Here is a 115,343-nt window from a genome sequence, read left to right as displayed (position 1 = left end):
ATACCGTTTTCTACAATCATCAATGGAACATTGTAGCGATCATATAATTCTAGTAATGAAATTTTCAGTCCTTGTGAATCAATTTGCCATCCCCAATCAGTTGATTCAAGGTAAGGATTCTTCACTCCTAAAACTGTATTACCAGGTGTACGTTCAGCATTCTTGTCACCAGACTCTGTCATAGACATATAGTAACTAAACGAAACGAAATCTACAGTGTGCTCTTTCATAACTTCCAGATCGCCTTCAGCAAACTCTAGTGAAATCCCTCTTAATTCAAGATCTCTCAAAATCAATTTAGGATATTCTCCGAAGACTTGTACATCTGCGTAGAAATTATTTTCCAAATTCTTTTTAAGTGTCAATTCAACATCTGTTGGATGACATGTTCTAGGATACGTTGTTAGTTTAGTGATCATACAACCTACTTGGCTATCTTTAATAATCTCGTGGCAATCTTTAGTCACCATAGCAGAAGCTACGAACTGATGATGTAGTGCTTGATACGTTTCTTGTTCTGCTTTCCCGGGTGCGCACTGGTCAACCAAAATTCCTGCGGTAGTGAAAGGGTGTCTATGAATACTATCGATTTCATTAAAGGTTAACCAGTATTTTACTAGATTTTTATATCTTTTAAAACAAACTTTTGAGAATCTAACAAAATCATCAACCACTCGTCTATCTACCCAACCATTATACTTCAAACTGAGAGATAACGGCATTTCGTAATGAGATAACGTAACGATTGGTTCAATGTTTAAACGTTTCATTTCAGTAAATAAATCGTCATAGAATTGAAGTCCCTTCTCGTTAGGCTCCAGTTCTTCTCCAGTTGGAAAAATTCTAGACCATGCAATGGATACTCTCAATGTTTTGAAACCCATTTCTGCAAATAATGCTAAATCCTCTTTATAGCGGTGATAGAAATCAATTCCTCTTCTTTTAGGGTAAACACTCTCCGATTTATCTGCAGCAGCTTTCTCCACTGTTTCAAGATTGATACTCATGTGTGCTGCGTAGTCTTTAACATCTACTTTCGGTTTATAGGTAGCAATATCTGCAACTGACAATCCTTTGCCATCAACATTCCATGCACCTTCTGCTTGATTGGCGGCAATTGCGCCACCCCACATAAACCCTTCTGGAAATCCTTTATTCATTTTCATTATCCTCCTATTGGTGATACTGTCATTACAGATTGTTGTGTTGATACTGATTCATTCGTAACATCTTGTGATACAGCGAAATCATCTTGATTTGTTACAACAGAGATAACCGTTGTATCGAATCCTGCTGCTTCTATAGCTTGAATATCAAAAGTAACCAGTAAGTCTCCTGCTGAAACATTCTCTCCTTTATTAACATGCGCTTCGAAATGGTTTCCATCTAGCTGAACTGTATCAATACCGATATGGAATAAAACTTCTGCACCATTAGTCATTTCCATTCCAACTGCATGTTTTGTTTCAAATACCATACTAATAGTGCCATCTGCTGGTGCTCTTAACTCGCCGATCGATGGCTTAACACCAAATCCTGCTCCGACCATTCCTTTAGAAAATACTTCATCATTAACTTCTGATAATGGAATAATTGTACCTTCTACAGGACTATTCATCATTTCTGATCTGCGTTGACCAGAGTTAAATATTTCTTTTTCTTCTTCAACTTGCTTAACTTCGTCTTTCCATAAAATCAATACTGCTATAAATGACAGACAAAGTGACAGTGCAAAAGTTACAAATGCCCAGGTAAGATTCATTGGATTATCTGGACTAGCAAACATTGTAATACTAGCTAAACCTGGTCCTACTAATGCGAATGCTTCAACGGCCATGATTCCGATAAACGACCCACTGATCAAACTACTAATGATAACACTATATAAGACACGTTTATGAAGGATCGTTACACCGTATAATGCCGGTTCAGTAATGCCGAAGAACGCGGAAATACCAGCAGAGATCGCAGTCGCTCTCAACTTTTCGTCTTTTGTTTTGATTGCTACTGCAAAGCAAGCGCCTGATTCTGAGATGTTATGAGCTAGAGAAGCTGGTAAATATAAGACTTCGCGCCCAATCCCACTCATTGAAGATACTGCATAAGGAATCATGGCTTTGTGCATTCCTGTAACAACCATAAAAGGTAATACTGCAGCTAATAGACCTGTTGCTACCCAACCTACATTACCGTAAATAAACAGAATTAAAGCTGATAATTGTTCACCAACTAAGTAACCTATCGGTCCTAGGAATAATAGCGTTACACTTACTGAAATCGCTAAAGACATTAATGGAACAAAGAAGATACGAATCGCTTTAGGCGAGATTTTTGTAAAGAATTTTTCTAGAACTGCATAAAATAGTACTAGTAAAAGTGCTGGAAATACTTGAGAAGAATACGCTATTTCTTGAATTGGTAATCCAAACAAACTTGTACCTTCACTAAGTAAGGTTGTCATACCTGGTAGTAATAATGCCCCTACCGCAGAAGCAGCGACTACTGGGTTAACTTTCAGCTTATTTGCTGCAGTTATCGCAACGATAACTGGTAAAAAGTAAAGAGGTGCTGATCCGATTGAGTCTAGTACTTGATAGGTTTGTGATTCTGGGTTCATCCAGCCAAACATGTTAAATAAAAGTAATAATGACTTGAGAACGCCCCCGCCGGCTACGGCTGGTATAGTTGGCTGAAAAACTCCAATAATAAAATCAAGAACTACTGCATTCCATTTTTGTTTTGGACCACCTTGCTTTTCTCCAGAGCTCGCTAAATCTCCAACAATTTCTTTAACCTTGTCGTAAACTTCTACTACTTCGTTACCAATTATGACTTGCATTTGAACATTTTTACGAACACCCATTACACCGTCAATTAATTCAAGTTTGTCCATATTCGCTTTACTATCATCTTTCAAAGTAAATCTCAATCTTGTCGAACAATGCTCTAAGTGAGCTATATTGTCTTTCCCACCAATATTCTCAACAACTTCACTAGCAGTTTTTTTGTAATCCATGTTGACATCTCCCTATTTTGAATTTTGTTTACCTGGCCTCGGTAAACAAAAAAGACAGGACATAATGATAGAATCCCCCTAAAGATAAACTTCGGGTATCTAGATCATTAGGTCCTGCCTGCATTACCAGTCACATGCCTGTTATTTAAACTTACTATATCATCAAGTTTTGGAAACGTCAACATTATTTTTATATTTTTTAAGAATGTCCTTTTCAGATACTCCTAATCTCTCACTTGCTTAGAGCATCCACTGCTAGTATAGCATTAGCAACTTGTTCCGCAGTAATTTGTGGATCAAGATTTTCCATTGTCTCACCATCGGCTGTTGCTAGCTTTCCAACCTCGATTAAGTCTTCAAATGAGGTATCTGTTAAATGCATATCTTCTAGTGTCGTCGGCATATCAATTTGATTATAGAAATCGATGTACTTTTTAATTTCTGATTCTGTTTTTCTTTCAAGAACGAGTTGAACAAGTGTACCATAAGCCACTTTTTCACCGTGTGTCAAATCGTGAATGTCTCCGTGTAAAGCAGTGAAACCATTATGAATGGCGTGTGCTCCTGCTAATCCACCATTTTCAAATCCTAGACCTGAAAGCAGTGTGTTTGCTTCTACAATAGCTTCGACTGCTGGTGTAACAATACCTTCTTTAGCAGCTTTGTAAGCACTCAATCCATGTTCAAATAAGGTTTTTTCTGCCATTTCCGCAATGGCCTGAGAAGCTAGTGTCGGTTTTCCACCGGCCATCGTATCCCCATTTCTTTTAAGTGTTGCTTTAACTTCGACTAATGTAGCCATCGCATCACAAATACCCGAAGCAAATAGACGGATAGGTGCATTCACGACAATTGCCGTATCAATGAGTACGAGTTCAGGATTTTTGTCGTAAAATTTATATCCTTCAAATACGCCGTCATCAGAATAAATAACGGAAAGTGCACTTGTCGGTGCATCCGTTGAGGCAGTTGTAGGTACAATTACTACAGGCACACCTAATTCATCAGAAACAGCTTTAACAGTATCTAATGTCTTTCCTCCACCTACACCAATAACTAGGTCAGCGGACTGTTCTTTACCCGCATCTGCTAAACGGTCAATCTCTTTTGTAGAAGCTTCGCCGTTAAACTGCTCAAAGTGATACTCCGACTCAGAGCCTTCAAAACTAGCTTCTATTGATTCTTGTGTAATATCCCAGACAACTTCATCTGCGATTAGTAAGGGTTGTTTACCAATTGCTTCTGTTTCCTTAGCCAGTTCTTCAATAACACCTGCGCCTTGGATATATCTGCTTGGTGATCTAAATACATACTTTGTCATATGATTACCCCTTTCAATTTTTATTGCAGTTTCACTTTAACAGAACAGAAATTGTATTCAAAGCAATAGCACCACGATTTTATTACTTTTTAAAAATCGCTAACATCGACACTTATTTTTTTAAAAAAACTTACCTCTAATTGAACTAAGGTAAGTCTTTCAAAATTAATCTACAGCCGTGATTTCAACCATTTTACTTTGGTAATCACCATGTAAATCGTGGTTAATATAAATCCCTCTATACATTAATTCATCACCATAATAGGTTTCTCCGTTATGACTCAGAAGGTATTTCTGGTCTGGTTTTAATCCCACTACCCTGATTTGATCAAATGAATCATTGGCTCTAGCCATTGTTTGATAGAAGAACAAGACCGCTTGTGTCTGTTCTTCATTTGTAAACATCCAAGCAGCTTTATGATTCTTATCAAACGGACTGATCAATCTAGAGAAGCGACCGTACTGAATCAATTTTCTATGTTTTTTGTACCACTCAATTTGATCTTTCACTTCAAACTTCTCATCAGAAGAAAGTTCTGTAAGGTCTAATTCATAGCCTAGATTTCCAGCCATAGCAGCATGCCCTCTCATTTCCATTGAAATTGAGCGACCTACTTGGTGATTAGGCGTAGCAGAAACATGAGCACCCATACTACTGATTGGCATGACTAAACTTGTACCATATTGAATATCCAGTCTAGAAGCAGCATCCGTGTTATCGCTCGTCCAAGTTTGTGGCATATAGTAAAGCATGCCTGGATCGTATCTTCCACCGCCTCCAGAACAACTTTCCCATAAAATGTCAGGGTGCTCAGTTGTTAGGGTTTCAAGCACCTCGTACAATCCAAGGATGTAGCGATGTAAAATTTCACCATCTCTTACAGAAGCATTTCTGGAACCAATCTCCGACATATTTCGATTGAAATCCCATTTAATATAATCGATCGGTACGTCGCTTAATACGGTTCTCATCTGATTCAATACATTTTCTCTGACTTCTGATCGACTAAAATCTAAGACATATTGATTTCTGCTGACTGATGATTGTCTGTTTTTAGCACCAAGAATCCAATCAGGATGTTCCCGGTACAGATCGCTATCTTCAGAAATCATTTCTGGTTCAAACCATAGACCAAATTTCAACCCTTTATTATGAGTATAATCAGATAAACCTTTTAAGCCATTTGGAAGTTTTTCTTTATACTCTTTCCAGTCACCAAGCGATGTCGTATCGTCATCTCTTTTACCGAACCAGCCATCATCTAAAACGAATAATTCCACACCTGATAAAGCTGCTTCATCAATTAAAGCATGCAACTTTTCTTCATTGAAATCAAAATAAGTAGCTTCCCAGTTGTTGATGAGTACTGGCCTTTCTTCTTTTTTGTACTTAGAGCGAATCAGTTGATTTTGATAAAAGCGGTGATACTCTTGACTCATTCCATTCAATCCATCTGCGCTATAAACCATCACTGTTTCAGGCGTTTGAAAAACTTCTCCTGATTTCACTTCCCAGTTAAAGTGTTCAGGATTAATACCCATTTGGACACGAGTCTGATTGTACTCATCTACTTCAATATTGCTGACGAATTCCCCCGTGTAAACAAGATGTACACCGAATACTTCCCCAGTATGTTCCGTAGTATCCGGATCTACTAAGGCCACAAATGGTTGATAATTGTGGCTAGTCGTTCCTCTCTTAGAGTCTGCCTTTGTTACGCCTCTATTTAATTTGTGACGAATGAGTTCTCTCTCTCTTGCCCAAGATCCGGATAATTGAATCAAATCAAATTTAGAATGTGAAAAGTCCATCGACATACTGAGTGCTTTATCCAAGAAGATACTTTCTGAGTTTAAGTTGACGAATTCAGTTGATCTGACAATAACGCCATAATCAGAAAAAATCGTATAATTTAAAATGATTTGAACTTTATTAGCAGCATCTTCTAATGTGATTTTCAACGTTTGCGCCTGTTCATCAGTTTCTGTGAACGATTGTGGCAATCCGTCAAGGTCTGGTTTTCCATCAATGATCTCATGGCCTTTATAATTAAACTGACTGACATAAGAACCGTCTGAAAAATTAATTTGATAACTGGATTCTCTGAAGTCACCGTTATCATTCCCGGAGTATTCTAGCAACTGATGATTCAAAGAAAATGCACGTTGCTCTGCATCTATCGGATTCGTTCCAAAAGCTCGACCGATGATTGGATAATCTCCTCTAAATGTATCCCCTCTTAGTTTCTTTCCAAAATACCGATGGGCTAAAAAGCGTTGTTCTTCAATTGAAATTTGATAACTAATATCTGCGTTCGATAAATTAAATACTCGATTTTTCTCATTAAAATGAATCATTAATTAAATCGCTCCTCTACTTAATAGATCCAATCATTCCAGCTACAAAGTATTTTTGTAGTAAGAAGAAAATCAGAGCTGTTGGGATAGTTGTAATTAAAATAGCTAGCATGATTGCGCCGTAATCTGGTGTATATCCTGATCCAAGAGCTGAAATAACTAATGGAACCGTGTAGTTTTTAGGGTTTTGTAAGATTACAAGAGGCCATAGATAATTGTTCCAAGAGTTCATAAAAGTAACAATACCAGCTGCTGCATAAGTGGTTTTCATTGTTGGCATAAAGACTCTAAGGAAAAGACCAAGCTCAGACAAGCCATCAATTCTTCCTGCTTCTAAAAGCTCTTTTGAAAACATTTTTGCGTTTTGTCTAAAGAAGAAAATCAGAAAAGCCGTTGAGAAGTATGGTAGCATAACCCCAGCCAGTGTATCGATACCGATACTTGGTGCAACATTAGAAATCATTCCAAAAAGTCTGAATAATGGAACCATCAACGCTGCAAAAGGAATCATCATTGATCCCAAAATCAACGTATAGACAATTTCTTTTCCTTTAGATGGGTGAACTTCAAATCCATAACCTGCTAGTGAAGAAATGAAGATCGCAATGAAAGTTTGACCAATAGCTACGAGAGAAGAATTTCCAATTGCATTCACAATATCTGTTGTTTCAAAAACTGTTCTTAAGTTTTCCATGAAATGAGTTCCTGGGAGCAACTGACCTCTTGTTACATCAATAGAAGGATTGGTGACACTGACCATTAGGAAGTAGAATGGAAAGAAAAACATAATACATGTGACGATAATAAAAGCATACATCAGAATTTTTTTCATTAAGATTTGATTTTTCATTTTTTCTCTCTCCCCAATCTGAATTGAATAATCGTTAAGACAATAACGAAGAATACGATACTATACGAAACAGCCGCTGCGTATCCAAAATTTGGTGTGTATTGGAAAGATAGATTATAAATATACTGAGAAATAGTTGTTGTGGCATTACCTGGTCCACCACCGGTTAAGTTCATTGGCTCATCGAATAATTGTAACGTACCAATTGTTGACGTAATAGAAGTAAACAGGATTACTGGACGTAACATCGGGATAGTAATTTTGAAGAACTGTTGGAATGAAGACGCACCATCGATTCTTGCTGCTTCATAAATACTAGGATCTACATTTTGTAAAGCAGATAAGTAGAAAATCATATTATATCCAGTCCATCTCCAAGTAATCGCAATGACAATTAACACTTTTGCCCAGAACGGATCTCCTAACCACAAGATTGGGTCATTAATCAGATTTAGAAACATCAACACTTGATTGACAATACCATTGTTTGCGAATAGATACTTGAAAATCAATGAATAAGCAACAAGAGAAGTGATCGAGGGCAAGAAGACCAGTGTTCTAAATAGCCCTTTAAATCGCAACGCCTTATTATTCAATACAACTGAAAAGATTAACGCCAAGAAAATCATTACTGGAATTTGAAAAATAAAGAAGATAAAGGTATTCTTCACTGCTGTTAGAAAGGCTTGATCGTTAAATAGTCTCTTATAGTTCTCTATACCAACAAACTCTAGACCAATACCTGCACCAGAATGAAGGGATAACCAGAGTGATTGTATCATTGGGTAGAAATAAAATACGACAATGAAAAAAGTAGGGATAATTACAAATGCCCAACTCATGATTTTACGTTTCTTTTCTAATTTACCTAATTTTTTCTTTTTAACTGGTGGTTGTTTCGTCATCGTTGTTCCTCCTCTAAAAAGATTCAGACCCCTTTCGTATCATGCATTGAAAGGAGTCTGTCTCTTAATAATCCTTGTGCTACAGTGAAGATTCAGCTTGTTGCTGCGCACTCTCCAACACGTCATTCAGATCTGCTCCATTAAGATAATCTTGTAACGCAACTGCTAGAATATCTTCAATCGCATAAGTATTTTCACCAAATTCCACTTCTGGAATTTCTTGTGTCCATTCAGCAAAATCACTATTAACCATTTGACCACCGAAAAATTCGCTTTCTACTTGATAAGCTTCACCTTCAGCAGCTGGTTCATAAGCAGCAATAGCATTAATCTCAGTTGCTAAATCTTGATAGAAGTCAACATCTGATCCAAATGTAGCACCAAGGAATTCTCCAGCTTGTTCGTTGTTATCGATATTCAACACATAAATGGAAGATCCACCTAAGTTTGAAGCGTTAACTGAACCTTCAATTGTTTGACGAGGAATCGGTGCAATAGCCCAGTCTCCAGATTGAGATTCTTCTGCTGTGATAGAAGGCGTGATCCAGTTACCTGTTGGAACAGTCGCTACTTCACCGTTATTAAAGGCTTGTAAAAACTGATCCCAGTCATTATGAACATTCATAGCGCCAGATTCAAATAACTCTTTATACGTTTCAAAACCTAATCTTAATGATTCATTTTCAGTAATGTATGGAGTTTGACCGTCTTCTTCTGTTAGCCATACCCCACTAGATTGCATCATGACACGAATGATTCCTAAATCATTGTGGTCATTTGTCATCCATTTGATACCTGTCTTTTCTGTTACATCTTTACCAATTTCAACATATTCGTCCCAAGTAATGTCTGTAACGTCTTCAAGTGTGTATCCTGCTTCTTCAAGAATATCTGTTCTAACGTATAATCCAGTTACTCCACTATCGAAAGGAACATTGTATACTTCATCTTCGTACGTTCCAGCTTTTGTTTTATAATCTGCAAAATCCTCAACATTATAATACTCTTCTAGAGGTACGAATGAACCAGGATAAGAGTTAAGGAAACTTTGTGCACGATAATCTTCAATAAAAACAATGTTTGGTAATCCTGTTTCTACTCCAGAACTTAAACTAGTATTCAATCTTTGGATAACATCATCTTGTGAGTTTTCAACAATATTCAATTCGAATTCTGGGTTATCTTCTTTGTAGTGCTCTTCAGCAATTTCAAGTGCACGAACGTTAAAGTTCGGATCCCAAGTCCATACGGTTAGTTGGTTTGGCTCTCCAGTAGCGCCTTCTAACTCATCGCCTTCTTCTGTATCGTTTCCGCCACCACAAGCTGTTAGGACTAGTAATGCTGAAGCACTCAATGTTAAAGCAGTTTTTTTATTAAACATGTGTATTCCTCCATTATTCTATTTTTTATATTGGACTAATTCTATAATTGTATTGGTAAGACTGATTGAATAATTGATAACGTCTTAGAACTCCTGGGCCACAACTTGCAGATCCAATACCGTTTAGCTGGTGATCGATATTTAATTCCAGTAAAGATTCTTTTTCAAGCTCTACATTATTGCGTTTTTCACCAAGTTGTTCAGTTGAATAAGCTCTCAAACTGAAATTGAATCGTTCTCCAGTAACTTTGATTCCATTCCCTCTATTATTTTTGATTTCAACCCATCTGATTTCTGATCGGTTTCCATTTTCTTGAGGCATGATATATGGAGTAAATAAGTCATCTACTGATTTTTCGTAGACGCCATTCTTTGCAGCTAACTGTACATCTGAATAAGATTCACCTGGACCATTCCCAAGCCATTTCACTTGATTGAACTGATCTGAAAGCTTCATTTGCATGCCGACTTTAGGCAATGTTTCACTCCCCTCGCCATATTTTGTAGCTTTAACCGAAACTTCAAACGAACCATCATTAGAAACACGATATGTTGTTAATACATTGAAACCCCAATTGTAAACAGCGGGTGCCAAATTAGACTGAACTTCTATGATTACTGGCAATTGCTGTTCTTTACTAACAATTTTCACTTCATTAATCCGTTCTTGAATTAAATCCACGCCAGCTTCTTTCCAAGTGTCAGCCACTGGAGATGTTCCAAATTCTTCGAGCCCTAAACGATCATTATCTGTAAGTGCTCTCCAATAATTATGTTTTGGTCCATTCTGTATAATGACTTCTCCAGAAACTTTATATTGACTGATTCGACCGGTCAACTTATCAAGTATCCATGCGAACTGATCTCCTGATACTGAGATTTTGCTTTCTTCATCGGCTAAAGTGACTGATTCTTTAGGACTAAGCATTACCTTTTTCGGTTCACGATTTCCTACTTCAAATTGTTCCCAAGCGATTTCGTGTCCCGCTTCTGCCCATTCCGTTGGATATTTTTGTAGAAACCTTATTGTGAGATGGCTATCTTTGTCAATTTCTTCTAAAGAGAAAGGAATGTCCACTGTTCTACTTGATGATGCACTAATAGTAGAAATGTCTAGTTCTCCTTTTGAAATGGTTTCGCCTTGAGTCTGAATTTCCCAAACGCCATAGACTGCTGAAAGATCAATAAAATCGTAACGATTCTCGATTTCAAATTGGCCATTTTCAAGATCAATAGCTCGAACATGAATCGGTTCAATGGCTTTTTTATAGTCTAATAGCGCTGGCGATGGTGTTCTATCGGGCATGACTAATCCGTCGATCACAAAATTAGAATCATGGGGTTTTTCACCAAAATCACCACCATAGGCATAGGCTTCTTTGCCATCCGGTCTATCGATCTTAATTCCGTGATCAATCCACTCCCATACAAATCCACCTTGAAGTCTTGGATACTTGTAAAATAACTCAACATACTCTTTAAAGGCTCCAGGACCGTTCCCCATCGCGTGTGCATATTCGCATAAAATATGTGGTTGAGCTAAGTCAGTTCGCTTCCCTAATTTCTCCATCGTATCTACATCGGTATACATTGTGGAAAACATATCTGCAGTTCTATTTAATTCCTGTGGCTCATTGTTCGTTCGTTCAAGTATGTCCCTTGTTTCTCCCTCGTAGTGTAAGAGCCGAGTAGGATCATTTTCTCTAACCCAGTCAGCCATCGCTTGATGATTGGAACCAAATCCAGATTCGTTACCTAATGACCAAATCACTACGGAAGCATGATTCTTATCTCTTTCGACCATTCGTCTAATTCTATCTACATAAGCTGCTTCCCAATATGCATCCTTACTCAGCTGACTCCAGTCGTCTATGAAAACAAATCCATGTGTTTCGATATCCGTCTCATCAATCACATAAAATCCATATTGATCACAGAGATCATAGAAAACTGGATGGCTGGGATAATGAGAAGTACGGATAGCATTGATATTATGCGCTTTCATCATATTTAAGTCTTCGATCATAGTTTCAACCGAAACTGCTCTTCCATGCTCAGGATGAAATTCATGACGATTAACACCTTTAAAGATAATGTGCTGTCCATTGATTAAAATTAAACCGTCTTTGAGCTCTATTTTCCTAAAGCCAACTCGATTGGGAATCAAATCAATGATATTTCCTTGATCATCTATTAATTCAATAAGCAAGTTGTACAAGTAAGGATCTTCCGCTGACCACTTACGGGGTTCTTTTATTTGTAAGATTTTTTTAAACGCTTTTACTGCTTTATCACTATCTGAAGCGATTACATTATTTTGCTGATCTAAAAGTGTATAACGAATCGTATAGGATTCAGGTTGATTTGTTAATCTGATGTCAATTGATAGTTCTGAGTCTATATACTTGTTGTCAAAATCTGTCTGGATTTTGATATCTTCTATAGAAAGAACAGGTTTGCGAATTAAGAGTACATCACGGAAGATTCCGCTTAACCACCACATATCTTGATCTTCAAGATATGTTTGTGCACTGAATTTGTAAACTTTAACCGCTAAAGTATTTTGACCTTCTACAAGATATTTTGAGATATTGAATTCAGAAGCCGTTCTACTACCGGTTCCGTACCCTACAAATTCTCCATTCACCCAAACGTGAAAAGCACTTTCCACTCCTTCAAAGCGAAGTGTCGTTCTTTCACTCAGCTCATCCTTTGAAAGGGTAATCATTTTTCTATATGCACCTGTTGGATTTATTGAAGGTATGTCTGGCGGAGCTACAGGAAATGGATACTGTACATTTGTGTAGTGCGGATGACCATATCCTTCCATTTGCCAATGTGATGGAACGGTAATGTAATCCCAGTCTGAATCATCAAAGGTTTCTTCATGGAATGATGATGGAATTCCATCAGGATATTCTGAGTAATTGAACTTCCATTTTCCATTCAGCAATTTAACTTTTGATGTATACTTCTTCTGGTAGGTTAATGCAGACTCCGTATTATCATATGAAAAAAAGTAAGCATGTTCCGGTTCTCGATTGATTTCAATCGTTTCTTGACTCTTAAAGTGTTCATACCTGTTCATTCATTACGCCTCAATTCTTTACTAAAATTTACCTATAACACTTAAAGTTCTTAATTGCTGGTAAATAAAGAATTTGCACAACTTCTTAAGAACACTTTATAACAATCAAAGAATAATTGCAAGCGCTTTAGGAAAACTTTTTACTTATTTACTAAAAATTTACTTCACCATTAATTTGTATGTCCACGAAAACGATTGTCAATTTAGGTCTTTTACATTATGATAACAGTATTCTTAGCTGTACTAAAATAAACGCGTTAAGGGAGTTTTATGATGAAATTCATGGAAAATAGTTTCTCCAAATTAGGCATTCTCAATCAATCACTCGTACGTTATCCAGTTTCTTTTTTATTTTTCCTTCTTTCAACAGTATTTATGATTAGAACGAATCATTCAAATTTCTCTGAAGTATATCAGAATCCGATTTTAGCTTATGCAATCGGAGGACTGCTTGCGGCAGTTAGTCAATCTTTTTATGAACGATTTTTCAGCGGAAAGCCATTCCTTCGAATAGGGCTATATATCATTTCTATCATTGTCACCATGATTTATTATATTTTCTTTCTTCGAAGTTATCCATATTACAGCTCTATCGTCGCCATAAGATCCAGCGCGCTTGTCGCCGCTGCCTTGACAGCTTATGTCTGGGTACCTACATTAAAGTCTATCGTGCCTTTTGACTTAGCCTTTACTGTTGCATTTAAAGCTTTTTTCACCAGTTTCCTATACTCTATGGTCTTAGTCATTGGTTCGTTTGCAATTGTTGGAACCTATGGATTTTTAATATCCGAAGTGAATTTTGAGATATTTGGAGACTTAGCTGCAATCATATTCGGTCTATTTGCGCCGATGTGTTTCTTATCCTATATTCCTAATTACAATCTTGTGAAAGGCTTGGAATCAAAGAAAGACCAAACTTCCCTATCTATTCCAAAGTTATTGAGTTTCTTAATTTCATACATCGTGATCCCTTTACTTACTGCCTATACATTAATTTTAGTATTATATATCGTTCCTAACCTTGCTGGGGAGTTCTGGTTCGATAATTTACTCGAGCCTTTATTAATCAGTTATGCCATCATTGGATTTATCACTTTGTTTATCTCACATACTATAGATAATAATAGTACAAATTACTTTAAATTGATTTTTCCCAAAGTCCTTTTGGTTATAGCAATTTTTCAAACAGTCGCTTCTCTGATCAAAATCCAACAACTTGGATTAACTCATGGACGGTATTACGTAATATTGTTCGGTCTATTCTCAATTATCTCCAGTCTGCTTTATAGTTTTTCTAAAAACAAAAAGCAATATGTCCCAGTAGTGTTTATCATTTTGACAATCCTATCAATTGTTCCACCCATTGATGCTATGACCCTTGGGATTAATGCACAGATATCAAAATTAGAGTCCTTACTTGAAAAGAATAATATGTTGGAAGATAACCGCATCATTGGTAAGTCAGATGTGAGTCTCGAAGACCGTGAAATCATTGTAGATAGTCTTCAATATTTATCTGATTATGACGCTTTGAATCGCATTGACTGGTTGCCTGATAACTTCGAGTTTTACGGAGAAAACTTTGAATCGGTATTCGGTTTTGACCAGTATCCGTCTCAATATGAAGATGACTCGACTATCGATGAAACTTACAATCCAGCCTATACGAGTTTACAATTGGATAAAAGGCAGACTATCTCCTTTAGTACTACTGACATCGATCAATTAATGATTGTTCCATTTTCGTATGATCAATATGTACAGCCAAGTGCTCAAGAGACAGCCTTTCAAATTGAAAACGATGAGTACAACTTGGTCGCGACAGCAGAAGAGGATGCTTTCGAACTTGATTTGAACACTACAGATAATGAAACCATATTAAACTTTGATTTATCCTTTATGTTAGAAGACAACTTTGAATTCTATGATACGATTCAAGATCTTTCAGCGTCTGATTTAACTTTTGTTGAAAATAATAATCAAGTTACCTTGACTGTTATCTTTGATAATATTGAGCTGTTAGACAATGAGTCCTATTCCGGTAGTTTGTATCTTTTAGTTAGCTTAAAGGATTAAAAAATAGCCTGCTATAGTAAGAGTTCCCTCTACTATAACAGGCTTATTTTTATTGTGTTTCATGTTTTAATTTCATTCTAGTTTTAATGATATAAATCAGCATGATACTGACTACTACAAACAATCCTACGATAATAAAGTACAGTGGCATCATATTATCAGGGTTCTGATTTGACGTATTCTCCACGATCACAACTGCTTGTTCGTTCGCTTCTTCTTCCTCTTCTTCAGTAATCGTGAATGCTTCACTGAAAGTCCATTCGCCTTGTTCACTTGAGGCTGTTAGTTCAACACTATAATCACCAGCTTCAATCGCATAATTCTCCCAATTGATTACGACATCCATAGAAGACTCAGGAGCGATTCTTACTTCTTCCATTGAAGCCGTTTTGACTAGCGTATCACCTTCATAAACTTCAGCAGTAATCGCAAGGTCTCTCAAGATCATAGGCTGCATATTTTTTAATGTTGCGATAACAGCCGTTCTACTATTAGATAAACCAGGTTCAACGTCTGTTAATTCAATCAGCGGTTCCAGCTCCGAATCATTTTGAGATAACTGCAATCCAATAACGTAGGCATATTCATTCAGGATTGCTACGCCTTCACTTTCTTCGTCATTAACGTTTCTTCTTTCCTGAAAACGAAGACCTCCAAGAACGACTCCATCAAAAGGTTCTTCTGGTACTGATATCGTCGCAAACACTGATTCTGTTTCTCCGGGCTGAACCGTTACTTCAGTTTGTTCCAACATTGCGAAATCGGTTAATGCATCTTCACGATAAACAACAGCTTCTGGGTCATCATAAATAATCACGCCGTTCCTATTTGTTGATGCGTCGTTTAGCGCGACATCAACAATAATTTCTTTATCGCTCCTATTCAATATCATCGTTACCACTTCTTGAACTTGTCCGGGCTCTACTCGTAAATCGAAGTAAGATTGATTCAAATCATGCTGGTTTTTAGGTATCACCGCTTTTACAGAAAAAGCTACGCCGTCTTCTGCATGAGCTACATTCGGAGCCCGAAAAAGTAATATGCGCCCGAGTATAAATACCCATTTGAATCCTCTTACAATGTTTATATTCCTAAGATGGTGTGTCATCTAATGACCAAGTAATTGTTGCAGTGTGAGTACCAGCTTCTCCAGCTCCAGCAGGTACAAATAGTTCTACATCTCCTTCAGTCGTCCAATCATAGAATGAACGTCCCATACCCGTTCCAGCCAATGCATTAATTGGTATAGCAGTAGCATCAGCACTAATTGTCATCCCACTTAATACTGGTGTAGTTTCAGCAATTGTACTGGTAGTATCAAAATCTGGTACAACAAAAGTAAGTGTGCTTCCTGGTAGTGAAGGTTCTCCGTCCTGTGTGAAACCTGTCATAGAAGCGACGATATGCCATCCTTCTTGATTTCCTCTTGAATCAGCTACTTCAAGAAATCCATTGTCATCCGCTGTAGCAACACTAGCACCTAGATAAGTTTCTTCATCAGCTGATAAATCAACCGTACCGAAAGTGATTGCTGTTGGAGCATCAACTAAGTCCAAAGCTCCACCTTCGAATGTTACAGTTGCTTCAGTCGTATCCGTGTCTACAACTGCAGCTTGAGCCACGATTGGTGAAATTGCTCCTAGTAATAATCCTAATCCTAAACCGCTAATCATTTTCTTCTTTAAATTCATTATTTTTCCTCCTCAAGGAATGTAGTTTTTATAGTTGAATCACAAGTTAAGGGACATCTGATAGTGTCCAGGTAATAGTTGTACTGTAAGTGTCTGCCATAGCTTCTGGTACTATTTGAAGCATCGGCCCTCTATTTGTTGGCCAGGATATATTCACTGGCTCCCTAGAGGTGGTCGTTCCGGAAAAAACCGTTAATGCTGAACTTGATAATGGCGTCACTTGATTATTTTGATCAACGAAAACTAACGCTTCAGGCAATTCGCTCTGCATCGTTCCGGCTCTTAGTGGGTGCGCCAAAGTAGCATCCAATCGCCAACGACTACCTGTCGCGCGAGTATCTTGAACTCCAATAGCCCAACTAGAATCATCCAAAGGCATTAACGAACCAACATTTTCTAAATTATGTGTACCAAAAGGCATAGTTTCAGGAACTGATACTAAAGATAGTGCACTTGCAAGCACGATCCCACCGCCTGGTAAACTGGAATGTTGCTGAGCGTTAATGGTCACAGCGGAAATTTGAGTACCTACCGCTCGAGCGGATTGAATATTAATTGCAAAAGTTCCATCGTTACCAACAGGACCTGAGTAAGATTGAGTTCCAATAGTCAGCAGAACTGTAGTGTAAGGGGGCGCTGTTCCTCTGACCACTGTATCTTGATCATAAATCTCTAGTAAATTCGGTGGATTTGGCCTTTGAATAACTGTAGTAGTGATTTCAGAACTCAATAAAACGTTTTCTCTAACTTGTATCCCACGTATAATAGTTCCCGCTTCACGAGCTCCAATATCTACTGAAAAAGTTCCATTAGCGGCCACTACTGAAGTGAAAGTTTGTCCTCCTACTGTAATCCTAGCTGTATAGCCTGGTACTCCAGTTCCACGAATCGTACCATCTGTTGAAAATATTGGTGTGGTGAAAGTTAGTGGTGGTACCGTCGGATTTGTTACTTGTAAAGTTGCGGTATCTCTGTTTTGACTAATCAAATCAAGGTCTAAAATAGAGCCTCCTGTAACTAAAGCTGCACTGAAGTTATAGGTTCCATTATTAACGAGTGGCAATCTATCATAGAACAGATTAATTGTATAAGTATAATGGCCACCTAAACTAAGATTAAGCAATGATGTCGACATCGTTATGAAGACTTGATCATTAACTGTATCTAAGCCAATTTGATTGGCATTATAATTCATATTTTGTGTTCCCAAATTCAGAAGTCTAGGAATTTCTGTTCTACCTGTTCTATTTACAATCCCATTCATAAGCTCTGGTGGAAGATTAAAAATAATTGTGGATGTTCTTAAAAGTGCAAGATCTAATACACCCGTACCATTTAAAGTGAGCGTAATTCTATCTTGATTGTTTATTCTAGTATTCGTCACTGATAGTGTCGAACCATTTAATATTCCTGCGTCAACCGCTGCTGCTCGGGATAGTGAAATAGGACTTTCTTCAATAACCCCTTCAGAAAATATTTCGTTTTCTTCTATAGCTTCTTGTTCTGATTCTTGCTCTGGTTCTTGCTCTGATGTTGGTTCTTCGACCTCATTACTTATCTGTTCGATTTCTTCTACTTCTACTTCACTGTCAACGACTTTGTCTCTAGTGTCTAATTCCTCAGACTCCATTAAGACTTCAGATTCATCATCCTGAATTTCTTCCGTTTCAGCATCACTTCGATTAAGCGTCTCCGCAATAACCGGTGAAACAAACTGGACTAGAAGTGTCAGAATAACTAAAAAATTAAAAATAATAATGATTTTTCTAAATTTAACTATTCTAACTACCCCCTGACTATCAGTGTGTTTTAGTTTAATTAAATAGGACAATAACCTTTTAAAGAAAAATGACCTAGTCAAATCTATTTATCATTTCCATCATACTATCATTAATATAACTATTCAAACAATTAAACTTGTGGACGTTTTATGACATTAATTGATTTAATAGCATAAATAACCTTATTTTAAAGCTTTATATCTAAATAAAACTCTCATAAATTAATTCTATTAAATAAATAGAATGTTAAATAAATACTATTCTATCCATTCCGATTTTGTCTATTGATTACAATTTCACTAACAACCGTAAAAGTGATCTTTAAAGTACAAATCTACTACTAACCGTTTCTACGGGGCACTAATATTAATTCTGTCGTAAATAGATAAATTTGATTTTCTATAAAACTTTAACTCACTTGTTAGTTTAGTTATAAACGCTCCTAATTCTATCTAAATTATTTTAAATTTAAGTCCTGAGCGTTACATTTTGAGACTATGCTCTCTGGGTTTATGATAGGTACATATTAAATTTAAGGGAGCGATTTTGAAAAATGAGTAATGAACAAAATGTCAATCCATTAGATCAATATTTCAACGGAGAATTTCCAAAGCAACCTCAGACACCTCCAGGTCTTCAAAAAGAGATGGATCCAGTACCTGACTGCGGAGAAACTTCATATGTAGGAAATGGACAATTAAAAGGCAAACGTATATTAGTTACCGGAGGAGATTCTGGTATCGGTCGTGCTGCAGCAATTGCATATGCGCGTGAAGGTGCAGATGTCGCAATCAACTATCTTCCAGAAGAACAACCAGATGCAGATGATGTTAAGCAATTAATTGAAGCAGAAGGTAAAAAAGCTGTTCTTATCCCAGGGGATTTAAGAAGCGAAGAATTCTCTAAAGGAATGGTTGAAAAAGCTGTTTCCGAATTAGGTGGACTTGATGTACTGGCTTTAGTCGCTGGTAAACAGCAAGCAGTGTCAAATATTGAGGATATTACAACAGAACAATTAACAAGTACTTTTGAAACGAATATTTATTCTATGTTCTGGTCAATTCAAGCAGCGATTCCTCACTTATCTGAAGGAGCTTCTATTATTACAACTTCTTCTGTACAAGGATACGATCCATCTGCAAACTTATTGGACTACGCTTCTACTAAGTATGCGATTAGAGGATTCACAATTGGTTTAGGTAAGCAACTTGCACCTAAAGGCATTCGTGTGAACTCAATTGCTCCTGGTCCAGTATGGACTGCACTTCAAGTTTCTGGAGGACAGCCGCAAGATACTATCCCAGAATTTGGTAAACAAGTTCCACTTAAAAGAGCGGGCCAACCTGCTGAATTAGCTGATATGTATGTTTATCTTGCTTCTGAAAAAGCTAACTACGTTACTGGTCAAATTTTCGGTATTACTGGTGGTACACCACTTTCATAAGCAAATTTAAAGTATTGCTTCAAGAATAATAAAAGTCCGCTAGTATCTAAATCAGATGCTAGCGGACTTTTATTTAGTTTTCTATTTACTTGCCATTATTTTTATTCAAGATCCATGCCACTAAAGGTTGAAAACCGATAATGACTATCATACCTGCTAGACTCCAGAAAAAAAGATTATTCATCCCAGTAAACAGATTAATCAACGCTGTCCAACTCAATAATATAAATAAAACTGTACTGGAGACAATCAGAACTCTTAAACGTTTGTGTAGCAACCCTGTACTTTCCGAATAACTTCTCACTACATACTGATTCACTGCATATATCCTAACTACTCTATTATCTATGCGCCCTTTTAAGATCAATATCATTGCATAGAGAATTAAACTCAATCCAATCGTAAAGCATGCAGATGCAAACCATTCCATTGTACTTTCTCCTTTTTAGTAAATATTTTGCTGACTGAGTTAAATGTAAAGACTTACATTTAACTTTACTGTAAAATAGTAACCGTAGTCAAAAATTGTAATGGAGGATTGTTTAATTTATGAATAATGCAAACTTTAAGTTCCATAATGATGTTGAAATACCAAAAATCGGTTTCGGTACTTGGCAAATCCCGAATGACGAAGCTTACGATTCAGTCACGATGGCATTGAAAAATGGCTATACACACATCGATACTGCACTAGCTTACCAAAATGAAGAAAATGTTGGAAAAGCAATCAAGGATTTCAATCTACCAAGAGAAGAAGTGTTTATTACAAGTAAACTGCCAGCTCAAATCAAAGGGTTCGAAGAAACTTTAAAAGCATTTGATGAAACTATTACAAATCTTGATGTTGATTATTTAGACTTATATTTAATCCATGCACCATGGCCTTGGGATGAAATCGGAAAAGACTGTACTGAAGGTAATATTCAATCTTGGAAAGCAATGGAACAGTTATACAATGAAGGTAAAATTAAAGCAATCGGCGTTTCTAACTTTGAGATAAAGGATATCCAAGCATTATTAGATAATTGCGATATCGTGCCGATGGTAAATCAAATTCCTTTTTATGTTGGACGAGACCAAGAAGATCTACTAGCATTCTGTAAAGAACACAATATTGTTGTTGAAGCCTATTCTCCACTAGCAACTGGCGAGCTTTTGAAAAATGATGACATCAAAGCATTAGCTGATAAATATGATGTTACTCCAGCTCAATTGCTTATCAGATACTGTCTAGAAAGAGATACGTTACCTTTACCAAAATCAACTCACGAAGAACGTATCATTCAAAACAAGGAAGTCGACTTTGAAATTTCAGAAGAAGACATGAAACAATTGATGCAAATGGACGACGTAAGAAAATAAAATACATGACGAATATCTTAAGGAGTTGCCTTTTAGTAGGCAACTCTTTTCTTTGATGAGTCATTTCAAGTTATAATATTTTGAGGAATGGCTAAATTTTACTATACTTATAGTAAAGGAGGTCTCTTTTTGAGTGAGCACACAGAAGACAATCTATTTTCTTATACTAAAAATCAAGATTTTATTATAGTTATTCCGTCGTTAGATCCAGACGAAAAACTAATTAAGCTTGTTCAGGACCTTCGAACTGAAGTTAGTGAGCGCTCTCCTATCATTTTAGTAAATGATGGAAGTGATGCTGATACTTTGGCTGTCTTTGATCAACTAGCAGTTGACCCAAATACTCATCTACTTACTCATGACGAAAATTTAGGCAAAGGTCAGGCATTAAGAACAGCCTTTAACTATGTAAGAAAAGAATTTCCTGAAATGTCAGCAGTTGTTACAGTAGACGGAGATGGTCAACATACACCATCAGATATTTCGAACTGCCTTCAAGAGTATTATTCAAATCATTGTTCTGTCATATTGGGTTGTAGAAATTTTGAAAAAGAATCTGTTCCATTTAGAAGCCGTTTTGGAAATGTTTTTTCGAGAGGAACGCTTAGACTTTTTCATGGAATCAACATCAGTGATACCCAAACAGGCTTGAGGGTTATACCGGTAGGAGTTCTTGGCGACCTATTGAAGGTTGAAGGAGATCGATACGAATATGAAATGAATATGCTTTTATTTTTCAAAGATCAGGATATTTCAATCGTAGAAACACCAATCTCTACCGTATATTTAAATAACAATGAATCTTCTCATTTTAATCCTATGATCGATTCAATAAAAATCTATAAAACTTTCTTTAAGTATAGTCTTTCAGCGATCTTTTCTTTCTTAATTGATATACTTTTATTTGCTATATTTGTTTTCTTATTATCTAATTGGATACAGAATTACTATATTATTTTAGCCACCATTTTTGCTCGTTTTGGATCGGCTTGTTTTAATTTTCTAACAAACAAATATTTAGTCTTTAAAAGTAAACAATCTTCTCGTTCCGTATATCGTTACACGGTTTTGTTTGTTGCTGAGATGATGACTTCCGCATTCTTGGTTCAAACAATAGTATCTGTTCTTTCTTTTGATTTAGAGTGGGTCATCAAAATTCCTGTAGATGCACTTATATTTTGTATAGGATTTTATATTCAAAAGAACTGGGTATTCAAAAAGCGCTCTTCACAAACACCTAACTATCTAAAAAACTCCTAGTACGTTCATGTGACATATATTCATAAACATATATATTAGCCATTCTCTTTAATTTCCAGTTTAAGAGACCAATCGTCTATTCATTTATTTTGTTATTTGCTCTGATCTGCAACTTGCCGAATCATCTTTAAAGTAACTATTTCAAAAAAAGCCGTCAAAATGAGGATATTAAATCCTTTATTTTGACGGTTTTCTTTCTTTCAATTTTTAAATTAATGTTCATTAAAGACTTTTACCAGTCTTTTTGCTATTCAGTTAATCCGTTATTTTGAATCACTTCTTGATAGAAATAGAAACTATCTTTTTTGATTCTTGCTAGGTCTTTTAAATCATGATCTTCTCTATTTACATAAACAAATCCGTAACGTTTTTTGAAACCTTGGTGAGAGCTGAGGATATCGATTGCAGCCCACGGACAATAACCGATTAATTCTACCCCATCAGCTATTGCATCGTTACAAGCAGCAATATGATCTCTGATGTAATCGATTCTATAATCATCATGTATTTTTCCATCTTCAGTCAATGTGTCCGGTGTTCCTAATCCATTTTCTGTGATGATCAAAGGCAGTCTGTAGCGATCATAATAATCATTTAAGACTAATCTTAAACCCATAGGATCTATTTGAGCGCCGTATTGACTGGATTCCAAATGAGGATTCTTCTCAATTTTGAAATATCCGTACAGATCATAATCTATCTCATTAAATTTAGTTCCAAAAGGATTCTCTTCTGTTTCAGGTAAATAAGAGGCTACTAATGTACGGTAATAATTCAATGCGATCAAATCAGGTTTGGCAGCTTTTAAGATTCCTTCGTCTTCGGGCTGTCTTACAGGTTCAATACCCGCTTTAGCAAGATACTCTTTGTAGTAACCAGGATAATCTCCATAACAGTACATATCTAAAGCATAGTTTGTTTTGAAGTTATCATTCATTTTTGCTGACCAGATATCCATTGGTTTGTTTGAGGCAGGATAAGTCACTGTCGATGAAACGGCAGGACCAATTTTACCGTCTTCTATTATCTCGTGGCAAGCATTCGTTGATAAGGCGTGAGCTACAAACATGTGATAATCCATTTGAGCACGCACACGTTCTGCATCTTCAGGAGCAACGTCATACATGTTCATTCTTTCATTGACTCGAATCATCAGATTCTGTTCATTATTCACTTGCCAGTTTTTCACTCGGTCTCCAAACGCTTCAAAACAGATTCTTGAAAACTTCTCAAAAGCATAAACACATGCCCGGTCTTCCCAGCCATTATATTTTTCTACTAATGCATAAGGTAAGTCAAAGTGATAAAGCGTGATAAAAGGCATAATATCTTGTTCAAGTAGAAAATCGATCACACGATTATAAAAATCGATTCCTTTTTGATTGATTTCTCCATCTCCATCAGGCAATATTCTAGCCCACGAAATAGAAAAACGATAGGTCTTTAAACCTAATTCTTTCATCAAAAGAATATCTTCTTTGTAGTGATGATAAAAGTCACTTGCTACTTTGGTATCTGCTTGCTTATCTGATTTTTTGAATGAATTGAAATCAGCAACGGTCATTCCTTTGCCGTCTTCATCCCAAGCACCTTCTATTTGAAACGCTGAAGATGAGGCACCCCACCAGAAATCTTTTTGAAAATGATTACGCATAACTTGTCCCCTTGTCTTTAATCAATAAAATATCTTCCAGTATTGAAATATTGGTCTTCGATACACTTTGAATCTCTTTGTATTCATTTGTATTCGTGACAACAATAGGAGTGATCGTGTCATACCCTTTGGCTCTTATAGTATCCAAGTCAAAAGAAAGCAGCTTATCTCCTTTTTTCAATCTATCTCCTATTGTAACAAAACTTTCGAAAAACTGACCATTTAATTTTACTGTATCTATTCCAATATGAATCAAGACTTCTAGTCCATTATCAAGCGTTAATCCAATAGCATGTAAAGTGGGAGCTAAAGCCGTAACCGTACAATTATCTGGTGCTACAACCTCTCCAGTCTCAGGAAGGATTGCAAATCCTTTCCCCATTGCTCCAGAGGCAAAAACTTCATCATTAACCTTGCTTAAAGAAACCAACGTACCTTTAACTGGCGTAGCAAGTACCTTATCTGCTTGTGAAGCCATAATTATTGGACTATTTTCTATGCTTGTAGAAGTCTTGAAATGATCGGTTACTGTTGCTACTTCCTCATTATCAGTAGGTATGTCTTTAAATCCTATGAATACAGTCATGGCACACGCCCCGAAGAACGCTACAGATATACCAATAAGATAAGCTAGAAAGGCGGTCGTTCCTGCTTCTGCATAAACCGGGATCGTCAATATACCCTGGTTAGCGAATGCATTCCCATAAGAACCACCCCAGCCCATAATGGCTCCACCTAAGGCACCACTGATAACCGCGTAAATCATTGGTGTTTTAAGTCTTAAGTTGGTTCCATAAATAGCTGGCTCTGTGATGCCGAATAGCGCAGTTACACATGCAGACAACGCCACTGTTTTAAGGGCTTTATTTTTCGTTCTAAAAAATACGCCTAGCGCAGCGCCTGCTTGAGAAAAGTTCGCCGCTCCTGCAAAGGCTAATAAGTTCTGACGTCCGTTTTGAGCAACGTCTTGTATCCCTATTGGGATAATGGCTCTATGTGCACCAAAAACAACTAACACACACCACATACCACCAATAAAGGCTCCCAGTAATATTGAACTAAAATCCATAATATAGTAATATACCCAGTTCACTGCATTCCCCATATAAATTCCGATTGGACCAAAAAGCAATAAGGTCGCCGGAATCATTACAAGTAAAGAAAAGGTAGGTACTACAATAATCTTGAGTACTTCCGGTATGATACGTTCAAAGAATCTCTGAACGTAAGACAAAATAAAGACAGCAATAATAATTGGGATAACAGAAGAAGCGTAATTTGCTTGCGTTACTCCCACTCCAAAGAACGTTACGGACAGATCTCCTGTCATTAATTCAATCAAAGTTGGATATACTAATGTCCCACCAATAACCATGGCAATAAACTCATTAGCTTTAAACACTTTTGCAGATGTATAGGCTAAAATAAGTGGCATAAAATAAAAGATAGCATCCGAAGCAGCACTCAAAATAACATACGTATTGAATTCTTTAATATCTAAATCATAGAAACGCATAGCGAACATAACCGCAATCGCAAGCAATCCTTTAATCATTCCAGAAGCTGCAATTGCTGGTATGATTGGTGTGAAAATGGCTGCGACTGTATTCAAAATCTTATTTCCTAAAGACTCGTTTTTATCCAGCTCTACATTACGATCTTTTTGATTATGATCAAGTAACGGTTCTATTTGTTCATAAACTTTAGCGACTTCATTACCAATAACCACTTGCGTCTGTCCACCATTAAACACCACAGACAAAATTTCATCCATATTATCCAATGTTGACTTATCTACTTTATTTTCATCTTTGAGTACAAATCTTAGTCTTGTAAAGCAATGTGTCAATTCTTGAACGTTTGATTTTCCACCGACATTTTCAAGAATCCTTTTTGCTATTTTATCATGATTCATCATTTTCCCTCGCTTAAATTATCCATCTGTTTCGTATGTTACTAAACCGAGGGATACTTATATAAAATTAGTGTTATTTAAAGTCAGAACTTAATCATAGACAAATATAAAACAAATATCAATTAGTTTGAACACAATTTCAGAAAAATTATGATGGTTTGAACAGAATAAGCTTTTTATCCATTAAAAAAGACAGTTTGCTGTTAATAGCAAACTGTCCGTAAATTTAAATTCTATCCAAATTCTTCATATTCATTCGGATGCTGTCCTTCTACACGGCCAGGCTCTCCTTTATCCAATCCATCAATAGTGTCAATATCTTCTTGTGACAATTCAAAATCGAATACATCAAGGTTTGCTTTTTGATGCTTGTACGAAGAAGATTTCACAATAGGCATAACCCCGTTTTGTAAATTCCATCTTAAAATCACTTGAGTAGGCGATTTATCGTACTTTTTAGCAATCTCAGTAATGGTTTCGTGCTCGATTACATCGTTGATTTCTCTACCAAATGGACTCCAAGCTTCAGTTAAAATGCCAAGCTTTTTGTTTGTTTCAACTAGTTCATTATTGTTGAAGTAAGGATGTCTTTCAATTTGGTTTGTAGCAGGTGTAACACCTGTTTTGTCGATTATCGTATTCAGGTGTTCTTCTAAGAAGTTTGAAACACCAATGGTTTTGATCAACCCAAATTTCTGTGCATCGACTAACGCTTGCCAAGCTTGATCATACTTACCTTGTTTTGGTAGCGGCCAGTGAATAAGATATTTATCAAAATAATCAATTCCTAATCTATATAGCGACTCTTGAATCATTTTGATGGCTTTATCATAATCATGTGCCATTCCAGGAAGCTTAGAACTAATAATCAATTCTTCTCTTGGAACAGAAGAACGTCGGATTGCTTCCCCAACCATTCCTTCGTTCATGTAGTTAGTTGAAGTATCAATGACGCGGTAACCTGCCTCAATAGCGGTCAAGATACTATTGACTCCAGTCGCGCCTTGAATGTTTACAGTACCCAATCCAATTTTTGGAATGCTTGATCCGTCATTTAATTCGTACGTTTCCATTTTCTTCATCTTAGAACATCCTTTCATTACTTTTGACAAAATTATTGTAACGCACTTACTTTTGTCGTTTCTAATGATATGCTCGAACGTGAGGATCTAACCTTAGTTTATCGAAAAATAAGAATGACGTCTCTTAATTATAGAGGCAACAACAAAAACCTCAGTGAGAGTCTTACAGGACTCTCGCTGAGGTTTATATTTATTAATATAATTTTTTAAAAGTTAGTTCATCTTTTTGCAAGCCCTAAATTAACCGTCGCCTTTTTCAAATGATGGGTACAAGGTCATACCGCCATCAACATAAAGTGTTGTCCCTGTGACGTAACTAGATTCACTCGATGCTAACCATGCCGCTGCGGCCGCTACTTCTTCAGGTTTACCAATATAATTCATCGGAATCATACTAATCGTTTTCTGTTTTGCTTCTTCATCTTCAAATTTCTCTGCATTGATATCTGTATTGATGGCACCTGGAGAAAGATTATTCACTCTAATACCCTTATGAGCATACTCTAAGGCAATGGTTTCCGTAAACATCTTCACACCACCTTTACTCGCAGCATAGTGTGCAAAGGTTGGCCATGGAATTTTATCATGTACAGAAGACATATTGATGATAGAACCTTTGATATTGTTTTCTACAAAATAATTTAAAGCCGCTTTTGAACCTAGAAATACGCCATCGAGATTCACACTCATAACTTTAGACCAGTCATCAAAACTTAATTCATGTGTTGGTGATTGATTCTCCATACCTGCATTATTGACCCATAGATCAAGTTTCCCAAAATGCTCAACTGCTGTATCCATTAATGTTTGGACACCCTCTTCAGAACCAACATCAGCTTGAACAGCGACTGCTTTTCCACCATGACTTTCAATGGCTTCAACAGATTCATTTGCGCCTTCTTCATCACTATGATAGTTGATCACAACCGACATTTTTTCTTTACCAAACCGAATGGCTACTTCTTGACCAATTCCTTTAGATCCTCCGGTTACGACTGCTACTTTCCCATCTAAATCTTTATACACAAACAGTTCCTCCTCAGACTATTGATTAAACGACTTCTTTCTTTTTAAATGTACCGTAGCTATAGGTTTTTCTCAAAAGATTTACCTTAAATGATCAGAATATTTGAAAACAAAAAGTCGATAGACTCCTCTACCGACTTTTTGCGTTACATTATGATTTTATTGACAAATTGTTCAGTGATCAATTGAGGACGTGTAATGGCACTGCCAACAACTACAGAATGTACACCTAACTCCAAACATCTTTTTGCTTTCTCCGGTGTATCAATATGTCCTTCCGCTATGACGGGTGTTTCAACAGATTCTAAAATGATTTTTAGTTTCTCAAAATCTTGATCTGCTATATTTAATCCTTTTGACTTTTCTGTATACCCCATCAATGTGGTCGAAAGAAGATCAAACCCTAGTTTCTCTGCTTCCATGACTTCTTCTATAGTTGAACTATCGGCCATCAATAGGACATCAGGATACTTTTCTCGAATGTGTTTTACAAAATCTTCAAGTGATTGTCCCTCTGGTCGTCTTTGATCGGTGGCATCGAGTGCAATAATCTCACAGCCTACTTCCATAAGTTCATCGATTTCTTTCATCGTTGCCGTAATATAAACGGAAGAATCATCGTAGTCTCTTTTGACGATCCCAATCAGTGGAAGTTCCGTTTGTTTCTTGATTTCTGTGATATCTTCCTTGGAATTGGCTCTAATGCCGATAGCACCACCTTGTTCTGCTGCAATCGCCATTCTTCCCATAATGAAAGAGCTATGAAGGGGTTCATCCAGTAAAGCTTGACACGACACGATTAGTCCACCTTTAATTTTTTCAAGAACTGACATCTATTTATCTCCTTTATAATTATTCTATACTTTTTTTGAAATAGTCACGGCTTTTTCTTTATCTAATAAAAATGGTCTTAGGTAAGGCAATGCATTTCCTAGAGGAAGTATATCCTCGTGAAGATCGATACCCAACTGATCCATGATAAAAGTTCTCCTCTTAATCATTCTGTCCCATATTTCTGGATAGTTTGACTTGATTTGTTCTTTTAGCATTTCATCTGCCAGTACAATGCCACCTTCTGCACTCGTTCCAGAGAACCCTTCAATCGAAGGAATGATATCTACTTGAAACAACATACCACTTTTCAATGTAACAGTAGAATCTTTGTATATGGGAGAAGCCATCCATTCTTCGTCTGCAACATAATGACCTGGATTCAAGTGCCAGCCATACTGTTTTTTAGGAAGAACCGTTTCAATTAGCTTATAAACTTCTTTTCCTTCCATACCTATATGAACATTCTCCAACCAAGTAGATATTGCTTTGAAATAAGGATAAACGACTTTTTCTAAATACTGCTCTTGTCCTTTAGGTAACTCTGTTGCATCGTGAACAGCAAATGCACTTCTACTTTGAAGGCCACCTTTATATCCAACGGTTAAAGACACAGGATCTCCTAAAGCAATTTTCTTGTGGCCTGGGTACAATCGTGCTTTTTCAAACCGTTTACCGGTTGCAGCGATTGTGACTACACTGTTTGGTTGGCCACTAGCATTCAAAATTTGTCCTAATTCCATTTCTGTTTTTCCTATTTCAACGGCATCTAACGTCTTAAGTATACTGGCAGACGCTAATGCAGCTCCAAATTCGTAATGCGCAATCTCATTGGCAGTGTTTGTGGTTCTGACTCCCTGGTCTCCGATAAATAGATCTGTAGCATTGAATACTTTATCTGAACCAATCTGTTTTGTGATCGTCTCTACAATATAATGAGGAAGGTCAAAGTTCTTTTTCGACTCGGCATGAGTTCCTGTAAACAGTTTCCAACCAACTAAACCAATTTGACCATCCACTTTAAATAAAGTTTGATCTAAGATTTCTGTAAGTGGCTTATCTTCAAATCTAGGCTGATTCGGTAGGGAGAATTGAGGCGCATGTATCACTTTCCCTTTTAAACGAGCATGTTTTTCAAGTTTCAGATTTTCATTCCCTAATACATAATAGACTGTTCCATCATCATGTATGATCAGTAATGCTTCTTCAAATCTTGTCAAAAAACCAGTAAGATATTCAAAATTTGAGCCATGTTCTAAATCTTCGTAAATAACGAGGGTGGAGTATCCTTCTGCTTTCATTGTCTTTAGTACACGTTCAAATCGTACTTCCATGGTCTCATCTGTTAGCGTAATAGGAACTAAATTTGTTTCGGGTAAAGGGGGGGCAACTTTTGCAAGCTGAATGCTTTTAGGTTCTAATGGCATGTTTATTCTCCTAACGTATACGTTCTTAACCTTATTGTATCATATCCTTTAAACTATGGTTGTGCCACTCATATGCGAAGTCTATACACTGAAAGAGGCTGGGACCTTTGTCCTAGCCTCTCAATAATCATTATGATTTAATTTGAATGCTTGCTCTTGAAATTATAAACAGCACCAATCAAATTAGCATCATTTTTATACGCACAAACATCTAGCACTGGTCTAAAAATGTCTAATCCAAGTTCTGTCATTAAGATTTCAATTTCCGCATTCAATTTTTTCAACAAATCCGGTCTACTGGATACGCCCCCACCAATTAAAATCACTTCAGGGTCAAACGCATAAGTGAGATTAAACAGTCCCATCGACAAGTATCTATAAAACTTATTAACTTCTTCTACTGCGACTTCATCCCCTCGTTCAGCTAAGTCAAAAACCGTTCTTCCGTCGACAGGCTTAGCGGTCATATCCATTCTCTCATTATATCGTTTAGCTAGTGCGACCGTTGTCCCCAGCTGACTGAACGTTTCTTTTTCATTCAGAAGCATGATTCCAAACTCCCCACCGAATAAATGAGCGCCATGCTGAACTTCTTTGTCAACTATTACAGAACCACCAATACCTGTTCCGACTACAACAAACAAGACATTCTTATTATCCTTTGCTGCGCCTTTCCAGACTTCAGCTAACGCTGCACAATTTGCATCATTTTCTATAGCTACAGGTAATCCAAAAAGCTCTTCAAGTTCATCATATATCGGAAAGTGATGTAAGTAAGGTAATGCACTAATACCTTCAATAGTTCGCGCTTCTTGATTTACAGCACCTGGAGAAGAAATAGCTACGCCATCCAGTTCGCATAATTCATCGAATCCTTCTTTTATTTCAACTAATAAATCTTTCATCTCATCCCATGTGGACGGTGATTTAAAAAAGTTTTTTTCTGTTAGTTCTTCATCTTGCCAAATAGCGTATTTTAATGATGTTCCACCAATATCAAATACTAATATAGCCATATCCATTCACTCAACCTTCGTTTTTCAGTTTTATACATCAAAATAAAAAATTCTATATTCATAGCATACCTTACCCGCTAATTGATTAATCGTTATCAATAATATTGAGCCAGTTAAAATCTGCATAACCAGTCTGCCGATGAGGAGAAACACAATAAATTCCATGCGTGCAGCCTACGAAACCACCGGCCTCTTCAGTACTTAAAAAGTGTGTATCGATCTGATCTGCTACTACATAATCTTGATTACCTACCGAAACGATCCCGGTCAGTTTTTGTCCGGTGCCTTTAATTTTCAAAATACACTCATTACTATCTAATGTCCTCGAACCAAGATAGGTTTCTTCTCCATTTTCAGTTAAAGCCATCTGTGCAATGAGTTGATCTTCCAGACGATAAATCGTCAGTCTTAACGAATTTAAGTGATCTAAAAATAGGAGTATCCCTGCTTCTTCGTCTGTCTTCAGATTAACTTGCACTCTCGTAGACAATTCATAATCAGTAGACCGTTGTCTGATGGCAAGATAAGTTGGTGACCCTATTTTTGAATCAATTTTCGTCTCGGATGGATATAATCTAATCCATCCTTCTCGACTATATCGGTCGTAGTAAGCAAGATCGGGATTTTTTAAATAAAGAAATGCTGGATCATCTTGATCCAATATATAAGAAGTTTTTTCTTCTGTAGGATAAAGAGGTAAACTATGTTGCTGTTCGATCAGTAATTTTCCTTCACCAAGATTTACAACTGGCCATCCATTCTCCCAATTAATTTTAGCCAGAAACGTTTCCCTTCCAAGATTACTCTTCCCTTCTAACATTCTGCTAGCCAAACAAACTAAAAACCATTTTCCGCTACTCGTTTCAACCATATCTCCGTGTCCAGCATTTTGAATGGGATAAAAACTGCCTAGATGTCTATGCGTCAAAATAGGATTATTGGGACAACTCATATACCATCCATCAATTTTTTCGCTACGTGCTATTGAAATAGAATGATGAAATTCTGTACCGCCTTCAGCAATCAAAAGGTAGTAAAAGCCTTCCCGTTTGTATAAATGGGGGCCTTCTGGCCATTTAGCTTCCTTGAATGCACCTTTATATATAGTCGTACTAACTCCAATAAGTTTCATTAGCTGAGGATCAAATTGCTGAATCCAAATTTCAGTATCACCGGGATACCGTTCGCCAGAAAGGTTCGATCTCATTCCTACATAATAACAAGTACCATCTTCATCGAAAAACAAACTAGGATCAATTCCTTGTGCGTCCGTCAAATAATAAGGATTTGACCAAGGTCCTGAAGGGGATTTTGCTGTTACAACAAAGTTTCCTCCATGGGGTAAATTCGTTGTAATCACATAAAATAGACATTCATGATAGCGAATTGTTGGAGCAAATACGCCTTCTGAGACCTCTACATCTTGAAGATCAAGTTGCTCTTTACGGTCTAGCACATTTCCAATTTGGGTCCAGTTAACTAAATCTTTACTATGATAAATTGGGATACCGGGAAAATAGGCAAAAGTAGAATTCACTAAATAGTAATCTTCCCCAACTGCACAGACTGATGGATCTGGAGCAAAACCTTTAATAACAGGATTCATAAACTGATTCATTCGCTTTCCCCTTTTCCAGAATAATAGACTTTCAACATGAGTCACTTCCATAAAAAGCTCGTTCATTATTCAATCCTAAAAATATCAACTTAGGTACAATAGTGTACAGGAGGTCGCCGTCACTTTTCGAACAGAACAACTAGAGTTTGCTATGAACTAGAAATATTTTTCAAAAAGTCGCAACTTTCAATGTAACCGCATTCCTACTTTTATAGTTTATCATATCTTTAAGTATAAATAGATACCAATCCATCTAAATCCAATAAAAAAGTCTCGCTTTATAATCAGCGAGACCTTCCAGATGTAAACAAATTGGTTACTATTCTAATATGGTGCTCTATCTGTTAGTTCAACAGAATCTTTTACCCTTCCTTCTGTTTCAAACACAACAATTTCATTGATACCTTGTCTTAGTAGTGGACCTGGTATATAAAGCTTGAACTGTGGTCCAACTTCCCAGAATCTTCCTAAGTTAAATCCGTTGATAAAGACAACGCCTTTACCCCAGCCGGTCATATCTACAAATGTATCTTGTGCTTCTTCAACAGTAAATTCAAATTGGCTAAAAGAAGGTTCTCCTTCAATTGCTGGCTGATCGTAGTCGACTTGTTCAATATTGTCTAATGGTAAACCATAATGTATCCAACCATTTCGGAAGGCTCCATTGACCAAGACACCATCAGCAATACCTTTTTGTTGGTGAATCATGTTTTTACCGTAATTTACACGCCCCATATTTTCAACTAAGATACTCATTTCATTTTCTTCTTCTTTTAAATCAAAGGAAACTTTTTGGCCAAGTTCTCTATCATATTGAGTCAGTTCGTGTTGACGATTAATAAAGACTTTTGCTCTATCATTCGCTTTAACGAGTTCGAACTCTTCAATTTTGCGCTTTTTACCCAAATTGTTTTGATACAAAACATATCCAAAATTTTGATCTATGTCTTCCATTGATAGCGTCGACATGTCTTCAATCGGTTTAGATAAGTTGTTCAGATTTTCGAATAAAGATGTTCTAGCTTTCAGAGAAACTTCTCCATACGCTTTCTTCTCTACTGGAGCAGGCATTTTTGGAAGTTCATAATCAACATGTTTCTCTATTACTGCTCTGAAAGCTTTGAACTTTTCAGTAACGTCTCCCCATTCGGTGATTGGCGCATCATAGTCATATGACGTAATATCTGGCGTCAATTGATCATAATAATTCGATCCATTTGTAAATCCAAAATTCGTTCCCCCATGGATCATATAGAAATTAATATGTCCTTCTGTAAGGATTGCATCGATTTCATCTACTTGTTCCTCATAAGAAGTATGCTTATAGGCTTCATCACCCCAAGCAGTGAATCAGCCATTCCAGAACTCCATAACCATTACGGGAGAGTCATTTTTGTGGAACGCTTTCAATTTATCGAAATGTTCTTTGCTTCCAGATCCAAAATTTGCAGTTGGTAAAGCTATTTCAGGGATGGTTCCGTTCTCTAGCATATCCATCCATGTTCCGTCACTTGTGACCAAAGGTACTTCTACTCCATATTTTTTCATCATATCGACTAGTGCATTTAGATATTTTTTATCGTTACCATAACTGCCATACTCATTTTCTACTTGCATCATAATGACTGGTCCTGACTTAGTCACTTGCAGCGAATCAATTTCTTTTAGTAGGTGGCTATAGTATCGGTCTACTTTCTCGATAAACGGTTCATAATAAGTTCTGAATTTCATGTTGCGGTCTTTTAAAAGCCAAGCCGGTAAGCCACCAAATTCCCATTCAGCACAAATATAAGGAGCTGGTCTGACAATAACATACAAATCTAGTGATTGGGCAATTTCAATATATTTTTTGATATCATATTGACCTTCAAAGTTGTACTGTCCTTCTTTAGGTTCATGCATATTCCAAGGGACGTATGTTTCAACTGTATTGCATCCCATTGCTTTAAGTTTATACAAACGATCTTCCCAGTATTCTGGTACGATTCTAAAATAATGTAACGCTCCGGATACAATTTTTATCGGACTTCCATTCATATAAAATGTTTCTTTGATTTCAAACATTTATCCACCGCCTCAATAATTAAGTAAAAGAAAGGCCTTTCAAGCCTTTCTTAAATTATGTCATGACTTAGTGAATAAGGCAAATGTTCTTTAGTAAATTTCCTAATATTTAGTAAATATTTTAACGCAATTCTAACTTTCATCATATTATCAAATATGATTGATATGTTCTTTTTTACTATTTAGTGTACAAAAAAATCCTTCTGTCTCTTTTTTATGAGATTAGAAGGATTTTTTAACCTATTATGTTTTATTTAGTTCAAAACTTCAATATGACTAATGGAAAGATAAAGGTCTTCTGATTTGCTCATTGATTTAACTAGCTCTTCTTTGGCTGGGTCTACTGGGATCAACAGTAGAATCGAGGCATTTTCAGGTAATGTATTCATGTCAGATTCTCTGTAGTTAATGCCCTGGTTTTCTACGATTGGTTGCCCTTCATATGCCCAACTAAATCTGAAATCCATATCATTGATCATCATCCCGGTTCGATTTGTTAAAAGAAATACGCCATATAATTGATCTTCCTCTTCGTACCATTGTCCTGAATAACTCACATTCAATAGACCTTCTTCGCCAACATTCGGATTAGCTGCCAAAAAATCTTCTGCTAGTTGCACAAGTGGATTGTTTTCCGCTGTTGCACTTGCTTCTTCGTAAGCTTTTGAAAGAACCAATTCACCTGTTACACTTTCGCCAGTTTCTTCTTCTGTTTCGTTCATATTTACTGATGAGCCATCTGTTTCAGAAGTATCTGTTAATTCTGTTTCCTCAGTTTCAGTTGCATCAGTGTCTGCTGTTTCTGCTTCCTCCACTGTATCCATTTCTGTTTGAGTTGATTCTCCACTATCATTCCCAGAACAACCTGCCAACATACCCGATAATACGACTGCTGACATCATCCATTTCCAACTTTTCATATGCTTACCCCTTTTCTCATTGAAAAATAAGTACAAGAACTACTGCTTATATCATGGTTATCATATACCATTCTTTCTCCTAAGTAGCTATAATAAGCCTCAGGTACCATGTGTTTTTTCTAGTTGAGTGATAAACTGATAGTACTAAATAGCATTTTGAGAAAAGAGGACGACAAATGGCTAAATACTTATATGAAACGACGGGAGATTTTAATGCTTTTGTTGGTGTTGTGCATGAGTTAGCACAACACATCAGCTCAACAACAATTTACGAGGATGGTTACCGATTCGGTGAACAAAGTGCAATGATGGTCTATGAGCGCTATAGTATCGTCGGCTCAAGCAGAGTATCCTTAAGCGTTATGATTACAGAGTTTGAAGGTAAGATCCAACTTGTTGCTATCCCCTCTGGTGGTAGCCAAGCCATTGCACTCAAAATCAATAATTGGGGCGAAGGTGCATTTTTAAAGGAATTCAAACAGTCTCTAGAGGGAACAGACAAAACTTGGTTACGGTAAAAGAAAAACCTACCACTCAAATGATTGAGTGATAGGTTTTATTTATGCTATGACTGATTTCCCACATCTAAATCCAGCATTGCCAGAGGAACTATCGGGCGTGTTGGACGTTCTCGCTGATACTCTATCTAAACCAAAATCATTTGGAGGAAGGGCTTTAACTGGTAAGGTTATACAGTGAATAAGTCAGTATATTTCCATTCCAGTAGAGTCCAACTTTTTCCAATAAGTTTAAATAAAGCTGGATTTTATAATGAAGTTAGCCACTTAGGCTAACCTACAAAAAACGCCATGTGAATTTCATGTTATATTGAAGTTACCGCTAACTCTCAATAGACAGGATGAATTCACATGACGCACTCTAACGATAACACATCAGCACGTAAGGGAAAACACTTATCTTATTCAGAACGGTCTCAAATTGCTATTTTAAAAACTGAGAACTACTCCAATCGTCAAATTGCGAATGCACTGGGACGTGTCCCGCAAACCATCAATAGTGAAATCCATCGTGGAACTATCACTCAACTTAAACGCCAAAAGCAAAACGGCAAAGTTTATGATTACTATACGACTATCTACGATCCCGATACCGGACAAGCAGCTTACGATAGGCTTCGATTGAACTGTGGCCGTCGGCCAAAATGGGCTGACACGGATGCATTTATTGAGTGGGCAGATGATAAATTGATACTAGAAAAGTGGTCTCCGGACGTGGTCATTGGTTTTGCTAAAACACATGACTTGTTTGACTCTTCTATTATTCCTTGTACAACGACTCTTTATGGATGGATTGACAAAGGTATCATGAGAACCAAGAATATGGATCTACTTGAAAAACTATCACGAAAACCAAAAGACACTTCTTATAGAGGACGAACAAACAAACGGATTTTAGGCCAATCTATTGAACAAAGACCTCCAGAAATTGATAATAGACAGACTTTTGGACACTGGGAAATCGATACAGTTGTCGGAAATAAAGTGAAAACCGATTCGGTTTTATTGACGTTAGTTGAACGTCAAACACGCTTTGAAATCATCCTTAAGCTCAGAGGTAAAGATAAAGAATCCGTTGATCAGGCAATCCAACAATTACGGCTTAAAGCCGGCGATACCTTTTCTAAAGTATTTAAGACCATCACCTCGGATAATGGATCTGAGTTTGCAGGGCTTCACGAAGCGCTGAAAGAGACACTTGAAGTGTATTTTAGTCATCCGTATGCTTCGTGGGAAAGAGGCACAAGCGAGAACCAGCATAAATTTATCCGCCGATTTATTCCAAAAGGTAAAGCTATCAGTCATTTTAGTGAAACTCAGTGCTTGAGAATACAACAATGGATGAATGACTATCCTCGGAAAATACTTGGCTATAAAACCCCTCATGACTGTTTTGCCAATGCTCTACGCTTGTTGTCCCAAGTGGTCTAAGCACGTTAGTGCTAAAGAAATGACGACTATATCCTTCAACAACCTACTAACAATTAAGGTCAAATATCTTTTTTAACTAGGTGACTAACTTAAACTTGAAATTTACGAAGTTTAAATAAACTCCAAAACCACAAACATTATGTAAAACGGTACTGCAAATAGTAAAACGAATTTAGAATACTTCAACGTATCAAGCGTTCTACCTGCACGGCTACTGATATTCGCGCGCATTCTGTCTCCACTCACTGCTGTCCCGGATAAAATGATGGCTAGTACAGTTAAGCCAAACGTCATATAGTTGACTAGGACGGCAAACTCGAACTGTATAGACATGGTGATCACATAGCTAAGCAAAAGCAATAACGCCCCCGCAATAATCCACTTTATACTTGCCGGTATTGATTTGACCCAATTTATAACACTCACCTCCTCTATAAGAGGAGTTTATCAGAACAGGTTCAAATTATCTTAATTATTTTCAGTCATTCTTTCTAGTTCAATCAATTCAACTACAGACGCATCTTCTCCAACATCCACACTGACCACTTCAGCCTCATCCAGTAAATCCTGAGTATAAACACTAACACCATCGACGACTTCTACTTCAGACATTGTTGTTTCCCAACGGTAAGGAACCTTGTAAACATTGATTGTACCGTTTCCGTTACTTGAATAGGTCACAGATCCGTCAACAAGTCGACTTCCAGATAACTGTACAACATCGTCTGGGTAGACTGCGCTATTTTCGTCATTTGGATTCACCAGTGTTCCAGCTGGAAAGCGTTGCACATACAATTCACTGATTTCTTGATTTGGTCCGAGCTGTAACCAGATACGAGCGTATTCAATTTCGTCATTAGAGTACTTTGCTAAAATGTCTTTTGACTCTTCTGGTTCTTCCTGATCTTCTTCAAACTCTGAATAGGTTTTTCCTTCTGAAGCCTTTGAATCATCTGACTCTGCTTGTTCCGCAACATTTGGTTGGGTGGTTTTTTCATCCGTTGAATCTGCGCAACCGGTTGTGCTCAAGAGCATTAAAACCGTTCCAGCTAAAGTTAAAAAGGTTTTTTTATCTATCATAGCGTGACCACTCCTTCTATTTAAGTGTATTAAAAAACCAACCCTTTTACCAGATATTTTATCCGGATTCAGGGTTGGTAATACTTATTTTTGGATGACGTATCTTGAAGAAATAACTTCTAGATAGGTCTGGAAGTAGCTGAAGATGCTGCAAATCAGCCAGTAAATGAGGGCGACCATAATGTACATGGTCATGTAATCGAATTCTCTGCCTCCGACAATGCGAGCGTTCTGGAAGATTTCATTGACGGTGATCATCGCCGCTAGAGAGGTTCCTTTAATCACATCGATCAACACGTTACCAAGTGGTGGCAGAGCGATTCGCGTTGCTTGCGGGATAATGATTGCCCGAAATGTGATGCCTTTTCCTAAACCTAGCGCTTTTGCGGCTTCCCATTGGCCGTGATCAACGGAGGATACAGCGGATCTCAAAATTTCAGAAATATAGGCCGCTGAGTTCAAGCTGAAGCAGATAATCGCAGCTGTCATGGCTTCAAACTGGATATTGACGAATGGTAGTCCAAAATAAATCAGAAAAAGAAAGACGAGCGCTGGGGTTCCGCGCATAAATGAAACGTACACCTTAGCCAGAAAGTTTAATAGTTTCATCTCCGACAGACGCATAACCGTCAATCCTAATCCGATAATCAGCCCTAAAAACGTACTAATAATCGCGATAATTAACGTATTTGGGATACCACTGATCAAGAAAGGTAGAGATTCCCAAGCAAGCTCAGGATCAAAAATGTATTGCCATTCGATGTTTCCCATACTTACTCCTCAATCTCGTACGTAGGTATATCCATATCAACTTCTACAGATACGTCTTCCCCTTGATAAAATTCTTCAGACAATGCACTTAGAGTCCCATCAGAATGCATTTCTTCTAAAGCTTTATCTACTTCTTCGGTTAACGTGTCTTTTCCAAGTTTCATCGAAAAGTTGGTATAACTTGGATTAAAGAATAAGTTTTCTTGAATCTTGATTGGAATTTCTGGAAAAGCAGTTAATGCCATTGTCTGACCATAATAATCGTTGATGATTAAATCCGTCCGTCCATTCGCTACGTCATTAAGATACTGATCGTTTGTCGCATTGTCGTAAATGACCAGTTCTGCGCCGAACTGTTCAGCAATTTTCATATAAGAAGTCGTAGCCGCTCCGGCAGCTCGCTTACCTTCAAGGTCTTCCATCGTTTCGATACCTGAATTATCATCTTCTCTAACGATCATCGACATATAAGTGTATTTATACGGTTCTGAATAATTGAATTTGTCCGCATTTTCTCCAGCATGACTGATGCTCAAAGCCGCAATATCGATTTGTTCACTATTTAGTGACGTTAGCATACCGTCAACACCCATCTCAGTGAATTCCACCTCAACGTCTAGTCGCTCACCGATTTCTCGCAATATTTCTACCTCAAAGCCCGTCAAGACATTCGTGCCTTCTTCGTGATAGGAATTCGGGAAATACGTTCCGGAAGTCGCTGCTTTCAAAACGCCAGCTTCTTGGATATCACTCCAAGAAGTATCTTCAGTTGTTGTAGTCGCTGTTTCTTCAGTTGAGTCATTCGAGCAAGCTGCTAGTAGTAGACTGCTACCTAGTGATAAGGTTAATAGTGATTGAATGGTTCGTTTCATGTCATTCTTCCTCTCAAATTAAGTCTTATAGAGTGTAACAAGCTTACGTATGGAGAGTCAAAAAAATCATGAATAAAATAAGTGAAAACTTTCTTTCTCATTTCTACATTACAACAATCACTTGATACAAAGCGATTTTATTCAAAAACATAAAATACAAAGTTGTTTTTAAAGAATGGGTACTCTGGCATTTAGCGTTTCATCATCCAAACCATCAGTCACACTATTATGTCTAGGGCCAGAAACGTCATTTTCCATATCCTTAGATAGTATTGGATTAGTCTCACTTTTAACGAATGAACCTATTGGACTTTCTGAAACAGCGTATCCTAAAGCATAGTCTTTACTCGCGTAGAAATTAGCAGAAAACATCAGATAATAAATTTAATTAATATTCGTTTTATATGATAGTTCGGTATCGAGATATATTAATTCTATGCGTCTTTTGTTACGAATTCATATTAAAAAGGTAAATTTTGTAAATTTAACAATATTTTTACTTGTCCTAATGTATACTAACTTTATCAAAATTAAAACAGGCTAAATCATTCGTTCCATTTAATGATAGCGGTCTCAATAGAAAGGGTTTGTGTAGATGCGTCAAACACAAAAAGCATTTGAAAAGATAGGAAAAGTATTGAATAATGATTACGGTCAAACGCCACATCTGGTTAACGAAGATTTTTCATATTACCAAGCTACTTATTCACCACATGCTATTAGTAAAGACTCTATCATGACTTACATAGACGAAGCACTCCCCAGAAAGAAAATATGGATCAATGATGATTCTTATTACTTATACGATCTCTCCAAACATCCTGATACGCCTTATAATAGTTTGATTTTTCAAACTAATGGTGCTGTCTTCAAATCAGAAGAAACCACTACAAAAATTATCAAACGATACTTCAAATTGAATACTTCCTATGACATTATTAGTATTCTAGGAAAGATGATTGGCATTAAAAAGAAAGTTCCATATGTACTAGGCAATATTCAGTTTGGACCAGAAAAAGGTCCCTCAAAAGACCACGTTAACTGGATCGGCCTCCACCATATTTATAATATGGAAACCGTTGGAGATCAAACGTACATTCATATTCATCCTGACCATGAATTGATTATCGAAATGAAAGTTGGCCCCATTAAAAATATGATGGATAATGCGGCAGCGATGGTCTATATCCAGCAACAGCTTGCCATAGATATGCAGCGAATGTTTGGTTCATCAACTGATCTCAATCCGAATAGTATGATTTCGAGAATCGTTGAAAAAAATACATATAAGTTCAAACGGATCTACCCACTCCCTTGGTTCCTTAAAATGATTTATACAGTATCCAAGAATATTGCAATGAGTGCTTTAGGGATAGAAGAGGATGTACTTGAAGAACATGAAATGGACTATTTATATATTAAAGATTTAGAAGACGAAGAAGATGAAGTCCACGAATAAATCAATAGCCAGCTCTCACAAATATTAGAGTGAGAGCTGGCTTATTCTTAACTGACTTTTACATACTTAGGATGCGCCGTAATATAGAAGGTTTCTCCTTTGGAATTCTCTACTTTAAATTGTTCACCTTTACCCACAGTTATTTTTTCAATCACTTTAGGAAAGCCTTGACCGATCTCGAGGTATCCAAAGACATCCGCATCTTTCCAGCTTGGTTGATTATAAAACCGAAGCTTTCCGTCATAAATGCTTTCTAATTTCATTTGCTGTGAACGATTTTTTGGCTTTTTTACAGATTCTTCGTCTGGTTCTTGGTATGGAATACCAATTTTCTGACAAACACTTGCGATCACCGCTTCAGCTGCTGTATAAAACTGTTTTTGATTTTTGTAGTAAGCATGATCCATTGGATGATCAATAAAGCCGTATTCAATAATCACCGTCTCTGTTCTGCCGGTCAGTCTATGCAGAAAATAGTAATCCACACCTGGGTTGATGGCTCTACTAAAAACTCTTCTGAGCGGCAACTGAGTGTAACTCGCTAACCGATCAGCCAAGTCTTTCGCAAATGTCGATTTCGCCTTGACCGAATGAATGGTTTCAATTCCCCTTGCACTACCATCAAACGCGTTCCAGTGGTTTGATAGGCAAACGTCATACTGATTTTTGATTCTTGCAACGCGCTCTGTAGGTGTCAAAGTGGTATCTTCTTTTCTCGTCAGCGCTACTTTCGCCCCTAAGGCTTTTAAACGACGGAACTGGTAGCGGCTCATTTCTAATGCCCAGTCTTTTTCCTTTTCATTGAATCCAATGGCTCCCGGATCTTTTCCACCGTGTCCTGCATCAATGATAATTGATTTGCTCATTTTCATTCTCCTTATCTATTTTTTAATACTGACTCGTAATGAGCCAGTTTTTTTGCGACTTGTTTTTTCCATACATAGACTGTTTTTCTGCTTACGCCATATTTCGCAGCAATCTCTGTGATTGACAGTTGGTTGAATACGAGATCTTTTAAGTACCGCTGCTCTTTCTTTGTTAGACATCTCAACATAGAATAAAACAACTGCCAGATCACGACATCCTGATCAAAAATTTGATATTCATCCGTTCCCCATTCTTCAAAGGATTCGGGTAGCCCGTCTTCTCTTTCATTAATCCGTTGATCTTTTCTAATTTGATCCATCAGTCCCCAGTAAACTTTCCGGTAAGCATAACCTGTGAATTGATAAAAATAAGCTTCTTCATGTAAGTCTTTTGGGAATTCCTGATAAGCATTCACTAACTTTATTCGACCAATCTGTACAAAATCATCGTAATTTGTATGATCGTAGCGAATTCCGATTTTCTTTATCGCTCCGAACACGATCGAGTCATGTACAAAGAAAAAATCGTGTTCTACCTTTTCTTCTAGCACTCGTTTCATCTTCTCCTCCTATTACCGAAGATCTTCTTTAGAACTATACAAGGCCTTGTATGACCTTACTTTACTAAGTTACGAGCTCTCATTCAAAGAGACAAAAACCAGTCAAACCCTGCCAAAATAGTGAGTAATTAAATAATGGATCAAAATCCCTACTAATCGTTTAGTCATTCAACTGAATTTCATTAATTTCTTATTTTAATTGCTCTATTTTTTGTAATTCGTTAAGTAGGCTTTATTTTCACTTGATTAAAATGAAATTTTACCCCTGAGGGTAAAATCTTCTTCTTATTATTTGAACACACTAGATAATTTGAATTGAGTTACGACAATAAGGGTCTTATTGCTTAGACTCCCAAGCTTACTTGATTCGAGTTACGACAATACGCGACTTATTGGTTAGACTCGCTGACTTACTTGATTTGAGTTACGACAATGCATGTCTTATTGTGGTCATTTAGTCACTATATCGGCTCGAGTCGAGCTATACCGATTGAATGTCGCCTTAACTCTAATTCAATAGGCGCAGGAACCATTATTTATATTGAAAATAAAAATAGAACAAAAACCTCAGCGGTAAAGGCATTTCAATAGTCTTTAGACTTTTCTTTGAATGATCCTTTGTTCTCTTAATGTTTTTCGAAAGAGTCCGATGGTAAGAAGTAGTTAACGATTGGAGGCAATAATGATGTATGAACAATTGACAAATGAGGAAAAGATGGTTGTGAATTCTGAGGTGGCCAATAGTAAGAAGAGTACGGGTATGGCTTATCTACTTTGGTTTTTTCTAGGGGTATTTGGGATACATAGGTTTTATTTGAATAGAAAAGGTTCTGCTATTGCTTTATTGGCATTATTTGTTACGGGATGGATTACTTCTGTGATTTTAATTGGATTTTTATTCTTGTTTATAGGCGGCATTTGGTTATTTGTCGATTTATTCTTGGTCGCAGGAATGGTTCGAGTTGAAAATGAAAAGTTGACAACGTCATTCTCACAGAAAATATACAATAGACGAAATGGCATGGAGTTTTAAAGGCAGGATTAATATACGATACCAAAAGACCCGATAAGCAGGATAAGCTTATCGGGTCTTTATGTTGACTAAAGTTCTTTATAGATGTTCACAATATTCTCTGCAGTGAATCCGTAAGATTCCACTACTTTTGTGCCTTCTCCACTTTGACCAAAGCGGTCTATGGTTAAGCTTGTTCCTTGTGTTCCTGTATAGCGATCCCAGCCAAATGGTGAGCCCATTTCAATTGCTACTCTTTTCGTGACAGCTGCTGGAAGAACGGAATCTTTGTACGCTTGATCTTGTTTTTCAAACAGATCCATACTTGGCATCGAAACGACGGATACATCTGTACCAGATTCTTTTAATTGTTTTTGAGCTTCAATTGCGAGTGCTACTTCCGATCCAGTCGCAATCAAAATCCCTTCTTGCGTTTCATCCACAGATGGCGAAATCACATACGCACCTTTGCGCACATTCTCTCTTGCATGCGTTTCTGTACCAGGTAAAACGGGTAAGTCTTGTCGAGTCAAAACGAGCATCGTCGGTGTTTTTGTAGATTCAACGGCTAATTCCCAAGCGGCAACAACCTCGTTCCCATCTGCTGGACGGATAACAGATACATTGTGCATACCTCGGAAACTCGACAATTGTTCCACCGGTTCATGCGTTGGGCCATCTTCTCCAACCGCAATCGAATCATGTGTCATCACATAAATAGCTGGAATTTCGGATAGTGCAGCTAAACGAACAGCTGGGCGCAAGTAATCTGAAAATACAAAGAATGTACTGACATAAGACTGCGTTCCTCCGTGTAGTAAAATGCCATTTAAGGCAGCGGCCATAGCGAACTCTCTCACACCATACCAAATATTACGTCCATCATATTGATCCGCTGAAAAGTCAACTTGACCATCGATCATGGATTTGTTTGATCCAGACAAGTCGGCAGATCCACCCCAGAAAGTCGGTACGGCTCCGGCAATTGCGTTCAGTACTTCTCCACTCGATACGCGCGTTGCTTTTGTCCCGTTTTCTTCCGTGTAAACCGGTAACTGGTTTTGCCAGCCTTCAGGTAGTTGTCCATCCATCATAGCTTGGAAATCTTCTGATAACTCCGGATAGGCGTTTTTGTAGTCTTCCACTAATTGCTTCCAATCAGATTCTGCTTTTTGACCCTCTTTGATCATCGTTTCATTGAATCGTTCTTGAACGGGTTCAGGAACATAAAAGTCTTCCCCTTCCCACAAGTAAGCTTTCTTAGAAGCTAAAATCCCTTCAGCTCCAAGTGGCGCTCCATGAACAGCCGAGGTTCCGGCATTTGGTGCACCGAATCCAATCGTTGTTTTCACTTCAATTATAGTTGGTTGATCAAGATTTGTTTTTGCTTTTTCAATCGCTTCATTAATAGTACTTAGGTCATTTCCATTTTCTACGCGAATATGTTCCCATCCGTACGCTTCAAAGCGTTTCCCAACGTTCTCTGTGAAAGCTTTCTCGATGGGTCCATCTAATTGGATATCATTTGAATCATACAAAATCACAAGCTTTCCAAGTTTCAAATGCCCTGCTAAGGAAGCCGCTTCTTGAGAAACACCTTCCTGAAGATCACCATCTCCACATAATGCATAGGTGAAATGATCCACTACATTAAACTGATCTTTATTGAAACGTGCGGCAAGATGCGCTTCTGCCATGGCAAAGCCAACGGCATTCGCAATTCCTTGTCCAAGGGGACCCGTCGTCGCTTCAACGCCATCTGTCATATGCACTTCTGGATGGCCCGGTGTTTTGCTTCCGATTTGGCGGAAATTTTTCACGTCTTCAATAGAAACATCATATCCTGAAACATGTAATAAACTATAGAGTAACGCTGATCCATGACCCGCAGAAAGAATAAAGCGATCTCGGTCGAACCATTTCGAATGTTTTGGATTGACTTTCATCTGTTTTGTCCACAAAGTATAAGCCATTGGTGCAGCCCCCATTGGCAAACCTGGATGACCAGAGTTTGCCTTTTGAACGGCATCAATACTGAGTGTTCTTAATGTGTTTACAGCTAATTCATCTATTTTGTCAAACAATTATTTTACCTCCAAGGCCTTATTTACTAAATGATTTCTCTGTCATTTCTTCGTAATCTTTGACCATCGTTTCCCAAGACGAATCAATGTCTTCTGTTAGGCCGAATAAACCGCTTCTTCCAACGATATAAATATCTGGTCCAGCTGCATCGATTTTCTTGAATGTCTTGCGATTGGATGATCCATCCATTTCAATCTGGTAGTTATAGCCTTTTTCTTCTCTTAACGCTCTTAGAGCAACAATTTTATCTAATGTGTTATCGATGAATCGTTGTCCGGCAAATCCTGGATCGACGGTCATAATCGTGATTTTATCCAACAAATCGATATACGGGAAAATCGTTTCGATGGGTGTTTCTGGATTTAATACGACACCGGCTTTTAACCCAGCGTTATGAATATCATCGATCAATCTGAAGGCTAAGCCATCCAATACTTCTGCATGCATACAGATCCATTCACATTTCAAGTCAATCAATTGCGGTACCCAGAAACTTGGTTCAGTTACCATCAAGTGTACTGACATCGGTAAGTCGCTGATTTTACGCACTTCTTCAATAAACCATGGCGATAGTGTGATGTTCGGAACATAGTGTCCATCCATAATATCAATATGATAAGAATCCGCGTGATCATTTAAAAACGTGATTTGTTCTTTGAATTTATCTAAATCCATTGTCATCAGTGAGGGTGAAATTTCTACATTATTCATTTTAAAACCATCCTTCTTCAATCTTTTTTAGCTAATTTGAATATCGCCTAAGTCGATATCTTCTTCTTCAGCGTCTAGTTGCGCATTGATTGATTCTTCGGTCACATTTTTCTTAACCAGCGCCAATACAACAGCTGTTACCACAATATTTGCCAGTAAGGCTAAAATGCCGGCCATGGGTCTAGACATCGTAGGAATCATTAAGACGCCACCGAACGGTACGGTCGCATCTGCACCAAGTGCCATAGATACCGCTCCCCCAACAGCGCCTCCGACTGCAGTAGCGAATACGCCACGGAAAATATCATTCATAACGATTGGGATAACGCCTTCCACGATATTAACGACACCCATCGGTACAGCTGTTTTCAACGTTTCAATTTCCACTGGAGAATAGATCGTTTTACCGAATAATTTTGCCACAAAGAATGCTAGCCCAAAACCAATAGGTGTTGCCGTATTAACCAGTTGTAGTGCCGTAATCGGTCCATTTAAGCCTTCAGCTTGTAGTGTCAAAACAAAAGCGAAAACGGTCTTGTTGATTGGACCACCATAATCGACTCCACTTAAAAGTCCAACGACTCCTCCGAAAAGTAGTAATGAAGAAGAACCTAAACCGTTCAGTAAGTTTGTTAAAGTATCTGTGAACAAGGAAATTGGCGTACCGATCACGTAAATCATGATCAAACCACCAAGGAAAGTAGATACCAATGGAATAATTAAAGTAGGCATCAATCCTTTTGCCCAAGCAGGTACTTTCAAGAATCTTAAAATACCAATTACTAAGTATCCGGCTACAAAACCACCTAAGATACCACCAATAAATCCTGCTTCAATCGATCTTGCTAGTAGACCAATGATAAAACCTGGTGCAATACCTGGCTTCTCAGCGATCGAATACGCAATTCCGGTTGAGATAACAACGGGTAACATACCCAGTCCAAGTCCACCGATAACGGCTAGTACGTCCCAGATCGAATAACTACCTGCTAGTAAATCTGTTCCTGGTTCTCCACCAAACGCCATCCCGATAGCGATCATAAATCCTGCCCCACAAACGATTGGGATCAGATAAGAAATTGCGGTTAATAAATGACCTTTTAAATTTAACTGTTTAATCTTTTGCATGATTTACCCCCATTTTTAAATGTTTATACCCTTTTTACGAAAAAGCTTGAATAACTTCCTCTGGACTCGTCGATTTCAGTAGTTCTTCTACGACTTCATCATTGCCCAGTTTGCGTGCGAATAGCGATAACAATTTCAAGTGCTGATTCGCATCTTCATTATCATTTCCAACTGCGAATAGAATAATCCCTTTAACACCGCGGTCATCTAGTGACTCCCACGGAATCTCTGTATCATTAATTCCAATCGCTACACCAATATTATCCACATGTGCACTTTTCCCATGAGGAATGGCAATAAAGTTTCCAATACCCGTTTTCCCTTCTTGTTCACGTGCGTAGACATCTTTTTTGAATCCTTCAATATCTGAAATATAGCCATTATCTAGTAACTCTTGGCATAAAGCGTTCAGTGCTTCTTCTTTTGTTTCGACCTTCATATCTGACTTGATCAGATTGACATCTAAAATCTCTTTTACTTCCATCTGCTGCATGCTCCTTTATTTTTTATTTGGCTTCAACAACTTCTGTTACTTTTTGAATCAATTTATTTGGTGATTTGACCGCCACTTCCGTTGGTACTTGTATGACTCTTTTCCCTTCGAAACGCTCTCGACCAGAAATTTTCACGTCAACGGCTAAAATTACCGCATCCGCGGCATCGATTTGTTCTTGTGATAATTTATTTTCGATCCCAATAGTTCCTTGTGTTTCAACATGAATTTCATGTCCCGCTTTTTTTGCTGCATTCTCTAGTTTTTCTTGTGCGATATATGTGTGTGCGATTCCTACTGTACAAGCTGCTACTCCAACGATTTTCATAAATAATTTCTCCTCTTAGTTTTAGTTTTTTTAAATTTCTAGTTGATCGGTTTGCATTAAATACTCTAAGAATGCATCATCCGCCAGTTTTCTTGTAAACTGACCAATGTCTCTTTTCACATCATCTGATTCATCTTTACGTAGAAGAATCATGATGACGAGTTTGACATGTTTGATTTTTTCGTCCCAGTTCATTTTGTTTTCTGGTCGAACAATAAAAATCTGGCTTTTGTCCAACACATCACTTTCTACATGTGGTAAGACGATTCCTTCAGCGATTTCTACACTACCGTTCACTTCACGCTCGGCCATCAAACTAGCCAAGTCAAGTTGTTCTCCGTCCATCAATGTATTTGATACATATTGAAACAACTCAGCCCGCGAATGAATCGGTACATCCAGCTTCACGACAAATCGGTTAGCGTCCATTGTAGATCTCCTTAATTTTGTTCTGAAGTCTATTCTTGTCATCTTCAGTGAACATAGCACTGACTAACAACGTTTTTACCGGTACATCTTCTTCAATTCTTAATGTTGTGATAATGAGTTCAGTACCAGGATAATTTTGAGAAACCTCTCTCAAATCTCGGTACGCAATAACATCAACGATTTCTAGTTCCGGGAATTTTTTATCGATTTTCACCTTCAATAATTCTGAAGTCCCAACACCGGTCGTACACATAATGATTGTTCGAATCGGTAACTGATTCGTTTCTATAATGCGCGCAAAGTATAATGTTAGAAATCCATTCTCATCGTCATTAATAGTTGGTAAAGAAAAGGTCTCACTGACTTCCTTAGAAACTTCAACGACTTCGTTGTAAATGGACTGATAGGTCAACTGTATTTGATCCAGTAAACTATTCTTGACTCTTATACCGTGTCTCAAACGATTCAGCATCGGCTTAATATGATTTGCTAAATCTAGAAAAATAGATTCGCTTTGAATGGTAATATTTAGTCGCTTACTCATTTCATTCAAGTACAGCTGTGTGAGTTCTGTAACGGCACTTGAAAAGGTTGCAATGGTCGTCGAACTGCCCATTCTTGAAGACATTAGATACTGATAAAGATAGATGATTTCTGATTCCGGTAATTCTACTGTCAAGTAATTCGATAGGTTTTGAATCGTTGACTCAGCAGCCTGATAAAGCGCTTGGTCATTTTGTTGAATTTTATTTTCAATAGATTCTGCATCCAACTCTCTAGCCGTAATATGTTTTAACCCTACTTTTCTTATTCGACTGATCAAGATATATAAATGAGAAAAAATATTGATGTCATATGGATAATGGATGGTAATATCTAGTTTCTTTTCAATCGTTTTGATTTGATCTAAAATGTAAAGAACATCGTAATGATTAAAGTTCAATTCTTTATTGTTCTTCAAATCATTCACATTCACAATGTTCATTCGCTGAATCCGGTCCGTAATGGCTCTTCGGATATCTTCTTCCTCTCCCAAAATCGAAACGGTTCTACTTTTTCTAACCAGTTTTAAATCGTATTGCTTTAAAGCATCAGCGATGATTTGTTCATCATTAAAGATCACTGTCTCACTGATAAAATAGTCAGCGTATAATTCGCTTACATTTCGAGCTTTAGGAGAATAGAGAAGCAACTCTTCCATAATTCGACCGCGACGTTCTGCCGGGGTAAAATCACTCGTGATTCGAGAGACTTCTTTGTTTGATTGAATGTATTTCTCGTAATCTAACGTGTATCCTCTCCCTTTCTCGGATAAAATGAGTTCCCCTTCTGGTGTTCCCTCATTGATGTCTTTGATTGTTCGGTATACAGTTTTTCTAGAAATAGCTAATTGACTGGCTAACTCTTCTGAAGTTGTATATCCGGGGTTCTCTGAGAGAAATAGCAACAGTTTTTGTTCACGTATTTTCTTTGAACTCACCGTTATCTCCTCCTTTGTTATCTATAGTGTACCGGACATTCAAGAAAACGCTTTACGTACAAATGTCCACTGCAACGGACAATTTTATGATAAGGCTTTCTTTTCCAACGGTCTATATCTGTCTTCTAGAAAAGCAATACCATTCTTTGAAACTAAACTCTTTCACCTAAGTCGTTCGTTTAGTTTGTATGAAAGCTGTTTTTAACTTTAGACTAAAATTGTATCGGAATCTTTTCTTATACACAATTTTAAAATTAAAGATGATTTTGTGGTTGATATTAACACAATGAATTGTAGAATCAAAAAGGGACATTTATTGATATTCGTTATTAAATAGTGTATAAATAAAGTATAGATAGCAACCGCTTTCAAATAAAGTGCCTACTATCTATTTCAAAACTTGCTACTCATTTAACTTAAAGGGAGAGATGTCTTATGAAAACGATCATGTTAGTTTGTACAGCTGGTGTAAGCACAAGTATGTTGGTATCGAATATGCAGAAAGCTGCAGAAAAAAAAGGTTTAGAAGCAGATATTTTCGCAGTATCCCCTAACGAAGCAGACGGTTACTTATCCGCTAAAGAGATCGATGTTTTACTACTCGGACCTCAGGTTAAATTTTTAAAAGATCAACTACAAGAGAAAGTTGCCAGTAAGAATGTTCCTGTTGAAATCATTGATATGCGTGACTTTGAACAGATGGATGGCGAAGCTGTACTGGATACAGCATTAGGCTTGGTGAAATAAGTTTAATAAGTAGACATTAAAAATGAAACAGTTAACTATCGAACATAAAAAGGATTCAATCACCCGATATGGATGATTGAATCCTTTTAAATTGGTTTATTTTAAATTATACCGATTTTTATACCATCACGCTCTTTTTCCCAGCGCAGAAGTATTTCTTTTTCTTGAGGATTTCTAGGACGTTTACGCCTAGAATCAGTTGAAATTTTTGAATTGATTCTTTTGGCTAACATAGACATTTCTAGTTCACTGATACTATTTTCTATAGTTTTATTGCTCGTATCAATCTTAATTTTTTTCATTTTCTAGGCCTCCTTTTATTCATTATAACACAGATTCTATCAATCTACTTATTCGCTATCCTCTATTAAACTTATAAATTCAATCAGTTCATTGATTTTCTTAATCTCACTAACTTTAATCTGCTTTAAGAATTTCACTAATTCATTGAACTCCATCGGTTCTTCTTTGGCGGGGACAAAATATTCTTCAACATCATGCTCATAATGATAGATCATATTGAACGGAAAGAGAGATATACCGTAATAACTATCTCCAGTTGCCAAGGATATAATGGTCTTATTTATAAGAGTATAGGGTATTTCTTGTTCATCGAGAAATTGAATAAACTTAAACTGCGATAACTTATTCCTGTTCACTTCCCGGGCTATTATTAGAAATTCTTTAAAATAGAGTAATGCTCTAATACGATCTTTGATTATGTCTTCAATACCGATTATAGATAACGCAAAACCATCTTGTGTATCCATTGTTTTAATATATTTTGAATTTGAATCTTTTAAAACTGAGTCGGGTATCTCTACATAAATTTTTAATTCTTCATGAATACTATCTTTTCCATGAGATATAAACCCTAAATCTTTTAGAGCAGTAGTAACTTTCTCATGACCAACACCTACGAAGTCTATATCTTGAGTAGTGTAACCTCCATCCGTATAAATCTCAACTGACAATCCTCCAACGACAATTAATTCAATTTCGTATTTCAATCTGACATATTCCGAGATGACACCTGCAGTGCGTATTTGTTTTTCTCTAAAAGGTCTATGTTTTAATGAGTTAATATTTCTTTGTAGTTTTCAAGTTCCATTAGCCGATCACCTCTAAAAAAATCCATATTTCTTAGTCTAGATCTATTCTACTACCTCTTTACCATGATAGAGGAATTCAGATCAACCAACATCACCTGATTAATACTTTTCGATCAATCCTCTATACTCTTTATCCGTTATCTTGATAACGCCTCCATGCCGTTTTCGGGTTTCTCCCATATCATATTCATCCGCTTTCAAGACGGCCATTTCAGTATTTTCTAAATCTTGAATGATAATCGGCAGATATCCTAGACCTTTATTGAACTGATCCGCAATCAGACACAACTTTCCATTTGGAAGCTGATAACATTCTGGCCCTTCCAGTCCATATAATGCATCTAAAATAGGTGTTTCAACTTTTTCAAAAGCGTCTTTTTCTAGAGATAAGCCCCCCTCCCTCATGATCGTTTTTGTGGTTTCATCTTTTGAAAATCGATAATAGATGCCGTTTTGTTCAACGATGTTAGTATCAATAATATGATTTTCTCTTTCTATGTATATTTCAGTTCTTTCTATTGTCTTGAAATCTTTTGTATAGCTTGCGTAGATCTTCTGTTTTGGAGCTGAATCACTTAATTCCTGTACCATTGAAGCAAAAAATACTAAAAAGGCTTCTTTCTTAGCATCGTAAATCGCTTCCGGCGCCCAAACACACCCAGCAGCATCTATCCCTACTTTGACTGCTCGCTCTTCTGACCATTTCAGTAAGTCTTTAATTTCCCAAACGATGATACTCTGACTACCTTCAAATTCAGCCTTTCTCCAGTCTTTTTTGGTTTCCATTTTTAAGTCTGTTGCAATCAAATAATACTTCTCCTGTTTTTCATCTTTGACGATAAAGGGATCACGAACGCCTTTTTCACCAATCTTTGATTCTAAAACAGGTTGACCTTCATTTAAATCATTCCAGTGTAAGCCATCTTCGCTGACACTAAAGAATACTTGCTCCTGATTGTTCTGTTCTCCTACAAAATGAACAAATAAATATCGATCCATGTTTAACCTCTTTTCTTATTTGAAATAATATGTATAGGATTTACAATATCATACCATGATAACCCTTTCAAAAACAATCTTTTCAATAAAACAAAAGAACACATAAGCATACTTTGTGAGTACACTTATGTGTTAATCTCTAGCAATCATTAAAACAATCCAAAGAATTTCTTTTTCGAAACACTCGTAGGCGTTGCTGGAATAATAACATCTCCATTGATCAAGTCTTTTGTGGTTTGATGGAACTCGTGCCATTTACGACGACCATAATCTTTGATGATTAAGTCATGGGCTTCTTTCATATGGAAAGCTCTGTTACCTGTGTTATGCGCATCTGATGCTACAAAGTGTACAAGATTGGCATCAATCAATTGTTTACTCAGCTTCTTGATTTCTTTACCGAATCCACCGGTGTAGCTAGCAGCAGTCAGTTGTGCTAATGCTCCGTGTTCTACCAATTCTTTCAACTTATCCGGATCTTCTAAAATCATCCGGTTTCGTTCCGGGTGAACAATGACCGGCGTTTTTCCGTTTGACTGCAAGTCATAAAATAAACGCTCTGTATAGGTTGGAATCGAAGAAGTCGGAAATTCAATCAGCATGTATTGTTGCAGTTCATCCGTGAATAATAACTGATCTTTTTCAACATCATCCAAGATATCACCATAAATACGAATTTCTTGTCCAGGGAACAACGTCAATGGTATACCTTCACGGTCAATCTCTTCTTGTAATTCTTTGACCATTTTCAATACTTTACTCTTTTCATTCATCCAGTCGCGGTTCATGTGATGAGGTGTTGCCAGTAAGTGAGTGATTCCCTCTTCAACAGCTAAACGGGCCATATCCAGAGACTCTTCTATGTTTTTAGCTCCATCATCTATTCCAGGTAAAATGTGGCTGTGTAAATCAATCATCTAATCACTTCTTTCTAAAGTTAGATTACCTATAAGTATAGTAAACAATACCTGTTTAAGTATAGTTTACTATACTCTTATCAAATTAAGAAAAGATTAACGCTTAAATGAATTCACTTCATTTTTAAATCTGTTCGTCATGAATCTCTTTCATCACGTCTTCAACTTCTACTAACCGGTCAAATGTTTTTAATTTGATATTGGTTTTCTTACAAAAATCTTCAATAATCCATTCAATACTATTTTTTCTTACTATAACTTCTTTTGGTTTTCCTTTAGAACAGATATCCATTAAACTTTTCTGTACAATTTGCTTCGTTTCGCTTGCATTGGAAAACGGTTTGACGTCTAAAACCAGTCCACTACTTCTTTCAATCCCAATAACTAACATCGGATAAAAAGGTCTTTCATGAGGATGTTCTTGGATCACTGATTTTGTGTAGGCAACGTCCATTACAATTGTGTTTTTAGCCTTCGGCGCTCGCTTGATTCTATGAATGGCAATTTCATTTCTGAATAGCTCTTTTTCTTTAACTTCTTTGATTTGTTCCCATTCAAGTAAATTGTGTTCCTTAGTGATCCATTGGTTTTCTTCTTGTTGACGACCCATTACGTGACCACTTGTAACACTTGGTAACGGTTGACCTTCAGACTCATTGAGTACGGTTAATAGCTGCTCAATCACATCAGTCGTCCACTGTGCTTCTTCGTCTGAAAGAATCCCCCATGGAATAAATCCAGGTGTATGTTTCATCACTTCAGGAATCAGTGAACCGTTCGACTGCAATCGATCCATTTTTTCCAGACGATCTGCATTATCTTGATCCAAGTCTTCTTCCTGGTCCAAGAATGAAATAATAATACCGTCTTGCTTCGTGTGCGACAGATAATCCGGAAGATCATTTTCTTGATCATAGATGGTATATAAGCTATTTAATCCGGCACGACCGGTAAACAAACCAATCCCTTTGAAGCTACCATCATTCCCCATAATCGTACAGTATGTCCACTCTTTGGTTTCTGGATGTTGTACCGCAATCCATTCATAATCCGAGTAACTTTCCCACGGCTTCACTTTAGATACTTGATCGATTTCATCATAAAGCTTACTCCAGTGGTCCTGTGAAGGATCGTTTAGCGCCGGAATCCATTGCTCGTTGAACTTGTCACTAAAATCACTAAAGGTATGATTATTAGAGCGTTCTACCCAGGCATCGAACCAGTTTTCTAGTGGTATTGAAACTTCACCGTCTTTAATGCGAGGCACTTCGCTCAATTCTTCAGATAAAGCAGCTGTATCAATCTCACTCACATTCAACTCTTTGATACGCACATTAGTATCGCTTGTAACGGCGCTCAATGGTCCGAGTTTCGCACGACTGATGGATTTTGTTACTGTAGGGTTGTCAACACTTCTTAAATAGGTTTGAATCTCTGCGTCTTCGAAATGTTGTTTTTGCATCATTGTTTGTAGTTGCTTTTTAAACAGATCAAAACTATCTAAAACGTCTTCTAAAGACAGTGGTCCAATGATGACCGGTAATTGCGTAAGATCGTTTACGAAGTTTACAATATAGTCTTCTTCTACTTCAATCATTGAAGCATGCCAGTCAAAAAGCTCGTTCAGTATTGTTGTATCTGTTTCAACCGGTTCAATTGAAAAACCATCTTTGCCGCTTAATTTTGCACTCTTTTTAAGTGTTGCTAATAATTTATTTGTTCCGTGAAATCTCATGTACTGCCATCCTTTTCCAGTTAAATCAATTGTACATCGTTCATTCTAGTCTGCGTGACTATTCGAACATACTGCACGATTTTTCTATTTTTCTCTAGAATCTTTCTATTCCTTAGTTTACACTAGTATAAAGCCTGTTACAAAACAAAATTGCAATCTTCTAACCGACTATTTAAGTTTAGAAAGGACATCAAAAAATGATCGACCCCTCTTTGGATATACTGACCGTTTCAGAGTTGTCTTCTATAAAAACACTGACGATTCAATCTGTTCTGGATGATTTCAAACTGAAAGCGACTCCTCATAATCCAAATCTTAAAAGTCTGTTAATGTGTTACCGAAAAGAAGCTTTAATAAAATTAGCTGATCTGAATTTCGTTGAGGTAAAGAAAAGCTGGACGAAAAACCAAATTACCGATACTTTATCGAATCACATTGTACATTCAATCGAAGATCGTTTGCTTTCTTTTCAAAAAGAATCACTCGAAGCCTTCGTTAAATTTGCTCATCGCGACCCTTCTATTATATCTTAAGGTACGAAGGCCAATCAGCTATTCTTTATCACCGTCTTTCCTATAGCAGTGCAACTTGGACTTATGTATGTACACGAAGAGAAAAATTATATTAATATTGCCATCCCTACAGAGGTTATGTCCGTCATCAACTCCGAATCTTATCTTGAAAATAAAGCACTAACACAAACCATTGCTTCAATTAAAAATGTCATTAAAGCCGGTGTGCATCTATACGGAATCGTCAGTTATCAGACTTTCGTCCATTTATATAGGATAGAACATCCTGAGTTAGAGTTAAATCACTTAACTTTAAATAAACTACTCTCCTACTTTTCAACGATTTCAATCGGTCTAGACTTTTATATACTAGATTTTTTAAGAATCGCAAGTAGGCGCTTCGAAAATATACAACATGCAAAGCTGTATGCTGATACTTTAGGCTTTGTTTCTTATAATAATCAATTTCACCCTACGGTCAAGGAACTGTCTTTTTACGCCAATAATGATTTTGACCATCGACTTGCTCCTTACAAAAAATTGATTAAGATTATCAAAAACTGTTCTTATGATCCAGGTTATGTTATGGAAACAATTGAAAAACATGCCCTGATGGGATCTAAAATGTCTATCTTAATGGACGAATTAAACGAAGATGACAGTCTAATCATTCATTCTGAAAAAGAAGGCAAAACCATTTTCAAATTCTATCATGATTTACTTGGTCACACCAGACAATGGAAACAAAATGGATTCACCGTGAAAGAATGTTCTATTAGACGAAAAACGCTTGATCCTGTTCTGAGTAAGAATTCTCTGCATCAAGAACCAGGAGTCCCCCCAGTATTACCTTTGTTTTCAGATACTCAAGAAACTACGCCCCGTCAAACAGTGAAAGTTGGTCGTAATGAACCTTGTCCTTGTGGTAGTGGATTGAAATACAAAAAATGCTGCGGCAGATGATAACTTAGGTAATCTATAGTCTACATTAAATATTATAGAACCGTAAAAAAGACCACCCTCGCCCTATAAAGTATAGGGAAAAGATAGCCTTAATAGTTTCTGCTTTTCTAATATTATAATCAAAGCAGGCTGCTTTATTTTTTATATTTAATCGTACTCATTTAAAAGATAAGCTTTTACAAGTTGGAATTGTTTAACTGTTCTGCCTGATTAAAACATGTATTGGTTAAACATATACTCATTAAACATATATGGTAACATGTCGATCATCATTTCCATTCCAATTCTTACAATGATAGCCAGTATAATCAAAACTACAGCATTCGCTAACACAGTAACGTAAAAGTTATCTAGCTTAGAATTATTTTGACCATTTAATAAATACATGTTAAAAGCAATTATGTTTACGATTCCTATTAAGATCGAACCAATTAAGATAATCGATATCATTGCTATAGGAGAAATTAGTGAACTAACTAGTATAATTGATAGTAAAACGATATTTAAAGATTGCAATCCTCCATATTGAGAAGCAACGACATTAAATGGTGCATTAACTTTCTGGACCAAGTTCTTGAAAACAAATAATATCCCAATTTCAGCTATACTGATAAAAAGTTGCACAAAAAATAATCTGAAGAATATACCAAATCCTGTTTCTGAACCAGGTATACTCGCTAATATAGAAACGAAAACTAAACTATTTAAAACCGCGAGTAAAATAAATTGTATCCATCCATTTGTTCTGTCAGTAACTGCAAAACTGGTAGAAGGTTTTTTCAGGGTCATCATTAAGTAGCTCCAGTAACCCTGAGCAATTTTGCTATACTCTACAGATTTGACTGCTTCTGTGATATTAGATTGTACTGCTTGGAATGCTTCAGAAGTATTGCTTTCTGTTTGTTCAGTGCTATTCGTATTTTCAGGAGTAACTGTATTAGTTACTTGAACATGTTCTGTAGTCTCAACTGCATTAAAAGCTACACCACAATTCGTACAGAACTTTGCATCTTCATTCATCATTTGACCACAATCGTTACATTTTTTCATTTTAACTCTCCTCTATTCCTATGAAAATAATTTTGGACTTTTTTCGCATAATACAAATGTAAACAATAACGTATCGACCTAATTTTCTATTATCATAAATAATAGAAACCCCTCAATTATACTAGTTAATTATTACTATCATAAATCATCTCTTCGTTTGCGAACCCATTTATAAACAACTCTTCGTCTGAATAGTTCCAGTTATTTCTTATAGCCTTATCTGATATAAGAGAGACATTATAAGTAAACGTCCGTATACGGTTATCTGGCGCGTTGTAGTCATTAGCTTCAGTACCTTGGAAATATGACGTATAATCAACTTCTAAATCTGCTGAATATTCCTTTAGTCCTGTTTGTTCGAAATTACTTACAGTAACATCATAATTCACGCTCATTACTTGTTCATCATCTCGTTGTCTTTCTGCATATTCAAGATAAAAGGGTCTTAGTTCATCATATGCCACGCCTTCATAGAAGTATTCTCCGTAAGCTTTTTCATCTTCCGTTAAACTATATTGGTATTCACTCGTTAAGGAAGATAAAGTATCATACATTCCTTGAAGCGCGTACTGAGCATCATCTTCTGTCATAGCATCCGCAAAGTCTAGTTGATAATAGGTATAATCATTGTCACTTAATTCAATAGATTCAGTTTTCAACTCTCCAAAATCTTTTTCCTGTCTTAATTCCAGGTTTCCACCGTTTAAACTTCCAAAAGGTCCAAATTCCCCTGATCCACCACTTAGTTGACCAACATTCTTGTCATTCAAATAAACTGAAGCATCGTTTATATTACTACTTACTTCAAAATAAACACCTTGGATAGGTAAGGATACATATGGATCATGTTGTCCTGGCCAAACATTCATCGTTTCCTCTGTCACCATTTCTTGACCATCTAGTTCTGTCTTTGCATAAAATGTATGCATTCCAGGCATCACAGTTTTAATGTCGACTGAGTAGTCATCTTTATCAGCAGTAGCTACTTCTTCTTCTTCGATAAATAATTTAGTGTTGGCAAGGTTAGTTGTTAAGGTAACCATCGCCGGTAATAATTCCAATTCGTAACGATCAAAGAACACAAAGTTTGACCCATTTTTCTTTAATAAAAGCGTATCGGTAGATCTTGAAGAAATCAATTCATATCTAATGGTACCCCAGTCCGCATCATATAATATAGAGTCCACATAAGGTGCAATTGTATCTTCTGAAATTTCAAAATTTTCATTAGAAGTAGTCAGTACAGCAGCAATTTCACTATAATTTCTTGATTGAAGTGTCTCAATATATCTATCAATTTGGTTATTCAAGCTATAGTATTCTTTCCCTTTTTGATAACCAAATACACTCCCAGTAATCAATAAAACTATAATAACAAGACCAGCAATGATTGGTTTAGGCACGGGGTTATGATTATTTGGCTTGGTTAGCGTATTTTGCTTGTTTTTCTGTAAAGGTTCTTGATTATGAGCAGTCACATTTGTCTGATCAGTTTTATCTAAACCAGAAGTTGATTCCGATGACTTGTTCTCTATCTCCACTGGTTTCACTTTCGCTCCACATTTTTCACAGAATTTTTGATTTCCCTCAAGTTTATGTCCACAATTTTCACAAAATTTCATTATATGCTCCTATCTATTATATTGTTCAACAGTTCCATCGAAACCTTCTTAAAATAATATTTTTCGCGGTATTCATTATTATTGTCATCTTCATTTTTTTGATATTTACTTTGTAGTCTTCCTAACTATAATAATCTTCTTCAGAAGATTGCCATTGTCCAAGCGAAGCCTTCAACACGGTGGAGAAGAACACACGTCCTATGAATAATATAGCCGTAGCTGCATTTAACAATGCCATTTTTTTATTGGAAGATATGTATCGCTTTATAATATTTACGTCATCTTTTTTCGTTTCTGATGTTTGTAGGTGTAGCCTTCACTATTGCTGACCTTTTAAATATTTACATATTTAAGACCACAAAAAAATTCTAATTCTCAACTGGATTTTTCGTCCCCCACTTTCTACAAAACTCTTTTTTCATGTTCTATTTCCTCTTTCGATTATTTTCGTTAAACCTTCTTCGTTGTCCTCCAACAACTTATCTTTATTCCTCCTATACTGTTATTTACTAATGCTTAGAAGACTGTTTACAACGAAGCCTCATATTGACCAAGGCAAAATATTCCATTCTACCATTTTAATGATGCACGGCATCCACCCTACTATCGGCTTAATTTATATAATATTAATATTCAACTAAAAAAGAATTGAATTTAAAAGATCCCTTTCATATAAATGTAATATCAACTTTTAGTATTTATAAACTGAATTTGAATAAAAATTTCCGATGCAGAAATAAATATATAAACGTTAAGAAGACTGATTTAAGAAATTAATAAATTTTTCTTGAATCAGTCTTCTTATTTTATTCATTTCGATTTATGTTCTTAATCTATATTACAGGCAATTAGACCTATTCTTATTCATTATTATGATTCCCATAAACTGTATCATCATCTATTAGATCATCCCAATCTCCGCCAGATATCGTCCAAATCTCACCATAACTCCAGTACTGCATAGTCCCTCCACCTAAATCTTTCTCGTAGGTGAATTCTCCTGTTTTTACCCAACCATCGGATGTACTTGGTGGCGTAAGTTTAGAAGTATAATTTTCATGTTCTTCTAACTGTGTTTCTATTCTAGATGAAACTGAAACAGGACCTCCCAAAATTGTGATATTTTTGAATCTGCTTGAGTATAAATACTCTTTTTGCTCATAACTTAACTGAGGGTTTCTGGTTAATAAAATTCCAGTAGATTGTCTTGAAGCCACTGTAGATCCTGTTAAAGCATCTGCAAAACTCATTCCTGTAGCTACAATTAAATTGCCGTTTCGACTACCAAAGTATTCGAGTACTTTTAAATTTGTCTGAAATCGATTTGCACCCGCTATACGAGTTGGAGTGTTTAACTGCTTCTCTACATTTTTTGATACAGCTGTTTCGCCACCAATAATATATGTCTTGTAATATTTTTTTAGACTTTTTTCGTTCGGTAACTTATCTGGTCTAGTGAGGTATATCGGCATATTTTCCCATGTAGCAAAAGGAGCTATGGATAGTGCATCAGCAAAGTTATATCCATCTACTACTACCGCTGTCGAACCATTGCTATTAGCATCAATTCGATCTGCTATAATTTGTGATGTTTCAAAACGTGTTTCTCCTGCCAATCGCTCAATACTTAATCCAAGATTCTTCAATTCATTTTCAATTGACTTAGAAATAGCCGCTTCTCCACCTAAAATGACTGCTTTTTTAGCACCTAATCTTGTGATTTCTTTCGTTGTTTCAGCTCTTAGACTATTTCCATGAGCTAATAAAATAGGTGCCTCACTTTGGTAAGCTAATGGGCCACCAGATAAAGCATCAGCGAAATTCATTGCGTTTGCAATAAAAACGGTTTGAGCTCTATCATATACATTTTGACTTATATTTGTAGCTGTTTGGTACCGTGTCTCACCGCTTATTCTAGTAACTGAAACTTCTGAGGCAATTACATTTTGCTCTTGAGAAATTGTAGAAACAGCGCCTAAAGATAAAGCTGCAATAGATATGTACTTCACTAGTCTTTTATTCATTCTATTCCTCCATCAATATAAAGTTTTAAATATTATTATAATCGGTAGAAACTTCCATTAGTTAAGATATTTATTAAGCAAAAACTTTCGCAAATAAAAAAGAACGCTCTCTTACTGGTTGAGTGTTCTACATACTAATAAAAATTATCGACTACTGTCAGCACCGTTAGAATAACTACCCTAAAGAGAGGTACGCTTCCCCCGTCATTATGTACACATAGTGTCTCTAGTTCCTATTGGGTTTTACCATAACCTTTTATTTTCAAATATTGATTAAACACCGCACCAGTTAACTTGCCGTTTGGTACCGTATGTCCTTTGTAGTATGAACAAACATAAAACCAACATTATCTACGCTTTTTTTAATTTAGTTTGACTAATACGAGTACCTTTTTCCTACCAAGTTTCTCCGCTAATTTAAACGATTTAAGTTTATTCGGTCATTATCTTTTAATTTTGGCTCATGCTCAATTCCTGTAACGGTTTTCAAGACGATTAAATTTAAGTATTTCACAATGTTTTACGTCTGCATTCTCCTCTATTTTCAATCTTGTTGTGTGTGGCAGAATAAATATGTAGAATAGTGCAGGAAAAAATCCATAACTCGGGCCAAATAAAATAGCCCATTGCTTCCACCCATACCATTCGCCTAAAATGGAGTTTGACTAAGAACTTCAGAAAGGCGTGGTAAAGGATGCTCACAATGGACCAAATCTATTCTATCAAAAAAATGAGAAATGAAGAAGGCTATTCTTTAAATAAAATTGTCACGGAAACAGGTTATGATTGGCGCACAGTCAGAAAATACGCAGATCACGATGTTCTTCCGAAAGAAAAAAACAATAGAAAACGTGGAATGATGTATACGAAAGGGTTTGGAGGACAAACCTTTGGAGAAATCGTTGATCATCTATTATTCGAAGATAGTAAAGAAAAGAAAAAAGATAGACGATTGAATAAAGGAATCCACCGGATTCTAAAGGAAAAGTACAAGTTTGAAGGTAGTTATCGTCTCGTCTGTCAGTATATTAAAGATACTCACAATGAAGTAAAAGAATATAAACAGTACGAACGCTTGGAACACCCACCAGGTGAAGGTCAGCTTGATTTCGGGAATTACCGCGTATCATACAAAGGTAAAATTAAGAACATCAAACTACTCGTTCTTACCTTCCCTTATTCTAATAGAGCCTTTGCGGTAGCTCTTCCTAGAGAAAATAAAGAGTGTTTCTTAAGTGGTCTAAAGTCTTTATTTGAACGAGCTGGAGCGGTTCCTAAAACACTTCGGATAGATAATCTGGCCGCAGCGGTTGTCCAATCTCGAGGAAGAGGAAAAGAAGCCATCTTCACGGATGACTTCAATCAATTCTCTACCCATTATCGCTTTGAACCCATTGCCTGTAATCCTTTTTCTGGACACGAAAAAGGATCTGTAGAAAACAAGGTCGGTTATATAAGGTATAACTTTTTTGATGATATTCCTGATTTTCTATCTTACGTACCCTTCAATGGTTGGTTGAATCAAAAACTTGAAGAAGATAGTGCGCGCATGCACTATCAAGAGAACTTTTTGATTAGTGAGTTATGGGAAGAAGAACGAACGCAGTTACTTGCTTTACCTGAAACAGCTTATCCCGTATTTAAATACAAAGAAGTCAAAACAAATAAATACGGAGAAATCAGATTAGATGATCAATCTATTCATATACCAAGAATCGGGCGTAACCGAAAGGTTATCTTACAACTGTTCTGGGACCAATTCAAATGTGTTGATCGAATGGGAGAGATTATTTTTTTAGGACCCCGTCCTTATATGGAAGAATCTCAAGAAATTGATTGGATTGAACTTTTCAAAACCTATCGCCAGAAGCCGAGATTAATTATCCATTCTAAGTATCAAAAGTTTATCCCTCAAAAAATCAAAAGCTATCTGTTAGAGACCAGCTTAAATGAAAGAAAGACGCGTACAGAACAAATGCTTTCCTTACTTGAGCTTTATTCCCTATCCGAGATTGAAGAAAAATTTGTGGAGGTCGTTCTACAAGCAACAGAATACGTTGAAAAAGACGAGTCCTCTTCTCTCATGATCTACGATGCTTTGTCTCCGAAAGTGAGGGCCAAATGATGGAAAACGAATTGAAACAACTGTGTAAACGTATACGCCTTGCGTACGTTTATGATTACGTTACTGAAGAAAATAGATCAGAAGGTTTTTACGAAGAGCTATTGAACTGCTTGAAGTATGAACAGCGAGAACGGGAATATGCAAAAGCCGATCGGCTTATTCATAAAGCAGGATTCAAATCAACTAAACCCATCAGTCAATATGAATGGCATGACCAGATAGGGATTCCGTCCTCAACGAGTCGTGAGGAGCTCGTTACCCTAGATTTTTTACACCGTAGAGAAAACTTGATTTTAGTAGGAACTCCAGGGACAGGAAAAACAACGCTAGCTACAGCGCTCGGCATTGAAGCTTGTCGAAATGGAAAAGATGTTCAGTTTTATCGTGTAATGGATTTAGTCGATAAATTACAAAAAGCGTCCCATCGAGGGACGCTAGCACGAACAAGGAAAACAATCCTCAAATGTGACCTACTCATTTTAGATGAACTAGGCTACTTACCTTTTGATAAAGAAGGCGCAGAGTTACTATTTCATTTAATATCGGATTTTTACGAAGAGAAAAGTTTGATTATTACAACGAACTTGGAATTTAGTTCTTGGAGTAAAGTGTTTCAAGATTCAAGATTGACTAGCGCACTAGTGGATCGTTTGATTCATCATGCCCATATCTTTACTTTTGCGGGCACCAGTTATCGGTATACCAATGCTTTATCTCAATTAAGAAATTAACTAAATGGGAACTGCAAAGTTATGGATAAAGTTTCTGCACTTTTATGGATTCTATTCTTGCAAAATACAGACGTCAACAAGCTATACTTGATCGACTTCTCCATCGAGTAGAAGTTATACAAATGAATGAAGAGAGTTACAGAATGAAACACCGAGAAAATATCTTTGACTAAACAGGTGCAGAAACTTATCTAGCAATAACTGCAGAAAACTAACAAGCAGAAATTGTTGTTTTCTACTTGACGTCAACAGTACCAAGCTATTCATCGCTTACTGACAGTTACATAGTAAGCGATGAATAGCTTGGTACCTGTGAAACCTAACGGCCTCCTGTTAAACTTAAGATATCTTAAGTACGCAGGAGGTTTTTAATTTGGAAAAGAGTAAACAGTCTATCGTTCCTGTAATATTACAGGACAATCAAACCCATCGTCGAACTGTGGAGAACTCCTCAGCACAAAAAGTAGTGGCCCATTTGAAAAATGGTCAAACAGAGCTGTTTATATATGAAGGGATCAAACCCTCGACGCTGAGAGTTCTCCTTTCGGAGATGACGATCAATGAAGCTCGTTAATTTTACTCAAGTAGAGAATATTTTTATTGTGTGCGGGAAGACGGATATGCGACGCCAAATTGATGGCTTAGCCGCAACAATCACTGAAGAATATGATATGGATGTTTACAACGACGCTCTCTTTCTCTTCTGTGGTGGAAATAAAGATCGGTTTAAAGCTCTTTATTGGGAAGGCGACGGCTTCCTGCTCTTATATAAACGTCTAGAGAATGGTAAATTGAATTGGCCGCGTAACCAGAACGAGGTTCAACAATTGACGACACAACAGTTACGTTGGCTCTTAGAAGGACTATCAATTAACCAAAAAGTCTCTGTTAAACCTGCGGTTAAAGGGAGTATAGCCTGAAGTAGGAGAGAGAAATTGATAAATAAATCAATGACTCTCTCGTTTTCTTTTCCTTATTATAGTAAAATTTAAGTACTATTTATGTGAGGAGAAGCAACCAACATGTCTATCAAGAGCGAAAAACAGTTTGAAGTGATTATTGAAAAGTTAGATCAGCTTTTAGAAGAAAACAAACAACTGAAGACCCTTATCGCTCAAAAAGATGATGAGCTCTCTTTACAGAAAGAACAAATCGAATTCTTAACTCAGAAATTGTACGGCCCAAAGAAGGAAACATTGAAGAATGATCCTAATCAAGGCAACCTTTTCAATGATCGCCTTTTTAGCGAACCAGAGCAGACTGGTGATCAAAGCGACGAAGATGAAGTCATTATCACAACAGAACGTCGCCGCAAGAAACGTAAGGGATTAAAAAACCAGCAGTTATCGTCTCTTCCTACCGTTGACTATATTCATGAAATCGAATCTTGTACGTGTCCAACGTGTCAATCAGCTATGAAAGAGGTCAGCACACAACTCATCCGTCAGGAAGTGAGATTTATCCCGGCGAGAGTTGAAAACCACAGACATTTCCAGAAAACATATGCCTGCGCGAACTGTGAGAAGAGCGGAACGCGGACGCCTTTTGCGAAAGCTGAAATCCCCCGATTTCCTTTAAATAATACAGCCGCTTCTGCGTCATTGATAGCGGAAACCATGTATCAAAAATTCGAGCAAAAAGTCCCGGGCTATCGCCAAGAGGCTTATTGGAATCTGCTTGGCTATCCGATCCCTCGGCATACCATTGCGAACTGGCACATTAAAACGTCCCAGTATTATCTCGAAGCGCTGGTGGCTGTCATGCGACAAGAACTGTTGAACCAGAAGGTTCTACACGCCGACGAAACGACATTCAAAGTACTGAATGATAAAGACCGACAAAAGTCTTATATGTGGTTATTCAGTACCGGTAAATACAGCGAACGTGCCATATATATCTACAAGCTTGGTCCATCACGCAGCGGATCTGTCCCTAGAGATTTCTTAGAGGAGTACACTGGGTATCTGCATAGCGATGGATTCTCCGGGTACAACAATCTTCCGGAGATGACGATGATTGCCTGTCTGGCGCATATCAGACGGAAGTTCTATGACGCACGACCAAAGAACTATTCCAGTAAGAGTGTCGCTCATAAGGGAGTCACGCTGTGTAACGAGTTATTTGCGCTGGATAAGTCCCTCAAGGACTTAACTGTTAGCGAAAGGTATGATCAGCGATTAAAACTATTGAGGCCGAAGCTTGAGGCCTTTTTTGACTGGTGTGAATCCCTGACTGCGCATGGGAAACTTGGTACAGCGATCAATTATGCGCTGAACCAAAAAGAACGCATGATGAACGTCCTAGAAGATGGCCGTCTTGTGCTTTCCAATAATTTAGCCGAGCGTGGAATCAAGTCGCTTGTCATGGGCAGAAAAAACTGGCTTTTCTCTAAATCGTTTGATGGTGCACATGCCGTCGCGACTATTTTAAGTCTCGTTGAAACAGCTAAATCCAATGGATTACATCCACGAAAGTATCTCGATTACTTACTAACTCACTTGCCAAACCTGTATTTTGCAAGAATAGAATCCATAAAAGTGCAGAAACTTTATCCATAACTTTGCAGTTCCCATTTAGTTAATTTCTTAATTGAGATAAAGCATTGGTATACCGATAACTGGTGCCCGCAAAAGTAAAGATATGGGCATGATGAATCAAACGATCCACTAGTGCGCTAGTCAATCTTGAATCTTGAAATACTTTACTCCAAGAGCTGAATTCCAAGTTCGTTGTAATAATCAAACTTTTCTCTTCATAAAAATCTGATATTAGATGAAATAATAATTCTGCACCTTCTTTATCAAAGGGTAAGTAGCCTAGCTCGTCTAAAATGAGTAAGTCACATTTGAGGATCATTTTCCTTGTTCGTGCTAGCGTCCCTCGATGGGACGCTTTTTGTAATTTATCGACTAAGTCCATTACGCGATAAAACTGAACATCTTTTCCATTTCGACAAGCTTCAATGCCGAGTGCTGTAGCCAAAGTTGTTTTTCCTGTCCCTGGAGTCCCTACTAAGATCAAGTTCTCTCTGCGGTGTAAAAAATCTAAGGTAACGAGTTCCTCACGACTTGTTGAGGACGGAATCCCTATCTGATCATGCCACTCATATTGGCTGATGGGTTTAGTCGATTTAAATCCTGCTTTACGAATAAGCCGATCGGCTTTTGCATGTTCCCGTTCTCGCTGTTCATACTTCAAACAGTTTAATAGCTCTTCATATAACACTTCTGATTTGTTTTCTTGAGTAACGTAGTCATACACATACGCAAGTCGCATACGTTTACACAGTTGCTTTAATTCATCTTCCATCATTTAGTCCCCACTTTCGGAGATAAGGCATCATAAATCATGAGAGAAGAGGATACGTCTTTTTCAACGAATTCTGTTGTTTGTAGGACGATTTCCACAAATTTTTCTTCAACCTCGGATAGGGAATAAATTTCAAGTAAGGATAGAATTTGATCTATACGCGTCTTTCTTTCATTTAAGCTGGTTTCTAACAAATAGCTTTTGATTTTTTGAGGGATAAACTTTTGATACTTAGAATGGATAATTAATCTCGGCTTTTGACGATAGATCTTGAAGACTTCGATCCAATCAATTTCCTGAGATTCGTCCATATAAGGACGAGGTCCTTCATAGATTATTTCTCCCATTCGATCAACACATTTGAATCGGTCCCAGAACAGTTGTAAGATAACCTTTCGGTTACGACCGATTCTTGGTATATGAATGGATTGATCGTCTAATCTGATTTCTCCGTATTTATTTGTTTTAACTTCTTTATACTTAAATACGGGATAAGCCGTTTCAGGTAAAGCAAGCAACTGAGTTCGCTCCTCTTCCCATAACTCACTAATCAAAAAGTTTTCTTGATAGTGAATACGAGCACTATCTTCTTCGAGTTTTTGATTCAACCAACCATTAAAAGGTACATAAGAGAGAAAGTCAGGAATATCATCAAAAAAGTTATACCTTATATAACCGATCTTGTTCTCTACAGATCCTTTTTCGTGTCCAGAAAAAGGATTACAGGCAATGGGTTCAAAGCGATAATGAGTAGAGAATTGATTGAAGTCATCCGTAAAGATGGCTTCTTTTCCTCTTCCTCGAGATTGAACAACCGCTGCGGCCAGGTTATCTATCCGAAGTGTTTTAGGAACCGCTCCAGCTCGTTCAAATAAAGACTTTAGACCACTTAAGAAACACTCTTTATTTTCTCTAGGAAGAGCTACCGCAAAGGCTCTATTAGAATAAGGGAAGGTAAGAACGAGTAGTTTGATGTTCTTTATTTTACCTTTGTATGATACACGGTAATTCCCGAAATCGAGCTGACCTTCACCTGGTGGGTGTTCCAAGCGTTCGTACTGTTTATATTCTTTCACTTCATTGTGAGTGTCTTTAATATACTGGCAGACGAGACGATAACTACCTTCAAACTTGTACTTTTCCTTTAGAATCCGGTGGATTCCTTTATTTAATCGGCGATCTTTTTTCTTTTCCTTACTATCTTCGAATAAGAGATGATCAACGATTTCTCCAAAGGTTTGTCCTTCAAACCCTTTCGTATACATCATTCCGCGTTTTCTACTGTTTTTTTCTTTTGGAAGGACATCATGATCTGCGTATTTTCTGACTGTACGCCAATCGTAACCTGTTTCCGTGACAATTTTATTTAAAGAATAGCCTTCTTCATTTCTCATTTTTTTGATAGAATAGATTTGGTCCATTGTGAGCATCCTTTCCCACGCCTTTCTGAAGTTCTTAGTCAAACTCCATTTTAGGCGAATGGTATGGGTGGAAGCAATGGGCTATTTTATTTGGCCCGAGTTATGGATTTTTTCCTGCACTATTCTACATATTTATTCTGCCATACACAAAACCGACAAAATACACCTTTGGAGGCTTATTTGCCATGGAATCCAAAGGTACAGATAGAATGTCGCTAGACATTCACCCTGCAAATAAAAATCGGACATCTCTCAGTATAGAGGTGTCCGATTTTTATTTGTAGGTGCTCAGCTATTCATCGCTTACGTTACATATTTGGTATGTCAACACTTTTTTGATCCATAAAAATTTCATTTCTCGCAAAAAAAGATAGTGTTAGCTAAGTTCCACTAACACTATCTTCTTTAATTAGTATATTCTAAAATTTCGTATTACATATTAAGTTTTTAATGCCTTATTTGACCTGAACAGCTTCTCTGTGTCCATCTCGTAAAAGATCATTAACCGTCTTAACCGGATTAAAGGTAGATGACGGTACTTCTACGAATAAGGTATTCCAATGATGCATTGCCCCGTTCCAAAGACCAGGGTGTTCTAAAGCTTTTAAGTTTCTTCCATTATGTGTCTTTTCAGTAATGAAATATCGGTCTTCATTTACAAATTCCGTTAAATCATATTTATCACCTTTATGGTTTTTGACAAAGCAAACTAAGTCGACTGGATTAAAGTATTGAGAAGCTTTTAGGATTTCAAGTTTTTCTTCATCGTTTAAATCAATTTCTGAAGTTTCACAGATTTGTAGATCTAGATAGCTCCCATTGTCTACTATAAATGGACCACCACCAGGCTCCCCAGAGTTTTCAACGACTCCACATACTCTAAAAGGTCTATCTAAAAAATGTAATGCCTTTTCTTTCGTCCACTCACTTTTTAAAGTAATATTCAGAGTGTCCTTCAAAAATGTTTTAATTTCTTCAAGATTATAATCATCTGTCAACAAACTCTCAATATACTGATTAATTTGTTTTTTTGTATCTAGTCCAATACTTGCTAATTGCTTTTTAGAGTCAATAGTTTCTTTTATACGGCTTCTATGACACACATTATCAATATTCTTGATAAAGATGATATCTGCTTCTAAGTCATTCAAATTCTCTATCAAAGAGCCGTGTCCACCAGGACGGTATAATATTTCCCCATTTTCCAAAAGGAAAGGCTTATTATCCATATCTACAGCTATCGTATTCGTTTCTGGTTTTTGAAACGAATAGGTTATATTAATATTCTTTTGATCCTTAATTGCTTCTTCCACATATTCGTTAAACAACTCTTCATGTTCTTCTGAAATTGTAAAATGCAATTTTACGTTTTCATCGTTGAGATACTGTTCACCTTCATAAATATGCTCATCGATTGGAGTAGTAACAAATGTTCCGTAGTCATGCATTTTAATAAGCGCTTTAGGTAGGCTACTGAGCTGTAATTTTTCATTTATAATATTATCGATAATTGATCTTTCTTTATCTGTGTATTTATTATTTTCCTTTAAAAAAAACTCAACCTTATCGATGTCTTTAACAAAAGGATATGACTCTATATTTTCTAAAAAATAATTTACGAACTCAGTCTTTTCGTGATTTACTAAAAAACTATGTAAATCTTTAAACATCCTAGTAGCAGCCCCGCTAGCAGGTACAAACTTCATAACCTGTTGATTTTTGTAATCGTTATTTCCATTTTTTAACTCGGTAAGTTCTTTTTGGGTAACTACTTCTTTGATATTGACAAATTTAGTACCTACTTCAAATTTTTGAACTGACATTTAAATTAATTCTCCTTAGTTTCAACTACTACGCTATTTTGCTTTCCATCAGTCAAGTCCAGACTTCTGTGTAAAATGTACAATACTTTGTTTTTAGTCTGATTAGTTTGATTCAAACTGGATATATTTTCTCGGAGAACTGATCCAGTTTTCATGAACGTCCATCAGGACGGCTCCAATTAAGCGATTAGCTGAAGCAGTATTGGGGAAAATACGGATCACTTTTTCTCTCCGTCTGACTTCCTCATTCAATCGTTCAAGTAAATTTGTGCTCTTCAATCGGTTATGGCTTTTGCCTAAAACAGTGTACTGGAAGGCATCTTCGAAGCCTTCATCTAGTGTTCTACAGGCCTTTTGATACTTTACTTGATCAGCGTATTCTTCAAGCAAGGCCTGCTTAGCCTTACGGGCTAAATGAATATCTGAGAATTTGAAGATCGCTTTGACTGCTTCTCGAAAGGGTTTAGAACCTTTCTTAGGAACCGTACTTAAAATGTTTCGCATAAAGTGAACCTGACATCTCTGCCATGAAGCGTGCGTGAAGGAAGTTTGAACAGCTGACACAAGTCCTTTATGCGCATCAGAAATCACGAGCTTGATTCCAGATAGTCCTCTGTTTTTCAGATAGTTGAAAAAATTCGCCCAGGTTTCATGACTTTCTTCATTTTGAAGCATAAAGCCAATGATCTGGCGATCGCCTTCTTCTGTAATCCCTATAGCGATATGGCAGCTTTGAGAGAGGACACGCTGTTCTACTCGTGCTTTTATATAGAGAACGTCTACCATGAGGTAAGGGAACTTCGTTCCTGTCAGTGTTCGATTCTGCCATTCTTTAACGATAGGATCTAGCTGAGTGGTCAGAGAAGAAACAAAAGACTTAGAGACCGATTTTCCACACAATTCTTCTACGATCTGAGAGACTTTACGAGTAGAGACACCTGATACATACATCTCTAGCATAGAAGTTAATAATGCTTTTTCATTCCGTTGATACCGCTCAAAAACAGTCGGAGAAAAGACACCGTCTCTTGTCCTTGGAACCTTAAGTTCTAACGTTCCTACGCGTGTTGTCAAGGCTCTTTCGTAGTAGCCATTTCGCTGTCCCGTTCGATTCTCGGATCGTTCGTAACCCTCAGCTGAATAAATTCCGTTCGTTGGTGCTCCATTAATTGGTTAAAGACGGTCGTTAAAATCAGCTTTGAAGCATCGTCTTTCACACTACTCTCAATTAATGCTTGTATCTGTTTGGGTTCTAGGTTAATCTGTAGATGTTGGGTCATATGATTGCCTCCAGGTATGTTTTTAGTGGTTAAAAACATTGTACCGTACAGGCGATCATATGGCCTTTCTTTTTACACAATTATATGGACTTTATCTTTCCATCCTAAAGTTTAAGTAGTTGCCTATTAAATACCCAATAAGTTAATATTATTTAACTTATTGGAATTTAATTTGGTAGTAATCATGATTTATTTAATTTCATTTAAAAAATCGAATAATGCATCTTTCCATGTTGGAATCTCAAAACCAGTAGCTTTGGCTTTTGAAAGATCCATTACAGAGTACTTGGGTCTGGTTGCTTTTTGTGGAAATTGAGAAGAATCGACTGGTTCGACCACAACATTTTCGTCTTTTAAAATTTCTTTTGCAAATTCATACCAAGAACATGATTCATCATTCGATAAGTGATAAATTCCAAATTCAATTTCATTATCAGTTGCATACATCATAAACTCAGCTAATGTTCTTGTCCAAGTAGGACGTCCAAACTGATCATCTACAACTGTCAATTTAGGTCTATCTTCAGCAAGTTTTTTCATCGTAAATACAAAATTTTTACCAAATTTACCAAATACCCAAGAAGTTCTAATAATGTAATAGTTTGAAACGATTTCTTTAACAGCTTCTTCTCCTGCTAACTTTGCTTTTCCGTATTCATTTTTAGGATTAACTTCATGATCTACTTGATACATTTCTTGATTTTCACCATCGAACACATAATCAGTACTGATATAGATTACTTTAGCGCCTACTTTCTCAGAAGCTTCAGCGATATTACGAGTACCATCAACGTTGACTAACCAGTTCAATTCTTTACCTTCATCCTCTGCTGGATCAACCGCAGTGTAAGCAGCACAATGATAAACAATTGTTGGCTTATTTTTTTCAAAAAATATATCTACATCATCTTTATCCGTAATATCTAATTCATCTCTATCAATACCAATAAATGATAAGTTTTTTTCATTCAAAAGAGCAGATAGTTCTCTTCCTAATTGCCCTTTGGCACCTGTAATTAAAATCATTAGTAATCCTCCCATATAAAAAAGATAAGACTTACTCTATCTTACCTTTTTGATGTCAAGCAATTAATTGGTCTAACCATAACTTATTGACCTTTTTTTGCATAATTTGTTTCTACAGCTTTTTTATCAGCCATCCACCAGTTTTCATTATCAGTGTACCAGCTTATTGTTTCTTTTAAACCTTCTCGGAAATTTGTAAATTGAGGTGTCCAACCTAATTCTTGTCGAAGCTTTGAAGAATCAATTGCATAGCGTAAGTCGTGACCAGCGCGATCATTAACATGATCGTATGCCTCTTTAGGCTGATCCATCAATTCTAAAATTAATTCCAAAACATCTTTATTGTTCTCTTCACCATCAGCACCAATCAAATAAGTTTCTCCGATTCTACCTTTGGTCAATATTGCCCAAACTGCTGAAGAGTGATCATCGGTATGAATCCAGTCTCTCACATTTTTACCTTCTCCATACAGTTTAGGACGAATTCCCGATAATATATTTGTAATTTGACGGGGTATAAATTTCTCAATATGTTGGTAAGGACCATAGTTGTTTGAACAATTAGAAATTGTTGCTTTTAAGTTAAATGAACGTGTCCAAGCTTTTACTAATAAATCAGATCCCGCTTTAGTCGCAGAGTAAGGACTAGATGGATTGTACGGCGTTTCTGCAGTAAATTTTTCCCCAGGTCCCTCTCCTTTCCCTGGTAGATCTTCGCGTAAAGCCAAATCCCCATAGACTTCATCTGTTGAGACATGGTGATAACGTACATCATATTTACGACATGATTCTAATAGATTATAAGTACCAACAATGTTTGTCTGAAGAAACGGGAAAGGATCGTTTAGAGAATTGTCATTGTGAGATTCTGCAGCATAATGAACAACTGCATCTACATCTTGAACAAGTTGATCCACTAATTCTGCATTAGCTATATCTCCTACAACTAACTTAACTCTCTCTTTTGGCAATCCAGCCAAATTTTGTTCGTTTCCAGCATATGTTAGTTTATCTAGTACCGTAACTTGAATATGTGGATGATTATTTACTACGTAATGAACAAAGTTAGAACCAATAAAACCAGCTCCACCAGTTACAATAATATTTTTCATTATTATTCTCCTAAATTTCGTCATATATAAAGGGATTTTCAAATTCACTTAATGTTGGATGTTTTGTATCTTTTTCAGAAATGACCAATTTATCCAAAGGCATAGGCCACTTAATACCAATTTCATCATCATCGAACGCAATACCACCATCATGTTCTTTAGAATAAAGTTCATCAACTTTATATTGAACATTACAATTAGGAGTTAAAGTAACAAATCCATGAGCAAACCCTTTTGGAACAAGCAATTGTCTATGGTTGAACTCACTAAGAATATACCCTTCCCACTTACCATAAGAAGGTGAACCTACACGTAAATCTACAAGTACATCATAAATAACTCCAGTAGTAGCTCTAACTAATTTTGTTTGAGCTTTTTCTGGGGTTTGAAAATGCATTCCTCTTAAAACACCAGGTGCCACTGATAATGAATGGTTGTCTTGTATGAAATTGTGTTCAATACCTGATTGATTAAATTTCTCTAGACTATAACTTTCTGTGAAAAAGCCTCTGTGATCTCCAAATACATCTGTTTCAATAATTTTTACATCTTGTAATGCAGTCATTAATATATTCATTATTGCAAATCCTCCTGAATATTCGAGTTAGCAATTCTTAATAGATATTGACCGTACCCATTTTTCTTTAAAGGTTGCGCTAGTTCATTTAGATTTTCTTTAGAAATATAACCCATGCGATAAGCAATTTCTTCCAAGCATGCTACTTTCAAATTTTGACGTTTTTCAATAGTTTCAATAAACATACTAGCTTCTAAAAGAGACTCATGTGTACCTGTATCTAGCCAAGCATAACCTCTACCCATAACTTCTACATTTAACTCATTTCTATCGAGATACTTTTGATTAATATCTGTTATTTCTAATTCTCCCCTAAGAGAAGGGACAATACTTTTAGCAATATCTACTACATCATTATCATAAAAATATAAACCTGTAATTGCATATTCGCTTTTAGGATTAGTTGGTTTTTCTTCGACTGAAGTAGCTTTCATATTTTCATCGAATTCAACAACGCCAAAACGTTCAGGATCATGTACATGATATCCAAAAACAGTAGCTCCTCTTGGGTTACAAGCAGCTTTTTGAAGCATATTTGAAAACCCACTACCGTAATAGATGTTATCTCCAAGGACCAAACAAACAGAATCTTTACCTATAAATTCTTCACCAATTATGAATGCTTCTGCCAAACCATTGGGTTCTTCTTGTATAGCATACGATAATTTAATACCAATATGTGAACCATCCCCAAATAATTGCTCAAATCTTGGAGTATCTTGCGGTGTTGAGATAATTAAAATCTCTCTTATACCTGCTAACATCAAAGTAGACATTGGATAATAGATCATTGGCTTATCGTAAATTGGCATTAGTTGTTTCGAAGTTGCTTGAGTTAAAGGGTATAATCTTGTACCACTTCCACCAGCTAATATAATACCTTTCATTAAATAACATCCTTTTTAATTTTTTTATAAATAAATGAAAATTTTACTAAATAAAAAAATAGTATTAATAGTTAAAATTTCCGAGATTTTATTAACATTTTAAATGGGGTAAGCAAATTTTTATTCGAAATTAATATAATTAGAAATAAAACTATTTGTACTAAAATTTCAAAGCTATTTTCTATCGGCAACATTAAAACGACTATTTGAATGGTTATTATAGTAATATTAGTTATAAATTTCTTCCAATCTATTTGTATGTTTACAAATTGTTTTGTATCAAAATATCGAATTAAAAACATTACAAAGAAACTGACCAACGAAGACATTCCAGCCCCTTCAATACCCCAAAGAGGAACTAAAATTATATTCAGAATTATACTAACAACCCCCCCGTATATAGAGGTTTTAAAAACTCCTGAAGTTTTTTTTGAAGTAACATAATTTGTTCCTAAAAATCCAGAAAAAGTTGAAAAAACAGTTCCAAGCACTAAAAACGGAACGGCTCTCCAAGCATCATAGTATGCATCTGCAAATAATAAACTAAACAAAAATTTCAATGTCACAAATATTATCGAAGACCCCACAAACATTACTGAAGAAAGATAACTAAAGACTATAGTATGAAATTTGGTTTTATTATTATTATCATATTCTTCAATTGCAGAGATTTGCCAAGCTTGTATAAAGATTTGATTAATTATATTAAGTAAAGAAGGAATTTTACTAGAAATAGCAAATAGTCCATTAGCGCCCGTGCCGATAAAAAAAACAATAAAATATCTACTTGAAGCATTTATAGTCCACCACATGATTGAATTAGGTACCATAGGTATAGAAAAGGATAATAATTCTTTAACTGTCATTTTATTAAGTAGTTTTAGATCTATATCTTTTAAGGCCTGAGTTGTTGTGATTAAAAATAGAATTGACAATATATGGGCTATGATAATCGAAAAAAAGTACCCTGAGATACCGAGGTTTAAATAAATAAGGAGTAAAATATTTAATGTTCCATTAGCTAATGCTAATAAGATACCATTTAATGCAAATATTCTTATTCGATTAGTAGCTCGAGCATATTGGGAAAAAATCACTTCAAAAATTTGAACAATTAAAATCAAGTAGAGGTACACTAAGTTTTTTCCAAAAACTTGAAAGTAATTTAATACGGGAAACATTAATATTAATAAAAATATCCCACCCATACAAATTACTACAGAATTCGAAAGTATATTTTTCTTATCCTGATCTTTATCTAAAATAAATCTCAATATTGCTTCGAATACACTTGCTGTCACTATTGGCATAAGCAAACTTGCTGTCACTATTATCAAGTCAACAGTCCCGTATTCAGATGTGGTTAGATAGTATGTGTAAAGCGGCACTAATAAGAAAGTAATTAATTTACTTCCCAAATTGCCAATAGCAAAAACAAGAGAATTACTAACAAGCTTTTTATACAAATTAATTATTCCCACCTTTTCTAATTACTATAGATTCCTATGAAATTACATATTGAGAGATAATCTTTTTAAGTCAATATGTATTGACAAAAGCATCTAAATCTTTGAATTGAACTTCCGATTTTTCTTTCAAGCTCTGTAGAGTAGCTTTTTCTATTAAATATTGACTTTTATCAATTTCTTTAGCACTCATATCAGTAAACTCACTAATGCTTAAGACCTGCTGATTAATATTTAAATAATCTACTGTTTGTTTAGTTTTATCACTATATCCTATTACTATAGTAGAAGATTCAAAAATCCAGCCAAGAATCATAGCGTGAAACCTACTAGCAATTACTAAACTTGCATTTTTTAAAACTTCTAAAGACTTATTAATATTATTATGCGAAAATATCTCTATTTTTTCTTTAAATTCAATATTATTAACATTGTCGTAAATAAAGTTGCATGTATTCAAGTCTCCTTCATTGTCACAAAATGACATCAAGATTACTTTATCATAATCATTAGTCAGATAATAATTAACCAACTCCACCAATTTGTTATTGTATTCTTTGTTGAATTTAATTAAATCCTCACTTCCAGGTGATTTGGATTTCACTTCTAAATCAATAACAGATATTACAACAGTCTTTTCTTTTTTTAAGAAATTTGTATTTTCATTGTACAAATTAAATATGACATCTGGTGCAACATTTACATTCGACAATTCAGAAAACATGTTATATGACTTTAAATCCCTAAAATTCACACTAATCAATTTAGAAAAAAAGTTTCTGTACTCTTCAATTTGTTCATGAAAAAAGAATGGACCAAAGTTGCTACCTATTACGAAGTAATTTTTATTATTTTCAACTATATATTTTCTTCTTTTTAGCCATAAATCAACTTGGTTTAACTTATTAGGTAAAATAAATATCGAACCGCCAATTTCAATATATCCGGAATAATTTAATCCTATTTTGTCATAAGGATTTAATAATCCAAGTTTTGAAAATCCTTTATTCATAATTTTAGTTAAAATGTTATTTTTTTGTTCAATAATATCTAAATTATCTATTGCTGCAAATATTTTAGTATTCTTTTTCTTTCCACTTATTGAAAAGTGCGTTGATGGATATTTATTACATAAAATATATAAAAATAAATCATCACCTAAGTTTTTCTCCCAATAACCTTGAACAAATAAATTCAATTCCAAAAATGTACCTCCTAAGTATTAGTATAATGTAATATTTTTTTTGCTACTTTGTCCCAAGAATATTCTTGTAGATACATTTCTTTTTGTTTCTGAACATTTTGCTTAATCTGATTATTTGTTAATAATTCATATATTTTCAAAGATAGTTCTTGTATATTATCGTTTTTGATCAACATACCATTTTTCCCATCTTTAATGAAATTTCTCATTTCAAAACTATCTCTAGCGATGCAAGGCATACCATAAACTAGAGCCTCTATAAAAACTAGACCATATGCTTCAAATCGTGACGGCATACAAAAAATATCACACTCTTTATAGTATTTAGATAATGCAACATTATCTAAATCTCCAAGGAAAAATATACCTTCGCCATAAAATTTTTTTTCTAATTTTTTTGGTCCTGCAATATACAATTCTACTTTAAGATCAGTAACTCTTCTTAAGTTCTTGTACGCATTTACTACCAAGTCTCCACCTTTTCTATAAAAATCTCTACCTACAAATAATATTTTAAATTTCTCGTCATTTTCCGGTATTTCACTGAATTCTGGTATTTCAAGATTAATCCCTCCTCCAACGTGAATGACCTTATTACTCGGAAAGCCTTCTATATCTACAAGAAAATCTCTTAACCAATTCGACATTGTAAAAATATACCTTGCATTGCTATATCTTTCCATCTGAAGCATGTATCTCTGTGTTAATTTTTTTTCTGATATTTTATGAAAACCACTATAATTAAAAGAAATAGGATCATATTTCTTTAAATGAATTAAAGATCCAATAGACAAATCCTGATAAATGCTTGACTCAGGTATAGAAGCTAGATCTCCAATCTGCAAAATGTTTTCATTATTATTGCTAGATTTTAGGAGATCCAGCACTTTTTTTTCTTGATCACCTAGAAATTTTGAATTGAAATTCATATTTCTCGAAAAGATTTGATTGGATAAAAAATTTTCGATTAAGTACTGGGACTTTGTAGCTGCATTAGGTGTGTTTAAATTGATTTCTTGAACTTTTGTTAATTTCTTAAGTGAGTTTTGCAAAGACAATGTCGTACCAGACCAAGTTTTACTTTTTTCTTTTTCCCATTCAGCAATATACTTCATTGCTACACTTTCCTTTCTGATACGTTATTTCTTTTTTTTATTAGAAACGCTATCAGTAATAACACCGAGATTTTAGTTGGAACAGCAAATAAACCAGTAATAACAAATGAAGATACAATATAAATAAGTGAAATGCATATTAGAATAACTTCATTAAATGTTTTTTTGCTCAAAAGACCTTTAAAAATAATTTTTAAGAAAAAGTATAAATAAAAACATAATCCAACTATTCCAGATTTAACTAGAATATGGTAATATCCGTTGTGTAAAATTGTAATTCCTCCGTCAGTAACGGGAACACCCACCAAATTAGAAAATTGAACTGGTATTAATTTTCCAAATCCAAATCCGAATATTCTGTTATAATAAGTTCCATTTGAGATGAGGCTATTAGCAACGTTTACTTCGTATCCTCTCCAATTAGATACAATATCTGAAAGACTACTCCAATTGTTTTGACTATCAACCTCATTTATTGTATTAAGAAATTTTTGAACTAGTATCTCTATAATCTCTTTTGGAATTAAAAAAAATATAACAAGTGTTACCACTAACAAAATAATTAATCCAAAGTTCAGTTTAATTTTTATTTTATTTCTTTTTAATTTAAAGATTTGAAATACTAATAAGCCAATTACTAAGTTAACAATTCCAGTTCTCGAAATAGATAATAATAGAAAAGAAGAGTTTAATATTAATAATATCAAATCAACCCTTTTACTAATCAAATAATTCGAGGAGAAACTTTTATAAAAAAGTAATATGATTATTGTAATAGGTAAAGTTATTTCTATTCCTCGAGCTTCATCTCTAATCAAGTTGAATAAGTCTAAATTACTATAGTTAGAAAAAAGTAGATTAAAAAATCTGTACATAATGTTTAATGAAACAGAAAAAATAAATACTTTTATAAAATCTATACTATTCTTTTCCATTATTTTAATATTAAATAGTCCAATAGTAATCACTACTATAACTGTAATAAAATATATAGAATCTCTAAAAAAGTTAAAAGTTTGATAATTGAATATTATACCATTAATAAACCCTATTAATGTGATCATTATGAGTGGTACTAAAAAAACAATATTAGGTACTTTAAATTTATTAAGTATTAAGAAGCAAGTTACAACTATTAAACCTAACAAGAATTGAATAAATAACTCATCAATAAAAGTTTCAACAATAAACAATATGACTGCAAATAATAATTCTTTCTTTTTCAAAACACCATCTCTTTTTCATTATTTTTTTACCATGTCTTTATAGCTTATTACGTTCCCACCATAAAAGATTCTATAGTAAACGTTATATAGAAATATATCGAGATTGATTACATTATCAAAGCTAAATTTAGATGTTGATTCAAGTAGTTTTCCTTTATAAGACGTTCTTCTTTCTAATAATTTAATTTTATTTGAATTATAGTTTACTTCTTTTAAAATTGATAATAACTCATTCATTGATTTTTCCATATTTTTCAAATTAAATGAAAGGTTTACTCCTGAGTCAATATGAGTATAAACGTAATCCTCATTAAACGAGATTTTTTTTCTCTCATCTAACATAAGTAACCATAATAAATAGTCATCCGTTCCATTTAATTTTAATATATTATCTTTCCAAGCTAAAGGTATTGAATCTTTTCTTATTATCACTTGTCCAGGAGAAACTATCAAATCTCTTACATATATATAAGGCTTTTCGCGTCGTAATGATCTCATCATCAATTTATTCTTGTAAATAGGTTTAATGTCCCCGTTAGGAAAGCAAAAATAGCCATTACCTACACATATATCGCTTGATTCTATTGAATATAATTGTGATTTAAGAGCGTTAGGAGTAAGAGTATCATCTTGATCTAAGAAAATTATAAATTCACCTTTAGCATGTTTTAATCCATTTACTCTAGACTGATGAATTCCCTGGTTTTCGTTATTGTTTACCACTCTTAAGTTATAAGATAATTTTTCTGGTAACTTAACATCATACTCTGGACTATCGTTAACAATTATATGTTCGACTAACTTTTTATCTTTGAGCTGATCAATTGCTTTTTGAATACTCTCAGTTAATAAAAAAATAAAATCATTTCCCTTGTAAAAGGGAGTAATTATCGATATATCCATAATTCTTACCTCTTTCTTATTTAAAAGTTATTCTTTAGGCGTTGAAATATTTTATAACCTTTTTTTTATTTCTTTTGCAGGAACTCCTCCAATAACAGTATTATTTTCAAACTTTTTCGTCACAACTGAACCTGCTGCTATTACGCATCCATCAGCAACGTCGCTTCCATCCAAAAACACTACTCCTGCACCTATCCATACATTATTTCCAATTTTTATACCTTCTCTCTTTACACCTTGCAAACGAATCAATTCATTGACGTCATTAAATAAATGATTCTCGGCATGAAAGCGTACATTTTGTCCAGCAATCACATCTTTTCCTATTTCAATACCGCCAGCTGCTCCAAAAAATGCATTTTCAGCAAAGCTGGTGTCATTACCAATATATAGCCCCTTACCTAGGTTTGAAAGAGCCCCAGTACATTGTATCCTACTATTTGCTCCTATCTTAACTCGATTTCCAAAATGCACTCCTTCAATTGATAAACAATCTATTGAGACATTGTCTTCAATTCTTACAAAATCTCCTACTGAGAATTTTTTTTTGACCAGTATTTTAACATTTTTACCTAAAAAAACTCTTTTTCCGCTTCTATTAGTACCAATAAACTTAAACGTACCTCTTATAATTCCTAATAAATAAAATATACCTTTATGTATTATATAAGAAAAAGGAACTTCATTTGAAAGTGAAAACTCCTTTTTACCGAGTAATTTTTTTACAACACTCTCAATTTTCATTACAGCTATCGCCTACTTCAATATAGAATAATAATATTTCTTTAGTATGAGTGTTCATATTTTTAACTTGAAAATCAAATTTTTCTTTTTTTATAGTATTTAACTTTAATAGCTTCACTATCTCATTTAAGCTTGAGAATACAAAATGGTTAGGAACTAAATCTTTAGCTCCTACATTATTACTTACTAACACAGGAGTACACGTACTTAAAGCTTCTAATACGATTAAACCAAAAGTTTCTTTCCACCTACTAGGAACAATTAGTATATCAATATTTCTATAAATACTGTTTAACTCACTATTTTTATATCTACCATGTTGAATAACGTTGGTTATTTCCGAAACAGACTCATATCCATAAGTATGAAATTCATAATCTTTCAAGTCAGTCCTTTTAGATAATTCAATAAAATCGAAAAAACCTTTATAGTCTTTATCAGGGCCAATATATGCAAGTCTAGTTTTGTTATTTTTAGTTTTGTTCTCATAAGTAAAATTTGAAATATTTGAATTGGTAATCGATATTACTTTATTAAAGGTACCAATGTCAATGTTATTTGAATAAACCTCTCTACTAAGACTACTATTAAAGTGATATCCATCAATCATTGATAGAACATTTTTATAGTAGCTTATTAATGCCAAAAAATCTTCAACAGAACTATTACTGGATTTGATTTTAACACCTTTATTTTTCAATGAAAAAAACTTCGAAGTACTGTTTTTAGTTTTTATAAAGGTCACAATTGATTTTATAATTGGATATATACTAAACTGGAAAATTCTTAATTGGTTAGTGCTTAGAGCACCTTCAGAGGCTAATATCCAATTCTCTACTACATTTTTTTGATCATACGACTTATTGTCAAAATAAAAATTTGGCTCAGGTGCTAAGCCGTAATAGTCATGTGTTGTAAAGACAATAGGAATATTTAAATTCTTAGCAGCTGTAAAAAACTCTTTATGGATACCCATTAATGTATGAACATGAATAACATCAGGGTTAGTTTTTTTCAATAAATTTATATATATTCCAATTGGAACCTCTCTCATAAAGTCTATTGGAGAACTAATCCCTCCAAAAATAGCTAATGGAAGACTATTAACTATTTGGTAGAGTTTAAAATTATCACTCTTACCACTTTTAATGTATGTTTTTTTTGAAAATAATTTAATTTTACCAGGGTATAACGCAATCACTTCGTGACCTTGTTCAAACTGTTCTTTCATTAAATCGGTAGCGTATTTTACTAATCCTCCACTTCTGTGTGGAGGAAACCCTAATGTATAGTGTAGTATTATCATATTGTTTCCTCAGTGAATTTATTTTCATACTTGCTAACAATTAATTCCCAATTAAAAGCCTCTTTTACTCTAGCTATTGATTTTTTTTCGAAATCATTAATTTTAGAAACTGATAATTCTTCACACTTATTAATTACTTTGGATAAGTCGTTCTTTTGCCAATAAATTGCGCTATCTACTCCGACTTCACGATTAAAACCAACATCAAGTAATAAGTTCAGTTTGGAAGATGATAAAGACTCAAGTAATGAAGGGTTAGTTCCTCCAACTTCATGCCCATGTACGTATGCAAATGCATTTTCTCTAATGTATTTTAATAAATCTTGATTATAAACTGTGCCTACAAATTTAATTCGTTGATCACTATCAAAATTGGTTTCTTTTTTTAATTTTTCATAAAATTTATTTTGTTTAACATCTGTAATAAAAATTAAATCTTTCTTTGTAGAAGATTTCATAAATTCTTTGATCATTGTTGCATAATTATTTTCAGGTACGAACCTTCCAACGACCAGATAGTAGCTATTTTCTTTTACTTGTTTTTGCTTATACCAAGATAAAACTAGATCACTATTATGATGCAGTGTTGATTTGGCTATATCAGTACCATAAGCAATATACATTGTATTCGGATGATATTTTTTATAGTCATTTTGAATATATTTCTCAATGTTTTGACTATCACAAATCATTAAATCTGAACTTTTCACCATTAATCTCTCAGAAAGTTTCCAGTACTTCCTAACTGGTAAGCTCCATTTTTCACGCAACCATTCATGACCATCTGGGTTTATAAACAATTTTCCGCCAATCTCATCTATTTCTTTTTTTAATATAGTAATAAATGGACCAATCCTACAAGCCAGTACATAAAAAATAGGCTTTATGTTATCATTTCTTTTAGCTAATTTAATCGAGTATTTCAAAGCAGCAACATCGTAATAGATAGCTTTAGCTGCGCCAATACTAGGAACCTCAATATTAAAACAGTCAGCCCCATTATGTACAAAGTGTTTCTCGGTTATTCCATTTTTTTCTGAATTTTCTTTCATGCATGCTATGTGGTACTGTAATACTTGATTTTTTTTATTTTCTGTTAACTTTTCTACAAATGTTTCAAAGCCTCCATAGTTGGCTGGTATTCCTTTTGACCCTATAATATATACATGTTGCTTTTCCATACTTAACCTCTCTTAATATGCTCCATTTGGCTTTATCATAATCAAAACAGTCTTTAAGATGATTTTAACATCCATTAAAATATTCCTAGTATTAATGTAATCCAAATCTATTTGAACCATTTCCTCAAAACTAATATTATTTCTCCCACTAACTTGCCATGGACCAGTACAACCAGGTTTGATTAGTAATCTTTGTTTTTCATAAGTACTATAAATATCAACTTCTTTTTCTAATGGAGGTCTAGGTCCAACAAGACTCATATCCCCTTTCAAAACATTCCATAGCTGTGGTAGTTCATCCAAACTAGTCTTACGAATAAACTTTCCAACTCTAGTAACTCTTGGATCTTCTTTTATTTTAAACATGGCACCTTCAACTTCATTTAATTGAATTAAATCTAGAAGTTTTATTTCAGCATCTGTACTCATAGATCTAAATTTAAATATCTTAAATTTTTTTCCGTTTTTACCTATACGAGTTTGAACAAATAGTACAGGTCCTTTTGGATCTTCTAATTTGATAAAAATAGCTATAATAAAAAAAATCGGCAAAAGAATTAATGATCCTAAAAAGCTACCAATAACATCAGTTACTCTCTTTATAAATTGATATAAATAATTTTTATTTATTTGTTCTAAACTTATAAGTTCTTCTTCCGAATTAATATTATCGCTTAAAAACTGCTGCTCACTTTCCAAGTTCTCATGCTCCTTCATTTTAATCCTCCGATTCAGCTGTTAATATTTACGAAGTTACTAATTACTAACTAAATTTCTAAATGATTTATTATATATTTAAATTCAATTAAAATAATTTTAATTATAAAATATTAATTGGATTTCAAACTTTGATAGCTCTCGAAAAACAACTAATTAATGTAATTTATAATTAAAGCATTAAAAATATCAGTAAATCTTAACCAAATCACTTTTTAAACCTTAATTCTTCATTACTGATATTAATTTTCGTAATAGTAAAAATAGCTATCTTCTGTTTTATCAACTTTATTAAGTATTGAACCTAATACATTAGCTTGTACATTTTCAAGCAATTCTTTTGATTTTAAAACTTGATCTTTCGTTACTTCATTTTTAGGAATAACAAATAGTACGCCGTCAACTTTCGATGCCATTATTTGTGCATCTGTAACAGCAAGAACAGGAGGCATATCAAATATTACAATATCAAAATTTTTATACATTTCCTTACATACAGACTTCATTCTGTTTGAAGAAAGTAATTCTGAAGGGTTAGGTGGGATAGCTCCGCTAGTTATTAAATAAAGTCCCTCATGTCCAGAATGATGAATTACATCCATTATACCTGTAGCTTTATCAGTTAATAAATTTGTCAATCCATTATCATTTTTTATTTTAAAAGTTTTATGAACAGTCGGTTTTCTTAAGTCAGCATCTATTAACAAGACCTTTTGGTCTCCTGAAGCGAAGGTTGCCGCCAAATTTGCTGAAATAAGAGATTTTCCCGATGCTGGACCAGCAGAAGTCACCACTATTGATTTGATAGTCTCGTCAATCATTGAGAATTGGATGTTTGTACGTATTGTTCTGAATTGCTCAGATACGACTGATGATGGTTTGTTAATTACTACTAATCCACCTCTTTCATCAGTAGCTTGTTTTACTCTTTTTTTAAAAATCATAATTATTCTCCTTTAAACCCTCGATCGTGTTGTACGTGTCACGTTTTTTTCTTGCAATCCATTCAAACGCTTATCAAGTTTTAATTCTTCTGAAGTCATAATTGATATATGACCCAAATTACTCCAACCCAAATCATCAGTTATAAATTTACCGTCTTTAACAGAAGTATCTAAAAACTCAGATATAAATACTACTCCTAGACCTAGCAAGCCTCCTAACAAAACGCCAATTACTATATTAACAATTTTATTGGGTGAGACAGGATTTGTATTAGCAACTGCATCTGATATAACTGTGACATTATCTATATTCATAATGGTATTTAATTTTTCTTGGAATACGCTCGCGGTTGTATTGGCAATCGCTGCTGCATTATAAGGACTATTATCAGTTACTTGAACCGCAAAAACCTGTGAATTGTTCTCAGTAGTAATGCTAATTTGGTTCCTTAAGTTATCTGTTGTAGAATTTAAATTCAGCTCTTCTATAACTGCATCAAGTATAACTGGATTTCTAATAATATCCGAATACGTATTGATTAGTTGAACATTCGTATCAATATCAGCTCTTTGAATCATTTCAGTGTCTTGTGTACGATTTACTAACAACTGAGTGTTTGCACTATAGCTAGGTGTTAAAATAAAAAAGGTATATATTGATGAAAAAACAACTCCCAATAACACCATATTAATGATTATACCCATTCTTTTTTTAAGAATCTTAACAACCTCAACCAAATTAATTTCTTCTTCCATCTTATCCTCCTACTAAAAATTAAAATAAACAATATTTTTTGTATGTCAACACTTTTTTGAACAAAAATTATAAGGTGTAAATGTTGTTTGAATTTACTTTATTTGAGCCTCTTTAACTGAATGTAAGGCTAATTTTGACCGGCTGATGGACAACGGACTTACGGACTTTAATTTCAGACTGTTCCTGTTCCCAACTTTTTTCGATAATCGATAGGAGATTCGTAGTCCAATGATCCATGTGAACGAAAATGATTCCACCAATGGACGTAGTCCATAAGTTGAACTTACGTTCATAGAGTGTATAGAATGTTTTGTCGTAGACAAATTCAAACTTAAATGATTTATACGTGGACGACGAGTAGACATGATAGATTCCTCCTGTGTGTTGTGTTTAGTATAAACACCTTATCTTTTCTGTCCAATTCAGTGTAACCTATCCATTTTTATAATAATAAAAAATTGTTAACACCTACTTTACAACTATAAAATCGCCTCTTACTCGATTAGTCATAATTATTATCACTTTTAAATTAACCTTATTTCCGATTTGTATATCAATAACTTCTCTAAATTAAACTTAATTTATAATATCTGAGCCTACTTTCAGCAGTAAGAATTGAATCTATTTATTAAAACTTTAACTACTAGCTAGGGCAGATACACATTCCTGATATACTATTTCCTAGACGTTAGTCTCTATAGTGTTATTGCTCAAGTTTAAAACCTATACTCTCCATTCATTCTACCATTATATGCATTCTGTAGACCGGAAAAATTTCAAGATTTTTAAATTTTTCACCAATTCAGAATATAATTAAAGTGAATATATGAAAAACCTCTGTTTTTTTTAAAAACTTTAGCTCAATTAATTTCAAGTTCCGTTTTTAATATGGAGCTTACTCTTTCTACTTCTTCATCAGGTATAAACTCATAATACCCACCATCTACTTTTCTACCGGAACCTGTCAGTTGAACTTGTTCAATGTTGTTAGCAGAATTACTATATTTAGAAAACACATCAACTATATCATCAAATGATAGATTGGTTTGCATATTACTACTTAGAGAATCTAGCACAGTTCGATAGTTCAAGATTGAATCTAAAGTCGCAAATTTTTTAATAGTTGTTTCAAGTACTTCTCTCTGTCTTTCTTGTCTACCATAATCCCCTCTAGGATCGTCGTATCTCATACGAGAATAGGCAAGAGCTCTAGCACCATCCATATGTGTCTGCTGACCTTTAACAAAATCAAAATCTGTATGAGTAAATGTTAGAGGAGGGGTAATTTCTATACCACCTATAGAATCTATGATTTCTTGTATAGCTTCCATGTTTACAGAAACATAATAATCAACAGGGAAATTAAATAAGTTTTGAACTGTATTGATTGTCATAGGTACACCTCCAAACGCATAAGCATGGTTGATTTTATCTTCTGTACCTCGACCTATTATTTCTGTATAGGTATCTCTAGGAACACTAATCATAGTAGCTTGATCCGTGTTTGGGTTTACTGTCATAATCATAATAGAATCAGATCTACCTTGTTCTTCTCTTCCAAATTCACCTGTGTCTAATCCTAGTAGTAATATTGAAAAAGGGTCCTCTCCACTATCTACATCAACCGATTGTTCTCTTCTCTGATCTTGTCCTTCTACTTCTTCATACATATCGTCAGTAGAACTACGAATATCACTATAGACTCTCCACATCACAAAAACTCCCGCGGCTACTATAACAGCTAAAAAGCCAAGTATACTAAGTAATACCTTTTTAAATCGAGAATTTTTTCTTCTTCGTTTTCTATTTTCTTCCATATTGCATTGCGCCTTCTTCCGATTTTATAAAATTATGTATAATTAACTATCTTATTGTAGCATCTTTCTAGACACTTACAACAAGATAGTTGTGAACTTTACGTTAACTAGTAAATTATATACATTTATATAGTAAAAAAATTTTTTTTGGCTATAAATTAATCTAGATTATATAAATCTCTTGTATAAACTTTTTCTTTAACATCTTCTATGTCATCAGTTAATCGGTTTGCTACTATCACATCTACACTGGACTTAAACTCTTCTAAGTCCTTATATACTTTAGAGTTGTAGAACAGTTTTTCTTCTAAAACCGGTTCGTAAACGACTACTTCGATTCCTTTAGCTTTTAGTCTTTTCATAATTCCCTGAATCGAGCTCTGTCTGAAGTTGTCAGATCCAGCTTTCATAACTAACCGGTAGATACCAACTCTTTTAGGGTTTTTAGCTAAAATTTGATCAGCGACAAAGTCTTTTCTAGTTCTATTGGCATCCACAATAGCGCCAATAATATTATTAGGAACTTTATCATAATTAGCTAATAATTGCTTAGTATCTTTAGGTAAGCAATATCCACCATAACCAAACGATGGATTATTGTAGTGATCTCCAATCCTAGGATCTAAACTAACACCATCAATAATGGATTTTGTATCTAATCCATGTACTTCAGCATAAGTGTCTAATTCATTAAAGTATGCTACCCGCAATGCCAAGTAGGTGTTCGCAAATAATTTGACTGCTTCTGCTTCAGTCGAATTCATCAATAGAACCGATATGTCTTCTTTTATTGCGCCTTCTACTAAAAGATCTGCAAATTTTTGTGCACGGCTTGATTCTTCTCCAATGATGATTCTACTTGGATATAGGTTATCGTATAACGCTTTACCTTCGCGAAGAAATTCAGGTGAGAAAATAATATTGTCTGTATTAAATTTTTCTTTAACTGATGCAGTATATCCAACAGGTATAGTAGATTTAATAATGATCGTTGCTTCAGGAACATACTCTAAAACATCTTCGATAACTACTTCAACTAAAGAAGTATCAAAATAATTGTTTTTGTCATCATAATTCGTGGGAGCAGCAATTACTACATATTCTGGATTATGTCCATAAGCAATAGATTTATCTGAAGTTGCTTCCAAATTTAATTCTTTAGTTGACAAATATTTTTCAATTTCTTTATCTATTATTGGAGATTTTTTATTATTAATCATTTCAACTTTTTCTTCAATTACTTCTAAAGCTTTGACCTGATTGTTTTGAGCTAAAAGAATGGCATTGGATAAACCTACATATCCCATTCCTACTACAGTAATATTCATTTTTTTATTTCCTTTCATAAATAAATCTAGTTTATTCCAAGCTCTTGCTTAAGTATATTACTAACTCTTTGAATTTCTTCATTTGGAATAAATTCATAATAAATTCCATCTTGTAGTCTACCAGTTCCAGATAGTTGTTCTTGATCAATCGTATTAATTGCTGAATTGTATTTTGTAAAAGTATCGACCATATCATTGAAAGTTAGATTAGTTTTCATATTCGCGCTTAAAGAATTAAGGACAGTTTTATAATTCATTACAGATTCCACTGAAGCCATTTTTCTTATCGTAGCTTGTACTACTTCTCTTTGTCTTTCTTGACGACCATAATCTCCGTTAGGATCTTGCTTACGCATTCTTGAGTATTCAAGAGCCATTTTTCCATTCATATTAGATTGTTGACCATTTACAAAATTGTAACCACTTTGTTCAAACGTCAGATGAGGAGTAATAGTAATCCCGCCCACTGCATCAACAATCTGTTGTAAGCCTTCCATGTCCACGGATATATAGTAATCAATTGGTATATCGAACAAATTTTGTACTGTATTGACTGACATTGAAGTACCACCAAATGCATATGCATGATTGATTTTGTCCATTGTACCTCTACCAACAATTTCTGTATATGTGTCTCTAGGAATACTGACTATTGTAGTTTTCTCAGTATTAGGATTAACAGTCATCACCATCATCGTATCAGATCTACCTTGTTCAACTCTTCCATCGTCTCCAGTATCAATCCCTAATAGTAAAACAGAAAATGCGTCAGTCCCTTCGTCTACAACTACTGGATTATCTCGTTTTTGATCATGATCGGAAGGTGTATACATTTCGTCTGTAGATGCTTGTATATCTTTATAAACTTGCCAACCTACAAATAGCCCAATCGCAGTAAAAATTCCTAAAAAAATTAACAGACCTAGTAGTATTTTTTTCTTCTTCTTTTTGTACGTTGTTCATTTTCCACTAAATGTTCCTTCTTTCACATATGTATAATTATCACTTATACAGTTTACCAATAAAATTACAGATTACAATATAATAATTGTGTTTAACCTTTAACGGTGGTAATAATCTTTATACCAAGTCACAAACTCTTTAAGCCCTTTTTCAATATTAATTTTTGGTTCAAAGCTGAAATCTCTTTTCAAGTTGTCAATGTTAGCATAAGTTGACTTAACATCTCCTCGTTGCATTGGCAAAAATTCTTTATATGCCTTAATTCCAAGAAGATTTTCCAGTGTTTCTACAAAACTTAGTAACTTTACAGGTTTGTTATTTCCAATATTATAAAGTTTATAAATCTCTTTTTCGTTACTTTTTTTGGAGCCTATCATTACTTTGTAAATTCCTTCAACGATATCATCTATAAAAGTAAAGTCTCGCATCATATCCCCATTATTAAAAAGTTTGATTGATTCTCCATTAATAATTCTTTTAGTGAAAGAAAAATATGCCATATCCGGTCTACCATATGGTCCGTAGACAGTAAAAAATCTTAATCCTGTAGTTTTTAAATTAAATAAATGACTATACGTATGCGCAATCAATTCGTTGGATTTTTTTGTAGCGGCATACATACTAATTGGATGATCAACATTATCTTCTGTTGAAAATGGTATAGTCTTACTCATTCCGTATACTGAACTAGATGATGCATAAAGGAAATGTTGAACATTATGATTTTTAGACAACTCTATCACGTTGGAAAACCCTACAATATTGGATTGGATATACAAACTAGGATTACTTATAGAATGTCTGACTCCTGCTTGTGCTGCCAAATGTACTACGATTTCAATTTTGAACTTTTCAAATAATTTAGTTAAAGCATCGTTATCTTCTAAATTTCCTTTGATAAATGTAAAATTATCATAACGTGTCAACTGTTCAAGCCTATCATTCTTCAATTGAACATCATAGTAATCGTTCAAATTATCAAATCCTACTACCTTATGTCCTTCTTTTAATAATTTCTCAGATAAATGCATACCGATAAAACCAGCTGCACCTGTTACTAGTATAGTCATTTAATCTATCCAATACTTATAAGTTTTTTATTCGCTACTTTTTCATAGTTAATAATGAACGTGCTGTTTAATTTTATTACAGAGCTCAAAGTTTTACAACATTATTTTCACTTTATACTTACTTTTATTTCCGATAGCATCTCTTTCGGGATAAAATTGTCACTTTTTGTTTTGATAGTATTTATTTATTCTATATGAATTGATAAAACAATTTTGGCTAAGGTAAGTACGTGTAATTAAGTGAGTAACAATATAGAAATAAAGAGCCAACTATGCACCTCTTAAATGCAACCAGTTGACTCTTCATAAATATTCAATTTTCTATTATAATTTTAATTCCCAAAATACCGATTGACCCCATCTGTGATAGACGTTGTAATCGTCTCTTGATAGGAGTTTGTACGAACTTTTTTAAGTTCATTTGCATCACTCATAAAACCAAGTTCTACTAAGATTGCTGGCATTTGAGTTTTTCTGAGTACGTTTAAGTTAAGACCTTTAACGCCTCTGTTAGTCATTCCTGTTCTTTGAACCATAAGGTTTTGAACACTGTCTGCAAGATCTCTACTTTTTCTAATCCTTGAATCAGAAATATTTAGATTCTCTCGTCTAGTTTGTTGAGGATAGCTATTGTGATGAACAAAGGTCTCTAGCCCCTTAGAACCTCTAGATCCTGCATTATAATGAACACTAATAAAAATATCTGCGTTCAAATTGTTCGCTAAGCGCGATCTATAATCCAAATCAGCAGCTAGAGCTGTTGCAAAGTGCTTATCTGTGTCTCTTGTCATAACGACTTCGTACTTACCTGTTCTTTGTAATTTATCTCTTAATCTCTTAGAAGTATCTAAGTTTAGAGTTTTTTCGGCAATTCCATATACAGCACCAAAGAAGTTTCCACCATGTCCTGGATCAATAACGATGACTGGCTTTCTACCTCCTAAACGTTCGTATTTAAACAAATCAACTACCTTAGAAGGTAAAACGGCTTCTCCACCAAATAAGGTATAGCTTCTAATTTTATTGTTGCGTGTAAAGCTCATGGCTTTTGTCATGTTAGCATCTACTTCATTGACTAGCACAACACCAGTATTGTTTTTACCTGCTAATACGGATCCTGTCAATGCATCCACAAAATCTCTACCAGTTGCCACATAAGCACTATTTTGAATGCCAAAGAAATCTAAAACGTTGATATTGGTTTCGTAACGACTACTACCAGGAATACGTTTTTGCGATCTAGCTCCTGAATTGTGTAAGGTATCTGTTGAAGATTTACTAATGGCGTCCACTCCACCGATGACATACCACATGTTGATTTGCTTAGCCATTTTCTTAGGTTGGTCTGCTAAAGCTTTGCTTCTAGTCAAGTAAATAGGTGCACCACGACGTCCTGCAATTGCAGCAACACTCATGGCATCCGCAAAGTCTTCTCCACTAACTAAAAAGGCTTCGCTAGATTTTGTACGGCTTCTAATTTCATTCGCAATAACTTCCGCTGTATCATAACGGGTTTTTCCAGAGAATCTTTTATTAGAGAGTCCAAGTTGAGACAATCTATTTTCTACTGATTTAGAAATAGCTGCTTCTCCACCAAGGATAATCGCTTGTTTCGCACCTAGTCGTTGAATTTCTTTGATGGTTGCATCTTCTAATTTGTCTGTTCTAGTCAGTAAAATCGGTACATTCATATTTACAGCTAATGGCACACCAGCTAAGGCATCCGCAAAGTTATGCGAATTCGCAATGATAACAGTTTGAGATGTTCTCCAGCCATTTTTACTGATTTCTGCAGCTGTATGGAAACGGGTGCTTCCACTAAGTCTGTTAACTGAATTCATAACGGTACTACTAGTCGATACATCATTACTGAATACACTGAATTGGTCCGTATCAAGTTCTGGCGTCAGTGCTTCGAATTCTTCTACAAAAGATTGATCAACTGACTCTTTATGGTCTGCCATAAAGCTAACGAGCGAGCTTAATTCAGCGTCTGTAAAGTTCAAGACATTAAACATTTCCAATTGAGAATTAACTGTTTGTTCCGCATCTAAAAAGAGTAAGAACTCATTGATATAGCCTTGGATTTCTGATTCTGATAATGAGTCAAAGTTTGCAAGAAACTGCTTGAAGGCAGCTGTTATTTCTTCTTCGGAAGTAAAGTCTATGTTTAGCTCTATTGACGCCGCTTCAAGATCTTCTTCTGATACTGCTTCGTTTTCTTGTTCAGGTGTTTCTGTGATTTCTTCTTCTGTTACGTCACTATTTTCTGTTTCTGCATAAACTGTGCTGAACTTTAATACTGTAAACACGAGAGCAAAACTTAACATAGCTGCGATAATAAATTTAAAACCTGTATTCTTTTGAAGATGTTTAAACATGATACGCTCCTTTTCAATCCTTTAACAATACTTACAACAACTGTCTACCTACTGACCTTTTGTACTATAGTTTTTCAATGAATCTGCAATTTTATTTGGCAGTACTTTTTCTCCACCAAGGAAATTGAATTGATTGATATTTTGTCGACTAACAAATTGGATATTTCGATTTAAAATATCTTGTCTGTTTTCTGTTAGCATGATTCCTGTATTTTTCTGAGCCGCTAGTACTGCACCCGTTAAGGCATCGATATAATCTCTACCGGTCGATACATAAACCTGACTATTGCTCGTACCGTAATACTTGATCACATTTTGATTGGTTTCATAGCGGTCTGAACCGGAAATTCTTGTCGCACTGGCACCAAGTTTTTGTAGTTCAGCTTCTGTACTCGCTTGAACAACACTTGAACCTCCGATGATCTGCCAATTTTTAATCGTTTTAGTGGCTTCTTTAATATCATCCGTTAATCGATCTTGTCTTGTTAAATAAATAGGTCTATTATTTTGAGCAGCGAATGATGCGACACTCATAGCGTCCACAAAGTTATCTCCACTTACAATAACCGCTTCTTTTACACCCGGAGATTGTCTATTTAGTTCTTTCGCTATTAAACCAGCCGTCTGGTATCTTGTTTCTCCTGCGAGTCTATTAACGGAAATCACTTTTTGTGCTAAAGTTTTTTCTACATTAGCAGAAATCGCTTGTTCTCCACCTAAGATCACAACGTTTTGAGCACCTAATCTGTTTAGCTCGTTCAAGGTAGCTGATTCTAGCTCACCTGTTCTAGTGAGTAAAATTGGTGCTTTCATTGCTCCGGCTAGTGGAACACCTGCTAAAGCATCTGCAAAGTTATGAGAATTTGCCAGTACGACCGTACTAGTTTTATCCCAACCTTGTTTACTGATATTAACGGCTGTCTCAAAACGGGTCTCTCCACTGATACGTGACACTTTACGGTCATATTGTGTCAGGTTGTATTGATTGATTTTGTCTTTGATTTTACTCACATAAACGCCATCTGTAGCGTAGCCTTTCAAACCACCGTTATCCAAGACATCCCAAACTGATTTTGAATTACTTACCCAAGTACCAGAATAGAAATTGCTATCCCAGCCTGGACCATACCTTAAGCGGTCTGCATAGCCTTGTACTGCAGCCGGATAAGAACTAAAAGACTGGAATTCAGCAAGCACTTGAATTTTCTCAGTTTTGTCGCCGACTTTAACTTCTTCCCATGTCCAGTCTAAAATGCTCGTAACACTACCTCTTGCTTTAAGTCCCATCAATACATGGTATGGCGCTCTAGACTTGTCACTCATCCCGACGCTTCTTTCCACTCCCGTTTCATGAATGGCTTGCGCAAGCATTAGTGAAGGCCACAGTTTTTCTTCTCCGCTTTGATTCGCAATTTCAACTGCGACGGGTGCTAGTGATTGAATCATTTCTTCTGCTGAATTGTATGTAAGTGGCTTACCGTATTCAATCAATTTTGCTTTCTGTGATGAAGGCAGATTCGCTTCTACACCTTGTTTTGTGACTGCTAGTTTTGTACCGATATCTAAATGACTCGGTATAGAAGAAAGATTGTTCCATACACGAAGTTGCGTTTGCGTTAGGCCGAAAGACTGACTAATCGAATAAAAAGTATCGCCTTTCACGACTGTATAGATGCCATTTTTATGGGTTCTGTTAACAGAAGACGTTCTTACTTCAGTCAGATCAATAATTTCTGCATCTAAATCAAGGCTCTCTTCACTGATTAATTCATCATTATTTAAATGCGAAAGAATATTTTCTACTTCCACACCATTCAACTCATCAGCGCTTACCTGATGATCTAATAAACTAAATCCCAATGCCAATGGAATCAGCGTTGTTACGATATGTTTCTTTGTACTCTTTTTCATCTTATCCTCCTTTTATTTAAAGAACAGGTTTCAGTTAACTATTTTGATTTTAAGTGATCTACTAATTTACTTGGAAACAGTCGCTTCGCTACATTTTTGAATTCAGTCAAAACTTTGTGCTTTGAACTGACAGTCTCAACTTTAGAAATAAAGGGACGTCTAAATTTTAGAGATAAAGGATAACCATTTGATAAATTGTAGAGGTACTTTATTCGACCTTCGACAAAATCAAGTTTGAAATCCATATACGTCTTCTCTTTTAGCATTAATTCTAGTACCCTAATGATTTTATAGTAAGAGATGTAAGCATACTTCAACTGTTCTATTGAGCGGTTTGTCGTGATTGAATTCAATCGATATCTTCGGTAATACAGATCTTCATTCAAGTAAAGCATACTTTTAGCTTCTAAAAATAATTGAGTAGAAAACAACTGATCTTCATGAATGATATTTTCTTCGAACAGTATTCCATTATCGATGACAAGTGACTTCTTGAAAATGTACAAGCATGGACTTGCTTTAAAGCTATCCAAGTTCGCTTTAAGAGACTTTCCTGTATAGAGTTTCTCTTCTTTTAGAAACTCGCTAAGATCGTAATTTACGACGGTATAATCTAGTGCGACGCCTTCTTCATAAAAAGGTGTTGCATTGAATCTCACCATATCAGGCTCATATCGTTCGACGAGTGGCAAAAGTTGACTAATGGTATCTTCTCTCCAGTAATCGTCTGAATCAATAAACACCATATATTCTCCTACCGCTTCAGACATGCCTTTATTTCTTGCTACAGACACACCTGAGTTCTTCTGCGCAATCACAGTGAAATCCGTATCTTTTTGAAGATTATAAATCACTTCTAAGCTCTGATCTGTGCTTCCATCGTCTACAACAATCAGTTCTGTATCATTTGTTATTTGCTTGAGCACTGACTGGATACATTCTGCAATATAATCCTCTACGTTATAAACTGGAATAATGATTGAGAGTTTTTTGTTCAAAAGCTAACCTCCTAACGTATTAATACATTTTTATTAATTTATGTAAATATAATAACAATTTAGATTGAATCTAATTTATTATATTATAAACACTCTCACTTCCCAATTCTATTATATGACTTCCGACATTACAACTGCTTATGGGTAAAAATTACTTTTTTTTGTAGTCATTTCAATAATTTAGACAACTATTTGATACATTTTTTGAATAAAATAGGTCCTTTCTCGAATATTTCACAAAATAAAGGGCTTTAAATCCTATAAACATACTGTTCATAAGAGTTAAGCCCTTTTTGAAAATATTTTTTAATTTACGACAAGATCTTTCAATTCTTTGAATTGTTTTGTAACCAGTACACCAACTAGCAAACCGATCACAAAGATTATTCCTTTGTATACTAAATTGAAGAAGATAATAGAAGTGATATCTGGCAACCAGAAGAATAGTAAAAACTGAATTAGTCCCATTACTAATGGTTTCGATAAAGCAACCAGTACTTCTTTGTATGTCGATTCAAAAACTTTATACATTAATAAGTAATTATTTATGACAAAGTTAATCGTAAAGGATATAACAACCATCATGGCTACTGATTCGATTGTACCAAGATAAACTCCATAGCAGATTGCAATGACGTTAAAGATGGTAGATTGTATACCTGAGAATAGCAGCAAATCTGTACGGTTCGCTGACTGATAAAAGGCACCGGTACTAGATGCAATCATTTGAACCCAAATCGATATGGCTAATATTTGGAATACGGGTATACTGGCTTCCCACTGTGAACCGGAAAGCAAGAGAATAATATCCCGAGCTGCAAAGAAACAAAAAACTGATACGGCAATACCGATATCTCCTAGTAGACGAATAACTTTCAAATAAACGTCTTTAATTACATGCTTCTGATCTTGATAGTCAGACATAATCGGTTGAATAACGGGAGTCAGTACCCCACTTAAGATTGTATTTGGATAGACAGATAACTGGTAAGATCTATTATAGAATGCAAGTGGAGATGACCCCATAAACCGACCAATCAAGATATTATCCAGATTTCTAGAGAAATAATTGATGAAGTTAAACATAAACTGGTTTCTTGCGAAGGCCCATATTTTTAAAATAGGCTCTTTTCTCAACTTAGCTCTGTAATTAATTTTCGTACGACTAAAATAGAAGGCAAACATTGTTAATACCTTTATCAATCGACCAATAATAATTGAATAATAACTGAAGCCGAGCAACGCTAAAGCAATGGCAACTATACCAAAAAGTATATTCGATACAACTTCTAATACATTTACAGATTTGAAGTCTTTTCTTTTGAGTAATAAAGCCCTAGGAATAATCATGAGTCCATAAAAGAAAATCTCGAATCCCATAATGATGAATATAGGTACATAGACCGTTTGATCATAAAAGTTATTCGCAGGCTGTCCCAGTAAGGCAAATACAAGCCCTAAAATAAAAGAGACAATGACTGAAAATTTAAAAATGGATCCTGTATCTTCGTCATCTAATGTTTGATTTTGGATAATGGCTGGTCCAAACCCCATGTCCGCTAGCATATCAAAAAATACTAGAAACACTTGCACGATGGTTACGATACCATATTCTTCAGGTGTCAATAGTCTAGCCAAGACTGCATTGATCAAAATATTAATGATCATATTCGAATATTTTCCTATAGCACTGAATATAATCCCTGTCTTAAAATCGCTTTTCGACATTGCGTTAATTCCTTCTTTCTTACAAATACGTTTTTTAAACTCATTAAATCAAAGTGTACAGTACTTAACTAAAATTTATATTAAGTATTTACTTTAAAGCATCTTTATAAATTTCACGAATTTTATCTGCATAATCACTTGGATCATGATGTTCTTTAACATAACTAATTGTCTTCTCAGCTTTGGTTCTTACTTGATCTCTATTTTGAAAGATATCCAGCACAATTTTTTCTAGTTGATCCATGATCACCTGACTCAATTCTGTTCGCTGTTCTTCGGTCACATATAGCCCTTCACCAAACTCATTTTTTGGTACATCGATCACCCAACCGTGCTGATTACTATTGATTTCAGATAGTGCTCTAATATCTGTTGTAATCACTGGGCAACCGCTCGCTTGCAATTCTAATACTGAATATCCATACGTATCTGCCCAAGTCGGTAATAAGCCGATCTGATGGGATTTCATTAAGTCTAGTACTTGAGTGTTCGGAAGACTCTTGTGATGGGTAATCCATGTTTGATTTCTTTCAATAATGGAAACAGCTTCGTCAATTTCTTTCTGTCCGGCTTTTGTAGCATAGTCATAGGCATCCAGCTTACTGACGATCGTCAGTTGTAGCTGAATGTTCTGCTGATTCACAAGTTTTTCAAACGTTCTAAGTATTTCTAGTCCACCTTTACGGAAAAAATCTCCTCCGACGATAATGAACGATAAAGCATCCGATTCTTTGATCATTTTATCTTCATAACGTTCTACCAGAAGTTTCTGTGGAGGATGGATTACGACCATTTTTTGCTCGATACGCTCTTTGTACTCTGGATAGTGATTCAATAATGTCGTTTCAAAGTTCGCTGTACACTCTGAAATCGCTAGGATTTTTTTACAAGTATCTCCTGCCAGAGCCTTTAAAGCTTTTTCCAGTTGTTTGTTTTGTTTTGGAATGCCTTTTGTTTGATGATCCAGTAAAGGAGAAAATCTTGGAATAAAGGTTTCAAACGTAGAGACCCAAGGCGTTTTACCGTAGCTAATATTATTAAAGAAATGCAGTAAATCGACTTTGTTCAAACCAAAGTCATTGAATGCATGTTTCACATCGGCAAAGTTGTGTTCTGCATTCGGTAATTTTAGTTTCTTAGGTACATAAGCTACATAACTTAGAAATTTATAGTAATCAAAGATTTTTTGGTACTCTACACCATCAACGATATCAATAATACTGCGTGTATTTGGGTATGAATCCCAGACGTAACCTACTTTAATCTGACTCATGATTGATCTGTCCTAACCTTATTTTGTATGGTAATCTTTTTCGTTAGCATATTCTTTTAAATAAAATTTTACTTTGTTCAGCACAAACATTGGATTAATGTATTTTCCTTTTATTAAAGTAACTCGGTTTGAAGTTAAGAGATAAAGTGCTTTTAAAATCGCTTTTGAAGGTAGTTTGTATTTGATTGCTGTAATGATTGAAGTCAAGCCACTTAAATCCAACAGCGCAAATGAATCTTTATCTAGATTGGTTTTAAGGAATTTGTAGTAAGTAATAAAGACTTTCAGTCTAGTGAAGTAAGAAGCTTCACTTACTGTCGTAATCAAGCTCCCAGCACTTTTAGTCACACAATAAATCACTTCATCACTCACATGATAATTTTGAAGCCAATACCCAACGAGTGTTGAAAACATGACGTCGTTTGAACTCATCACTTCTTCAAACTTGATTTGATGTTCTTCAATGAATTCACGACTGATTAGTTTGGACCATGGCACCATATATTTGTATCTAAGGTTTAAATCATTGAGCTTGGATGGGTCTTTTAGTGCTTGTTTCGTTAGTTTTGCATACTCTTCGTGACGCTCTGTCAACTCACCCGTTTCAAGTTCCATACTGGTGGGCGTGAAGAAAACTACTTCTAAATTCGTTTCAAAGTATTGAGAGACTTTATCGTAAAAGTTCTCAGTGAAAAAATCATCGTCATCTGCAAATAATAACCATTTACCTTCTGCTAAATCTAGCCCCGTGTTTCGGCATCCACCTGCACCTTTACCATGGCGGTTTTCTACAAAAAGAACGTTTTCGTTTTGGTATTCTGATGCCAGTTGTTGAAATGAAGCTTTAGTTTTAATGGAATGATCATCTATTACGATCACTTGAATATCTTCTGAACTAGGAATCGTGTGCAGCAGATTCTTTAAAGTCTCTACAGATTCATAGTGGGGAATAATAACCGTTAAATTGTACATATAATCTCCTTAACTCTTCTCTGATCTTACACAAACTACTATTTGCTCATAGACTAAAGTATACCCTCTAAAATGGCAAATTAAAAGAGGGGTCTCCCCCTCTTTCTAGTATTGTACGATTGTGACAGGTGCATCCAGTTTTTCAATCTGAATTCTTTGGTTTTTGTACCAGTCTTTATCGGTTTGATTTTGTTTCACTAGAATCACAACTTCGTCATAAGTGTACGCTGGATTCGTATTAGATACTTCGTCAGCAATTGTTAATTTTGTTTGTTGTCCTGAAACGGCTTTTTGAGACAACTTTTTGCTTAATTCCGTAGGTAATACTTGTTGGCTCAAAACAAGTTTCTTTTTAGAAGTCGGATTTTCAATCGCAAAAGCTAGATTATTTAAATATTGTTCTTCTGAAACAGAAGCTAGTTTAGTTAAATAAACCACTTTATCTTTAGCATCTTTTTCTAATTTATAAGAAATGGGTACTTTTTTCTGGAATACGGATTTTAAAATAGCAATCAGTACAGCCACAATAATTGAAAGTATGATTCCACCAACAATGGCTACAGTGATAGCAGTAGTAGAAAGCTCTGCTAATTGAGTTCCAGCAAGATCGAACCAAGATTGTTCCTCTTCTAGAAACGGCTCGTCGTCCATTGCGTAGACTGTTTTATCTTCAAGAAAAGGTAATTCTTGATTTGTAATAAGATCATAATACGCATTCGCAATTTTTTCGTTGTCCGCTACATCAGCTGTTCCGATTACAACACGTAAAATATCGTTTTCGCTAGCTACCCCAATCGAATGAATCGCTTCAGGTTCAATTGCAACACCTGATCTCTCTTCAATCATCGATACGACATCTTCACTAATCATAATATTTGTAAGTACTGCTTGATTGTTCATAAACTCCTGAGACTCTTTTTCTACCAATACTTTGAATGTATATCGGTCATGACCGAGCGCTTCTTTAACTTGATCTAGTTCACTTACAGATACATCTTCTGGTTCTCTTTCTAAAATCTCAACAACTTCTTCTTGTGATAGATACTCTGGTTCTAATATTTCAGAATCCGAGCTTAGCAAGTTATAACCAAACAAAGCTAAAAACACAACTAGAAATCCAGCTATCGAAATCCCTATAAGCTTTTTATTGACTTTGAAAAATGATTTAATTTCGTTCCATGTGGGTATAAGATTCACTTTAGTTCCTCCAATTTAAATATATATCTTCCATCATTCGAGCCGTATGTCTCATGTCATATGCTTCCAGTTCCTTGAGTGCCTCGTTCCCTAGTGGTTCTGAGAGCACTTTTTCAGCCCAATAGTCTTTTGGCTTATCTAGTGGAACAAACGTGACATTCTCTGACAGTTTTGTTTCTTTGGAAATTGTATCTGCAAGTACCAATTTATTCCCTGATGCCTGTGCTTCTACAGCAGAAATCGGTAATCCTTCGTAAAGAGAAGGCATCAAGAAGACATCAAATGCTTTTAACAGTTCCGGTATATCTTCTCTTACGCCTAGAAAAGACACTTTTTCGTTTATTCCAAGCGATGCTACCTTTTCTTTGATACTTTCCTCAAGAGAACCTTCTCCTAATAGTAACAAATGACTATCTGGTTGTTTCTCAAGGATTGCTTGAAAGATTTCAACCAACAAGGCATGATTCTTTTGTTCTTCAAAACGCCCAATATGTCCAACAACGAAAGTTTTATCATCAATAGACAGTTGTGCTTTGATTTCTGTTTTAGATAGTGGAACAGAACGATATTTTTCTAAGTCAATTCCATTAGGAACAAATACAAAGTCGTGATCATTGCCAAATAATGCTCTTCCAGCATCATAAGAACAAGCTAGATAGTCAGTCGCATACTTGAACATCAACTGGTCAAGGACCTTTCTAATCGTTTTAAATACGATACTTTGACCTTGCTCATGAGCTGTTGCGTGACTATGGACAATTCTTTTTTTGATTCCAGCTTGATTTGCTAGCCAGAGATTTAATCCACCACCGAAAAAGACTTGGCTATGAACAATATCAAAAGATTCTTTTTTCAGCAATTGTTTCACTTCTTTGATGTAATTAAAAATATTTTTCTTAGGATTGGTCACATAAAAGATACGACCACCCAGTGATTCAATTTCTTTATGATAAGGCTGAACATCTTTGAATTCGTCGTAGATCAGAAAATCGAACTGAATCTTTGTACGGTCGAGATTTCTGTACGTATTCATCATAAAGGTTTCTGCGCCTCCTCTTCCCATTCGACCTTGGAAATGGAGAACTCTTAAAGGCTTAGACATTGATGATTTCCTCAGCTTTCTGATCAGAATTAGAAATTCCCTTTTAACTTTTCAATCACTTTTGGAGAAGTATTGCTCACAATATACATTACTCTTGAGGCGATATAGACAAGTCTTTTACTTTTTGATTTAAAGAGCAAACTCATCGCTCTTCTCATCAGCCCCTCTTTACTAGAAAGTTTTGTAGCTTGGACAACTTCTGGATGATGCAAAATGGTTTTAATATAACTTAATTTTTGTTTGAACGTGAATGGACATTCTGGACTATGCACAGGGATGATACAAGACATGACGCCTTTAAGGAATAAAGCACTCGATCCATCTAAATGATTTAACGTCAGTTTCTTTAATTCAACATAAAATTCCACGAATGTATCAAACTTGTTCATCAGGAATTTATTTGTCAGGCTATGGCGCCCTTCGAATGAATAGCGGTATAACACATCCGAAACCACTTTAACTTTCTCGACGTGTTTATAATACCGGATATTGAATAGTCGATCTTCACAACTACTATAAGGTGGAAACTGAATCTGATTCTCCTGGATAATGTTCAATCTGTAAACTTTATTCCAAATCACATACATCAATTGCTGATTCATCAATGGATAAAGATGTTGAAGAAAAGCTTCATTACTTTCAATCAATTGATTTTCTGCAATGACTTCTCTAGTCTCAGCGACTTCACCTTTGTCCATCACATTCAGTGCATAAGAAGACACAATTAAATCCGGCCTACTTTCCTCAAGAATCGCCGCATAGATCTTAAGAGCACCTTTTGGTAAACCATCATCTGCATCCATCAAATAAAGATACTGTCCGGTAGCCTGCTGGATTCCAATGTTTCTGGCATTTCCCGGTCCCCCATTAGGAATCGTTTTTAGAGAGATCCTAGAGTCTGTATAAGTAAGATTCTGTACAACTTGTTCAGTGGCATCTGTAGAACCGTCATTCACAATGATCAGCTCAAAATCTGTCCACTTTTGCGTCAGAATACTGTTTACTGTTTGTTCAATACTTTTTGCAGCATTATATGCAGGCATGATAATACTAAAATAGGGCTGCCTCATAGTGATCTCCTTTTCTTTGTATCAGCTTAAAATATTGTCTGATAAGGAATATATTGATTATACATACCAGAAATAATAAATATCAAAATAAAGACAACTGTTGAAAAACCAACGAAGCCAATAATATTAATCATTTTATATCTCGTAATGTTCTGGAATAGATAAGGGACTAATAAGATTTCAGTAGTTGCGAATAGCGTACTAACTCTACCTCCAACTGTTTCTAGTCTACCTGTAGCAAGCAGTGCCAAGATTGCAATTAAGTAGGCCGTTGCTAGTATATTATACCATCCTTTTTCACTCGATTGATCTTTTCTAATGAAATAGACGGCACCAGTGAAAATCAAAATCTGCATCCATAAAATTGGATACTCAAGCCAAGCACCGCTCGCGTGTGACGGACTGGTAAAGTAGTTTTTGTAGCCTTCGGGAATCAAGGTGATAAACAGCGAAGGATTTTGAATGACAAATCCCATCAATGTAGCCAAAGCCATTAAGAAAAAAGCTTTTTTGAAATTGATCTCTTGCATAAAGTAATGAAGCATATAAATACCTATAAAGAGAATAGCTGAATAGTGAATCATTGATGCTAAGAAAATAATTCCTAAAAATTTGAGTGGTTCCTTTTTTTGAATATATGGGATTGCGAACAAGACGATAATAGCGACCAGGGAAGCTCTGACTTGTCCCATATCTCTTGCTAGGAAGTAGCGTGCATAGTAATAGACCATAACAAAAGAGGGATAACTGACATATTTGTATAAGAATATCGTTAATAAAATTAGAGATATCAACGAGAAGAACAAGACAAAAGTATAGTAGTTGAACCCAAGTGTTCTGAATAAAGCAACTAGAAACAGATATCCCGGTTCCAAGCGAATACTGCCGTCGAATAATTGACTAAAACTGTGTACTTCATCAAAGTACTGCTCATAGGAAGTGAAATCGTATCCTGTATAGTGTCTGAGACCAGCCATCAAACCAAGCAGTGATCCTGATATAAAAACAACTTTCTTATTATCTGTCAATGCTTCTAAGATTCCTAAACCGATCAGCATTAAGAATACAGCGATATAAAATACCATGTCTAACCTCCTACTTTGTAATTACTTGAATTGTAAATTTTAAATTGATGTTTTGAATATTCAGATCCTGTATGATTCATGAATACGAGGACACATAAGACCATTAGCCAGTAAGCTGGTCCCAAATAGCCACCTTTGGAAACATTCAGTAAAACAAACAGGACGCCTAACGCAAAGTTGTGTTTCATGATCGAAATAGTTAGTGCGAGCGCTGCGACTGTTCCAAGAATGCCTAAATCAGATTGGAAATAAGCAAATGTATTGGTAATGACTGGCGTATGCCCAATACCATTCCCAAACAGTATGGTGTTTCTTTGAATATAATGCCAGCTTTCGATCAAACGCATTTGAGCAGAGGTATCTTCTCCGCTAAATAAAGCCAAGGTTCTTTGCACTAAGGTCACTTCTATGAATTCCCAGAAAACAACCGTTAGCACAACGAGTCCAATAATCAATACCCAGTAACTGGAATGCCACTTCATTTCTTTGTCGATAATCTTTTTAGTGATTTTCATCCCAAAATACAGACCCATGATTCCAATCATACTATAAGAAAAGGTACTGAAAATGATCAAAGTCAGTAAGAAATTAAATAGCCACTGCTTCTCAAATTTTATTCGAGAAAATAAGTTGAATGCTAATACCAAATTCAAAAAGTAGCCAAAGTGTGCTGGTTCTGAAAACAGACTTCTCGTTCTGATGATTGCCGGATTAGATTCGAAAAAGTAACTATAAATGTCGTATCTGGTGAATTCCCAGAAGAATCTATACGGCAATTGCCCATCTGAATAGAGTGCAATCGTAATATAGATTCCAATCACCCCGAGAATCAGTGCCGCCCAGTTTAAAATCAATAAAAACTTCTTTTCAAAGCTTCTCTCTTTTATGTAGTTAAACAGACTTGTAATCACGACTAAATAAAAAGCAATTTTTATAAAGCTAGCGATGCCTAATCGAATATTGAAACTGTAATTTGTAAAAAACTGATACCCGTTATTGATGAGTATTATCGCTAATGGCAACCCTATCCATTTAACCTGTGTTGTTTTAACTTTGAATGCTCCAATAACGATCAGCGTTGCAAGCACAAACCCTAATGTGATATCCGCAAAGGTTACAATACTAATCAACCAGTCAGATAGAAAGAAAGAGAGGCTGACCATGCTTAGCAAGATCAAGCTCCAGATAGAAGCCTGCTGATGATTCCAGCTGTTCCATCTAGACCACATTGATTGTTTTTGCATCTCAACTTCTCCTTCCTTCATACTGTTTGATTGTTTATTTCAATACTTGAACTTTTTCTGGAATCTCCATCAATACGAGTTCTTCTTCAACACCTTGAGAAGAAACTTTGTCAAATAATATTTTGATTGTTTGTAACATGATTTTCACGTCCATAATCAGTGAATACTTTTTGATATACAGCAAATCGAAATTCAGTTTACTATTAAAGTCTGTCGCATATTTACCATATACTTGTGCATATCCGGTGATACCGGCACGAATATTGTGTCTTAAATAATAATAAGGATTTTCTTTTTCAAATTGTTCAACGAAGAATGGTCTTTCTGGTCTTGGTCCGACTAGTGCCATCTCGCCTTTTAGTACATTAATCAATTGCGGTAATTCATCAATTCTAAGTGCTCTGAAATATTTCCCTACCGGTGTAACTCTGACATCATTAGCGGTAGATAATACTGGTCCAGAATCTTGTTCAGCAGTTGCACCCATTGTTCTGAATTTCAAAATACTGAATTCTGTCTGATCTTTAGTAATTCTAGTTTGTTTATAGAATACAGGTCCTTTAGACGTTGCTTTCACTAAGATCGCTGCGATAAGCAAGATTGGCGAAGTAATGACCAAAAGAGCTAGCGAAACCACGAAATCAATCGTTCTTTTAACCAAATCATTTTCAGGAGAGATTCTGAAGTTTGAAGCTTCTATCACACTTTCGTCTTCAATACTCATGATGTTCGGATTGACTAGAACTAGGTTTTCAAAGTTTGTATTTAAAAAGAGCTTTTTGTCATTTCGAATCAATACTTCATAAATTTTCCTTTTTTCATCATCATCAATTTGATCTGCTAGATAAACTATATCAACTGAATCCATGTGCGCTTTGACATTTTCAAAATAGTGATCTACGTTTGCTTTTGTAATAATGTGGCGACTATTTTTCGAGTGCTCAAAGTTGTGGATGGCTTTTTTGCAGGCTTCTTTTGATCCCACAACCATGACTTTTTTTGTTCCATCAATACGTTCATACAGTTTGAATACCAATACTCTCCATAAGAAGAGCGCAATTGTACTGACAATAAAAATAATTGCTATAACACTTCTTGGGAAAGTAAACCATCTTCCAAAAAAGGTTGTTGCCATAATGATGAAAGACATCAGCAATTGTATAATGACGGTCAGATATAAGAAATCTGCTCGCGATTTATTATAGAGTATATAAACCCCAAACAAAATATTCAAAAATACAAATACAGCGAAAATGTAAAACATAGCACTTTCATATGACATGTAGTTGTAGTAAGGAATCTCCCATCCATATCTCACTAAAAAGGAGAACACAACAGATAAATGGAATATCACAACATCTGCTAATGCGATTAAAATCTTTTTTGTTCTATCAAATCCAACACTTTGTCCCATGAGGGAGCCTCCTAACATTACTCGTTGTCTCTATTGATTAGCCGATCTATCCGTTTTTCAATGCATTCATCATATAAATGATCATTTTCCAGGAATACGGTCTAATTTTTGTTTTAAAAGATAAAGTTTTCCATCTAACTTTCAGTTCTTTTATTCGCTCTTTTTTAGTTAACTGACTATCTTCTGCGATACTCAGCATAACGTAATTCAAAATAAAACTATCATACCCTTGACTACTAAAAACCGCTTTATGGTCTGCACCCCATTGTTCAGTGAAACGCCATCTGTTAATATACCCTATTCTGGTATCTTTGGGAACATCAGAATGATAGATAATCTGTGGTTCAGTATCTTGGATAATCGTCAAATTTTGTTCCTTATCCAGTTTCAGTAGCCAATCCCAATCTTGATGCTTTGGCAAACCAACCGTAAACGGTGTTTCTATCGCCATCCATTTCGGTACAAGTACGGTAGACGTTTGAATAAAACCGATATTTCTTAAGCCTTCTGTTTCAAACAAATAGTCAGCAATTTTACTTTTTCCACTTTCCTCATAGTTCACATTTGGTAAGGGGGTATACGTTTCTTGGTCTTTCTCTTTGTATCTTAATAATGTTGTAAAACAAAGAAAAGCTGTATCCGTAGTTAGATTTTTCTGTTTCAGTAAGGCTATCTGTGAAGTTAGTTTATTTTCAAACCATTCATCGTCATCATCCAGTAAGGCAATCAACTCACCTGTTGCAGCTCTAATTCCAATGTTTCGTGCTTCACTACCGCCCACTTTTTCTTCTGTTTGAATCAAGGTAATTTTGGTCGTTGACTTAGCTTTAATTTCATCTACTAATTGCTCAGTCGCGTTTGATACGCCATCAACGACCACTATAATTTCAACATTTTGATACGTTTGTTTTAAAACACTTTCCATCGCTCTTTTGAGAAAAGAAGGTCTATTAAATGTAGGGATCACTACACTGATCTGATTTTCGTTCATTTAATGTTCTATCCTTTCTCGTCTAATTCAAAATACCGTTTTAATGCTATAGCAATTTTCTGACTAGCTGTACCATCTCCATAAGGATTCAACGCTTGTGCCATTGCCAGATAAGCTTCTTTGTCATTCAACAAGGTTGTCATTTCAGTGTACACACGTTCCTGATTCGTACCAATCACTTTGAGCGTCCCAGCTTTTTGGCCTTCTGGTCTTTCAGTTTTGTCTCTTAATACTAAAACAGGAATATTTAATGCCGGCGCCTCCTCTTGCAAACCACCAGAATCTGTCAAGATCAGATATGATTTACTCATGACTTTATGGAACGCATCCACTTCCAATGGATCTACCAGTAGTATTCGCTCATGTCCTGCTAGAACCTCTTCAACTATTTCCTGCACGACGGGACTCATATGAACCGGCATAACCACCGCAACATCTGCGTTCTGATCAACAATTCTTCTTATGGCCTGGAAAACTTCTTTCATAGGTTCACCGTGATTTTCTCTACGGTGCATGGTAAGCAAAACCCATTTTTTATCCGTTGTCATCTGACTGAATAGATCATGCTCTACTTTTGAATCTTTTGTATATTGAATCGCATCGATTGCTGTATTACCCGTCACGATGATCTGACTTTTGGGTTTATGTTCATTCAACAAATTGTTTTTTGTCAATTCCGTTGGAACGAAAAATAAATCTGCTAAATTATCAATCAATTGGCGGTTTGCTTCTTCTGGGAAAGGAAAATACTTGTCGTATGTTCTAAGTCCCGCTTCCACATGACCAATCGGTATCTTTTGGTAATAAGCAGCAAGTGCCGCTGCAAAACTAGTGGTTGTATCCCCATGCACCAATACCATATCAGGTCGCTCTGTGATAAATCGTTCTTCTAAACCTTTCATGACATTGATCGTTATGTCTGAAAGGGTCTGATTTTTTTTCATAATATTTAAATCGTGATTTGGTTTGATCTCGAAAACTTTTAATACTTGGTCAAGCATTTCACGATGTTGCGCTGTGACAATGACCGTTACTTGAAAGACATTTGGATGCTTTTCAAGTTCTTTGATGACGGGTGCCATTTTTATCGCTTCTGGACGAGTACCAAAAACTAACGCGATTTTTTTCTTGTTCATTAGTTGTAGCCCTCAATTCACTAGCTTCAAAATTAATTCAGCTATTAGTTTATCATAGATTTGTTTAAGAAGTTATGAAGATTCTTTATCTTATTATACTGTTAAATAATGATCATTAAGAATCATTATCTGATTGCTTCTTCGTAAATTTTTTGTAAGCGTTCTGCGCTGGTCTCACTATTGAACCCTTTCATTTGGATGATCTTACACCTTTCTTCAATAGAAGGCTTTGTGTATTCCTCTGAAAGTAGTTGTTTCATGGTCTCTACCCAATCCTCTGGTTGATTTAAATCTAGAAACCTTAAAATCCCTAACCCTAAATCCACTTCACTTGGAATTGTATTTGAAGCCAGTGATCGAATACCAGCAGCTTGTGCTTCGATTAAAGAAATGCCTAGTCCCTCAAATAATGATGGAAATAAGAATAAGTCCAAGTCTATCAGCAGTTCGGCGATTTCTTCGCGATTTCCAAGGAAGTGTACTTTCCTATTGATCCCTAGTGTTTCAGCATACTCTTTCATCTTTTGAAGTTCTTCGCCGTCACCAATCAAAATCAAATGAGCATTCTGGTTTTGCAAGCTATATTCATGAAAGACTTCTAAAAGAAACGGATGATTCTTTATCTGTTTGAAACTCCCTACATGTCCGATTAATAAACTATCAGAAGATAAACCCAGTTCTTTTCTCAAACTTTGTTCACTGACTTTCAAGAAACTTTCTAACTCAATTCCGTTTGGTAAAAACTCCGCTTCTTCTTTTGTTCCAAAAACAAATTTATTTGCTGCGTAAGAGGCACCTAGTACATGCGTACTTGCTCTTTTTATCTGCCGACGCATTAAGTGAGTGTAGGCCTTTCTAGGTACCGAAAGGTTTTTACGTTCTTTGGAAGTGTGCGCATGCGCAATTCTAACCGGTACTTGAGCAGCTTTTGCAATCGGTAGAATGACACCGCTGAATAAATTCTGATGACAATGAACGATCTGGTAGTTTTGTTCTTTTAGTGTGAGTTTAAAAGCGTTTCTGAATTTCAAAAAATGTTTGTTGGGATAAGGTAGATAAAAAAAGCGGCTACCCATTGACTGAAATGTTTGAATCATATACGCATCATCTTTTGAGGTATCAGGACCATACAAACAGAAATCAAATCGAATATTTTTTGTTTTTAAAATACGATATTGATTCAATAAAAACTGTTCGACCCCGCCACGTTGTATGTTTTTCAAGATGTGTAGGACTTTGATTGGCTGATTATGCTCCATGTTATCCCCTTATTTATAGGTTTTCTCAAGATGAAGATTCTGTTTCAGTTTGAATCTAAGTACGTAATCTATCAAACTAATTGGGTAGACGATGCCGGCCAGCATTTTTCCTTTAATTGTATTAACTGGATCTCTTCTTTTAGCTAGTATAGCCGCTGAATTATAAGCAATCGCTGACACAAGTGCAACCTTATTCGTAGGCGCTAATTCAAGTAATTGTTTTTTAAATAGCATATAGCCGATAGGATTATTGATAATCAGTTGGTTTCGTTTTTTAGTCATACCTTCATTTTGATATTCAATAAACATCAACGGTTCTCTCACAACTAAAAAATCATACTCTTTGGACAAGCGGTCGTGCATATAACTGAGCGGAAAATATGTTTCCCCAGCTATTTCTGGGTATAAAAAATTTTTGATAATATTCGTTTTATAGACCTCTAAATATTCCGGTTCGATTCCAAGCTCATATCTAAGATGATGATAATTGATCATATCGTAGGATTCAGGAATTTTTTTGTTTTGCATTTGTTGTCCACTAGGTAGTCTACGTAAGCCAATCATTCCACAAGCATTCGGCTGATCGACCATCTTTTTATCATACCGTTCAATTACTTTAACAGCTTCTTCATGAAGCCAGTCATCTGAATCAAGACACATCCATAATGCTGTTTTCGATGCTTTGATTCCTTTATTCATTGATTTTGTTTTACCTTGGTTTTGTTGTTTTTCGTAAGAGATAGAAATAATATTTTGATCTCTCCATGCTTCGACCATCATTTCTGTTTCATCTTCAGACCCATCATCCAGTATATTCCAGACAAAGTTGTTAGACGTCTGAACGATTAAACTCGCATAAACTCTTTTCAGCTCTTGCGCCCGATTAAATGTCGGTGTAAATATGGTCAGCAATGGTTTTTTCGACACAATTCTATCTCCTTTTTTAAAGTTTCGGTGGCTTCAATGACTTGATATAGCGTGCTGGGTTTCCAGCATATAGAGCATTTGGTTCTGTTAGATTTTTTGTAACGACTGACCCAGCTCCTACAATGCTGCCTTCTGCAATTGTAATGCCTTTTAATACAGTCGTGTTGGCCCCAATCCAGCAGTCTCGTTCTATTTTGATTGGATCACTTTCATGATGTTTATGCTTTTTGTTTTCCATCCAATCACTCGTGCGGTATCCGGAAGAAATCAGAGAAACATTATAGGAAAGTGATACGCCATCTTCAATCACGATTCCGCCTCTTCCATAGAGGTAGACATTTTCATTTATCGTACTATTTTTTCCAATAGTAATCTTATCTCTATGAACAAGTTTCGGTATACCGTATACGATAACGCCTTGTTTATATAACGTACGATTCAATGATTTATGCATACTGATTCTGACCTTCATCCAAGCTCTGGAAATCCATTCAATCATGTTGCACCTCTTATTTCTGTACTCTGAGATATTTACTAGACACACTTTTCAGAAGCCACATTGGCGAAATAAACATAAACATCTGGCTGGAAGCTACGTAAAACAGATCTGAAATCCCGCAATTTCCTTGCTTG

101 protein-coding genes and 2 pseudogenes (2 of these 103 only partly in view) are annotated in these 115,343 nt (G+C 35.5%); 17 read left to right on the top strand and 86 right to left on the bottom strand.

The genetic code is table 11. From position 1 onward, the window contains the following. From LG377_RS06200 to LG377_RS06165, 8 genes are all read right to left on the bottom strand, one after another. Positions 1 to 1,166, bottom strand: partial view of a glycoside hydrolase family 1 protein gene (locus tag LG377_RS06200; protein WP_225743808.1) — the 5' portion only. Its footprint begins 295 nt before the window's first position; the window shows 1,166 of its 1,461 coding nt (coding positions 1–1,166); it begins with the start codon at positions 1,164 to 1,166; its stop codon lies off the left edge, out of view. Next, the gene (locus tag LG377_RS06195) at positions 1,166 to 3,016 is read right to left on the bottom strand and encodes a beta-glucoside-specific PTS transporter subunit IIABC (RefSeq protein ID WP_225743807.1); all 1,851 of its coding nucleotides are present in this window, start codon (positions 3,014 to 3,016) and stop codon (positions 1,166 to 1,168) included. The genes LG377_RS06200 and LG377_RS06195 overlap by 1 nt, the downstream gene beginning before the upstream one ends. 232 nt (positions 3,017 to 3,248) lie before the next feature. Continuing rightward, positions 3,249 to 4,337 (bottom strand): glycerol dehydrogenase, encoded by a 1,089-nt coding sequence (locus LG377_RS06190; RefSeq protein WP_225743806.1) that lies wholly within the window; start codon positions 4,335 to 4,337, stop codon positions 3,249 to 3,251. A gap of 165 nt (positions 4,338 to 4,502) precedes the next feature. After that, entirely contained in the window at positions 4,503 to 6,695 is a 2,193-nt protein-coding gene (locus tag LG377_RS06185) for an alpha-galactosidase (RefSeq protein WP_225743805.1), read from the bottom strand. 16 nt (positions 6,696 to 6,711) lie between these two features. Further along, the gene (locus tag LG377_RS06180) at positions 6,712 to 7,545 is read right to left on the bottom strand and encodes a carbohydrate ABC transporter permease (protein WP_370632542.1); all 834 of its coding nucleotides are present in this window, start codon (positions 7,543 to 7,545) and stop codon (positions 6,712 to 6,714) included. Further along, positions 7,542 to 8,450, bottom strand: a complete 909-nt coding sequence (locus LG377_RS06175) for a carbohydrate ABC transporter permease (protein ID WP_370632541.1) — start codon at positions 8,448 to 8,450, stop codon at positions 7,542 to 7,544. Before LG377_RS06175 ends, LG377_RS06180 begins: the two co-directional genes overlap by 4 nt. Positions 8,451 to 8,529: 79 nt before the next feature. Next, positions 8,530 to 9,831 (bottom strand): ABC transporter substrate-binding protein, encoded by a 1,302-nt coding sequence (locus LG377_RS06170; protein WP_225743804.1) that lies wholly within the window; start codon positions 9,829 to 9,831, stop codon positions 8,530 to 8,532. 25 nt (positions 9,832 to 9,856) lie between these two features. Then, positions 9,857 to 12,919: a glycoside hydrolase family 2 TIM barrel-domain containing protein gene (locus tag LG377_RS06165; protein WP_225743803.1), complete on the bottom strand. Its 3,063-nt coding sequence runs from the start codon at positions 12,917 to 12,919 to the stop codon at positions 9,857 to 9,859. 273 nt (positions 12,920 to 13,192) lie between these two features. Here LG377_RS06165 and LG377_RS06160 point away from each other — a divergent pair, with 273 nt between their 5' ends. Further along, a complete protein-coding gene (locus LG377_RS06160) occupies positions 13,193 to 14,995 on the top strand; it encodes a DUF4153 domain-containing protein (RefSeq protein ID WP_225743802.1) in 1,803 nt (600 codons plus the stop codon). A gap of 49 nt (positions 14,996 to 15,044) precedes the next feature. On the opposite strand, the gene LG377_RS06155 is transcribed toward LG377_RS06160, so the two are convergent. The 3 genes from LG377_RS06155 to LG377_RS06145 are packed head-to-tail and all read right to left on the bottom strand — an operon-like array spanning position 15,045 to position 18,517. Next, complete coding sequence (locus tag LG377_RS06155; protein ID WP_225743801.1) at positions 15,045 to 16,103, bottom strand: DUF916 and DUF3324 domain-containing protein; 1,059 nt, start codon at positions 16,101 to 16,103, stop codon at positions 15,045 to 15,047. Further along, positions 16,087 to 16,686 carry a WxL domain-containing protein gene (locus LG377_RS06150; RefSeq protein WP_225743800.1) on the bottom strand — a complete coding sequence of 200 codons (600 nt, stop codon included), beginning with the start codon at positions 16,684 to 16,686 and terminating at the stop codon, positions 16,087 to 16,089. The genes LG377_RS06155 and LG377_RS06150 overlap by 17 nt, the downstream gene beginning before the upstream one ends. Positions 16,687 to 16,732: 46 nt before the next feature. Next, a complete protein-coding gene (locus LG377_RS06145; RefSeq protein ID WP_225743799.1) occupies positions 16,733 to 18,517 on the bottom strand; it encodes an Ig-like domain-containing protein in 1,785 nt (594 codons plus the stop codon). Between the two features lie 503 nt (positions 18,518 to 19,020). Here LG377_RS06145 and LG377_RS06140 point away from each other — a divergent pair. Then, a complete protein-coding gene (locus LG377_RS06140) occupies positions 19,021 to 19,911 on the top strand; it encodes an SDR family oxidoreductase (protein ID WP_225743798.1) in 891 nt (296 codons plus the stop codon). An 85-nt stretch (positions 19,912 to 19,996) separates the two neighbouring features. Here LG377_RS06140 and LG377_RS06135 read toward each other — a convergent pair whose 3' ends face one another. After that, positions 19,997 to 20,341, bottom strand: coding sequence for a hypothetical protein (locus LG377_RS06135; protein WP_225743797.1), 345 nt, complete (start codon positions 20,339 to 20,341; stop codon positions 19,997 to 19,999). A 119-nt stretch (positions 20,342 to 20,460) separates the two neighbouring features. On the opposite strand from LG377_RS06135, the gene LG377_RS06130 reads away from it, so the two are divergent. Both LG377_RS06130 and LG377_RS06125 read left to right on the top strand, forming a co-directional pair. After that, complete coding sequence (locus LG377_RS06130; protein ID WP_225743796.1) at positions 20,461 to 21,273, top strand: aldo/keto reductase; 813 nt, start codon at positions 20,461 to 20,463, stop codon at positions 21,271 to 21,273. Between the two features lie 87 nt (positions 21,274 to 21,360). Then, positions 21,361 to 22,533 carry a bifunctional glycosyltransferase family 2/GtrA family protein gene (locus LG377_RS06125; protein WP_225743795.1) on the top strand — a complete coding sequence of 391 codons (1,173 nt, stop codon included), beginning with the start codon at positions 21,361 to 21,363 and terminating at the stop codon, positions 22,531 to 22,533. A gap of 247 nt (positions 22,534 to 22,780) precedes the next feature. On the opposite strand, the gene LG377_RS06120 is transcribed toward LG377_RS06125, so the two are convergent. From LG377_RS06120 to LG377_RS06075, 11 genes and pseudogenes are all read right to left on the bottom strand, one after another. Then, a complete protein-coding gene (locus LG377_RS06120; RefSeq protein ID WP_225743794.1) occupies positions 22,781 to 24,187 on the bottom strand; it encodes a glycoside hydrolase family 1 protein in 1,407 nt (468 codons plus the stop codon). Next, on the bottom strand, positions 24,180 to 26,102 hold the full coding sequence (locus LG377_RS06115) for a beta-glucoside-specific PTS transporter subunit IIABC (protein WP_225743793.1): 1,923 nt from the start codon (positions 26,100 to 26,102) through the stop codon (positions 24,180 to 24,182). The genes LG377_RS06120 and LG377_RS06115 overlap by 8 nt, the downstream gene beginning before the upstream one ends. Before the next feature lie 233 nt (positions 26,103 to 26,335). Then, a complete protein-coding gene (locus tag LG377_RS06110) occupies positions 26,336 to 27,184 on the bottom strand; it encodes an aldo/keto reductase (protein WP_225743792.1) in 849 nt (282 codons plus the stop codon). 240 nt (positions 27,185 to 27,424) lie between these two features. Continuing rightward, a complete protein-coding gene (locus LG377_RS06105; protein ID WP_225743791.1) occupies positions 27,425 to 28,210 on the bottom strand; it encodes a glucose-1-dehydrogenase in 786 nt (261 codons plus the stop codon). A 146-nt stretch (positions 28,211 to 28,356) separates the two neighbouring features. Then, entirely contained in the window at positions 28,357 to 29,043 is a 687-nt protein-coding gene (locus LG377_RS06100; protein ID WP_225743790.1) for an N-acetylmannosamine-6-phosphate 2-epimerase, read from the bottom strand. A gap of 24 nt (positions 29,044 to 29,067) precedes the next feature. Then, the gene (locus tag LG377_RS06095) at positions 29,068 to 30,468 is read right to left on the bottom strand and encodes a Xaa-Pro peptidase family protein (protein WP_225743789.1); all 1,401 of its coding nucleotides are present in this window, start codon (positions 30,466 to 30,468) and stop codon (positions 29,068 to 29,070) included. 137 nt (positions 30,469 to 30,605) lie between these two features. Continuing rightward, complete coding sequence (locus tag LG377_RS06090; RefSeq protein WP_225743788.1) at positions 30,606 to 31,484, bottom strand: ROK family protein; 879 nt, start codon at positions 31,482 to 31,484, stop codon at positions 30,606 to 30,608. A gap of 85 nt (positions 31,485 to 31,569) precedes the next feature. Next, positions 31,570 to 33,102, bottom strand: a complete 1,533-nt coding sequence (locus tag LG377_RS06085; RefSeq protein WP_225743787.1) for a glycoside hydrolase family 43 protein — start codon at positions 33,100 to 33,102, stop codon at positions 31,570 to 31,572. A 324-nt stretch (positions 33,103 to 33,426) separates the two neighbouring features. Continuing rightward, entirely contained in the window at positions 33,427 to 34,056 is a 630-nt protein-coding gene (locus LG377_RS12530; RefSeq protein WP_370632564.1) for a hypothetical protein, read from the bottom strand. Positions 34,057 to 34,209: 153 nt separating this feature from the next. Beyond that, positions 34,210 to 35,139: pseudogene (locus tag LG377_RS12525) on the bottom strand (beta-galactosidase family protein); the annotation flags it as partial. A 281-nt stretch (positions 35,140 to 35,420) separates the two neighbouring features. Next, entirely contained in the window at positions 35,421 to 36,086 is a 666-nt protein-coding gene (locus LG377_RS06075) for a hypothetical protein (RefSeq protein WP_225743786.1), read from the bottom strand. 176 nt (positions 36,087 to 36,262) lie between these two features. Here LG377_RS06075 and LG377_RS06070 point away from each other — a divergent pair, with 176 nt between their 5' ends. Next, positions 36,263 to 36,604, top strand: coding sequence for a DUF6054 family protein (locus LG377_RS06070; RefSeq protein ID WP_225743785.1), 342 nt, complete (start codon positions 36,263 to 36,265; stop codon positions 36,602 to 36,604). 351 nt (positions 36,605 to 36,955) lie between these two features. Further along, entirely contained in the window at positions 36,956 to 38,035 is a 1,080-nt protein-coding gene (locus LG377_RS06065; RefSeq protein ID WP_225742806.1) for an IS30 family transposase, read from the top strand. A 111-nt stretch (positions 38,036 to 38,146) separates the two neighbouring features. On the opposite strand, the gene LG377_RS06060 is transcribed toward LG377_RS06065, so the two are convergent. The 4 genes from LG377_RS06060 to LG377_RS06045 all read right to left on the bottom strand — a co-directional run bounded on the left by LG377_RS06060 (position 38,147) and on the right by LG377_RS06045 (position 40,758). Further along, positions 38,147 to 38,461, bottom strand: coding sequence for a DUF5316 family protein (locus LG377_RS06060; RefSeq protein ID WP_225743784.1), 315 nt, complete (start codon positions 38,459 to 38,461; stop codon positions 38,147 to 38,149). Between the two features lie 42 nt (positions 38,462 to 38,503). Then, positions 38,504 to 39,115 carry a hypothetical protein gene (locus tag LG377_RS06055; RefSeq protein WP_225743783.1) on the bottom strand — a complete coding sequence of 204 codons (612 nt, stop codon included), beginning with the start codon at positions 39,113 to 39,115 and terminating at the stop codon, positions 38,504 to 38,506. A gap of 84 nt (positions 39,116 to 39,199) precedes the next feature. Beyond that, positions 39,200 to 39,886, bottom strand: a complete 687-nt coding sequence (locus tag LG377_RS06050) for an amino acid ABC transporter permease (protein ID WP_225743782.1) — start codon at positions 39,884 to 39,886, stop codon at positions 39,200 to 39,202. Between the two features lie 2 nt (positions 39,887 to 39,888). Beyond that, on the bottom strand, positions 39,889 to 40,758 hold the full coding sequence (locus tag LG377_RS06045) for a transporter substrate-binding domain-containing protein (protein WP_225743781.1): 870 nt from the start codon (positions 40,756 to 40,758) through the stop codon (positions 39,889 to 39,891). A 595-nt stretch (positions 40,759 to 41,353) separates the two neighbouring features. Between LG377_RS06045 and LG377_RS06040 the strand changes: the two genes are divergently transcribed. Beyond that, positions 41,354 to 42,217 (top strand): competence protein ComK, encoded by an 864-nt coding sequence (locus LG377_RS06040; protein WP_225743780.1) that lies wholly within the window; start codon positions 41,354 to 41,356, stop codon positions 42,215 to 42,217. A 47-nt stretch (positions 42,218 to 42,264) separates the two neighbouring features. Here the strand turns inward: LG377_RS06040 and LG377_RS06035 are convergent, their stop codons facing one another. Both LG377_RS06035 and LG377_RS06030 read right to left on the bottom strand, forming a co-directional pair. Next, positions 42,265 to 43,083: an N-acetylmuramoyl-L-alanine amidase gene (locus LG377_RS06035; RefSeq protein WP_225743779.1), complete on the bottom strand. Its 819-nt coding sequence runs from the start codon at positions 43,081 to 43,083 to the stop codon at positions 42,265 to 42,267. Positions 43,084 to 43,094: 11 nt separating this feature from the next. Further along, on the bottom strand, positions 43,095 to 43,643 hold the full coding sequence (locus LG377_RS06030) for a sigma-70 family RNA polymerase sigma factor (protein WP_225743778.1): 549 nt from the start codon (positions 43,641 to 43,643) through the stop codon (positions 43,095 to 43,097). Between the two features lie 685 nt (positions 43,644 to 44,328). Here LG377_RS06030 and LG377_RS06025 point away from each other — a divergent pair. After that, complete coding sequence (locus tag LG377_RS06025) at positions 44,329 to 44,676, top strand: TM2 domain-containing protein (RefSeq protein WP_225743777.1); 348 nt, start codon at positions 44,329 to 44,331, stop codon at positions 44,674 to 44,676. Positions 44,677 to 44,744: 68 nt separating this feature from the next. On the opposite strand, the gene tkt is transcribed toward LG377_RS06025, so the two are convergent. The 7 genes from tkt to LG377_RS05990 are packed head-to-tail and all read right to left on the bottom strand — an operon-like array spanning position 44,745 to position 51,309. Further along, complete coding sequence (gene tkt / locus LG377_RS06020; protein ID WP_225743776.1) at positions 44,745 to 46,739, bottom strand: transketolase; 1,995 nt, start codon at positions 46,737 to 46,739, stop codon at positions 44,745 to 44,747. A gap of 19 nt (positions 46,740 to 46,758) precedes the next feature. Beyond that, positions 46,759 to 47,451, bottom strand: a complete 693-nt coding sequence (gene alsE, locus LG377_RS06015) for a D-allulose 6-phosphate 3-epimerase (RefSeq protein ID WP_225743775.1) — start codon at positions 47,449 to 47,451, stop codon at positions 46,759 to 46,761. Positions 47,452 to 47,478: 27 nt separating this feature from the next. Beyond that, a complete protein-coding gene (locus LG377_RS06010) occupies positions 47,479 to 48,579 on the bottom strand; it encodes a PTS fructose transporter subunit IIC (RefSeq protein ID WP_225743774.1) in 1,101 nt (366 codons plus the stop codon). Positions 48,580 to 48,613: 34 nt separating this feature from the next. After that, entirely contained in the window at positions 48,614 to 49,063 is a 450-nt protein-coding gene (locus LG377_RS06005) for a PTS sugar transporter subunit IIA (RefSeq protein WP_225743773.1), read from the bottom strand. A 22-nt stretch (positions 49,064 to 49,085) separates the two neighbouring features. Then, entirely contained in the window at positions 49,086 to 49,400 is a 315-nt protein-coding gene (locus LG377_RS06000; protein WP_225743772.1) for a PTS fructose transporter subunit IIB, read from the bottom strand. Between the two features lie 30 nt (positions 49,401 to 49,430). Continuing rightward, positions 49,431 to 49,829, bottom strand: coding sequence for a PTS sugar transporter subunit IIA (locus LG377_RS05995; protein ID WP_225743771.1), 399 nt, complete (start codon positions 49,827 to 49,829; stop codon positions 49,431 to 49,433). Continuing rightward, positions 49,819 to 51,309: a PRD domain-containing protein gene (locus LG377_RS05990; RefSeq protein ID WP_225743770.1), complete on the bottom strand. Its 1,491-nt coding sequence runs from the start codon at positions 51,307 to 51,309 to the stop codon at positions 49,819 to 49,821. The genes LG377_RS05995 and LG377_RS05990 overlap by 11 nt, the downstream gene beginning before the upstream one ends. Before the next feature lie 435 nt (positions 51,310 to 51,744). Between LG377_RS05990 and LG377_RS05985 the strand changes: the two genes are divergently transcribed. Further along, positions 51,745 to 52,056: a PTS sugar transporter subunit IIB gene (locus tag LG377_RS05985; RefSeq protein ID WP_225743769.1), complete on the top strand. Its 312-nt coding sequence runs from the start codon at positions 51,745 to 51,747 to the stop codon at positions 52,054 to 52,056. A 101-nt stretch (positions 52,057 to 52,157) separates the two neighbouring features. Here LG377_RS05985 and LG377_RS05980 read toward each other — a convergent pair whose 3' ends face one another. The 5 genes from LG377_RS05980 to LG377_RS05960 form a co-directional block, all read right to left on the bottom strand. After that, positions 52,158 to 52,358 (bottom strand): hypothetical protein, encoded by a 201-nt coding sequence (locus LG377_RS05980; RefSeq protein ID WP_225743768.1) that lies wholly within the window; start codon positions 52,356 to 52,358, stop codon positions 52,158 to 52,160. A gap of 48 nt (positions 52,359 to 52,406) precedes the next feature. After that, positions 52,407 to 53,066 (bottom strand): hypothetical protein, encoded by a 660-nt coding sequence (locus tag LG377_RS05975; protein ID WP_225743767.1) that lies wholly within the window; start codon positions 53,064 to 53,066, stop codon positions 52,407 to 52,409. Between the two features lie 201 nt (positions 53,067 to 53,267). After that, positions 53,268 to 54,167: a glycoside hydrolase family 43 protein gene (locus LG377_RS05970; RefSeq protein ID WP_225743766.1), complete on the bottom strand. Its 900-nt coding sequence runs from the start codon at positions 54,165 to 54,167 to the stop codon at positions 53,268 to 53,270. A 149-nt stretch (positions 54,168 to 54,316) separates the two neighbouring features. Further along, on the bottom strand, positions 54,317 to 55,084 hold the full coding sequence (locus LG377_RS05965; protein WP_225743765.1) for a tyrosine-protein phosphatase: 768 nt from the start codon (positions 55,082 to 55,084) through the stop codon (positions 54,317 to 54,319). A gap of 124 nt (positions 55,085 to 55,208) precedes the next feature. Further along, positions 55,209 to 56,819 (bottom strand): hypothetical protein, encoded by a 1,611-nt coding sequence (locus LG377_RS05960; protein WP_225743764.1) that lies wholly within the window; start codon positions 56,817 to 56,819, stop codon positions 55,209 to 55,211. Positions 56,820 to 57,016: 197 nt separating this feature from the next. Between LG377_RS05960 and LG377_RS05955 the strand changes: the two genes are divergently transcribed. Continuing rightward, positions 57,017 to 57,352: a hypothetical protein gene (locus LG377_RS05955; protein ID WP_225743763.1), complete on the top strand. Its 336-nt coding sequence runs from the start codon at positions 57,017 to 57,019 to the stop codon at positions 57,350 to 57,352. Positions 57,353 to 57,415: 63 nt separating this feature from the next. Next, complete coding sequence (locus tag LG377_RS05950; RefSeq protein WP_225743762.1) at positions 57,416 to 58,294, top strand: YecA family protein; 879 nt, start codon at positions 57,416 to 57,418, stop codon at positions 58,292 to 58,294. 210 nt (positions 58,295 to 58,504) lie between these two features. Here the strand turns inward: LG377_RS05950 and LG377_RS05945 are convergent, their stop codons facing one another. From LG377_RS05945 to LG377_RS05935, 3 genes are all read right to left on the bottom strand, one after another. Next, the gene (locus tag LG377_RS05945; RefSeq protein ID WP_225743761.1) at positions 58,505 to 59,344 is read right to left on the bottom strand and encodes a zinc ribbon domain-containing protein; all 840 of its coding nucleotides are present in this window, start codon (positions 59,342 to 59,344) and stop codon (positions 58,505 to 58,507) included. A 125-nt stretch (positions 59,345 to 59,469) separates the two neighbouring features. After that, positions 59,470 to 60,966: a zinc ribbon domain-containing protein gene (locus LG377_RS05940; RefSeq protein ID WP_225743760.1), complete on the bottom strand. Its 1,497-nt coding sequence runs from the start codon at positions 60,964 to 60,966 to the stop codon at positions 59,470 to 59,472. An 860-nt stretch (positions 60,967 to 61,826) separates the two neighbouring features. Further along, positions 61,827 to 62,990 (bottom strand): cell wall-binding repeat-containing protein, encoded by a 1,164-nt coding sequence (locus LG377_RS05935; RefSeq protein WP_225743759.1) that lies wholly within the window; start codon positions 62,988 to 62,990, stop codon positions 61,827 to 61,829. 703 nt (positions 62,991 to 63,693) lie between these two features. Between LG377_RS05935 and istA (LG377_RS05930) the strand changes: the two genes are divergently transcribed. The 6 genes from istA (LG377_RS05930) (at position 63,694) to LG377_RS05905 (ending at position 68,404) form a co-directional block, all read left to right on the top strand. Next, entirely contained in the window at positions 63,694 to 65,115 is a 1,422-nt protein-coding gene (gene istA / locus LG377_RS05930) for an IS21 family transposase (RefSeq protein WP_225743758.1), read from the top strand. Further along, entirely contained in the window at positions 65,112 to 65,846 is a 735-nt protein-coding gene (gene istB / locus LG377_RS05925) for an IS21-like element helper ATPase IstB (protein WP_225743757.1), read from the top strand. The genes istA (LG377_RS05930) and istB (LG377_RS05925) overlap by 4 nt, the downstream gene beginning before the upstream one ends. 44 nt (positions 65,847 to 65,890) lie before the next feature. After that, on the top strand, positions 65,891 to 66,019 hold the full coding sequence (locus tag LG377_RS05920) for an ATP-binding protein (protein WP_305067552.1): 129 nt from the start codon (positions 65,891 to 65,893) through the stop codon (positions 66,017 to 66,019). 200 nt (positions 66,020 to 66,219) lie between these two features. Next, complete coding sequence (locus LG377_RS05915) at positions 66,220 to 66,420, top strand: hypothetical protein (protein WP_225743756.1); 201 nt, start codon at positions 66,220 to 66,222, stop codon at positions 66,418 to 66,420. Further along, on the top strand, positions 66,407 to 66,766 hold the full coding sequence (gene tnpB / locus LG377_RS05910; protein ID WP_225743755.1) for an IS66 family insertion sequence element accessory protein TnpB: 360 nt from the start codon (positions 66,407 to 66,409) through the stop codon (positions 66,764 to 66,766). Before LG377_RS05915 ends, tnpB begins: the two co-directional genes overlap by 14 nt. Positions 66,767 to 66,868: 102 nt before the next feature. Then, the gene (locus LG377_RS05905) at positions 66,869 to 68,404 is read left to right on the top strand and encodes an IS66 family transposase (protein WP_225743754.1); all 1,536 of its coding nucleotides are present in this window, start codon (positions 66,869 to 66,871) and stop codon (positions 68,402 to 68,404) included. A 19-nt stretch (positions 68,405 to 68,423) separates the two neighbouring features. On the opposite strand, the gene istB (LG377_RS05900) is transcribed toward LG377_RS05905, so the two are convergent. The 42 genes and pseudogenes from istB (LG377_RS05900) to LG377_RS05695 all read right to left on the bottom strand — a co-directional run. After that, complete coding sequence (gene istB, locus LG377_RS05900; RefSeq protein ID WP_225743753.1) at positions 68,424 to 69,158, bottom strand: IS21-like element helper ATPase IstB; 735 nt, start codon at positions 69,156 to 69,158, stop codon at positions 68,424 to 68,426. Continuing rightward, the gene (gene istA, locus LG377_RS05895; protein WP_225743752.1) at positions 69,155 to 70,576 is read right to left on the bottom strand and encodes an IS21 family transposase; all 1,422 of its coding nucleotides are present in this window, start codon (positions 70,574 to 70,576) and stop codon (positions 69,155 to 69,157) included. The genes istB (LG377_RS05900) and istA (LG377_RS05895) overlap by 4 nt, the downstream gene beginning before the upstream one ends. A gap of 455 nt (positions 70,577 to 71,031) precedes the next feature. After that, positions 71,032 to 72,399 (bottom strand): DUF4301 family protein, encoded by a 1,368-nt coding sequence (locus LG377_RS05890; RefSeq protein ID WP_225743751.1) that lies wholly within the window; start codon positions 72,397 to 72,399, stop codon positions 71,032 to 71,034. A 102-nt stretch (positions 72,400 to 72,501) separates the two neighbouring features. Next, positions 72,502 to 73,679 (bottom strand): annotated as a pseudogene (locus tag LG377_RS05885) (IS256 family transposase). A gap of 189 nt (positions 73,680 to 73,868) precedes the next feature. Continuing rightward, entirely contained in the window at positions 73,869 to 74,705 is an 837-nt protein-coding gene (rfbD, locus tag LG377_RS05880) for a dTDP-4-dehydrorhamnose reductase (protein WP_225743750.1), read from the bottom strand. An 83-nt stretch (positions 74,706 to 74,788) separates the two neighbouring features. Next, positions 74,789 to 75,817: a dTDP-glucose 4,6-dehydratase gene (gene rfbB / locus LG377_RS05875; RefSeq protein ID WP_225743749.1), complete on the bottom strand. Its 1,029-nt coding sequence runs from the start codon at positions 75,815 to 75,817 to the stop codon at positions 74,789 to 74,791. A gap of 10 nt (positions 75,818 to 75,827) precedes the next feature. Continuing rightward, positions 75,828 to 76,394, bottom strand: coding sequence for a dTDP-4-dehydrorhamnose 3,5-epimerase (rfbC, locus tag LG377_RS05870; RefSeq protein WP_225743748.1), 567 nt, complete (start codon positions 76,392 to 76,394; stop codon positions 75,828 to 75,830). Beyond that, positions 76,394 to 77,281, bottom strand: a complete 888-nt coding sequence (rfbA, locus tag LG377_RS05865) for a glucose-1-phosphate thymidylyltransferase RfbA (protein ID WP_225743747.1) — start codon at positions 77,279 to 77,281, stop codon at positions 76,394 to 76,396. Before rfbA ends, rfbC begins: the two co-directional genes overlap by 1 nt. Positions 77,282 to 77,352: 71 nt before the next feature. Next, entirely contained in the window at positions 77,353 to 78,747 is a 1,395-nt protein-coding gene (locus LG377_RS05860; RefSeq protein WP_225743746.1) for a lipopolysaccharide biosynthesis protein, read from the bottom strand. A 73-nt stretch (positions 78,748 to 78,820) separates the two neighbouring features. Next, positions 78,821 to 79,951, bottom strand: a complete 1,131-nt coding sequence (locus LG377_RS05855) for a polysaccharide pyruvyl transferase family protein (RefSeq protein ID WP_225743745.1) — start codon at positions 79,949 to 79,951, stop codon at positions 78,821 to 78,823. An 11-nt stretch (positions 79,952 to 79,962) separates the two neighbouring features. Next, positions 79,963 to 81,066: a glycosyltransferase family 4 protein gene (locus tag LG377_RS05850; RefSeq protein ID WP_225743744.1), complete on the bottom strand. Its 1,104-nt coding sequence runs from the start codon at positions 81,064 to 81,066 to the stop codon at positions 79,963 to 79,965. 2 nt (positions 81,067 to 81,068) lie between these two features. Next, on the bottom strand, positions 81,069 to 82,292 hold the full coding sequence (locus tag LG377_RS05845) for an O-antigen ligase (protein ID WP_225743743.1): 1,224 nt from the start codon (positions 82,290 to 82,292) through the stop codon (positions 81,069 to 81,071). A gap of 18 nt (positions 82,293 to 82,310) precedes the next feature. After that, positions 82,311 to 83,195 carry a glycosyltransferase family 2 protein gene (locus LG377_RS05840; RefSeq protein WP_225743742.1) on the bottom strand — a complete coding sequence of 295 codons (885 nt, stop codon included), beginning with the start codon at positions 83,193 to 83,195 and terminating at the stop codon, positions 82,311 to 82,313. A gap of 51 nt (positions 83,196 to 83,246) precedes the next feature. Then, a complete protein-coding gene (locus LG377_RS05835; RefSeq protein WP_225743741.1) occupies positions 83,247 to 83,939 on the bottom strand; it encodes a DapH/DapD/GlmU-related protein in 693 nt (230 codons plus the stop codon). Continuing rightward, complete coding sequence (locus tag LG377_RS05830) at positions 83,929 to 85,245, bottom strand: glycosyltransferase (protein WP_225743740.1); 1,317 nt, start codon at positions 85,243 to 85,245, stop codon at positions 83,929 to 83,931. Before LG377_RS05830 ends, LG377_RS05835 begins: the two co-directional genes overlap by 11 nt. Beyond that, the gene (cps2T, locus tag LG377_RS05825) at positions 85,242 to 86,426 is read right to left on the bottom strand and encodes a beta 1-4 rhamnosyltransferase Cps2T (RefSeq protein ID WP_225743739.1); all 1,185 of its coding nucleotides are present in this window, start codon (positions 86,424 to 86,426) and stop codon (positions 85,242 to 85,244) included. The genes LG377_RS05830 and cps2T overlap by 4 nt, the downstream gene beginning before the upstream one ends. 12 nt (positions 86,427 to 86,438) lie before the next feature. Further along, on the bottom strand, positions 86,439 to 87,143 hold the full coding sequence (locus LG377_RS05820) for a sugar transferase (RefSeq protein ID WP_225743738.1): 705 nt from the start codon (positions 87,141 to 87,143) through the stop codon (positions 86,439 to 86,441). Between the two features lie 242 nt (positions 87,144 to 87,385). Beyond that, positions 87,386 to 88,087 carry a CpsD/CapB family tyrosine-protein kinase gene (locus LG377_RS05815; protein ID WP_225743737.1) on the bottom strand — a complete coding sequence of 234 codons (702 nt, stop codon included), beginning with the start codon at positions 88,085 to 88,087 and terminating at the stop codon, positions 87,386 to 87,388. Positions 88,088 to 88,099: 12 nt separating this feature from the next. Beyond that, positions 88,100 to 88,843 carry a YveK family protein gene (locus LG377_RS05810; RefSeq protein WP_225743736.1) on the bottom strand — a complete coding sequence of 248 codons (744 nt, stop codon included), beginning with the start codon at positions 88,841 to 88,843 and terminating at the stop codon, positions 88,100 to 88,102. Positions 88,844 to 89,016: 173 nt separating this feature from the next. Beyond that, positions 89,017 to 89,118, bottom strand: a complete 102-nt coding sequence (locus LG377_RS12520) for an IS3 family transposase (RefSeq protein WP_225743735.1) — start codon at positions 89,116 to 89,118, stop codon at positions 89,017 to 89,019. 586 nt (positions 89,119 to 89,704) lie between these two features. Further along, positions 89,705 to 90,556: an LCP family protein gene (locus tag LG377_RS05800; protein WP_225743734.1), complete on the bottom strand. Its 852-nt coding sequence runs from the start codon at positions 90,554 to 90,556 to the stop codon at positions 89,705 to 89,707. Positions 90,557 to 90,819: 263 nt separating this feature from the next. Then, positions 90,820 to 91,989 carry a nucleotide sugar dehydrogenase gene (locus LG377_RS05795; protein WP_225743733.1) on the bottom strand — a complete coding sequence of 390 codons (1,170 nt, stop codon included), beginning with the start codon at positions 91,987 to 91,989 and terminating at the stop codon, positions 90,820 to 90,822. A 26-nt stretch (positions 91,990 to 92,015) separates the two neighbouring features. Beyond that, complete coding sequence (locus LG377_RS05790; protein ID WP_225743732.1) at positions 92,016 to 92,822, bottom strand: LCP family protein; 807 nt, start codon at positions 92,820 to 92,822, stop codon at positions 92,016 to 92,018. A gap of 228 nt (positions 92,823 to 93,050) precedes the next feature. Then, positions 93,051 to 94,022 (bottom strand): NAD-dependent epimerase/dehydratase family protein, encoded by a 972-nt coding sequence (locus LG377_RS05785; RefSeq protein WP_225743731.1) that lies wholly within the window; start codon positions 94,020 to 94,022, stop codon positions 93,051 to 93,053. A 332-nt stretch (positions 94,023 to 94,354) separates the two neighbouring features. Continuing rightward, positions 94,355 to 96,403 (bottom strand): cell wall-binding repeat-containing protein, encoded by a 2,049-nt coding sequence (locus LG377_RS05780; RefSeq protein WP_225743730.1) that lies wholly within the window; start codon positions 96,401 to 96,403, stop codon positions 94,355 to 94,357. Positions 96,404 to 96,451: 48 nt separating this feature from the next. Then, positions 96,452 to 98,314 carry a cell wall-binding repeat-containing protein gene (locus LG377_RS05775; RefSeq protein ID WP_225743729.1) on the bottom strand — a complete coding sequence of 621 codons (1,863 nt, stop codon included), beginning with the start codon at positions 98,312 to 98,314 and terminating at the stop codon, positions 96,452 to 96,454. Positions 98,315 to 98,352: 38 nt separating this feature from the next. Next, positions 98,353 to 99,312 (bottom strand): glycosyltransferase, encoded by a 960-nt coding sequence (locus LG377_RS05770; protein WP_225743728.1) that lies wholly within the window; start codon positions 99,310 to 99,312, stop codon positions 98,353 to 98,355. 306 nt (positions 99,313 to 99,618) lie between these two features. After that, positions 99,619 to 101,040: a lipopolysaccharide biosynthesis protein gene (locus tag LG377_RS05765; protein ID WP_225743727.1), complete on the bottom strand. Its 1,422-nt coding sequence runs from the start codon at positions 101,038 to 101,040 to the stop codon at positions 99,619 to 99,621. 88 nt (positions 101,041 to 101,128) lie between these two features. Continuing rightward, positions 101,129 to 102,313 (bottom strand): glycosyltransferase family 4 protein, encoded by a 1,185-nt coding sequence (locus tag LG377_RS05760; RefSeq protein WP_225743726.1) that lies wholly within the window; start codon positions 102,311 to 102,313, stop codon positions 101,129 to 101,131. Between the two features lie 18 nt (positions 102,314 to 102,331). Next, positions 102,332 to 103,285, bottom strand: coding sequence for a glycosyltransferase family A protein (locus tag LG377_RS05755; RefSeq protein WP_225743725.1), 954 nt, complete (start codon positions 103,283 to 103,285; stop codon positions 102,332 to 102,334). 105 nt (positions 103,286 to 103,390) lie between these two features. Beyond that, a complete protein-coding gene (locus LG377_RS05750) occupies positions 103,391 to 104,482 on the bottom strand; it encodes a hypothetical protein (RefSeq protein ID WP_225743724.1) in 1,092 nt (363 codons plus the stop codon). A 1-nt stretch (position 104,483) separates the two neighbouring features. Next, positions 104,484 to 105,584 (bottom strand): glycosyltransferase family 1 protein, encoded by a 1,101-nt coding sequence (locus LG377_RS05745; RefSeq protein ID WP_225743723.1) that lies wholly within the window; start codon positions 105,582 to 105,584, stop codon positions 104,484 to 104,486. A gap of 29 nt (positions 105,585 to 105,613) precedes the next feature. Further along, positions 105,614 to 106,654 carry a glycosyltransferase family 2 protein gene (locus tag LG377_RS05740; RefSeq protein WP_225743722.1) on the bottom strand — a complete coding sequence of 347 codons (1,041 nt, stop codon included), beginning with the start codon at positions 106,652 to 106,654 and terminating at the stop codon, positions 105,614 to 105,616. A gap of 26 nt (positions 106,655 to 106,680) precedes the next feature. Further along, positions 106,681 to 107,739, bottom strand: a complete 1,059-nt coding sequence (locus LG377_RS05735) for an EpsG family protein (protein ID WP_225743721.1) — start codon at positions 107,737 to 107,739, stop codon at positions 106,681 to 106,683. Positions 107,740 to 107,741: 2 nt separating this feature from the next. Further along, the gene (locus LG377_RS05730; protein WP_225743720.1) at positions 107,742 to 108,983 is read right to left on the bottom strand and encodes a hypothetical protein; all 1,242 of its coding nucleotides are present in this window, start codon (positions 108,981 to 108,983) and stop codon (positions 107,742 to 107,744) included. A gap of 34 nt (positions 108,984 to 109,017) precedes the next feature. After that, on the bottom strand, positions 109,018 to 110,397 hold the full coding sequence (locus tag LG377_RS05725) for a sugar transferase (RefSeq protein ID WP_225743719.1): 1,380 nt from the start codon (positions 110,395 to 110,397) through the stop codon (positions 109,018 to 109,020). A 46-nt stretch (positions 110,398 to 110,443) separates the two neighbouring features. After that, positions 110,444 to 111,388: a glycosyltransferase family 2 protein gene (locus LG377_RS05720; RefSeq protein WP_225743718.1), complete on the bottom strand. Its 945-nt coding sequence runs from the start codon at positions 111,386 to 111,388 to the stop codon at positions 110,444 to 110,446. An 8-nt stretch (positions 111,389 to 111,396) separates the two neighbouring features. Next, complete coding sequence (gene wecB / locus LG377_RS05715; protein ID WP_225743717.1) at positions 111,397 to 112,524, bottom strand: non-hydrolyzing UDP-N-acetylglucosamine 2-epimerase; 1,128 nt, start codon at positions 112,522 to 112,524, stop codon at positions 111,397 to 111,399. 125 nt (positions 112,525 to 112,649) lie between these two features. Beyond that, entirely contained in the window at positions 112,650 to 113,783 is a 1,134-nt protein-coding gene (locus LG377_RS05710; RefSeq protein ID WP_225743716.1) for a glycosyltransferase, read from the bottom strand. A gap of 9 nt (positions 113,784 to 113,792) precedes the next feature. Further along, entirely contained in the window at positions 113,793 to 114,710 is a 918-nt protein-coding gene (locus tag LG377_RS05705) for a glycosyltransferase family 2 protein (protein ID WP_225743715.1), read from the bottom strand. 16 nt (positions 114,711 to 114,726) lie between these two features. Further along, on the bottom strand, positions 114,727 to 115,209 hold the full coding sequence (locus LG377_RS05700; RefSeq protein ID WP_225743714.1) for a DapH/DapD/GlmU-related protein: 483 nt from the start codon (positions 115,207 to 115,209) through the stop codon (positions 114,727 to 114,729). A 10-nt stretch (positions 115,210 to 115,219) separates the two neighbouring features. Then, positions 115,220 to 115,343, bottom strand: partial view of a glycosyltransferase gene (locus LG377_RS05695; protein WP_225743713.1) — the final stretch only. Its footprint extends 704 nt past the window's final position; 124 of the gene's 828 nt are visible here — the last part of the coding sequence; the start codon falls outside the window, past its right edge — the gene reads right to left on this strand; its stop codon occupies positions 115,220 to 115,222.

It is taken from the genome of Marinilactibacillus sp. Marseille-P9653, assembly GCF_916618885.1.
GTDB lineage: Bacteria > Bacillota > Bacilli > Lactobacillales > Carnobacteriaceae_A > Marinilactibacillus.
This window is presented reverse-complemented; position numbering and strand designations above follow the sequence as displayed.

Bases quoted from the DNA above. Each gene is read 5' to 3' on its own strand.
- LG377_RS05820 (WP_225743738.1), bottom strand. From the start codon at position 87,143: ATGAAGGAGCATGAGAACTTGGAAAGTGAGCAGCAGTTTTTAAGCGAT.
- LG377_RS05965 (WP_225743765.1), bottom strand. From the start codon at position 55,084: ATGATTGATTTACACAGCCACATTTTACCTGGAATAGATGATGGAGCT.
- LG377_RS05775 (WP_225743729.1), bottom strand. From the start codon at position 98,314: ATGAAAAAGAGTACAAAGAAACATATCGTAACAACGCTGATTCCATTG.
- LG377_RS05720 (WP_225743718.1), bottom strand. From the start codon at position 111,388: ATGAACGAAAATCAGATCAGTGTAGTGATCCCTACATTTAATAGACCT.
- LG377_RS06065 (WP_225742806.1), top strand. From the start codon at position 36,956: ATGACGCACTCTAACGATAACACATCAGCACGTAAGGGAAAACACTTA.
- LG377_RS06120 (WP_225743794.1), bottom strand. From the start codon at position 24,187: ATGCGTAATCATTTTCAAAAAGATTTCTGGTGGGGTGCCTCATCTTCA.
- LG377_RS05765 (WP_225743727.1), bottom strand. From the start codon at position 101,040: ATGTCGAAAAGCGATTTTAAGACAGGGATTATATTCAGTGCTATAGGA.
- rfbA (WP_225743747.1), bottom strand. From the start codon at position 77,281: ATGAAAGGTATTATATTAGCTGGTGGAAGTGGTACAAGATTATACCCT.
- LG377_RS05955 (WP_225743763.1), top strand. From the start codon at position 57,017: ATGATCGACCCCTCTTTGGATATACTGACCGTTTCAGAGTTGTCTTCT.
- LG377_RS06130 (WP_225743796.1), top strand. From the start codon at position 20,461: ATGAATAATGCAAACTTTAAGTTCCATAATGATGTTGAAATACCAAAA.
- LG377_RS12530 (WP_370632564.1), bottom strand. From the start codon at position 34,056: ATGGAAGACATAGATCAAAATTTTGGATATGTTTTGTATCAAAACAAT.
- LG377_RS05995 (WP_225743771.1), bottom strand. From the start codon at position 49,829: ATGGACGCTAACCGATTTGTCGTGAAGCTGGATGTACCGATTCATTCG.
- LG377_RS06160 (WP_225743802.1), top strand. From the start codon at position 13,193: ATGAAATTCATGGAAAATAGTTTCTCCAAATTAGGCATTCTCAATCAA.
- istB (WP_225743757.1), top strand. From the start codon at position 65,112: ATGATGGAAAACGAATTGAAACAACTGTGTAAACGTATACGCCTTGCG.
- LG377_RS06125 (WP_225743795.1), top strand. From the start codon at position 21,361: ATGGCTAAATTTTACTATACTTATAGTAAAGGAGGTCTCTTTTTGAGT.
- LG377_RS06085 (WP_225743787.1), bottom strand. From the start codon at position 33,102: ATGAATCAGTTTATGAATCCTGTTATTAAAGGTTTTGCTCCAGATCCA.
- istA (WP_225743752.1), bottom strand. From the start codon at position 70,576: ATGGACCAAATCTATTCTATCAAAAAAATGAGAAATGAAGAAGGCTAT.
- LG377_RS05960 (WP_225743764.1), bottom strand. From the start codon at position 56,819: ATGAGATTTCACGGAACAAATAAATTATTAGCAACACTTAAAAAGAGT.
- LG377_RS06035 (WP_225743779.1), bottom strand. From the start codon at position 43,083: ATGAGCAAATCAATTATCATTGATGCAGGACACGGTGGAAAAGATCCG.
- LG377_RS06100 (WP_225743790.1), bottom strand. From the start codon at position 29,043: ATGTCAGTTCTTGAAAAAATTAAAGGTGGACTAATCGTGTCGTGTCAA.
- istB (WP_225743753.1), bottom strand. From the start codon at position 69,158: ATGATGGAAGATGAATTAAAGCAACTGTGTAAACGTATGCGACTTGCG.
- tnpB (WP_225743755.1), top strand. From the start codon at position 66,407: ATGAAGCTCGTTAATTTTACTCAAGTAGAGAATATTTTTATTGTGTGC.
- LG377_RS06075 (WP_225743786.1), bottom strand. From the start codon at position 36,086: ATGAAAAGTTGGAAATGGATGATGTCAGCAGTCGTATTATCGGGTATG.
- LG377_RS05710 (WP_225743716.1), bottom strand. From the start codon at position 113,783: ATGGAGCATAATCAGCCAATCAAAGTCCTACACATCTTGAAAAACATA.
- LG377_RS05945 (WP_225743761.1), bottom strand. From the start codon at position 59,344: ATGAAAAAATGTAACGATTGTGGTCAAATGATGAATGAAGATGCAAAG.
- LG377_RS05730 (WP_225743720.1), bottom strand. From the start codon at position 108,983: ATGCAAAAACAATCAATGTGGTCTAGATGGAACAGCTGGAATCATCAG.
- cps2T (WP_225743739.1), bottom strand. From the start codon at position 86,426: ATGGAAAAGCAACATGTATATATTATAGGGTCAAAAGGAATACCAGCC.
- LG377_RS12520 (WP_225743735.1), bottom strand. From the start codon at position 89,118: ATGGACTACGTCCATTGGTGGAATCATTTTCGTTCACATGGATCATTG.
- LG377_RS06140 (WP_225743798.1), top strand. From the start codon at position 19,021: ATGAGTAATGAACAAAATGTCAATCCATTAGATCAATATTTCAACGGA.
- LG377_RS05850 (WP_225743744.1), bottom strand. From the start codon at position 81,066: ATGAAGTATATTGCTGAATGGGAAAAAGAAAAAAGTAAAACTTGGTCT.
- LG377_RS06175 (WP_370632541.1), bottom strand. From the start codon at position 8,450: ATGACGAAACAACCACCAGTTAAAAAGAAAAAATTAGGTAAATTAGAA.
- LG377_RS05810 (WP_225743736.1), bottom strand. From the start codon at position 88,843: ATGGAAGAAGAAATTAATTTGGTTGAGGTTGTTAAGATTCTTAAAAAA.
- LG377_RS05785 (WP_225743731.1), bottom strand. From the start codon at position 94,022: ATGACTATACTAGTAACAGGTGCAGCTGGTTTTATCGGTATGCATTTA.
- LG377_RS05795 (WP_225743733.1), bottom strand. From the start codon at position 91,989: ATGAATATTACTGTAGTAGGAATGGGATATGTAGGTTTATCCAATGCC.
- LG377_RS05890 (WP_225743751.1), bottom strand. From the start codon at position 72,399: ATGTCAGTTCAAAAATTTGAAGTAGGTACTAAATTTGTCAATATCAAA.
- LG377_RS05830 (WP_225743740.1), bottom strand. From the start codon at position 85,245: ATGATAATACTACACTATACATTAGGGTTTCCTCCACACAGAAGTGGA.
- LG377_RS06005 (WP_225743773.1), bottom strand. From the start codon at position 49,063: ATGGAAGTAAAAGAGATTTTAGATGTCAATCTGATCAAGTCAGATATG.
- LG377_RS05755 (WP_225743725.1), bottom strand. From the start codon at position 103,285: ATGTACAATTTAACGGTTATTATTCCCCACTATGAATCTGTAGAGACT.
- LG377_RS05940 (WP_225743760.1), bottom strand. From the start codon at position 60,966: ATGAAATTTTGTGAAAATTGTGGACATAAACTTGAGGGAAATCAAAAA.
- LG377_RS06070 (WP_225743785.1), top strand. From the start codon at position 36,263: ATGGCTAAATACTTATATGAAACGACGGGAGATTTTAATGCTTTTGTT.
- LG377_RS05950 (WP_225743762.1), top strand. From the start codon at position 57,416: ATGTATGTACACGAAGAGAAAAATTATATTAATATTGCCATCCCTACA.
- LG377_RS05780 (WP_225743730.1), bottom strand. From the start codon at position 96,403: ATGTTTAAACATCTTCAAAAGAATACAGGTTTTAAATTTATTATCGCA.
- LG377_RS06050 (WP_225743782.1), bottom strand. From the start codon at position 39,886: ATGGGAAACATCGAATGGCAATACATTTTTGATCCTGAGCTTGCTTGG.
- LG377_RS06040 (WP_225743780.1), top strand. From the start codon at position 41,354: ATGCGTCAAACACAAAAAGCATTTGAAAAGATAGGAAAAGTATTGAAT.
- LG377_RS06055 (WP_225743783.1), bottom strand. From the start codon at position 39,115: ATGATAGATAAAAAAACCTTTTTAACTTTAGCTGGAACGGTTTTAATG.
- rfbB (WP_225743749.1), bottom strand. From the start codon at position 75,817: ATGAAAAATATTATTGTAACTGGTGGAGCTGGTTTTATTGGTTCTAAC.
- LG377_RS05920 (WP_305067552.1), top strand. From the start codon at position 65,891: ATGGATTCTATTCTTGCAAAATACAGACGTCAACAAGCTATACTTGAT.
- alsE (WP_225743775.1), bottom strand. From the start codon at position 47,451: ATGAATAATGTAGAAATTTCACCCTCACTGATGACAATGGATTTAGAT.
- LG377_RS06090 (WP_225743788.1), bottom strand. From the start codon at position 31,484: ATGGCTATATTAGTATTTGATATTGGTGGAACATCATTAAAATACGCT.
- LG377_RS05725 (WP_225743719.1), bottom strand. From the start codon at position 110,397: ATGGGACAAAGTGTTGGATTTGATAGAACAAAAAAGATTTTAATCGCA.
- LG377_RS05800 (WP_225743734.1), bottom strand. From the start codon at position 90,556: ATGTGGAGAGTCTATAGTGATATTCGTAGTTCTACTGACGATATGTAT.
- LG377_RS05835 (WP_225743741.1), bottom strand. From the start codon at position 83,939: ATGAAAATTGAGAGTGTTGTAAAAAAATTACTCGGTAAAAAGGAGTTT.
- LG377_RS06110 (WP_225743792.1), bottom strand. From the start codon at position 27,184: ATGAAGAAAATGGAAACGTACGAATTAAATGACGGATCAAGCATTCCA.
- LG377_RS05840 (WP_225743742.1), bottom strand. From the start codon at position 83,195: ATGGATATATCGATAATTACTCCCTTTTACAAGGGAAATGATTTTATT.
- LG377_RS05745 (WP_225743723.1), bottom strand. From the start codon at position 105,584: ATGTCTAAGCCTTTAAGAGTTCTCCATTTCCAAGGTCGAATGGGAAGA.
- LG377_RS05700 (WP_225743714.1), bottom strand. From the start codon at position 115,209: ATGATTGAATGGATTTCCAGAGCTTGGATGAAGGTCAGAATCAGTATG.
- LG377_RS05935 (WP_225743759.1), bottom strand. From the start codon at position 62,990: ATGAATAAAAGACTAGTGAAGTACATATCTATTGCAGCTTTATCTTTA.
- LG377_RS06010 (WP_225743774.1), bottom strand. From the start codon at position 48,579: ATGCAAAAGATTAAACAGTTAAATTTAAAAGGTCATTTATTAACCGCA.
- LG377_RS06180 (WP_370632542.1), bottom strand. From the start codon at position 7,545: ATGAAAAATCAAATCTTAATGAAAAAAATTCTGATGTATGCTTTTATT.
- LG377_RS05985 (WP_225743769.1), top strand. From the start codon at position 51,745: ATGAAAACGATCATGTTAGTTTGTACAGCTGGTGTAAGCACAAGTATG.
- LG377_RS06135 (WP_225743797.1), bottom strand. From the start codon at position 20,341: ATGGAATGGTTTGCATCTGCATGCTTTACGATTGGATTGAGTTTAATT.
- LG377_RS05790 (WP_225743732.1), bottom strand. From the start codon at position 92,822: ATGTATACACCTTCCGATCATGATCAAAAACGAGATAATCCAGTAGTT.
- LG377_RS06170 (WP_225743804.1), bottom strand. From the start codon at position 9,831: ATGTTTAATAAAAAAACTGCTTTAACATTGAGTGCTTCAGCATTACTA.
- istA (WP_225743758.1), top strand. From the start codon at position 63,694: ATGGACCAAATCTATTCTATCAAAAAAATGAGAAATGAAGAAGGCTAT.
- LG377_RS06155 (WP_225743801.1), bottom strand. From the start codon at position 16,103: ATGACACACCATCTTAGGAATATAAACATTGTAAGAGGATTCAAATGG.
- LG377_RS06150 (WP_225743800.1), bottom strand. From the start codon at position 16,686: ATGAATTTAAAGAAGAAAATGATTAGCGGTTTAGGATTAGGATTATTA.
- LG377_RS05735 (WP_225743721.1), bottom strand. From the start codon at position 107,739: ATGGTATTTTATATCGCTGTATTCTTAATGCTGATCGGTTTAGGAATC.
- LG377_RS06185 (WP_225743805.1), bottom strand. From the start codon at position 6,695: ATGATTCATTTTAATGAGAAAAATCGAGTATTTAATTTATCGAACGCA.
- rfbD (WP_225743750.1), bottom strand. From the start codon at position 74,705: ATGATTTTAATTACAGGTGCCAAAGGGCAATTAGGAAGAGAACTATCT.
- LG377_RS06190 (WP_225743806.1), bottom strand. From the start codon at position 4,337: ATGACAAAGTATGTATTTAGATCACCAAGCAGATATATCCAAGGCGCA.
- LG377_RS06095 (WP_225743789.1), bottom strand. From the start codon at position 30,468: ATGCCATTAGAACCTAAAAGCATTCAGCTTGCAAAAGTTGCCCCCCCT.
- LG377_RS05740 (WP_225743722.1), bottom strand. From the start codon at position 106,654: ATGAGGCAGCCCTATTTTAGTATTATCATGCCTGCATATAATGCTGCA.
- LG377_RS06025 (WP_225743777.1), top strand. From the start codon at position 44,329: ATGTATGAACAATTGACAAATGAGGAAAAGATGGTTGTGAATTCTGAG.
- LG377_RS05980 (WP_225743768.1), bottom strand. From the start codon at position 52,358: ATGAAAAAAATTAAGATTGATACGAGCAATAAAACTATAGAAAATAGT.
- LG377_RS06000 (WP_225743772.1), bottom strand. From the start codon at position 49,400: ATGAAAATCGTTGGAGTAGCAGCTTGTACAGTAGGAATCGCACACACA.
- LG377_RS06045 (WP_225743781.1), bottom strand. From the start codon at position 40,758: ATGAAACGAACCATTCAATCACTATTAACCTTATCACTAGGTAGCAGT.
- LG377_RS06030 (WP_225743778.1), bottom strand. From the start codon at position 43,643: ATGAAACGAGTGCTAGAAGAAAAGGTAGAACACGATTTTTTCTTTGTA.
- LG377_RS05760 (WP_225743726.1), bottom strand. From the start codon at position 102,313: ATGAGTCAGATTAAAGTAGGTTACGTCTGGGATTCATACCCAAATACA.
- LG377_RS05905 (WP_225743754.1), top strand. From the start codon at position 66,869: ATGTCTATCAAGAGCGAAAAACAGTTTGAAGTGATTATTGAAAAGTTA.
- LG377_RS06195 (WP_225743807.1), bottom strand. From the start codon at position 3,016: ATGGATTACAAAAAAACTGCTAGTGAAGTTGTTGAGAATATTGGTGGG.
- rfbC (WP_225743748.1), bottom strand. From the start codon at position 76,394: ATGAATATATTAATGACTGCATTACAAGATGTAAAAATTATTGAAACA.
- wecB (WP_225743717.1), bottom strand. From the start codon at position 112,524: ATGAACAAGAAAAAAATCGCGTTAGTTTTTGGTACTCGTCCAGAAGCG.
- LG377_RS05815 (WP_225743737.1), bottom strand. From the start codon at position 88,087: ATGATTTTTAAAAAAAGAGTAAAACAAGCTACTGATGAAAGAGGTGGA.
- LG377_RS05970 (WP_225743766.1), bottom strand. From the start codon at position 54,167: ATGGATCGATATTTATTTGTTCATTTTGTAGGAGAACAGAACAATCAG.
- LG377_RS06165 (WP_225743803.1), bottom strand. From the start codon at position 12,919: ATGAACAGGTATGAACACTTTAAGAGTCAAGAAACGATTGAAATCAAT.
- LG377_RS06115 (WP_225743793.1), bottom strand. From the start codon at position 26,102: ATGAATCATGATAAAATAGCAAAAAGGATTCTTGAAAATGTCGGTGGA.